Source organism: Segatella copri (assembly GCF_026015625.1).
Classification (GTDB): Bacteria; Bacteroidota; Bacteroidia; order Bacteroidales; family Bacteroidaceae; genus Prevotella; species Prevotella copri_H.
The window spans coordinates 1,384,119-1,499,461 of sequence record NZ_JAPDVG010000001.1 but is presented as its reverse complement, the minus strand read 5'-3'; the positions used below and the strand labels follow the sequence as shown (position 1 = coordinate 1,499,461).

At 48.0% G+C, this 115,343-nt stretch carries 92 protein-coding genes, 2 tRNA genes, 2 rRNA genes and 1 other RNA gene (2 of these 97 cut by a window edge); 56 read left to right on the top strand and 41 right to left on the bottom strand.

Annotated features, from left to right (window positions below; translation table 11 throughout):
• On the bottom strand, positions 1 to 402 hold the 5' portion of the coding sequence (locus tag ONT19_RS06765) for a peroxiredoxin (protein ID WP_118139131.1). 60 nt of this gene lie to the left of the window's left edge; 402 of the gene's 462 nt are visible here — the first part of the coding sequence; its start codon is at positions 400 to 402; its stop codon lies off the left edge, out of view.
• 267 nt (positions 403 to 669) lie between these two features.
• Here ONT19_RS06765 and ONT19_RS06760 point away from each other — a divergent pair, with 267 nt between their 5' ends.
• From ONT19_RS06760 to ONT19_RS06750, 3 genes are all read left to right on the top strand, one after another.
• Positions 670 to 1,509, top strand: a complete 840-nt coding sequence (locus ONT19_RS06760) for a phospholipase (protein ID WP_418858007.1) — start codon at positions 670 to 672, stop codon at positions 1,507 to 1,509.
• A 250-nt stretch (positions 1,510 to 1,759) separates the two neighbouring features.
• Complete coding sequence (locus tag ONT19_RS06755; RefSeq protein WP_264952864.1) at positions 1,760 to 2,308, top strand: NUDIX hydrolase; 549 nt, start codon at positions 1,760 to 1,762, stop codon at positions 2,306 to 2,308.
• An 85-nt stretch (positions 2,309 to 2,393) separates the two neighbouring features.
• Positions 2,394 to 2,726 (top strand): cupin domain-containing protein, encoded by a 333-nt coding sequence (locus ONT19_RS06750; RefSeq protein WP_022122055.1) that lies wholly within the window; start codon positions 2,394 to 2,396, stop codon positions 2,724 to 2,726.
• A gap of 182 nt (positions 2,727 to 2,908) precedes the next feature.
• Here the strand turns inward: ONT19_RS06750 and ONT19_RS06745 are convergent, their stop codons facing one another.
• From ONT19_RS06745 to ONT19_RS06725, 5 genes are all read right to left on the bottom strand, one after another.
• Positions 2,909 to 3,298: a VOC family protein gene (locus ONT19_RS06745; RefSeq protein ID WP_153090545.1), complete on the bottom strand. Its 390-nt coding sequence runs from the start codon at positions 3,296 to 3,298 to the stop codon at positions 2,909 to 2,911.
• A 56-nt stretch (positions 3,299 to 3,354) separates the two neighbouring features.
• Entirely contained in the window at positions 3,355 to 4,089 is a 735-nt protein-coding gene (locus tag ONT19_RS06740) for a hypothetical protein (protein WP_218459236.1), read from the bottom strand.
• 122 nt (positions 4,090 to 4,211) lie between these two features.
• A complete protein-coding gene (locus ONT19_RS06735; protein ID WP_264952865.1) occupies positions 4,212 to 5,096 on the bottom strand; it encodes a carbohydrate kinase family protein in 885 nt (294 codons plus the stop codon).
• 169 nt (positions 5,097 to 5,265) lie between these two features.
• Positions 5,266 to 6,315 (bottom strand): zinc-dependent alcohol dehydrogenase, encoded by a 1,050-nt coding sequence (locus ONT19_RS06730; RefSeq protein ID WP_117692312.1) that lies wholly within the window; start codon positions 6,313 to 6,315, stop codon positions 5,266 to 5,268.
• Between the two features lie 102 nt (positions 6,316 to 6,417).
• Positions 6,418 to 7,812: an MFS transporter gene (locus tag ONT19_RS06725; RefSeq protein WP_153081181.1), complete on the bottom strand. Its 1,395-nt coding sequence runs from the start codon at positions 7,810 to 7,812 to the stop codon at positions 6,418 to 6,420.
• Positions 7,813 to 8,092: 280 nt separating this feature from the next.
• On the opposite strand from ONT19_RS06725, the gene ONT19_RS06720 reads away from it, so the two are divergent.
• Positions 8,093 to 9,100: a LacI family DNA-binding transcriptional regulator gene (locus tag ONT19_RS06720; protein WP_153139579.1), complete on the top strand. Its 1,008-nt coding sequence runs from the start codon at positions 8,093 to 8,095 to the stop codon at positions 9,098 to 9,100.
• Between the two features lie 148 nt (positions 9,101 to 9,248).
• On the opposite strand, the gene ONT19_RS06715 is transcribed toward ONT19_RS06720, so the two are convergent.
• Entirely contained in the window at positions 9,249 to 10,661 is a 1,413-nt protein-coding gene (locus tag ONT19_RS06715; RefSeq protein WP_264952866.1) for an NAD(P)/FAD-dependent oxidoreductase, read from the bottom strand.
• Between the two features lie 328 nt (positions 10,662 to 10,989).
• Here ONT19_RS06715 and ONT19_RS06710 point away from each other — a divergent pair, with 328 nt between their 5' ends.
• The 3 genes from ONT19_RS06710 to ONT19_RS06700 all read left to right on the top strand — a co-directional run bounded on the left by ONT19_RS06710 (position 10,990) and on the right by ONT19_RS06700 (position 15,167).
• The gene (locus ONT19_RS06710; protein WP_264952867.1) at positions 10,990 to 11,994 is read left to right on the top strand and encodes a LacI family DNA-binding transcriptional regulator; all 1,005 of its coding nucleotides are present in this window, start codon (positions 10,990 to 10,992) and stop codon (positions 11,992 to 11,994) included.
• Between the two features lie 260 nt (positions 11,995 to 12,254).
• Positions 12,255 to 13,751: a mannitol dehydrogenase family protein gene (locus ONT19_RS06705; protein WP_264952868.1), complete on the top strand. Its 1,497-nt coding sequence runs from the start codon at positions 12,255 to 12,257 to the stop codon at positions 13,749 to 13,751.
• A 108-nt stretch (positions 13,752 to 13,859) separates the two neighbouring features.
• Positions 13,860 to 15,167, top strand: a complete 1,308-nt coding sequence (locus ONT19_RS06700; protein WP_264952869.1) for an MFS transporter — start codon at positions 13,860 to 13,862, stop codon at positions 15,165 to 15,167.
• A 104-nt stretch (positions 15,168 to 15,271) separates the two neighbouring features.
• Here the strand turns inward: ONT19_RS06700 and ONT19_RS06695 are convergent, their stop codons facing one another.
• Both ONT19_RS06695 and ONT19_RS06690 read right to left on the bottom strand, forming a co-directional pair.
• Positions 15,272 to 15,730, bottom strand: coding sequence for a LexA family protein (locus ONT19_RS06695; protein ID WP_022122043.1), 459 nt, complete (start codon positions 15,728 to 15,730; stop codon positions 15,272 to 15,274).
• Between the two features lie 52 nt (positions 15,731 to 15,782).
• The gene (locus tag ONT19_RS06690; RefSeq protein WP_264952870.1) at positions 15,783 to 17,168 is read right to left on the bottom strand and encodes a Y-family DNA polymerase; all 1,386 of its coding nucleotides are present in this window, start codon (positions 17,166 to 17,168) and stop codon (positions 15,783 to 15,785) included.
• A 171-nt stretch (positions 17,169 to 17,339) separates the two neighbouring features.
• Between ONT19_RS06690 and ONT19_RS06685 the strand changes: the two genes are divergently transcribed.
• Both ONT19_RS06685 and ONT19_RS06680 read left to right on the top strand, forming a co-directional pair.
• Positions 17,340 to 17,861, top strand: a complete 522-nt coding sequence (locus ONT19_RS06685; RefSeq protein ID WP_264952871.1) for a nitroreductase family protein — start codon at positions 17,340 to 17,342, stop codon at positions 17,859 to 17,861.
• A gap of 58 nt (positions 17,862 to 17,919) precedes the next feature.
• Positions 17,920 to 20,115 (top strand): helix-turn-helix domain-containing protein, encoded by a 2,196-nt coding sequence (locus tag ONT19_RS06680; protein ID WP_264952872.1) that lies wholly within the window; start codon positions 17,920 to 17,922, stop codon positions 20,113 to 20,115.
• Positions 20,116 to 20,190: 75 nt separating this feature from the next.
• Here ONT19_RS06680 and ONT19_RS06675 read toward each other — a convergent pair whose 3' ends face one another.
• Together ONT19_RS06675 and ONT19_RS06670 are read right to left on the bottom strand one after the other, a co-directional pair.
• Positions 20,191 to 21,363 (bottom strand): MalY/PatB family protein, encoded by a 1,173-nt coding sequence (locus tag ONT19_RS06675; protein ID WP_264952873.1) that lies wholly within the window; start codon positions 21,361 to 21,363, stop codon positions 20,191 to 20,193.
• Between the two features lie 88 nt (positions 21,364 to 21,451).
• A complete protein-coding gene (locus ONT19_RS06670) occupies positions 21,452 to 22,636 on the bottom strand; it encodes a PLP-dependent aspartate aminotransferase family protein (protein WP_264952874.1) in 1,185 nt (394 codons plus the stop codon).
• Between the two features lie 280 nt (positions 22,637 to 22,916).
• Between ONT19_RS06670 and ONT19_RS06665 the strand changes: the two genes are divergently transcribed.
• Positions 22,917 to 25,466 carry a S9 family peptidase gene (locus tag ONT19_RS06665; protein ID WP_264952875.1) on the top strand — a complete coding sequence of 850 codons (2,550 nt, stop codon included), beginning with the start codon at positions 22,917 to 22,919 and terminating at the stop codon, positions 25,464 to 25,466.
• 97 nt (positions 25,467 to 25,563) lie between these two features.
• Here the strand turns inward: ONT19_RS06665 and ONT19_RS06660 are convergent, their stop codons facing one another.
• On the bottom strand, positions 25,564 to 26,736 hold the full coding sequence (locus ONT19_RS06660; protein WP_264952876.1) for an MFS transporter: 1,173 nt from the start codon (positions 26,734 to 26,736) through the stop codon (positions 25,564 to 25,566).
• Between the two features lie 401 nt (positions 26,737 to 27,137).
• On the opposite strand from ONT19_RS06660, the gene ONT19_RS06655 reads away from it, so the two are divergent.
• The 7 genes from ONT19_RS06655 (at position 27,138) to ONT19_RS06625 (ending at position 35,338) form a co-directional block, all read left to right on the top strand.
• Positions 27,138 to 27,308: a PG1828 family lipoprotein gene (locus ONT19_RS06655; protein WP_022122035.1), complete on the top strand. Its 171-nt coding sequence runs from the start codon at positions 27,138 to 27,140 to the stop codon at positions 27,306 to 27,308.
• Positions 27,309 to 27,439: 131 nt separating this feature from the next.
• A complete protein-coding gene (gene mtaB / locus ONT19_RS06650) occupies positions 27,440 to 28,777 on the top strand; it encodes a tRNA (N(6)-L-threonylcarbamoyladenosine(37)-C(2))-methylthiotransferase MtaB (protein WP_264952877.1) in 1,338 nt (445 codons plus the stop codon).
• A 146-nt stretch (positions 28,778 to 28,923) separates the two neighbouring features.
• Positions 28,924 to 29,808 (top strand): TIGR01212 family radical SAM protein, encoded by an 885-nt coding sequence (locus ONT19_RS06645; protein ID WP_264952878.1) that lies wholly within the window; start codon positions 28,924 to 28,926, stop codon positions 29,806 to 29,808.
• 2 nt (positions 29,809 to 29,810) lie between these two features.
• Entirely contained in the window at positions 29,811 to 30,827 is a 1,017-nt protein-coding gene (locus tag ONT19_RS06640) for a glycosyltransferase family 2 protein (RefSeq protein ID WP_264952879.1), read from the top strand.
• Positions 30,828 to 30,858: 31 nt separating this feature from the next.
• Positions 30,859 to 32,106 carry a DUF4861 domain-containing protein gene (locus tag ONT19_RS06635; RefSeq protein ID WP_264952880.1) on the top strand — a complete coding sequence of 416 codons (1,248 nt, stop codon included), beginning with the start codon at positions 30,859 to 30,861 and terminating at the stop codon, positions 32,104 to 32,106.
• Between the two features lie 259 nt (positions 32,107 to 32,365).
• A complete protein-coding gene (locus ONT19_RS06630) occupies positions 32,366 to 33,145 on the top strand; it encodes a gliding motility protein GldB (protein WP_228113421.1) in 780 nt (259 codons plus the stop codon).
• Positions 33,146 to 33,148: 3 nt separating this feature from the next.
• Positions 33,149 to 35,338 (top strand): S9 family peptidase, encoded by a 2,190-nt coding sequence (locus ONT19_RS06625; protein WP_264952881.1) that lies wholly within the window; start codon positions 33,149 to 33,151, stop codon positions 35,336 to 35,338.
• Between the two features lie 109 nt (positions 35,339 to 35,447).
• On the opposite strand, the gene ONT19_RS06620 is transcribed toward ONT19_RS06625, so the two are convergent.
• The 3 genes from ONT19_RS06620 to ONT19_RS06610 form a co-directional block, all read right to left on the bottom strand.
• Entirely contained in the window at positions 35,448 to 35,981 is a 534-nt protein-coding gene (locus ONT19_RS06620) for a hypothetical protein (RefSeq protein WP_022122022.1), read from the bottom strand.
• 61 nt (positions 35,982 to 36,042) lie between these two features.
• Positions 36,043 to 36,906, bottom strand: coding sequence for a sigma-70 family RNA polymerase sigma factor (locus ONT19_RS06615; RefSeq protein ID WP_022122021.1), 864 nt, complete (start codon positions 36,904 to 36,906; stop codon positions 36,043 to 36,045).
• 184 nt (positions 36,907 to 37,090) lie between these two features.
• Positions 37,091 to 38,560, bottom strand: coding sequence for a Do family serine endopeptidase (locus ONT19_RS06610; RefSeq protein WP_264952883.1), 1,470 nt, complete (start codon positions 38,558 to 38,560; stop codon positions 37,091 to 37,093).
• Positions 38,561 to 38,986: 426 nt separating this feature from the next.
• On the opposite strand from ONT19_RS06610, the gene rnpB reads away from it, so the two are divergent.
• The 3 genes from rnpB (at position 38,987) to ONT19_RS06595 (ending at position 40,384) form a co-directional block, all read left to right on the top strand.
• An RNA gene (rnpB, locus tag ONT19_RS06605) (RNase P RNA component class A) lies at positions 38,987 to 39,417 on the top strand.
• A gap of 82 nt (positions 39,418 to 39,499) precedes the next feature.
• A complete protein-coding gene (locus tag ONT19_RS06600; RefSeq protein WP_254970328.1) occupies positions 39,500 to 39,937 on the top strand; it encodes a hypothetical protein in 438 nt (145 codons plus the stop codon).
• A gap of 39 nt (positions 39,938 to 39,976) precedes the next feature.
• On the top strand, positions 39,977 to 40,384 hold the full coding sequence (locus ONT19_RS06595; RefSeq protein ID WP_117728888.1) for a YkvA family protein: 408 nt from the start codon (positions 39,977 to 39,979) through the stop codon (positions 40,382 to 40,384).
• A 338-nt stretch (positions 40,385 to 40,722) separates the two neighbouring features.
• Here ONT19_RS06595 and ONT19_RS06590 read toward each other — a convergent pair whose 3' ends face one another.
• Complete coding sequence (locus ONT19_RS06590) at positions 40,723 to 40,818, bottom strand: smalltalk protein (protein WP_153072405.1); 96 nt, start codon at positions 40,816 to 40,818, stop codon at positions 40,723 to 40,725.
• 96 nt (positions 40,819 to 40,914) lie between these two features.
• Positions 40,915 to 41,589 (bottom strand): DNA-binding protein, encoded by a 675-nt coding sequence (locus tag ONT19_RS06585; protein ID WP_264952884.1) that lies wholly within the window; start codon positions 41,587 to 41,589, stop codon positions 40,915 to 40,917.
• A gap of 1,064 nt (positions 41,590 to 42,653) precedes the next feature.
• Between ONT19_RS06585 and ONT19_RS06580 the strand changes: the two genes are divergently transcribed.
• From ONT19_RS06580 to ONT19_RS06535, 10 genes are all read left to right on the top strand, one after another.
• Positions 42,654 to 43,043: a lipocalin family protein gene (locus ONT19_RS06580; RefSeq protein WP_264952885.1), complete on the top strand. Its 390-nt coding sequence runs from the start codon at positions 42,654 to 42,656 to the stop codon at positions 43,041 to 43,043.
• Between the two features lie 7 nt (positions 43,044 to 43,050).
• Positions 43,051 to 44,559: a type I restriction-modification system subunit M gene (locus ONT19_RS06575; RefSeq protein WP_264952886.1), complete on the top strand. Its 1,509-nt coding sequence runs from the start codon at positions 43,051 to 43,053 to the stop codon at positions 44,557 to 44,559.
• Positions 44,560 to 44,562: 3 nt separating this feature from the next.
• A complete protein-coding gene (locus tag ONT19_RS06570) occupies positions 44,563 to 45,825 on the top strand; it encodes a restriction endonuclease subunit S (RefSeq protein ID WP_264952887.1) in 1,263 nt (420 codons plus the stop codon).
• A gap of 51 nt (positions 45,826 to 45,876) precedes the next feature.
• Complete coding sequence (locus ONT19_RS06565; RefSeq protein ID WP_264952888.1) at positions 45,877 to 48,921, top strand: type I restriction endonuclease subunit R; 3,045 nt, start codon at positions 45,877 to 45,879, stop codon at positions 48,919 to 48,921.
• Positions 48,922 to 49,196: 275 nt separating this feature from the next.
• Positions 49,197 to 50,315 carry a hypothetical protein gene (locus ONT19_RS06560; protein ID WP_264952889.1) on the top strand — a complete coding sequence of 373 codons (1,119 nt, stop codon included), beginning with the start codon at positions 49,197 to 49,199 and terminating at the stop codon, positions 50,313 to 50,315.
• Positions 50,316 to 50,495: 180 nt separating this feature from the next.
• Positions 50,496 to 50,777, top strand: coding sequence for a DUF3127 domain-containing protein (locus ONT19_RS06555; RefSeq protein ID WP_119235967.1), 282 nt, complete (start codon positions 50,496 to 50,498; stop codon positions 50,775 to 50,777).
• Between the two features lie 147 nt (positions 50,778 to 50,924).
• Positions 50,925 to 51,344, top strand: a complete 420-nt coding sequence (locus ONT19_RS06550) for a hypothetical protein (protein WP_264952890.1) — start codon at positions 50,925 to 50,927, stop codon at positions 51,342 to 51,344.
• Positions 51,345 to 51,385: 41 nt separating this feature from the next.
• Complete coding sequence (locus ONT19_RS06545) at positions 51,386 to 53,890, top strand: YfjI family protein (RefSeq protein WP_264952891.1); 2,505 nt, start codon at positions 51,386 to 51,388, stop codon at positions 53,888 to 53,890.
• Between the two features lie 114 nt (positions 53,891 to 54,004).
• Positions 54,005 to 54,514 (top strand): DUF5675 family protein, encoded by a 510-nt coding sequence (locus tag ONT19_RS06540; RefSeq protein ID WP_153083742.1) that lies wholly within the window; start codon positions 54,005 to 54,007, stop codon positions 54,512 to 54,514.
• Between the two features lie 15 nt (positions 54,515 to 54,529).
• Positions 54,530 to 54,937 carry an N-acetylmuramoyl-L-alanine amidase gene (locus ONT19_RS06535; RefSeq protein WP_153092939.1) on the top strand — a complete coding sequence of 136 codons (408 nt, stop codon included), beginning with the start codon at positions 54,530 to 54,532 and terminating at the stop codon, positions 54,935 to 54,937.
• 85 nt (positions 54,938 to 55,022) lie between these two features.
• Here the strand turns inward: ONT19_RS06535 and ONT19_RS06530 are convergent, their stop codons facing one another.
• From ONT19_RS06530 to lon, 6 genes are all read right to left on the bottom strand, one after another.
• Positions 55,023 to 56,357, bottom strand: coding sequence for an NADP-specific glutamate dehydrogenase (locus tag ONT19_RS06530; protein WP_117695201.1), 1,335 nt, complete (start codon positions 56,355 to 56,357; stop codon positions 55,023 to 55,025).
• Between the two features lie 221 nt (positions 56,358 to 56,578).
• Positions 56,579 to 57,880 (bottom strand): ComEC/Rec2 family competence protein, encoded by a 1,302-nt coding sequence (locus ONT19_RS06525; RefSeq protein ID WP_264952892.1) that lies wholly within the window; start codon positions 57,878 to 57,880, stop codon positions 56,579 to 56,581.
• A 32-nt stretch (positions 57,881 to 57,912) separates the two neighbouring features.
• Complete coding sequence (locus tag ONT19_RS06520; protein ID WP_264952893.1) at positions 57,913 to 59,634, bottom strand: DEAD/DEAH box helicase; 1,722 nt, start codon at positions 59,632 to 59,634, stop codon at positions 57,913 to 57,915.
• 41 nt (positions 59,635 to 59,675) lie between these two features.
• Positions 59,676 to 60,917 carry an LptF/LptG family permease gene (locus tag ONT19_RS06515; protein ID WP_022121352.1) on the bottom strand — a complete coding sequence of 414 codons (1,242 nt, stop codon included), beginning with the start codon at positions 60,915 to 60,917 and terminating at the stop codon, positions 59,676 to 59,678.
• 13 nt (positions 60,918 to 60,930) lie between these two features.
• Positions 60,931 to 62,058 carry a tRNA guanosine(34) transglycosylase Tgt gene (gene tgt / locus ONT19_RS06510; RefSeq protein WP_006849113.1) on the bottom strand — a complete coding sequence of 376 codons (1,128 nt, stop codon included), beginning with the start codon at positions 62,056 to 62,058 and terminating at the stop codon, positions 60,931 to 60,933.
• Positions 62,055 to 64,526, bottom strand: a complete 2,472-nt coding sequence (gene lon, locus ONT19_RS06505; protein WP_264952894.1) for an endopeptidase La — start codon at positions 64,524 to 64,526, stop codon at positions 62,055 to 62,057. The genes tgt and lon overlap by 4 nt, the downstream gene beginning before the upstream one ends.
• 226 nt (positions 64,527 to 64,752) lie before the next feature.
• On the opposite strand from lon, the gene ONT19_RS06500 reads away from it, so the two are divergent.
• A complete protein-coding gene (locus ONT19_RS06500) occupies positions 64,753 to 65,505 on the top strand; it encodes a tRNA1(Val) (adenine(37)-N6)-methyltransferase (protein WP_264952895.1) in 753 nt (250 codons plus the stop codon).
• A gap of 284 nt (positions 65,506 to 65,789) precedes the next feature.
• On the opposite strand, the gene ONT19_RS06495 is transcribed toward ONT19_RS06500, so the two are convergent.
• A complete protein-coding gene (locus ONT19_RS06495) occupies positions 65,790 to 66,830 on the bottom strand; it encodes a diacylglycerol/lipid kinase family protein (RefSeq protein ID WP_264952896.1) in 1,041 nt (346 codons plus the stop codon).
• 195 nt (positions 66,831 to 67,025) lie between these two features.
• On the opposite strand from ONT19_RS06495, the gene spt reads away from it, so the two are divergent.
• The 7 genes from spt to ONT19_RS06460 all read left to right on the top strand — a co-directional run bounded on the left by spt (position 67,026) and on the right by ONT19_RS06460 (position 71,951).
• Positions 67,026 to 68,216, top strand: coding sequence for a serine palmitoyltransferase (gene spt / locus ONT19_RS06490; protein WP_022121347.1), 1,191 nt, complete (start codon positions 67,026 to 67,028; stop codon positions 68,214 to 68,216).
• A 266-nt stretch (positions 68,217 to 68,482) separates the two neighbouring features.
• Positions 68,483 to 68,556, top strand: a tRNA-Pro gene (locus ONT19_RS06485).
• A 40-nt stretch (positions 68,557 to 68,596) separates the two neighbouring features.
• Positions 68,597 to 68,670: transfer RNA gene (locus ONT19_RS06480), tRNA-Pro, on the top strand.
• A 126-nt stretch (positions 68,671 to 68,796) separates the two neighbouring features.
• Entirely contained in the window at positions 68,797 to 69,363 is a 567-nt protein-coding gene (locus tag ONT19_RS06475) for an AAA family ATPase (protein ID WP_118080432.1), read from the top strand.
• 108 nt (positions 69,364 to 69,471) lie between these two features.
• Positions 69,472 to 69,777 (top strand): CidA/LrgA family protein, encoded by a 306-nt coding sequence (locus tag ONT19_RS06470; RefSeq protein ID WP_254973999.1) that lies wholly within the window; start codon positions 69,472 to 69,474, stop codon positions 69,775 to 69,777.
• Positions 69,774 to 70,466 (top strand): LrgB family protein, encoded by a 693-nt coding sequence (locus ONT19_RS06465; protein ID WP_006849545.1) that lies wholly within the window; start codon positions 69,774 to 69,776, stop codon positions 70,464 to 70,466. Before ONT19_RS06470 ends, ONT19_RS06465 begins: the two co-directional genes overlap by 4 nt.
• Positions 70,467 to 70,508: 42 nt before the next feature.
• Positions 70,509 to 71,951: a right-handed parallel beta-helix repeat-containing protein gene (locus ONT19_RS06460; protein WP_264952897.1), complete on the top strand. Its 1,443-nt coding sequence runs from the start codon at positions 70,509 to 70,511 to the stop codon at positions 71,949 to 71,951.
• Positions 71,952 to 72,220: 269 nt separating this feature from the next.
• Here ONT19_RS06460 and ONT19_RS06455 read toward each other — a convergent pair whose 3' ends face one another.
• The 4 genes from ONT19_RS06455 to ONT19_RS06440 all read right to left on the bottom strand — a co-directional run bounded on the left by ONT19_RS06455 (position 72,221) and on the right by ONT19_RS06440 (position 76,769).
• Positions 72,221 to 73,678 (bottom strand): IS1182 family transposase, encoded by a 1,458-nt coding sequence (locus ONT19_RS06455; RefSeq protein WP_264952898.1) that lies wholly within the window; start codon positions 73,676 to 73,678, stop codon positions 72,221 to 72,223.
• 322 nt (positions 73,679 to 74,000) lie between these two features.
• Positions 74,001 to 74,483, bottom strand: a complete 483-nt coding sequence (cdd, locus tag ONT19_RS06450) for a cytidine deaminase (protein WP_264912880.1) — start codon at positions 74,481 to 74,483, stop codon at positions 74,001 to 74,003.
• Positions 74,484 to 74,507: 24 nt separating this feature from the next.
• Entirely contained in the window at positions 74,508 to 75,797 is a 1,290-nt protein-coding gene (locus ONT19_RS06445; RefSeq protein ID WP_264952899.1) for an IgA Peptidase M64, read from the bottom strand.
• 48 nt (positions 75,798 to 75,845) lie between these two features.
• Entirely contained in the window at positions 75,846 to 76,769 is a 924-nt protein-coding gene (locus ONT19_RS06440) for a glucosaminidase domain-containing protein (protein WP_118200766.1), read from the bottom strand.
• 436 nt (positions 76,770 to 77,205) lie between these two features.
• Between ONT19_RS06440 and ONT19_RS06435 the strand changes: the two genes are divergently transcribed.
• Entirely contained in the window at positions 77,206 to 77,622 is a 417-nt protein-coding gene (locus tag ONT19_RS06435) for a 2-amino-4-hydroxy-6-hydroxymethyldihydropteridine diphosphokinase (protein ID WP_264952900.1), read from the top strand.
• A 61-nt stretch (positions 77,623 to 77,683) separates the two neighbouring features.
• Here ONT19_RS06435 and nrdG read toward each other — a convergent pair whose 3' ends face one another.
• The 4 genes from nrdG to ONT19_RS06415 all read right to left on the bottom strand — a co-directional run bounded on the left by nrdG (position 77,684) and on the right by ONT19_RS06415 (position 83,134).
• Entirely contained in the window at positions 77,684 to 78,199 is a 516-nt protein-coding gene (gene nrdG, locus ONT19_RS06430) for an anaerobic ribonucleoside-triphosphate reductase activating protein (RefSeq protein WP_022121338.1), read from the bottom strand.
• 1 nt (position 78,200) lies between these two features.
• Positions 78,201 to 80,420 carry an anaerobic ribonucleoside triphosphate reductase gene (locus tag ONT19_RS06425; protein ID WP_264952901.1) on the bottom strand — a complete coding sequence of 740 codons (2,220 nt, stop codon included), beginning with the start codon at positions 80,418 to 80,420 and terminating at the stop codon, positions 78,201 to 78,203.
• A 368-nt stretch (positions 80,421 to 80,788) separates the two neighbouring features.
• Positions 80,789 to 81,622: a type II pantothenate kinase gene (gene coaW, locus ONT19_RS06420; RefSeq protein ID WP_022121336.1), complete on the bottom strand. Its 834-nt coding sequence runs from the start codon at positions 81,620 to 81,622 to the stop codon at positions 80,789 to 80,791.
• Positions 81,623 to 81,667: 45 nt separating this feature from the next.
• Positions 81,668 to 83,134: an SLC13 family permease gene (locus ONT19_RS06415; RefSeq protein ID WP_117695224.1), complete on the bottom strand. Its 1,467-nt coding sequence runs from the start codon at positions 83,132 to 83,134 to the stop codon at positions 81,668 to 81,670.
• Between the two features lie 238 nt (positions 83,135 to 83,372).
• Between ONT19_RS06415 and ONT19_RS06410 the strand changes: the two genes are divergently transcribed.
• Positions 83,373 to 83,660 (top strand): hypothetical protein, encoded by a 288-nt coding sequence (locus ONT19_RS06410; protein ID WP_118080445.1) that lies wholly within the window; start codon positions 83,373 to 83,375, stop codon positions 83,658 to 83,660.
• A 260-nt stretch (positions 83,661 to 83,920) separates the two neighbouring features.
• Here ONT19_RS06410 and ONT19_RS06405 read toward each other — a convergent pair whose 3' ends face one another.
• A complete protein-coding gene (locus ONT19_RS06405) occupies positions 83,921 to 84,499 on the bottom strand; it encodes a DNA-binding protein (RefSeq protein WP_264952902.1) in 579 nt (192 codons plus the stop codon).
• A gap of 37 nt (positions 84,500 to 84,536) precedes the next feature.
• Positions 84,537 to 84,629, bottom strand: coding sequence for a smalltalk protein (locus tag ONT19_RS06400; RefSeq protein ID WP_022121332.1), 93 nt, complete (start codon positions 84,627 to 84,629; stop codon positions 84,537 to 84,539).
• 1,046 nt (positions 84,630 to 85,675) lie between these two features.
• Between ONT19_RS06400 and ONT19_RS06395 the strand changes: the two genes are divergently transcribed.
• The 6 genes from ONT19_RS06395 (at position 85,676) to ONT19_RS06370 (ending at position 91,796) form a co-directional block, all read left to right on the top strand.
• Positions 85,676 to 86,683, top strand: coding sequence for a hypothetical protein (locus ONT19_RS06395; protein ID WP_264952903.1), 1,008 nt, complete (start codon positions 85,676 to 85,678; stop codon positions 86,681 to 86,683).
• Positions 86,670 to 87,692, top strand: coding sequence for a hypothetical protein (locus ONT19_RS06390; RefSeq protein WP_264952904.1), 1,023 nt, complete (start codon positions 86,670 to 86,672; stop codon positions 87,690 to 87,692). The genes ONT19_RS06395 and ONT19_RS06390 overlap by 14 nt, the downstream gene beginning before the upstream one ends.
• 130 nt (positions 87,693 to 87,822) lie before the next feature.
• Complete coding sequence (locus ONT19_RS06385; protein ID WP_264952905.1) at positions 87,823 to 88,452, top strand: hypothetical protein; 630 nt, start codon at positions 87,823 to 87,825, stop codon at positions 88,450 to 88,452.
• Positions 88,453 to 88,680: 228 nt separating this feature from the next.
• Positions 88,681 to 90,213 (top strand): hypothetical protein, encoded by a 1,533-nt coding sequence (locus ONT19_RS06380; RefSeq protein WP_264952906.1) that lies wholly within the window; start codon positions 88,681 to 88,683, stop codon positions 90,211 to 90,213.
• A 3-nt stretch (positions 90,214 to 90,216) separates the two neighbouring features.
• Positions 90,217 to 91,230 (top strand): CHC2 zinc finger domain-containing protein, encoded by a 1,014-nt coding sequence (locus tag ONT19_RS06375; RefSeq protein ID WP_264952907.1) that lies wholly within the window; start codon positions 90,217 to 90,219, stop codon positions 91,228 to 91,230.
• A 56-nt stretch (positions 91,231 to 91,286) separates the two neighbouring features.
• Positions 91,287 to 91,796, top strand: a complete 510-nt coding sequence (locus ONT19_RS06370; protein WP_264952908.1) for a hypothetical protein — start codon at positions 91,287 to 91,289, stop codon at positions 91,794 to 91,796.
• A gap of 341 nt (positions 91,797 to 92,137) precedes the next feature.
• Here the strand turns inward: ONT19_RS06370 and ONT19_RS06365 are convergent, their stop codons facing one another.
• On the bottom strand, positions 92,138 to 92,863 hold the full coding sequence (locus ONT19_RS06365; protein ID WP_264952909.1) for a hypothetical protein: 726 nt from the start codon (positions 92,861 to 92,863) through the stop codon (positions 92,138 to 92,140).
• Positions 92,864 to 92,880: 17 nt separating this feature from the next.
• Positions 92,881 to 93,510: a YhcH/YjgK/YiaL family protein gene (locus ONT19_RS06360; protein ID WP_264953095.1), complete on the bottom strand. Its 630-nt coding sequence runs from the start codon at positions 93,508 to 93,510 to the stop codon at positions 92,881 to 92,883.
• Between the two features lie 164 nt (positions 93,511 to 93,674).
• Between ONT19_RS06360 and ONT19_RS06355 the strand changes: the two genes are divergently transcribed.
• The 3 genes from ONT19_RS06355 (at position 93,675) to ONT19_RS06345 (ending at position 97,583) form a co-directional block, all read left to right on the top strand.
• Positions 93,675 to 94,991: an ABC transporter substrate-binding protein gene (locus ONT19_RS06355; RefSeq protein WP_264952910.1), complete on the top strand. Its 1,317-nt coding sequence runs from the start codon at positions 93,675 to 93,677 to the stop codon at positions 94,989 to 94,991.
• The gene (locus tag ONT19_RS06350) at positions 94,991 to 96,073 is read left to right on the top strand and encodes a FecCD family ABC transporter permease (protein WP_117695253.1); all 1,083 of its coding nucleotides are present in this window, start codon (positions 94,991 to 94,993) and stop codon (positions 96,071 to 96,073) included. Before ONT19_RS06355 ends, ONT19_RS06350 begins: the two co-directional genes overlap by 1 nt.
• A 316-nt stretch (positions 96,074 to 96,389) precedes the next feature.
• Positions 96,390 to 97,583, top strand: a complete 1,194-nt coding sequence (locus tag ONT19_RS06345; RefSeq protein WP_022120313.1) for an ATP-binding protein — start codon at positions 96,390 to 96,392, stop codon at positions 97,581 to 97,583.
• A gap of 203 nt (positions 97,584 to 97,786) precedes the next feature.
• On the opposite strand, the gene ONT19_RS06340 is transcribed toward ONT19_RS06345, so the two are convergent.
• The 4 genes from ONT19_RS06340 to thrA all read right to left on the bottom strand — a co-directional run bounded on the left by ONT19_RS06340 (position 97,787) and on the right by thrA (position 103,980).
• Positions 97,787 to 98,743, bottom strand: a complete 957-nt coding sequence (locus tag ONT19_RS06340; RefSeq protein ID WP_117729195.1) for a D-2-hydroxyacid dehydrogenase — start codon at positions 98,741 to 98,743, stop codon at positions 97,787 to 97,789.
• A 128-nt stretch (positions 98,744 to 98,871) separates the two neighbouring features.
• Positions 98,872 to 100,173, bottom strand: coding sequence for a threonine synthase (gene thrC / locus ONT19_RS06335; protein ID WP_022120315.1), 1,302 nt, complete (start codon positions 100,171 to 100,173; stop codon positions 98,872 to 98,874).
• Between the two features lie 93 nt (positions 100,174 to 100,266).
• Positions 100,267 to 101,517, bottom strand: coding sequence for a cofactor-independent phosphoglycerate mutase (locus ONT19_RS06330; protein WP_264952911.1), 1,251 nt, complete (start codon positions 101,515 to 101,517; stop codon positions 100,267 to 100,269).
• Positions 101,518 to 101,538: 21 nt separating this feature from the next.
• Entirely contained in the window at positions 101,539 to 103,980 is a 2,442-nt protein-coding gene (thrA, locus tag ONT19_RS06325; RefSeq protein ID WP_264952912.1) for a bifunctional aspartate kinase/homoserine dehydrogenase I, read from the bottom strand.
• Positions 103,981 to 104,252: 272 nt separating this feature from the next.
• Between thrA and ONT19_RS06320 the strand changes: the two genes are divergently transcribed.
• From ONT19_RS06320 to ONT19_RS06300, 5 genes are all read left to right on the top strand, one after another.
• Complete coding sequence (locus tag ONT19_RS06320; RefSeq protein ID WP_006848733.1) at positions 104,253 to 104,507, top strand: hypothetical protein; 255 nt, start codon at positions 104,253 to 104,255, stop codon at positions 104,505 to 104,507.
• 131 nt (positions 104,508 to 104,638) lie between these two features.
• Positions 104,639 to 105,184, top strand: coding sequence for a phosphodiesterase (gene yfcE, locus ONT19_RS06315; protein ID WP_006848732.1), 546 nt, complete (start codon positions 104,639 to 104,641; stop codon positions 105,182 to 105,184).
• 124 nt (positions 105,185 to 105,308) lie between these two features.
• Positions 105,309 to 106,988: an NAD(P)/FAD-dependent oxidoreductase gene (locus ONT19_RS06310; RefSeq protein ID WP_264952913.1), complete on the top strand. Its 1,680-nt coding sequence runs from the start codon at positions 105,309 to 105,311 to the stop codon at positions 106,986 to 106,988.
• Positions 106,989 to 107,001: 13 nt separating this feature from the next.
• Positions 107,002 to 108,561 (top strand): ABC transporter substrate-binding protein/permease, encoded by a 1,560-nt coding sequence (locus ONT19_RS06305; RefSeq protein WP_264912868.1) that lies wholly within the window; start codon positions 107,002 to 107,004, stop codon positions 108,559 to 108,561.
• A gap of 40 nt (positions 108,562 to 108,601) precedes the next feature.
• Positions 108,602 to 109,333, top strand: a complete 732-nt coding sequence (locus tag ONT19_RS06300) for an amino acid ABC transporter ATP-binding protein (protein WP_262912842.1) — start codon at positions 108,602 to 108,604, stop codon at positions 109,331 to 109,333.
• Positions 109,334 to 109,450: 117 nt separating this feature from the next.
• Here the strand turns inward: ONT19_RS06300 and ONT19_RS06295 are convergent, their stop codons facing one another.
• Positions 109,451 to 111,148 carry a SulP family inorganic anion transporter gene (locus tag ONT19_RS06295; protein WP_006848728.1) on the bottom strand — a complete coding sequence of 566 codons (1,698 nt, stop codon included), beginning with the start codon at positions 111,146 to 111,148 and terminating at the stop codon, positions 109,451 to 109,453.
• 660 nt (positions 111,149 to 111,808) lie between these two features.
• Between ONT19_RS06295 and ONT19_RS06290 the strand changes: the two genes are divergently transcribed.
• Both ONT19_RS06290 and ONT19_RS06285 read left to right on the top strand, forming a co-directional pair.
• A 16S ribosomal RNA gene (locus tag ONT19_RS06290) occupies positions 111,809 to 113,340 on the top strand.
• A 350-nt stretch (positions 113,341 to 113,690) separates the two neighbouring features.
• Positions 113,691 to 115,343, top strand: a 23S ribosomal RNA gene (locus tag ONT19_RS06285); it runs 1,244 nt beyond the window's last position.
• Together the 16S and 23S rRNA genes form the textbook arrangement of a ribosomal RNA operon.

Below are 115,343 nucleotides of genomic sequence, written 5' to 3'. Positions count from 1 at the left end.
AGTGAAGATCTTCTCAATGACACCTTCTTCGTTGACAAGATAGGTGGTGCGGAGAATGCCGATGGACTTTCTGCCGCAGGTTACCTTCTCGCCCCAGCAGCCGAGTTCCTGCAGTAAGGTGGTTTCGGTATCTGCGATAAGAGGGAACTGCAAACCCTTGGTTTCGGCAAACTTCTTCTGCAGAGCCTGCTTGTCCTTGCTCACGCCGATAATCTCATAACCGGCTGCTGCCAGCTCCTCCTTATGTGCTTGCAGGGAGCAAGCCTCAGCAGTGCATCCGCTGGTGTTAGCCTTCGGATAACTGTAGAGCACAATCTTGCGACCACGGTAGTCGCTTGCCTTTATCTCACGTCCGTCCTGGTCAATGCCAAGAATCTCTGGTATTTTATCTCCTACATTCATAATTCTATATTTATTTATTATATGTCTTGTTATGATGCAAAGATAATAAAAATAATGCGAACCGATGTGATTCTTATGATTTTTAACACAAATAATCATTGTTTATCTTTCTACCTGGAAGTTTAAACGAATCTTTCTTTTGGATAAAAAAAAGAAAAATATAGGGAGGATATTTGGTAATATGCTGATATTTACTTACTTTTGTGTGATGAACGTTCATGGCATGAAACAGGGAGCGTGATACTAAACAGGTAAAAAAGGAAGAAAATGAAAAAGATATTTTTGTTTATATTATTCTGTCTTTCCGTATGCAGCATGTCGGCTTACGACTTTCTGCGAGCTGTGAAAGATGAGATTCCGGGAGGTTACAACTTCTGGGTTTATACGCCGGTAGATTATTTTTATTCGCAAGAACAGACACCGGTCATCATCTTTCTGCATGGTGCCAGTCTTTGCGGCAAGAATCTGAATAAGGTGAGAAGATACGGACCGCTTGATGCCATCGTCAAGGGGCGCGATATCGATGCGCTGACCATCGTTCCGCAGAATCCGGGAGGAGCCTGGAATCCGAAGAAAATCATGGATATGCTCGACTGGGTGAAAAAGAATTACCCATGCGATTCTAATAGGGTTTATGTCTTGGGCATGAGCTTGGGCGGTTATGGCACCATGGATGTCTGTGCTACTTATCCCGACAGGATAGCTGCCGGCATGGCGCTGTGTGGCGGCTGTTCGTATAAGGATGTGAGCGGATTGGGCGATTTGCCTTTCTGGATTATCCATGGCACAGCAGATAGGGCAGTACCGGTCAAACAATCGAAGGTGGTGGTAGATAAACTTGTGAAGGATGGCAAGGATACCCGATTGATATACGACTGGTGGAAGGGTGCTAATCACGGTACCCCTGCCCGTGTATTTTATCTGAAGAAAACCTATCAGTGGCTCTTCTCACACAGCCTTTCGGATAAAGACAGACCCGTGAATAAAAACATCAGCATTACGATGAGCGATTTGGGCAGAGCGTATGGTGATGTGAACAGAAATGCCCCTCAGCCTGAACTCATCGATGGTCCGAGTGTGATCAAGCAAGAGGGAAATGAATATTAAGGAATCTTTTATAATAAGATGTTCTGCCATGATGTCTTTTTATTTGATTAAATCCCTTTATGCGAATGAATTTTATGCCTTGCAAAGATACAGTTTTTTCTAAAATTAGAGGCTAAGAATGGCATAAAGGTTTTAGAGTCTGTTTTTTGAAAGAAATAACAAGTAAACTTTTCTCTTTTCAATCTTTTTTCGTACTTTTGCACCATCAATTAAAATAAAGAAAATCCAGTTTTTTAAATGAAGTAAGAAAATGGCTGATAAAGATATGAAATGGAAGACGCTCTCGCAGAAGTATCTGATAGAGAAGCCTTGGCTCACGGCACGAGTGGATAAGGTGGAATTGCCTACGGGGGCCATTATCGATGAATATTACGTGCTGGAATATCCCGATTGGGTGAACACCATCGCCATCACGAAGGAGGGAATGTTCGTCTTCGTTCGCCAGTATCGCTATGCGATAGGTAAAACGGTGAATGAACTTTGCGCAGGAGTGATAGAGAAGGGCGAGGACCCGATGGCGGCTGCCAAGCGAGAGCTGATGGAAGAGACGGGATTCGGTGGCGGTAACTGGCAGAAGTGGATGACGATTTCGGCTAATCCGAGCACGCATACCAATCTTACCCATTGCTTTCTGGCTACGGATGTGGAGCGCATGGATGTTCAGCATCTTGACCAGGCTGAGGATATCGAGGTTCGCCTCTTCTCAAGAGAAGAAGTGATGGATATGCTGGAGAAGGGAGAAATCTGGCAAAGCCTGATGGCGGCTCCGCTATGGAAGTATTTTGCAAAAGCAAAGTAAGCTGCAGGGCTTCATTTATAAAAGCCAAGTAAACAGCAGACAATAGACTGTAAGCAATAGATATTAAACAATAAACATTATAAAGATGGTAATAGATTTCGAAAAGATTGCTGAGGCTCATTTGGAGGGCTTCAAGGGTGGGCAGGGTAAACTCGACACCCGTAACTATGTGGATGACAAGGTGAAGATTATGTATTCTACCTTGCGTCCGGGTGCATCAACTGGTCTTCATACTCATGAGGGCAACTGCGAGATTATCTATGTGGTAAGCGGCACTGCTACTTTCCATTATGATGATACCGTGGAGGAGGTTCGACAGGGACAGGTGCATTATTGCCCTATGAACCATGCTCATTATATGGAGAACCTCACCGACCATGATCTGGTGTATCTCGCCATTGTGCCTGAGCATCATTAATATCCTTGAAACATCAATTAGGGAAAACGCATCATATTCCTCAAGGAAAACGAAAAAAGAAAGTCCAACTCGGATGCCTCTCTCTCAGAAAGGCTCCAAGCTGGACTTTCGTCATTTTTTTCTCTCTCTCTCTTTCTTGTATTGCTATGCTAATCTGTGTTTATCTAAAAGTCAGCTGCGGATTAGAGTTTCTCGCAGAACTCGATTTTCTCCTTGTTTGGACCCTCAATGGTGAAGAACTTTACGCCGTTCTCCCAGAAAGGAAGACCATTTACCTGCTGATCCAGCATCTTGAAGGTGCCGGCTTCCTTCACTACCAGGAAGAGATCGTCTATGTTCTTTACATCGATGGCGATGTGGTCGATGGCTCCATATTCCATCTTTGCCTGATGGTTCTGATAGGTCTCGATGATGAGATTGTGGAGCTGGAGGAAGGCTACTTCCTCGGTGCCGTTTACTGTGCGGAGGGCTGTCTCAAAGCCCAGGGCATGATAAAACTCAATGGTCTTGTTGATGTCGTTGGTAGGAATACCAATGTGCTGCACACCTGTTGTAAAATCTTTAATCTTCATAATGAATTTGTGTTTAGATGATTGTTATGATAAAACTTTCTGTGTTTCTTGAAGATTTAGAAGCGGATGATTTCTGCTCCAATCTGGAAATAACTCTGGTTGCTCTGCGGATTCCACATGCCCTTGGCGTAAACCGGAACGGTGTAGTTGCCGAGCTTGAGGTCGTGGGTGGCTTGCAGCGATACGTGAACTATGCCTGCCGTGGTTCCGAAGAAGTGAGCATCCTCGCCAGCTCTGTTCAGGGCGAAGGCTCCACCTACTCCTGCATCAACCTTCCAGCCATCCTTCTGGTAGATAGGGTATTCCGCATAGGTGAAGGTGGAATATTTCTGCTTCGTATTGTCGCTGTTGCGGTCGCGTCCGAAGACTACCGTTGACCAGCTCAGGAGCAGTGGAAACTTCTCGTCCCGAAACCGGTAGCTTAATGTAGCATCGAGAAATCGGCCCGTGGTATGGGCAGAGTAGTTCCAGTATTCCTTATTATTATAGGTGGCGCCAGGGGAGAAGTTGTAGGTGTCCCACAGGGCGAATCCCCAACCGCCAGCCTTCAGATTCAGATAATGATTAAACTCCTTGTAGGAGCCTTCCGAGTTGCAGCCTCCCCAAAGTCCCACGGTAACGTGGTCGTTGGCCATCGTATAGCTCAGGTCGGTGAGGAGGACGATGCCGTCGGAAACTTCCATGCCACGCCACAGATGATTGTTCTGCACGTTGGCTTTCAGATGGAGCTGTGCCTGAGCGTTTCCCAGGCAAGCAGCCATCATCAAAACAATAACTACAATTCTTTTCATGGTTTTACTACAAAATAAACTAATAAACCTAATTAACTATGAACCTTATAAACGTTAACTAATTACTTAAACCATATATTACTGATAATTATAATTTGCATATAATTTGGGCAAATAAGGGCTTATCTTGTAAATTCCTTAGGCAAGACCGGCATGGCTCCGTTCTGTGTACAGACGAATGCCGAAACCTTTACTGCCAATTCATGAGCTTCCTTTACGCTCTTACCCTTCAAGATGCTTGCCACGAATGCGCCTGTGAATGAATCACCGGCACCCACCGTATCAGCCACTTCCACCTTCGGAGTCTCGATAAACGAAACTTCGCCAGGGGTGAACACATAACTGCCGTTTACACCGCAGGTAAGAATGAGCATCTTCAGATTGTACTTGCCCAAGAGGAGCCAGCATTTGTTCTCCAGGTCGATGCCCGGATAGCCGAAGATGCGGCTTATGGTAATCAATTCCTCATCATTGATCTTGAGGATGTTGCATCGCTTGATGCTCTCGGTGATAATTTCCTTGGTATAGAATCCCTGACGGAGATTGATATCGAAGATTTTGAGGATTCCTTCTTCCTTCGGCATGTTATCGAGGAAGCGATAGATGGTGTTGCGAGAAACCTCGTTGCGCTGAGCCAGCGAACCGAAGCAGGCTGCGGTGCAATTCTTAGCCAATTCTTCTAGGGCTGGGGTGTAAGGGATGTTGTCCCAGGCTGCTCCCTCCTTGATGTCGTAGCAAGGAATGCCGTTGGCATCGAGTGAAACCTGGACGGTGCCTGTAGGGTAGGCTACCTTGTCTATCTGATAGTTGAGATGGTGATCGTTGAGTTCCTTCTCCAGTTCCTTGCCCAACTCATCATCGCCCATTGCGCTGACCGCACAGCTATTGAGTCCGAACTGCGAAACATGGTAAGCAAAGTTGGCTGGAGCGCCACCTAGCTTCTTTCCTTCAGGAAGCACATCGAAGAGTGCCTCGCCGATACCTATCACTGATTGTTTCTTTTCCATTGTCATTTTTACTTTAAGAATGTTAGAGATGTTACTTGATTTCTGTTGCAAAGGTAGCATTTTTCAGCTACCTTCACAAAGAAAAATCATCTAAACTTTCTGCAAACGTTCCCGCAATCGTTTCCAATTTCTGCAATCGTTTGCAGTATGTTTCTTCTCTTCTATCTCTTTACTTCTTCTCTCCAGGTTTCTGTTCGAAATCGATGAGAACCTTCATGCTGGTTTCGCGATGAGTGTCGATAAACTTGTAGGCATCATCGTATTCTTCGAAGGCGAAGCGGTTGCTTACGAGTGGTTTGAGGTTGACGATGCCCTTGCTTACGTAATCGATGGCTGTGAGATAATCTTCGTGGCGATACATCATTGAACCGATGAGTCTCAACTCATGCTCGCCCAGATAGAACATGCTGAGGGCTGGGTCCTTGGCAAAGACTGCCACAACCACGATGTCGCTACCTTTCTCGATGGTCTCCATCAGCGAACGGATGGAAACTTCTACACCTGCTACCTCGAAACCTACCTGATAGCCTTCCTCACCGAAAAGTTCCTGGGCTGCCTCCTTCAAGGTCTTCTTGGTGATGTTGAGGGTGTGCTTGATGCCGCATTCGCGAGCCTTAGCCAGGCGGAGGTCGCTTACATCGGTAATGAGTACATTCTTGGCGCCACGAGCAATGCAGAACTGGGCTATGAGGTTGCCGATGGTTCCTGCACCGCTCACAACTACATTCTTACCCTTCACATCGGTGCGGTTGCTGGCATGGGCACCAACGGCTGAAGGCTCAATCATGGCACCGTAGTCAAGGCTCATGCCTTCTGGCAACTTAGCCACGCGGTCGTCATCTACTACAAAGAAATCCTGTGCTGCACCATCTGCCTGGAAAGCCTGAACACGCAGGTGCTCACAAACATTATACTGTCCGCGCTTGCAAGGGTTGCACTTGCCGCAAACCAACTGTGGGCGAGCGGTGATGTGGTCGCCAGGCTTGCAGACGGTAACTTCGCTGCCTACAGCCATAACCACTCCTGAGTACTCATGTCCCTGAACCACTGGGTAGAAGGTGGCTGGGTGAAGACCGTGGTAAGAGTGAATCTCGCTACCGCAGATGCCGATGCGCTTGATGTTGACGAGAACCTGATGAGCAGTTAAGTCTGCTGCCTTTGGTTCTGCTACTTCCTTGAATTCGATATGCTTTGGTTCTACCAATATTGCCTGTCTCATAATTATAATGTTTTGAAATTGTTATTGTTATGTTGGTGGGATGAAAGATCCCGTTTTATCTTTGTATTCTTTTCTGAACCCACTTTTTAAGTGGGCTCTTTTTTATTTCTTCTTATTCTCCAGATCGGTCATGATCTGCTTGTATTGCTTCTTGTTGAGCTTGTAGAAGCAGAGGCATCCTGCGGTGACGATCCACAAGACTCCCGGAATGGTGCTGAAGGCGTGGTGCATGATGTTCAATACTTCTGGATTCTGCACAGCGTTGCTTACATATCCTGCACTGCCCAGGGCAATGGCGAGAAGCGATGTGCCGAGTGCCATTCCTATCTTGTTGCCCAGCGAGATGAAGGCGTATTGGAATCCGTCGTTTCTGATGCCCGTCTTCCACTCGCCATACTCCACACAGTCGGGGATGATGGCATAGATGGCTGTATTGAAGCCTGAGAAGAAGAACCACGACAAAGCTGAGAACAGATAGAACATGATGGCGCTGCCGTTAGGGCTGAAGAAGTACAGACCTATCATCGTAATACCGGTGAGGAAAGCGAAGATGGCTGCCGTGAAACCCTTGTTGCCCGTTTTTCTGAATACCAGAGGGAAGCAGGCTGCACCTATGATGCTTGGCACGATGATGGCCATGGAATAGTAGGAGAAGAGTGTTGCTGAACCTTCCACATAAGTGAAATAGTAGAGCATGTCGGCGTTGCGTCCGTAGTGGATGAAACCGAAGAGCAACTGTCCTAAGAGGGCGAGCAGATAGGGCTTGTTCTTCATCACGGAGCGAAGCTGCACCTTTAGAGGGAGCTTCTGTCCCACAGGAACTTCTACCACTTCCTTGGTCTTGTGGAAGCAGAACAGATGGCAGGCAGCGAAGATGATGCCGTAGAGTACAGCCACAGCCAGATAACCATATTTGGTATCGCCTGCGCCAAACCAGCTGATGAGCGGAACGGTTACGATGTTGATTACTCCGATGGCCATCATGGCGCTCACCGAACGGCTGGTGTTGAGCTTGGCTCTCTCATCGATGTCTTGCGTCATGGCTCCGCAGAGTGTGCCGTAAGGCAGGTTCACGCAGGTATATCCCAGTACCAGGATGCAGTAGGTTACTGCCATATAGATAATCTTGGCGGTCTGGCTCCATTCCGGATGTGCCCAGAAGGTGAGTATCAGTACCAGTGCCGTGATAGGAGCTCCGAAGAGCAGCCATGGGCGGAATCGTCCCCATCGGGTGTGGGTCTTGTCGGTAAGTGTGCCGATGATGGGGTCGTTGATGGCGTCCCAGAATCGGGAAACAAGCATCAGGGTTGCTACGGCACTCATGCTGATTCCGAACACATCGGTGTAGAAAATCATGAGGAAATTGCCCACGAACATCCAACTGAAGTTGCAGCCCACATCGCCCATGCCGTAGGCGAGCTTACTGATGAAGGGAACCTTTCCCTGTGAATTGTTCTCTAGCGAAGTGTTCGCTTGAAATTTAGAATCTTGTTCCATATTTCTTTTTTTAGGTTTGATTGTGATACTTAATGTTGTTTATTCTTTGTTTTGTGTAGGAATAGAGCGATTTGAGAAATCGTTTTTCCTTTTCACGCTGCAAAGATAGAACGATTTTGCAGAAGAAACAAGAAAAAAAACGATTCTTTTTTCGCAACCGTTCCCGCAACCGTTCCCATTTTCCGCAACCGTTCCCAAAAAGATTTCTCAGTTTTTTGTTGTTGCTTTCATAGAAAATAAGTATCTTTGCGGGCACATTTAACAAGAAAGAAAAAGAGATATGGCAAAATATGTAACCATCATGGATATTGCAAGGGAACTGGGGATTTCCAAGTCCACCGTTTCACGTGCTCTTTCGGGAGATACGGGTAATGTGAAGACGGAAACCTTGCAGAAGATATTGGCAACTGCCGAGCGGATGGGCTATCATCGCAACGAACTGGCTGTGAACTTTCGCCAGCAGAGTACTCATAACATCGGCATCATCATCCCCGAAATCGTAACAACGTTCTATATGACCTTTATCAATGATGCTCAAGCCATCTTGCGCAAGCAGGGGTATAAGGTAATGATTGCCATCTCTAACGAGAATCCTGAGCAGGAGAGAGAGAACATTCTGATGATGGAGCAGCTGCGTGTGGATGGCATCCTGATGAGTGCATGCGATAAGGAGCATAATGTGGACCTATATAATAAGGTGATAGAAAGGGGCATTCCCATTGTGTTTTTCGATAGAACGGTGGAGAAGGTAAAGGCTTCACAGGTGCACATGGACGATTACATCATGTCGTTTTTCATGGTGGAGACTTTGTTGCGCAAGGGGTATAAGCATATTATTCATATCCCGGGACCTGCTTATATCCGAAACAGCTATGAACGATTGAGGGGCTATCGGGATGCGCTGGAAAAGTTTCATATAGAGTATCAGGCGCAAGATGTCTTGTCGCCAGCCTTGTCGGCTGAAGAGGGTAGTTGGGTGATGGAGCGTTTCCTGGAGAAGAATGTGCCCTTTGATGCGGTATTTGGCTTTACGGAGACTGCTGTGTTGGGAGCCAAGAGTGCTATCCAGAAGCGTGGCTTGCGCATTCCGGAGGATGTGGCGCTTTGCTGCATGTCTGGCACAGCTCTGGCTACTTTGGTTCATCCTCAGTTGACGGTAGTGGAGCAGCCTATTGAGAAAATGGCGCAGGAAAGTTGCCGACTGCTGCTGGAGCATATTGCCGATGGTTATAGAAGGATAGAGGAAATTGCATTGAGAGGTGAAACTGTGATAAGGGAATCTACTTAATAAAGGTATCGGCTTCTGGAACCTGCATAAAAGAAACTGTTTTGGAAGACAGTATAAAAGAAACGGGTGTATCATCTATATTATTGAATGATACACCCGTTTTCTATTTCTTTATCTTAAGCATTTAAACTTAATCTATCTCCTTATCTTAAGCTTCCTCTTCCTCTTCTTCATTCTCCAGCAAATCGGTGCCGAGATGAGTGGTCTGTTCACGCTTCAATCGATCGCGCACCTCTTTTGGTTTGGTGGCGTAGGTAATCATTCGGATGGAATCGTTATAGCTTACGTACTTCCAGAGCCAGTTGAGCAATACCATTACCTTGTTCTTTACGCCGAGGATGGAGCGGAGGTGAACTACCAGCCACAATACCCAGGCAAAGAAGCCTTGGCTGTGGAACTTGCCAAGCTCTACTACAGCCTTGTGTCTTCCGATGGTAGCCATAGAACCCAGGTTCTTGTAGCGGAATGGCTTGAGCTGCTGGTCGATGTTTTGGGCTGAAGAACCAGGATGCTTCTCATTCTCCTCATCTGCCTTCGCAATCTTCTGGATATTCTTAGCCAGGAGTGCTGCCTGCTGAATGGCTACCTGTGCCAACTGTGGATGACCGCTAGGATAAGCTGGGTCTGTGGTCTGGATACACTGGTCGCCGATAGCGAAGAGACCGTCCATGCCAGGGATGCGGTTGAATTCATCTACTACGATTCGGAAACCACGGTCTAGATGGTCGCCATCGATACCTGTGATAGGCTGTGCCTTTACACCTGATACCCAGAGGAAGGTGCGGGTAGGAATCTCCTGACCGTCCTTCATCAGAACCTTGTGGTCCTTGTAGTCGGTTACCATTTTGCCAAACTGTACATCCACACCCATACTGGTAAGGAATTCGTATGCTTTCTTAGAAGAGTCCTGTGACATTCCGGCGAGCAGTCTGTCGCCCGCTTCCAGAAGATAGATGTGCATCAGAGATGAGTCCATATCAGGATAATCATAAGGAATCACGTAGTGCTTCATTTCAGAGAGGGCTCCGGCTATCTCCACACCTGTGGCACCACCGCCCACAATGACCACGTTCAGGAGTTCCTGTCGCTCCTCTTCTGTGGCACAGGTCAATGCACGTTCCAGGTTACTCAGCACAGCGTTGCGCAATCCCATTGCCTCTGAAACGGTCTTCATCGGAATCGCCCACTTCTCGATGTTGGCATTGCCATAGAAATTGGTAGTGGTTCCTGCTGCGAACACCAGGTAATCGTACTCAATCTTACCGATGGAAGTCTGCAGAATCTTCTTGTCTGGGAATACGGCTCTCGCTTCTGCCATGCGGAAGTAGAAGTTCTTGCGCTTGCGGAAAATCTGGCGGAAAGGGAAGGAGATGGAACTTGGGTCGATACCTGCCGAAGCTATCTGATAGATAAGCGGAGGGAACTGATGGAAATTGTTCTTATCGATCAACACCACCTGCAGGTTTGAATTGCAGAGGTCTTCTGCCAAACGAAGACCACCGAGTCCGCCACCTACGATAACTACTCTCTTCAACTGATTTCTCTTGATATTAATGCTCATAACTACTGCTGTTTTTACATATTAATTACATATATTTGCTGAAAATTCTGTTCTCTATAAGGCGTAATGCCTGGTTCTTGCTGAAAATTCGACTGCAAAGGTACAACTTTTTAATGAGGAGGCAAAGGAAGATGGGTAGAAATATGGGATTGAAGCTTGTTGCAATCGTTCTCATTTTAGATTTAGTAAGATGAACTTGTAAAATGTAATATTCAGATAGCATTTTTATGAGCATTTTTTCGAGAAATGTTGTCGGTTTAAAGGAAAAGTTGTATATTTGCATCGACAACTTCAAAAGACGAACGATTTTTTAATAAAAAACATCATTATGAAACATGTTACAATTAAGGATATAGCCCGTTCTCTCTGCATCTCGGTCTCCACTGTTTCCAGAGCGTTGACGGATGACAAGAACATTCGCAAGGAGACGCGCGAGATGGTGGTGGAAGAGGCAAAACGACTCGGCTACAAGCGCAATCCGGTGGCGATGAACCTGAAGATGGGGCGTACGAACACCATTGGTGTCATCGTGCCGGAGATGCATACCCCTTATGCTTCGCAGGTGATTAATGGTATTCAGGACGTGCTCTACAAAAAGAACCAGAAGGTGATGATTGCCGAGAGCGATGAGAAACCGGAGCGGGAGTTGGAGAACCTGAAGATGATGGAGCAGTTTATGGTAGATGGTCTGATTGTGAGCCTCTGCAGCTACCGCAAGAACATAGAAATGTATCAGCAGTTGGCAGCAGATGGTATGGCGATAGTCTTCTACGACCGCATTCCATACGGATTGAAAATGCCGCAGGTGATGGTGGATGATAATGTTGATTCTTATTTCATGGTAGAGCATCTTATCCGCCTGGGCAGGAAGCGCATCGTCTATCTGCAGGGACCCGACGACATTTATAATGCCTATCAGCGAGGCTTGGGTTATCGTGAGGCGATGGAGAAATTCCATCTCTTCGACCCGGAGCTGATTGTGAAGACGGGAATGACCTTCAAGGATGGAGCTGATGCCATCGACCGTCTTATATATAATAAGGTGGAATTTGATGCCGTCTTCGCCTTTACTGATACTTTGGCGATAGGTGCGCAGAATCGACTCCGTGCCTTGGGTAGACGGGTGCCGGAAGAGATTTTCGTGGCTGGTTTTTCGGGTACCGAACTATCAACCATCGTATCTCCTCAGATTACTACTATGGAGCCTCCGTTGGAGGAGATGGGCAGAAAGGCGGCAGAACTGGTGATGGAGAAAATCAATAATCCGGAGATGGAAGATAGACAGGTGGTGTTGAAGACCACGATGAAATGTAGAGAATCTACGGGAGAATAATCAAACTTCGTGGTTTCCGGTAATCACTAGAAAGTGGTTCTCGGTAATCGCCTGAAAGTATTTAAAACGTTTGCAGAAATTGGGAACGTTTGCGGGAACGTTTGCAAGTTTTTTTCGAAAAAAATATCTTTTTATCTCGAAAAAACGCAATATCTTTGCCATCGGAAACGGGAGATAAGATAGCTGAGGAAACTCCTCGGCTACTTGCTTCCCCAAAAATGAATAAACAATTAATATTTACAGCTAACAATAAAAGAATTATGGCAAATTTAATGAATGCAAACGCAGCAAATGCAGCTCAGGTAGTAAAAGGTTGTGCTTATAACCGCAGTTTGGTAAAGGCAGGTATCCTGCACTTCGGAGTAGGTAACTTCCATCGTGCTCATCTGGAGTTCATGACCAACATGCTCCTCGAGAACAATACCCAGCAGAACTGGGGTATCTGTGGAGCAATGATTCTCCCAGGCGATGAGCGTCTCTACCACGCCCTGAAGAAGCAGGACGGTGAATACACCCTTACCGTATGTGGATGCGACGACAGCATCCAGGTTTTTCAGTTGGGTGCGCTCGTTGAACTCTATTGGGGCATTGAGGAGCAGGAACAGATTCTGAACAAGATTGCGTCTAAGGATATCAAGATCATCACCCTCACTATCACCGAGGGCGGATACAACATTTCACGTCAGAGTGGCGAATTCATGCTCGACAATGCGCAGGTGGCTCACGATATCGAGAATCCTGCCAAGCCGGTTACAGCCTTCGGATATGTAGCCGAGGGATTGCGCCGCCGCAAGGCAGCAGGCAATGGTCCTATCACTATCCTTTCCTGCGATAATCTGCAGCACAATGGCAATACAGCCCGCAAGGCTTTCATGACTTTCGTGGAAGCTCAGGACAAGGAACTCGCTGCCTGGATGGAGGAGAACGTTACCTTCCCTAACTCAATGGTTGACCGCATTACTCCAGCTACTCGTCCTGCCGACATCGAGCGACTGAATGCTCAGAACGGCACTTGCGATGAGGCTCCTGTTTATTGCGAGGATTTCATCCAGTGGGTAGTAGAGGATAATTTTGCAGCCGGTCGCCCAGCATGGGAAACCGTGGGCGCTCAGATGACCGACGATGTGACTGCCTTCGAGAATATGAAGCTTTCTCTCCTGAATGCTTCTCATACATTGCTCTCTTATCCATCTTTCCTCGGCGGTTACCGCAAGGTAGATGCAGCCATGCACGATGAGAGAATCCGTAAGTTTGTACGTGCCTTCATGGACGATGACATTACTCCTTACGTGCCAGCTCCAAAGGATACTGATCTCGAGGCATACAAGCAGTGCCTGGTTGAGCGCTTCGGCAACCGCATGGTCAGCGACCAGGTGGCTCGTCTCTGCTTCGATGGTGCCAGCAAGTTCCCGGTTTACGTAATGCCGAACCTGGAGAAGATGATTGCTGATGATGCTTCTGGCAAGCGCCAGAATGTGGAGTTCAAGCGTGTGGCTTACCTCTTTGCTGCTTACCGTCATTATCTGAAGTATCAGGTAGATGACAATGGTGATGCATTCGAAGTGGCAGATCCATGGCTTACCGTTGATGACCATAAGGCCATCGATAGCGATGATGCGCTCAATTTTCTCGGCATTTCAGCCTTTACAAGTACCGATCTCAAGGCTGCTCCTCATTTCGTAGAGCTTTACTTGAAGATGGTAGAAGACATCAAGGCAAAGGGTGCCATGAAGGTTTTGGAAGATGAAATCTTGTAATATAGAGAGAAACTCTTGAAAATAAGAGTCAGGTGTTTTTATGGATTGTTTAATTCGTCGAAACACCTGACGATAGCGTAACTTTCTCTAATTTAAACCTAGATAAACATGAAACAATCGATAACGCTTAGGAGTGCAGGACCATTTCTACTCCTGACATTCATCTATTTTATAGTGGGCTTCCTTACTACCGTCAACGGTCAGTGTCAGGGTCCCTTGAAGATAGCCTTCCTCTCGGAGGTTACCACTACCAAGAACTCCCTGGCAACGCTCATCTCCTTCGCTTTCTTCCTGGGCTATCTGCTCAATAGTGCGAAGACGGGACGCTTGCTCAACAAAGTGGGCTATAAAAAGACGCTCATCCGTTCGATGCTGGTAATGGTGCTGGGACTTGCCTTCTATCTTGCTTCGGCGCTGATTGCTGAATATTGGGGTGGGGCAGGCGTGCATCTCTCGCAGGATTTCGTACCATTCGGATATTTCGTTTTCCTTTTCGGATCTTATCTGATGGGTACGTCAGCGGCAATGCTTCAGGTGGTGATCAATCCTTACATTGCTGCCTATCCTTTGCCGGGAACCCAACCGGTGCAGCGCATGAACTTCACCTGTGCGGTGAATTCTTTCGGAACTACCATCGCTCCATTCTTCGTAACGGGCGTGATGTTTGCAGGTGTGTCCCTGGATTGTGTTTCTGCCAACCAGCTCACCATTCCATTCCTGGTAATGATGCTCATCATTGCCTTTACAACATGGAGCACTTCCAAGGCGAATCTTCCAGACATTGAGGGTACGAGAGAGGAAACTCAAAATGTGGAATCTGAAGGAAAGACAACTCCTTTTGATGATTCCAGAAATGCGAAGAAACGCAGCATCTGGTCGTTCCGCCATTTGAAATATGGTGTGATTACCATCTTCTTCTATGTGGGAACCGAGGTGGGAATCGGCAACAATATGAATCTCCATGCAATGGATTTGATGGGACATGGTTACGATTTTTCTCCAGCCCTTCTTGCCACACTCTATTGGGGTGGATTCATGATTGGCAGAATGGTTTCTGCCGGTTTGAAGAACGTGGCACCTCGCCCTATGCTCATCACCGTTACGGTGGCGGCAATCGTATTGATGTCTGTTTCCATGTTTACCGAGAATCTCTGGCTGATGGCTGCTGTGGGATTATTTCATAGTGTGATGTGGAGTTGCATCTTTACTTTGGCGGTGGATGGCTTGAAGGAATATACTTCCAAGGCTTCGGGCGTGTTTATGATGGGAGTTTTCGGTGGTGCAGTATTCCCTGTGCTTCAGGGTTTGCTTGCCGATTATATCGGTTCGTGGCAGTTCACCTGGCTCGTTCCTCTCTTCTGCGAGTTCGTTATCCTTTGGTACGGACTTGTGGGGTATAAGAAGCAGGAAGCATAAAAGGCAATAGTTATAATAAATAATCGTTATAATAAACATAAAAACCGGGATGTTTTTTATTCGAAGCATCCCGGTTTTTCTATCTCTTCAATTTCTCTTTTTTATCATTCCGCAATCTGATGAATCACATAGGTAACCACGCCCCAAATCATGAAGCGGTTGGTTTCATCTACCCTGATAGGGGAGAAGTTCTTGTTCCATGGGATGAGCCAGCCGAAGGTGCCGCTCTCGTCCATCTTGAACTGCTTGATGGTGAATTCGCCATCTACGAAGGCGATGACGAAATTGCCGTTTGAGGGTTCTATCTGCCGGTCAACTACAGCGAGATCACCGTCCAGAATGCCTGCATCCTGCATGCTGTCGCCAGATATGCGCACGTAGAAGGTGGCCTCACGATGGCGAACCAGAATATCGTTGAGGTCTATCTCTCCCTCCATATAGTCTTGGGCTGGCGAAGGGAAGCCTGCTTTTACGCTTTGCTCTGCCAGCGGAATAGGCATCTTGGCTCCGAATTCCGCAGGGTGAAATGTCAGTTTTATCTTGTTATCGTTATTCTTATTCATCTTGTTTTTCTTATTTATGGAACTCATTTTTAGAATGGGCTTATTCTGCCTCTCATTGAGTTTTTACTTTTAGAATATCATGGATGTTCGTGGTAAACTGCTTCGACATGTACTCGCGTTTCAGGTCGAATCGGCAGTCTGTGCCTTGTATGGCCTGGCGTATGGTGCCATAACCATTCTTCCGGTTGATGGCGTCGATAGCCTCCATCAGCTTTTTTTGCTTGCTTCGGTCGATGGGGTCGAAGAGGTCTTGCTGGCGAGGATGGTCGGGTGAGATTTGCCACAGGATAACGCCAGCTTTCTTGAAGTGAAACGACATGTCGGGGTGATCGGGCCTGCTGTCTGCCATCGGTTTCGGGTATTTGGCACGGAGAATACTGAGGGCGGCACCTACTATTTCTTCCTGCGCATTAGTGGCGATGGGCAGGGTGAGGGAATCGTGGATGGTGTATTCAGGCACATGCTCGTTAAAACGGGAAGTCCATGCGAACACTGTGATGCCCTGACATACGCTACCTTGTCTCCTTAATTTTTCTGTACAACGTACAGCGAAATTAGCCACGGCTTCTTCTATCACATTTTTGTCGGTAATGCCCTCGTCGGCAAAACTCCTGCTGGTGCAGATGCTCTTCTTCTGCGGCAATTCCTCGATGCTGATGCAGCTTTCGCCATTCAGTTCTTTCCATGTTCTTAGGGTGGTGATATTGAAATGGCTGCGGACCCAACTTTCTTTCTTGTCGGCAAACTGAGCGGCGGTCCTGATGCCCATATAATCGAGCTTTCGGGCTATCTGCCTGCCAATTCCCCATACATCTTCTATGGGGAAGAGAGACAGCGCCTTGTGTCTCCGTTCATCCGTGTCGATGAGGCAGCAGCCTTGGAAGCCCTTGTATTTCTTGGCGAATTTAGAGCCGATTTTCGCCAATGTCTTCGTTTCTGCAATGCCTACGGATATCGGGATTCCAACAGCCCGAAGTACATCTGCCGATATTTTGGAGCCATAGCGATGGAGCAGGCTATCGGGCTTTTCTGATAGTTCGTCTATTGTCATTTTATTGAACAAAGTAGGATGGTCTTCCGCATGCTCCCGAAAGAAAACTTTCGCCATTGATTCGTCTGCCTCGAAGAAACTCTCATCGATAGAGTATTGGTCGATGCGTGGGGAATAATGGGATAGCATCGACATCACGCGGTTGGAGAGCGAACCGTAGAGCGTGTAGTTGCTCGAGAAGATAGCCACTCCTTCAGCCTCCAGTTTTTCCTTCACCTGATAGAACGGGTCGCCCATCTTATAGCCCAATGCCTTGGCTTCTTCAGAGCGTGCGATGACGCACCCGTCGTTGTTGCTCAATACAACCACGGGCTTTCCTGTCAGGTCGGGGCGAAACACTCGCTCGCACGAACAGTAGAAGTTGTTGCAGTCTGCCAGTCCTATCATATCTTATCATTAACACCTCTTGTTATCACCAGAAATCCTGGTATGATGTGCAAAAATACAAAAAATAATCCGAAAACGATAGTTTTTCATTCAAGTTTTTTTGTCGTTTCGTAATTTATTCTTACCTTTGTGGTCATAAGCTAGTATTGAAACATCATAAAACTGAACGATATGAATGATAAGAATAACATGTTGGCATTGAGCCAGGAGCGTTTTTCGGCTCGCAAGTTTACTCCGGAGGCGGTGAGCCAGGAGAATCTGGACTATATCATGGAGTGTGTGCGCCTGGCACCATCGGCAGTGAACAGGCAGCCTTGGCGCTGGCTCATCGTGCGCTCAGAAGAGGCGAAGAAGAAACTGCAGGATTGCTACGACCGCGAATGGTTCAAGACGGCTCCTATATATATTATAGGTATGAAAAACGTGAATGAGAATTGGGTGCGCAGATATGATGAGAAACCGCATGGAGATATTGATGTGGCGATAGCGGCAGAGCATCTCTGTCTGGCTGCCACCGAAAAGGGACTGGGCACCTGCTGGGTCTGCAATTACGATACGGCGAAGATGCAGCAGTTCTTTCCGCGTGAGGGCTATGAGGCGGTGGTAATTATCCCTATAGGTCATATTGCCGAAGACTGTCCACGCGCTGAGAAGAAGCGTAAGGAGATGAGCGAAATCACGGAAGAAATCTAGATCTAAATATAAGAAGAAATCTAGTTCTGGTATAAAAACTGGTATAAAACGAAGCTGTATGGAAATGAACGAAGAATCCATCCTGGCATGGAATATCATAGAAAAGACAAGTGCCAACCTCTTCCTTACCGGAAAGGCGGGCACAGGTAAGACGACCTTTCTCAAGCGATTGAAAGAACAGTCGCCAAAACGAATGATTGTGCTTGCTCCTACGGGCATTGCAGCCATCAACGCCGGAGGAATGACCATCCATTCGTTCTTCCAGCTTCCCTTCTCGCCATACGTGCCGGGCACGACCTTTGGCAGTGGCGAACAGAAACGCTATCAGTTCAGCAAGCTCAAGCGCAATATCATCCGCAGTATCGACCTGCTCGTTATCGACGAAATCAGTATGGTGCGCAGCGATCTGCTCGATGCTGTAGATTCTGTGCTTCGCCAGTATCGCAAGCGCCACGATTTGCCTTTCGGTGGTGTGCAGCTCCTGATGATAGGCGATTTGCAGCAGCTGGCACCCGTGGTTACGCCACAGGAAGAGCATCTGCTGGGGCAGCATTATGATACTCCTTTCTTCTTCAGCAGCAACGCTCTGAAGCAGGTGGGTTATCTCACCATCGAACTTAAAAAGGTGTACAGGCAGCAGGATGAACAGTTTATCTCGCTGCTCAACCAGATTAGGGAGAACAAGGCTTCTGAAGCTACGCTGCAGGCTCTGAACCAGCGCTATATTCCAAATTTTGTACCACCAAAGGAGGGCAATTATATCAGGCTTACCACCCATAATGCACCTGCCCAGTATATCAACGAACAGCAGCTTGCTGCCTTGCCTGCGCAGTCATTTTCTTTTACAGCAGATATAGAGGGCGATTTCCCGGAAACATCTTATCCGGCCGATTTCAAGCTCACATTGAAGCCGGGAGCACAGGTGATGTTCATCAAGAACGACCCGCAGCACCGTTTTTATAATGGTATGATAGGCGAGGTGATAGGGGTTAGGACCGATGAAGACGGCAGCAAGATTACCGTTCGCAGTAAGGATTCGGGCGAGGAGTTTGACCTGGAGAAAATGGAGTGGACCAATGCGAAATATACGCTGAACGAGAAAACCAAGGAGATAGAGGAGACGGTGGAAGGAAAATTCATGCAGTATCCTTTGCGTCTGGCGTGGGCGATAACTATCCACAAGAGTCAGGGACTTACTTTCGAACATGCCATCATCGATGCTTCTCATTCTTTTACCCATGGTCAGACCTATGTGGCGCTGAGCCGCTGCAAGACTTTGGAGGGCATGGTGCTCAGTCAACCGCTTTCTCGCGGAGCCATTATCAGCAGTCAGACGGTGGATGCATTCACCAGCCAGCTTGCTGCGCCTAGTCAGGAGCAAATCAGCAGTCTGGAGCTGCAATACATCATTTATTGCATCAGCGAACTCTTCGATTTTTATTCCATCAGAGCCAGCTATGAGCATCTGATGCGCTGCCTGGTAGAGTTTTTTAATGGTAAATATCCGCGTGTGGTAAGCGAGTATCAGAAGCTGCAGGTGGTGCTGAAGAGTCTGATAGCCGTATCGGATAAATTCCGTGTGCAGTATACGGGTATGCTTGCCAGAAATCCTGATGTAAGACAGGCTGAGCTGCAAGACCGTATTCATAAGGGAGCTATGTATTTTCTTGACAAAATCGGCATTCTGAGTGATTTAATCAGAAAGTCGAATCTTGATACAGACAACAAGGTGGCTAGGAAACAGTTTGAAGACCGTTTCTCTGTTTTCTCAGAGGATGTAAAATTAAAAGAACGGCTTTTGAAGTATGAATGTAGTGCAGAATTCACGGTAACAGATTATCTGAAAAAGAAGGCGCAGTTCTTGCTGTTGGATGCAGATGCCTCATCAGATAGCGGTTCGGGCAGAAAGTCAAGGAGACAGAAGAAACCGAATGAACCGAAGGAACCGAAGGTGCCGAAAGTCGCTTCGAAGGAGGTAAGTTATGATTTCTATATGCAGGGAATGACGGTAGATCAGATTGCTGCTAAGCGGGGTTATACAAAAGGCACCATTATTGGTCATCTTACTCCTTATGTGAAAGAGGGAAAGATTGGTTTACGGGCGCTGATTTCAAGTGCCCATGAAAAGAAAATCCGTGATTTCATGAAGGCTCATCCAGAATTGGAGCTTTTTAGCGAAATAAAGGAAGCTTTGGGAGCCGGTATTGAGTATTACGAAATCAAACTGGTTCATGATTTGATGGAGGGGGAATAAAGCATTCTTCCGCCATATTATAATAATAGCCGTAACTATATTTGCAGTAGTTACGGCTATTTTTTTTAAAATTATCTAGAGTTGGCTCACAGCCTCTTCCAGCTGCTGCAAAGCCTGTTTGATAATACTTCTTGGTGCAGCTACATTCAATCGCATGAATCCTTCTCCGCCAGGACCGAACATCTCTCCATCATTCAATGCCAGATGCGCCTTGTCGATGAATAGGTCGAGAAGTGCATCGTGAGAAAGATGCAGATTACGGCAGTTGAGCCATACGAGGAAGGAAGCCTGTGGACGCAACGGGCGAATGCCCGGAATATGTTCACGGCAGTAATCTTCTACAAACCGGATATTGTCCTCAATATAGGCAAGCATCGCCTTGCGCCATTCTTCTCCCTTGCGGAAGGCTGCGATAGTGGCGATAGGAGCAAAGAGGGTTGGCTCATCCAACTCGTTAGCGCTTAACCATTTGTAAAATCTATTCCGAATATCTTCGTTTGGAATAATGGCGTAGCTGCTCACAATTCCAGCTATATTGAAGGTCTTGGAAGGAGCCTGGAAGGTGATGCTGATGTTGCGTGCCTTGTCTGAAACCGAAGCAAACGGGATGTGCTTGTGGCCGAAGAGCGCCATATCCGCGTGAATCTCATCGCTGATAACGAGCAGATGGTGCTCATAGCAGAAGTCGGCAAGCTGCTGCAGGGTTTCCTTGCTCCAGGTAATACCGCCCGGATTATGAGGATTGCAGAGAATGAGAATCTTGCATTTCTCATCGCAAACCTTCTCGAGATTTTTGAAGTCCATCTCGTAATATCCGTCTTCCCTCATCTTCAGCGGATTGAAGACCACCTCTCTGCCATTACCCTCTGGGGTGAGGCGGAATGGGTGATAAACGGGAGGCTGGATGATGACTTTTTCGTCAGGCTGGGTGAAGACATTCACCACGAGTCCGATGCCTTTAACAATACCAGGAATGAATCTTATCCACTCTCGCTTCACATCCCACTGGTGGTGGTCGCGAACCCAGTCGATGATGCTAGGCAGGTAATCTTCCGGTTCCATCGTGTAACCGAAAAGAGAGTGTTCCAGACGTGCCTTGAGGGCATCTGTAATGAAAGATGGGGTCTCGAAATCCATATCAGCTACCCAAAGTGGCAGCAGATCATCTCGCCCCCAACGAGGCAACAGGGCGCCATGCTTCAGGTCGTCGCTGCCCGAACGGTCTATGACTTTATCGAAATTGTACATTTTACTTTGAACTTTGAACTTTGAACATTGAACATTGAACTTTATGATTAGTCCTTTTTACTTAGCCCTATTAACTATAAACTATCAATTATAAACTATTAACCGCCTGCTTGATGTCTTCGAAGAGATCATCCACATCTTCCAAGCCGATGCTCAATCGGATCGTGGTGTCTTTCACATCCATCGACTTGCGCATACTCTCAGAGAAAGCTCCGAAGATGGTGCTTGCCGGATGAATGGCGAGCGAACGGTTGTCGAAGAGGTTGGTGGCGCGATGGATGAGCTTCAGATTGTTCAGAAAACTGAAGCAGGCTTCCTTGTTCTCCAGGTCGATGCAGATCATGGCTCCCGCTGTTTTTCCAAACTGGCGCTGCGCCAACTCGTGATAAGGATTATCCTCCAGACCAACATAGTTTACATATTTTATCTGAGGCAGAGAGCGCAGCTTCTTGGCAAGCTCTAGGGCATTGCTGCTCTGCACACGATAGCGAGCATCGAGCGTTTCAAGTCCGATGGTTTGCATATAAGCTACCTGTGGGGTCATATAGGCTCCGAAATTGAAGAGCATTTCTCCATAAAGACGCTTGGCGAAATCGCCGTTGTAAGGAGTACCGTAGTCGATAACCAGACCGCCGAGCGAAGTAGCACCGCCGCTTACATATTTAGAACTGGAAACCACCTCAATATCTACTCCCAGACTCTTAGCCGAGAATTGTGTGAAAGGAATCACGGTAGAATCCACCACCAAAGGTACATTTTTTTCATGTGCCACTTCAGAGATGGCTTTCAGGTCAGCAACCTCCAGCTGTGGGTTGGTCAGAATTTCGAGAAATACGCAGCAGGTGTCATCATCAATGGCTTCGCGCACGGCTTCGATATTGGTCAAATCGCGCAAACGCACCTTTACGCCAAAACGGCGCAGAGTGGCTACGAGCAGGGCGTAAGTATTGCCGAAGAGATGCTTGGATGTAACAATATTTTTGCCTTGTGCTGCCAGCGCCATGAGGGTGTTGCTGATGGACGCCATTCCTGAGTTGAAGGCGGTGGCATGAGCAGCATCGGTAAGGGCTGCCACACGGCGCTCCAGGTTGGTCACCGTAGGGTTCTCTACGCGCGAATAATCTGGAGCCTTGATCTTGTCGGTGAATGCTTCAGCCATGACGGCAGCATTGTCGAATTCGTAGGCAAGGGTGTTATATACTGGCACGCTCAGCGAGTCGTATGCATCGCGGCGCTCATATTCCAAATGAATAGCTTGAGTCTGTTTCTTCATTATTCTGTTATTTTATGTGATATTTTGCGTGCAAAAGTACAAAAAAGAAATCAAATAGACAATAAATCGCATAAAAAAAAACGAGTTGCGAATGCTTTTTATGCATTGCAACTCGTTGGAGAGGGGTTTAACCCAACAATAACCTACTGGCTCATCCGATTAACTTAAAGATAACATTTGTAAGGCAAAAATGCAGTAAAAAGAGCAATTTGTAACACAAATATTCGTTTATCTCGATTTTTATTTGTAATTTCGCACCAAAATCAAAATATGGATATTTATGAATAAACTGATTCAGAAAACAACAAAAAGCGGGCTGCTGGCAGCTGCCCTGATGGCTTCAATCTCTGCCAGTTCCGAAACCATAGAGGTGAAAACGCTGAAATATGCAGGCCCCTATGCCGTAGCACAGCCTTGGATGGCTGACAGTGTGAACATCAAGGGCGAAGCGTTCGACCTTAAGCAGCTGCTCGATTCGCCGCTGTCTTTCACCTTATTAAATAAGGGTAAGGAGGTGAGTGCAGCCCAACTCCTTGCCGACAAGCAGGATGCGCTCCATCTGGCTTCTTTCTGCGTTTCTAACACCCAGCGCACCAAAGCAACCATCGCGGTAGAAGGATTGGAGCAATACCGCCTGTTCGTTGACGGCGAACAGGTAGCGGTGAACGGCAATAAGGCTGAAACCATCCTGACTCCTTCGCAGCATACGGTTGTCATCAAATATCTTACCCGGAAGAATGCATCTTCTGATAAGAAATCTATCAAGTTGACTGTAACCGCAGCCAACGGCGCTCCGCTTTCTGTAGGCGATGCGGCAGCCAAGCGCGCCTATAATATCTATGATGTGATTTGTGCGCCCAACTATCCGAGTGTTTCTATCTCACCAAACGGAAAGTTTATCGTTGTTCGGAAAACATGGGTAGATAGAAAAGGTAATAACCATAGCGTTAGTGAATTGCGCAACTCTCAGACTAACAGACTGATGGCTACATTTGAGGAGAGTGTAAAATGGATGCCTTCAAGCAATAAACTGTATTTCACCCAGAAGGCGAGCGACAGCAGTATTGCCGGAGAAGAAAAGCAGGATGGCACATTGCAGCTCATCACCATCAATCCGCTGACGATGGAGCGCGAAGTGCTGGCAAGCCATCTTCCTGAAGGCTGGTTCCAGTTTACACCCGATGAAAAAACACTCATCTATACGCTCACTACTGAAGGCAGAAAAAAGGATCCGCAAGTTTATGATGTAAAAGAACCGGAAGACAGACAGCCTGGTTGGCGCGAACGCAGCAATTTGGCTAAATACGACCTTGCATCGGGCATTCTCCAGCCGCTTACCTTCGGTTACCACAACATCTATCTGATGGATATTTCTGCCGATTCGCGTTATCTGCTGATAGGAAAGGGAGAGGAGCGACTCACCAAGCGTCCTACAACCCTGACATCATTCTACCGCCTGGATTTGGGCAGTATGAATGCATCTTCAGCCACAACGCCAAAGGTAGAAACCCTGATAGAAAAGGGCGAATTTCTGAACAGCGCCCAGTTCTCACCTGATGGCAAGAGCATTCTCGTGAGCGCTTCTCCGGAAGCTTTCAACGGCATTGGAAAGAATGTGGAAGAAGGACAGACACCTAGCATGATCGACACCCAGCTCTATCTGATGACCTTGTCGGATAAGAAGGTTCGTCCGCTGACCAGGGATTTCAATCCGAACGTGCAGAGTGTGAATTGGAGTAAGGTCGATGGAAACATCTATTTTACAGCTGAAGATAAAGACTGTGTGCACCTCTTCCAGCTCAATCCGAAATCGGGCAAGTTTACGCTTCTCAAGACTCCTGAAGAGTACATCAAGAGTTTCTCGCTTGCATCTTCTGCAGCAGAAATGGCTTTCTCCGGTCAGAGTGCATCCAATGCCGACCGACTCTATAAGATGAATACGAAGGCGCTGAAATCGCAATTGGTTGACGATTTGAGTGCGCGTGAGTTGAAGGATGTTGAACTGGGTGAATGCAAGGCTTGGAATTTTGTCAATTCAAGAGGCGACACCCTTTGTTGCCGTTACTATCTGCCACCTCATTTTGATGCTGCCAAGAAGTATCCGATGATAGTGAATTATTATGGCGGATGCAGTCCTACGAGCCGCATGTTCCAGAGCCGTTATCCTCATCATGTTTATGCGGCAATGGGCTATGTAGTGCTGGTTGTGAATCCTAGTGGAGCCACCGGATTCGGTCAGAAATTCTCTGCCCGCCATGTAGACACGGCAGGCGAGGGAGTGGCTGAAGACATCATCTCCAGCACCCAGGCTTTCTGCGATGAGCATGCTTTCGTAAACCGCAAGAAGATTGGCTGCATTGGCGCCAGCTACGGCGGATTCATGACTCAGTATCTTCAGACCAAGACCGACCTCTTTGCTGCTGCCATCTCGCATGCAGGCATCAGCGACCACACCAGCTATTGGGGTGAGGGCTATTGGGGCTACAGCTACAGCGAAGTTTCTATGGCGAACGAATATCCTTGGACCAACAAGCATCTCTTTGTAGATCAGAGTCCGCTCTATAATGCCGACAAGATTCATACTCCGCTGCTGTTTGTTCACGGCACGGCTGATAATAATGTGCCTGTGGGCGAGAGTATCCAGCTCTATACGGCTCTGAAACTCCTTGGCCGTCCTACGGCGATGGTATTGGTAGATGGTCAGGATCATCACATCATCGACTACGAGAAGCGACTGAAATGGCAGAACACCATCTTTGCCTGGTTTGCCAAGTGGTTGCAGGATGATGCTTCCTGGTGGACGGAAATGTATGGTGATGAAAATATGTAGTTGAAGCTTCGGCAGAAATGCCGGCTTCAGCCTTTATCAAATAAAAAGAGATTATGTTCCTGTAAGTCGGGAATATAATCTCTTTTCTTTTATATGTTTATTTCTTGCAGTTTAGCGTGATAAGCAGAGAAATCATGGAGAAAGCGATTCCTACGATGCAGACACCGAGCCAGTCGGCTTGCGTCCAGACGTAACCGGCACAGAAAGTGCCTAGCGAACCACCGATGAAATAGCTGGTCATGAAGATGGTGTTGGCGCGGTTGGAAGCCTGCGGAACCTCCTGCAGACAACCACTCTGATTGCTGAGCTGCTGACATTGCAGACCGATGTCAACCAGAATGATGGCTGCGATGAGTCCGGCGTATGTATCGCCGAAAAGCAAGGCTATTGCCCAGGCGATGATCTGCATTCCTGCGCCGAACAGATTGAATTTTCGAATGCCAAACCTAGGAATCAGTTTTCCCACACCACTGGCAGCAACGGCTCCCATGATTCCGCAAAGTCCGAGCATTCCTACCATATCACTTCCTGCGCTGAAAGGTGGCTGCGCCAGATGGAAAGCCAGACAAGACCATATTGCCATCATACTGCCGAACCCGAAGGCTGCACGGGTGGAATAGATGCGGATAGAAGAATGGAAAAAGAAAATTTCTGCTATCGTGGTCATCAGCCCTCTGTAGGTTCCTACATAGTTGCGCTTCATTTCAGGCATCATCAGCAGCATGATTCCCATGCAAACCACCATCACGAAAGCAGCTATGATAAACATCTCCCGCCATCCCAGCCATTCGCCGATGTAACCGCTGATTACTCGTGAGGCAAGAATGCCCGTCAGCAGTCCGGAGAGTACAATGCCCATATTCCTGCTCTTGTTCTTGGGTTCCGAAAACTGTCCGGCTATCGGAATGAAGAACTGCGGAATCACCGAACAGGCGCCAATCAGCAGTGAAGTTCCCCAGAGCATCCATACGTTTTGCGCTGCAGCCATCACAATTGCCATCAATGCAGCAATGGTCATATTGACAAGGATGAGTTTCTTGCGCGAAAGCATGTCGCCCAAGGGGATGAGGAAGAATAAGCCCAGCGCATAACCGATCTGGGTAATGACGGTGATGAGGTTAGCTTTCTGCTCGGTAATATCCAGGTCGTGGCGGATGAGTTCGAGAAGCGGCTGATTGTAGTAGCAGTTGGCTACGGTGAGTCCTGCGACGATAGCCATCATCAGGAGAATGCTGCGGGGAATGCCCTGATTTTCTTTTAGCTGTATCATTTTCTGTCTGTTGTTTCTTTGTTTTGAGTGCAAAGTTACGAAAAAAATCTCGGCAATCAAAGTTTTTGGGGACGATTTCTTGGGAAAATCTTCTGTTCTTTCCCTCGCGCGCGTACCTTATTATATGTATATAGTACTGCTCTGAAGAGGTGTTGGCGCGCACCCTTATTACGCTAAAAAACACCGAAAAGTGTTAAAATTAGGCTGTTTCCGAGCACACCAAAAACTTTAACCTTTGTTAGCACTTTATAAGTGGTTGATTTATAGCGATTTGTAATTTTGTTACAAAATCACCTAAAAAAAAATCGCAAAAAAAAGAACAACGTATCAAAAAAATGCTTACCTTTGCATCGTTCAAAAGAACAAATGATTGTTTTACAGATTTTAAAAAAGCAAAGAAAATGAAGAAATTAGTTTTTATGTTCGTAGCTATCGCAGCTATCTCTTTCGCATCATGTGGTAACAAAACAGCTCAGAACACAGCTTCTGCTGATTCTGACACAGCTCAGGTAGATACAACTGCTGCTGACACTGCTGCTGCTGATACAGCTGCTGCTGATTCTGCTAAGTAATTTGAAATTACTTGCGAACGAAAAAATGAGAGAAACAACCGCTGGACTTCGGTCTAGCGGCTTTTTCGTTTTATAGAGACTATGTTTCATTTTTTTTAGGTTACCTTTTAGAATTTTAGAAAAGATAATTTATGATAGATTCAAGTGCCTTCCAAGGTAAAAAGGCAGCTTACTATACGCTAGGCTGCAAACTCAACTTCTCTGAAACTTCCACTTTTGGCAAAATGCTCGAAGATATGGGCGTCATTACTGCTAAAAAGGGGGAGAAAGCTGAAATTTGTCTGATTAACACCTGCTCGGTAACAGAAGTTGCCGATCATAAATGCCGTCAGGCTATCCACCGGATGGTGAGAAACAATCCGGGTGCATTCGTTATCGTGACGGGCTGTTATGCGCAGCTCGAATCTGAGAATGTCAGCAAGATAGAGGGTGTAGACCTCGTGTTGGGTGCTAACGAGAAGGCGCACTTGATTCAATATCTCAGCGATGCATGGGCGCAGAACAGCGATGCTGCGCTTCATCAGCATTATAGCGTGAAGACGAAGGAAATCAAGACCTTCCAGCCTTCTTGCTCGCGTGGCAACCGTACCCGTTATTTCCTGAAGGTGCAGGACGGCTGCAATTATTATTGCACCTATTGCACCATTCCATTTGCCCGAGGCAATTCGCGCAATCCGAGCATCCAGTCGCTTGTGGCTCAATGTGAGCAGGCGGCTGCTGAAGGCGGTAAGGAAATCGTCATTACCGGTGTGAATATCGGTGATTTCGGTCAGACTACCCACGAGCGATTCATCGACCTTGTCAAGGCGATGGATCAGGTAGAAGGAATCAAGCGTTACCGCATCTCGAGTCTGGAGCCTGATCTCTGTGATGATGATCTCATAGAGTATTGTGCCCAGAGCCGTGCCTTTATGCCTCATTTCCACATTCCTCTGCAGAGCGGAAGCGATGAGGTGCTCAAGCTGATGCACCGTCGTTACGACAAGGCGCTCTTTGCCCACAAGGTGAATCTTATCAAGGAGAAGATGCCTGATGCGTTTATCGGCGTGGATGTGATGGTTGGCTGTCGCGGCGAAACTCCGGAGTGTTTTGAAGAATGCTATGAGTTTCTGAAGAGTCTGCCTGTTACCCAGCTTCATGTCTTCCCTTATTCCGAGCGTCCGGGCACGGCTGCCTTGAAGATTCCGTATGTGGTTGACGAGAAGGAGAAGAAGAAGCGCTCCAAGCGACTGTTGGAGTTGAGTGATCAGAAGACGCAGGAATTCTATGCCCAATACATCGGTACTGAGGCTGAGGTTCTCTTCGAAAAGGCGCCAAGAGGCAAGGCAATGCATGGCTTCACCAAGAACTATATCCGCGTAGAACTTTCGCCGGCTCTCGCCAAGGAAGAATACGACAACCAGCTTATCAAGGTTCGCCTGGGTGATTTCAATCACGATAAGACGGCGCTGAAGGCAGAGCTTCTTTAGTTGATAGTTTATAGTTGATAGTTTATAGTTGATAGTTGATAGTTTATAGCTCAAAGGCTGATTATCAAGTTAAAAGCTAATATTCAAGGCTAATCATAAAGTTCAAAGTTCAAAGTCCAATCATAAAGTTCAAAGCTCAAAGTCCAATGTATTACAACGATTTTGGAACATGGATCCGGAAGCAGTTTCCTGATTTCCGTGTTCAGAAGATTTCGATAGACGCGGGATTCTCCTGTCCTAACAGAGATGGGAGGATTTCGAGTGGCGGATGTACGTATTGCGACAACCGCACCTTCAATCCCAGCTATTGCGACCGGAAAAAGTCGATTACTGAACAGCTGGAGGAGGGAAAGGCTTTCTTCAGCAGGAAGTATCCTGATATGAAATATCTGGCTTATTTCCAGGCTTATACCAATACATACGCCAGGGTGGAGCAACTGAGGCTGATGTATGAAGAGGCTCTTGAGGTGGAAGATGTGGTGGGAATCGTTATCGGAACCCGTCCGGATTGTGTGAGCGATGAATTGCTCGATTATCTGGAAGAACTGAACCACCGCACCTTCGTACTGGTGGAATATGGCATTGAGAGTGCCAATGATGAAACCTTGAAACGCATCAACCGCGGACATGATTTTGCCTGTTGCCGTAGTGCCGTGGAGCGTACTCATGCCAGGGGAATCCTTACGGGCGGCCACATCATCATCGGCTTGCCGGGAGAAGATGCGGAAGAAAGTCTGCGCCAGGCTCCTCTCATCTCTTCCTTGCCGCTTGATATTCTCAAGATTCATCAGATGCAGATTATCAGGGGCACCCGGCTGGCACAGGAATATGCTGAGCATCCCTTCCATGTTTACACGGTAGAGGAATATATTGATGTCATCGTGAAATACATCCGTCTGCTCAGAAAGGATTTGGTGCTGGAGCGCTTCGTCAGTCAGTCGCCCAAAGAACTGCTGATTGCTCCCAAATGGGGACTCAAGAACTATGAGTTTACCAATCTCCTGAATAACAGATTAAAGAGTTTACAATAAATATGGCAAAAGTAGCAATCGTTATATTAAACTGGAATGGTCAGAAGATGCTGGCAAAGTATCTTCCGAATGTCATCGAATATTCCCGTCAGGATGCTGAAATCTGGGTGGCAGACAATTCTTCTTCTGATGGTTCGATGCACCTTCTGGAGACTCAGTTTCCTCAGGTGAAGACCATCGTGCTGGAGCAGAATTTCGGCTTTGCTGAAGGCTATAACCGTGCCTTGAAGCAGATTGATGCAGCGTATTATGTGCTCCTGAATAGCGATGTGGAGGTTTCGCATCATTGGCTTACACCGCTCATCGAGTTTATGGATTCGCATCAGCAGGTGGCTGCCTGTCAGCCTAAGCTGCTTGCCGAATACGATAAGGACAGCTTTGAGTATGCTGGTGCTTGCGGCGGATTCCTCGACAAATACGGCTATCCGTTCTGTCGGGGCCGCATCTTTGATACGGTAGAGCGCGATAACGGGCAGTATGATTACCAGCAGGAAATCTTGTGGGCTACGGGTGCCTGTATGATAATCCGCTCAAAAGATTATTGGACTGCCGGAGGTTTAGACGGCCGTTTCTTTGCCCATAATGAAGAGATAGATCTTTGCTGGCGCTTGCGTCTGATGGGCAGAAAAATCTACTGCATTCCTGAGAGTGAGGTTTATCATGTGGGTGGTGGAACCCTGCCGAAAAGCAATCCGATGAAGACTTATCTGAATTTCAGAAATAATTTAACCATGCTTTATAAGAATCTGAGTGATACGGAGTTGACTCATGTAATGCGTATGCGTAGATTCCTGGATTACCTTGCTGCTTTCGAGACATTGGTTCTGAAGCGCAACTGGGGTGACTTCAAGGCTATCTTCAAGGCGCGCAGGGCTTTCAAGGCATGGAAACATGAGTTTGACGAAGATCGCAGAAAGATACAGGCGGGTAGGGTGAAGGAGGAGATTCCGCAGGTTTACAATCTCTCTATCATCTGGCAATATTACGCCAAGGGCAAGAAACTCTTCTCGCAGTTGTAGACAATAATAAACAAACTTAAAAATAAAATCTATGAAGAAAAAACAAATGATGATGGCGCTGGTTTCGCTGATGGTTCTGTCAGCCCAGGCGCAGGCTAATTTCCAGGTGTCGGTTTCCAATCCTTCCAAGGTGGCAAGAACCGATGCTCCGGTGGTGGTAGATCTCAGCAAGTTGGGAGCTATCGGCGACATTCAGCGCGCTGTAGTAACCGTTGACGGTAAGGAGATTCCTTCCCAGCTCGACGACATCAACCGCGATTGTACCAACGATGAACTCTGTTTCCTTGCCGATTTAGGCAAGAAAGAAACCAAGACCTATCAGGTGCATCTCTATCGTGAGGGTGAGCAGGCACAGTATCCGGCTCGTACCTTTGCCGAACTCTGTCTGCCAAGCAAAAACAGGAAGCTGGCTAAGAACAGGCAGGATATTTATCTGCGCAGCATCTCGTTTGATAAGAAGACCAAGGACCCTTATCACTACGTCCATTCTCATGGCATCTGCTTCGAAAGCGAACTGATTGCCATGCGTGTTTATTTCGACCAGCGTCAGACCATCGACCTTTATGGCAAAATCAACAAGGGACTGGTGGTTCAGGATACACAGTTCTATCCTTCAGAAGAGCAGATTCAGGCTGGTTCGGGCGATGATTGTCTCTGGGTAGGCAATACCTACGGGCTGGGTGCGCTCCGTGGCTGGGACGGTAAAGACCAGGTGCTGTTCAACAACGTGAAATATCAGGAGCAGCGCGTCATTTCAGAAGGTCCGCTCCGTGCCATCGTCGAGGTAGTGGATAAGGGTTGGGTTCCGGCTCCGGGTTTGCAGCCTGTCAATGCCACCATCCGCTACACCATCTATGCCGGTCATCGCGATTTCGATGTAGATGTATTCTTCAACAAGGATGTTTCTGATTATCAGTTTGCTACAGGACTCATCAACGTAAAGGGTTCCAGCGAATTTGCTGATGGCAAGGGATTGCGAGGCTGTTACGGCAGCGACTGGCCAACAGGCAAGGACGATGGAAAGCATAAGCTGGAGACCGTAGGCTTGGGCATTTATGTGCCACAGTCAGCCCTGGTAAGTCAGCAGCCAGCCAATAAGGATTGCTATACTCAGGTAGTGAAACCTGCAGGCAGCCAGCTCAGTTATAAGCTTGCTTATACCAGTGCCAACGAAACCTATGGTTTCAAGGGCGAGAAGGAGTGGTATGAGTGGTTGAAAGCCTGGAAGAAGCAGATAGAAGAGCCGGTTCAGGTTTCAGTTTCTGTCATCATTCGATAAGCAGTTTCTTTTATCATCTGATAAGCAGAAAAACTGCGCAAATAGCCAGCAATGAGCAAAAAAGCCTTACGTTTTGCTCATTGCTGGTTATTTTGCAAACAATTTTAAGAGAAAAACCCATTTTTTTTGCGAATGCGTATGATTTTTTAGCAAAAAAGCTTGGTAATTTAAATAATTTTTAGTATTTTTGCAGACGTAACTCGAAGATTTGTAAATTATCGTGAAAAGGTTTTTTAATTATATAGTCATATTAGCAATCGTGCTTCTCAGTTCGGCCTGCGAGTTTAAGTTCAAGCCGAACGAGGAAGGAGAGGCTGTGCCCCTGTCAGTACAGCGTTACGACCGATTGGAAAGCAGATATCTTACTACCGGTGATTTCTCAGCCCTGCAGCAGATGAACACCGATTACCCGATAGAAACCCGTACGCTGATAGAGAAAATGCTCCAGCTTGGCACCATTACCGACGCCAATATCAGCAACCGTTTCCTCATGTTCTATCAGGATTCTACCCTGCAGTCACTTATTGCCGATGCTGAGGCAGAATTTGCCAATATGGAAGACATCAACGAGCAGCTGAAATCTGCCTTCTCACGTCTGAACAGTTGGATTCCGGAGCTCCAGCAGCCTTGTTTCTATGCCCAGATTGGCGCTCTCGACCAGAGCATCGTAGTAGGACAGCACTCTGTAGGAATTTCGCTCGATAAATACATGGGCGAAAACTATCCGCTCTACAAGAAATTCTATACACCACAGCAGCGCAGCACCATGTCGCGCCAGTATATTGTGCCGGATTGCCTTACCTTCTATCTGCTGAGCATCTATCCGATGGATCAGTTCGACACCCGTCCGCAGCTCGACCGCGATCTGCACATGGGCAAGATCATGTGGGCTGTCAACAAGGCGATGGGCAAGGAGATTTTCAAGACCAAGTATGTGAAGACAATCTGCGCTTATGTAAAGCGCAACCCTAAAGTAACAGTAGAACAACTGCTCAAGGACGAAGATTATTCGCCTATTGAGGCATTACATAAAGATTAACACATGAAAAAATTTCCAGTTTTTATTGCAACTGTCATGATGGTTTCAGCAATGCAAGCTGCAGATAAACTCGACCTGAAGGCCATTACTTCCGGCGAGTTTGCTGCCTCTTATGTTACCGGTATTAACCCTATTGATGGCACCGATTTGTACGCTTCTATCAGCAATGATGGCAAGCAGGTTATCAGTTATTCGTTCAAGACGGGCAAGCAGATGAGCATCCTCTTCGATGTGAACGCAGTCAAGGCTCCCTTCGAACAGATTGAGGGTTATGTAATCAGTCCTGATGGCAAGAAATTGCTTATCATGACCCATCGCGAGGCTATCTACCGCCGCTCGTTCAAGGCTGAGTATTTCGTATACGATATTGCCAAGAAGAGTTTGAAGAAACTTTCCCAGGGCGTTAACCAGCAGGTGGCTACCTGGTCGCCTGATTCACGCCACATCGCCTTCGTTAAGGATAACAATCTCTTTGTTACCGATGGAGATAAGGAAACCCAGATTACCCGCGACGGTAAGTTCAATGAGGTAATCAATGGTATTCCTGATTGGGTTTACGAAGAGGAGTTCAGCTTCAACCGCGCCTTTGCATGGAATGCGGATGGAACTGCCATCGGCTGGATACGCTTCGACGAATCGCACGTAAAGACTTATTCTCTGCAGATGTTCGAAGGTTCTCATCCTACCCATAGCGAGTATCACGACTATCCGGGAGAGTATTCCTATAAATATCCTAAGGCAGGACAGGACAACTCTAAGGTGAGCCTTTGGAGCTATGATATGAAGAACGGCAAGACCGTGGCGCTTGATGTGCCTGTAGATTCCGACGGCTATTATCCACGCATCAAGACATCGCCAGACGCCAACAGTCTGATTGTCTATACGATGAACCGCCATCAGGACGACATGCGCCTCTATGCAGTCAATCCTTTCACCGGCAAGAGCAGGATGCTCATCAAGGAGAGTGTGCCTAAGTTTGTAAAGGAAGAGGTGATTGAAAACAGCATCGTGGGCAAGAAGAACATCCTGCTGCCTAGCGACCGCGACGGCTTCATGCATCTCTATCTCTATGATATGAACGGCAAGCTCCTGCGCCAGGTAGAGAAGGGCAACTATGATGTTACCTCTATCTACGGAATGGATGAGAAGACGGGCGATGTTTATTTCCAGGCTGCCAAGCTCAATGCGCACGACCGCCAGGTTTACGTGGCTCATAAGAACGGAAAGGTGGAGCGCCTTACCGATGCGGCTGGTTCCAACTCGGCTTACTTCTCGGGCGATTACCGCTATTTCGTCAATACCTGGAGCAGCTACAGCCATCCTTATGTCTTCACCGTACGCAGCAACAAGGGCAAGCTTATCAAGACATTGGAAGACAACAAGCAGCTGCTCGAAAAGACCCGGAAGTATAATTGGGGCAAGCGCGAAACTTTCTCTTTCACCACTTCCGAAGGTGTGAAACTGGACGGCTGGATGGTGAAGCCGGTTGATTTCGACGCCAGCAAGAAGTATCCTGTCATCCTCTTCCAGTATTCCGGTCCGGGCAACCAGCAGGTGCTCGATTCATGGAGCACGGGCAGTATGGGCAATGGCGGTGCTTTCGATTATTATCTTGCACAGGAAGGATTCATCATTGCCTGCGTAGATGGTCGTGGAACAGGCGGTAGAGGAGCTGAGTTTGAGAAGTCAACCTATCTCCGTCTGGGCGATTTAGAGTCGAAAGATCAGGTTGAGACAGCTCTCTACATGGGTTCTCTGCCTTATGTAGACAAGGATAATATCGGCATTTGGGGTTGGAGCTATGGTGGTTTCAATACGCTGATGAGTATGAGCGAGGGCCGTCCTGTGTTCAAGGCAGGTGTGGCTGTGGCTCCTCCTACCTGCTACCGCTTCTATGATTCGGTTTATACTGAGCGCTACATGCGCACTCCTAAGGAGAATGAAGAGGGTTACAAGGTGAACCCTATCGAGCGTGTAAAGCAGCAGCATGGTGCGTTGCTTATCTGTCACGGATTGGCAGATGACAATGTGCATCCGCAGAATACCTTCGAATATGCTGAGGCTTTGGTTCAGGCAGACAAGGACTTCAAGACCCTGTGGTACACGAACCGCAATCACGGCATTTCGGGTGGCAATACCCGTAACCATCTGCTTCGCCAGATAGCAAACTGGTTCAAGCAGAATCTGAAGTAGAAAATGATATGATATAAAAAAAGTGAAGCCATTCTCGGCAGAAAACGGGAATGGCTTCTTAATTTAATGTTCTCCTCATTACTTTGCGAAGTAAGGAACGTTTGAATTCTTATTCGGTTTTAGCGCCTTTTCTGCGCTTTTCTTTCTTGGCTTTCTTAGCCTTCTTCACTTTTACCTCTTCAACCTCTTCATCGTTAGGCTGAACAGATGAAAAATGAAAATCTGTAGAGTTGATGGTCTTCACCTGATAAGGGCTAGGCGCATCGTTCATCTGCTGTCCGTTCTTTGCCTTCTTAGCCTTTGGCTTCTGAATGTATCTTGCATAGAGCTTGTTCCATTTCTTTTCAGCCTTCTTCTGGTTGAAGTCAAACATCACGATACACGTGCGGTTGCCGGCACCTTTCTGCTCCAGATAGTCACGCAACTGGTATGAATAGTTCTCGCGGCTTACCAGAAACTTGTTCTTGCGGGTGAAATAGGCAGAATCAACCTTCTGAACGTCAGTGAAATAGACTGTAGAGTCATTAAACGACGAGGCAAATCCAAAGATGTATGCAGTCTTAACTTCGTTCTTGGCTGATGCAGAGAGCGAGCTGAAACATGCTAATGCAATAGATGCTAATGCAATTTTTGTAATTTTCATTTCTTTTTCTGTCTTATTTTGTTTTATGCTGTCTGCCCCATCAGTCATGCAGGATCTTTCCTTATCCCAGATAGGACTTCAGCAGTTTATCTGTCGTTTTGTTCCGGAGTCGCCTGATCGTTTTTTCCTTGATCTGGCGTACTCTTTCCCTGGTGAGATGATACTTGGTTCCGATTTCTTCAAGTGTCAGTTCAGGTGTTCCTATGCCATAGAAGGCAGCAATGATTTTCTGGTCTTTGTCCGGCAGCGTGCCGAGCAGTCTTTCTATTTCTGCTCTCAGCGACTCTGCCAGCAGTTCATTGTCGGTCGGATCATCCGAATTGGCCATCAGGTCGAGCATGCTGCCATCTTCATCGTCAGAAAAAGGCGCATCCACGCTCAGGTGGCGACTTGTCGATGTAGCCTTCATGGCGTCCTCTATCTTGTCTTCCGGCAAGTCTATGCGGTCAGCTATTTCGTCTACACTCGGTTTGCGTTCAAATTCCTGTTCGAACTTACTCATCTCTCTGTTTATTTTGTTAACGCTTCCCACCTGGTTGAGCGGAAGGCGCACAAGTCTGCTCTGCTCGGCTATGGCCTGCAGAATGCTCTGGCGAATCCACCATACGGCGTAAGAGATAAACTTAAAGCCTCGGGTTTCATCAAACTTCTGTGCGGCTTTGATAAGTCCCACATTTCCTTCGTTGATAAGATCAGACAAACTGAGCCCTTGGTTCTGGTACTGTTTGGCAACAGACACCACGAAACGGAGATTGGCTTTTGTTAATCTCTCCAATGCCCTACGGTCACCTTTTCTTATACGCTGAGCGAGCTCCACCTCTTCATCTGTAGAGAGCAGCTCCTCATGAGCAATATCTTGAAGATATTTTTCCAACGATGCGCTTGCGCGATTCGTAATTGACTGAGTAATTTTTAATTGTCTCATGCTGGCATCAAATTTTAAGTAGTTGCAAAAATACACTTTTTTGTTTAAATACCAAAAAAAATAGTAGATATTTTTCAGAAATACCTACTATTTTATTGTTTTTTGTCTGTTTCTTGAGTTCTTTGGCAGTAAAAATGCCTTTTCACTACTCAATCATGAGACGTTTCTCTTCAAACGCTTACCCTTAGTCTTTCTGCAGCGGAACAGCGAAGTAAGCCTTCTTGCCTGTTGGCCATATACCCTGGATGTAGAGCACTGGGTCCTTGCTGGTAGAAGCACTCTTTACAGCCTTCTGCAGGTCATCAATCGTATTGATGTTGTTGTCGTTGATGCGCTGGATGATGAAACCGCGTGAAATGCCACTATCCTTCAGGGCGCCGCTGTTCACCTTCATTACCTCTACACCATACTTGATGTTGAGCTGGTTCTTCTGGCTCTCAGTAATAGGGCGGAAGCTGCCACCGAGCACGTCGAGGTCGGCACTCTTGATAACCGAAGTATTACCCTGGGCATTCTTCAGCGTGATGGTCTTGGTGCTTGCCTTCTTGTTGCGCAGGTAGGTGATGCTCATCTTGTCGCCAGGGCGCTTGCCGTTCAGGATTTCCTGCAGCTCAGCCATCTTGGTCACCTTCTTGCCGTCAACCTTGGTAATCACGTCACCTTCCTTCAGTCCTGCCTCAGCACCGTTGCCGTCTTCATCAACTTTGGCAATGTAAACACCCTCGTTGGTTCCCAGGTTCACTTCCTTGCCGTTCTCCTTCTGGGCGTTGATATAGTTCAGCACATCGCTTCCCTGTATGCTCAGCATCACGCGCTGTACGCTGCCGTATTTCTTCAGGTCGTCTACCACCTTGTTCATGATAGAGGTAGGGATGGCGAAACCGTAGCCGGAGTAAGAACCGGTCTGTGAATAGAGCATGGCGTTGATGCCTACCAGTTCGCCCTGGGTGTTGACGAGTGCACCGCCCGAGTTACCTGCGTTGATGGCAGCATCGGTCTGGATGAAACTCTCTACACCGTTGGCACCGAGTGAACGTGCCTTGGCAGAGATAATGCCGGCTGTAACCGTATTGTTCAGTCCGAATGGGTTGCCCACGGCGATGACCCATTCACCCACCTTCACCTTGTCGCTGTCGGCGATAGGCAGGGTAGGCAGGTTCTTGCCGTCTACCTTGATGAGGGCGAGGTCGGTAGTCTTGTCGGTTCCGATGATGCGAGCCGAGAATTCACGGTTGTCGTTCAGTGTTACGGTCAGCTCGTCAGCACCTTCTACCACGTGGTTGTTGGTAACGATGTAACCGTCCTGACTGATGATGACGCCCGAACCGGTAGCCTCTCTCTTCGGAGTCTGCACTTTCTGCTTGCGTGTGCCTCCGTTGCCCTGTCCCGGGTTGCCGAAGAAGCCGAACGGGTCGAAGAATCCTCCGAATGGGTCGTCCTGCACATCTACCGTCTTCACCTTCGAGTTCTGTACGTATTTAATATGTACTACAGCAGGCAGCGCCTTCTCGGCAGCATAGGTTAAGTCTACAGGCTGACCTGCTGGCGCAGCGGTAACTGCAGGTGAAGCATTTACTTTCATGAAAGCACCGGCTGAAAATGCGAGCGAACCAACGCAGAGCACAGCCACAACATAATTACTTAATTTTTTCATGTTTCTTATTTTTTTATTGTTTACTTTTCTTTTCCTTGGAACTGCAGCAGCTAATATCATGCCAAAAGTCAGCTTGTCATGCATCGCTCTGTTTCCGGTTGCAAATATAGGGTCATTTTTTGAGATACGCTTCATTCTCTGCATAAATTTATTCCGTTTTAACATTTCAAATTAACACTTTAACGGCTATTAAACAAGAAATGCCCTAAATTCACAAATATTTGAATGTAAGCATGAAAATCTTAGTTTTGTATACGAAACTATCTTTTATTAATTATTGAATATCTGTTAAAAGACAGCGGCTCAGAAACTCGGTTTAACTGGGGGAAAAGAGTGAAAATAGCCTTGCGAATAACTAATGATGCATAAAAAAGTGAGGAATCGTGCGATAGTATCAAAAGTTTTTTGTACTTTTGCATGTCGAAAGCAGTGCTCCGGTCTGTCGCTGGCATCTTTCAGGTGCGAGAGGAAAGTCCGGGCAGCATAGAGCATCCCACTTCCGAAACTAGAAGCTATTGGTGACAGTAGGTGTCGGTAGAAGAAAATAACCGCTTTCACTTATCCCGTTTGTCCAGTCTGGGGTGGTGAGAGTAAGGGTGAGAAGGTGGTGTAAGAGACCACCAGCTGGCGGGTGATCGCCAGGCTGTGCCATCTGGGAGCTGTAAGCTCATGTATACCGCAGATTGAGGGCGGCTCGTCCGATTGCCTTAGGGCTGCTGTGGAGGGTAGAGTGCTTGAGCCCAAGGGTGACTTTGGGACTAGATAAATGACAGACGTTCTTATATCTGGTATGAACACAGCATAACAGCATATCTGATATAGGAACACAGAACTCGGCTTACAGGGGCACTGCTTTCTTTTTTTCAGCATCGCAGCCTTTATATATAATAAGGTATAAGATGCATTCATTTTTAAACGATTTTAAAAACTAGCAAGATTATGAAACTCAGAGAACCGGAAAAGCAGATATTAGATGATTTCGAACATAAGGTAACGGGCAAGATAGCGAAATATGGCAATGAGCCCGATTTCCCAAAGTTTGAGAACTACGGCATTACCCGCATGGAGCTGGATGATTATCTTTTCGATAAGCAGTCGATACTCGACATGGGCGGTTCCAAGCGCAGCCAGCTCACCATCGGCGGTTTCATCACCGTCCTCCCCGTATTGGTACTGTCCTGTTTCCCGGATAAGTCACCCATCTACGACAACGGCAAGATGCTCGCCACGGTCATAGCCGTCATCATCGGCCTGCTGCTGGCGTGTTTTGTCAAGGCACTTCTCCAGATGATCATCGCCTATCGCGTGAACCATCATAAGGAGCCTAAGATGGAGACCTTCATCAAGGCAGTCCTCTTCTACGAGAAGCGGTCGTAACTGTAAACTATAAATAATAAACTATAAACTGTAAGTAGTATGACATTACCAGACTTTATGGACTATAAGGACAAGTTCACCCAGCGTGCATTTGTCGAGAAGATTTCGCATGTTGCCAAACGTGCCGGTGCCAAGATGGTTTATACAGCGCTCATTCTCTATTATACGTTAGAGAGTGACAAGGTTTCGCTGAAGGACAAGGCTCTGATCGTAGGAGCCTTGGGTTATCTCATCAGTCCGCTCGATGTGATTCCAGACGCCATACCTATTGCCGGTTTGGGTGATGACCTGGCCGTATTGCTGTTTGTGCTCAAGAAAGTTTGGGGTGAGGTTTCAGATGATGTAAAGTCAAAGGCTCAGGACAAGTTGAAGAAGTGGTTTGATGAAGATGAGATTCCATCAGCCGATGACCTCTTCAAGGATTCAGCCACCGATACACCGGTTTGATTTTTCTCTAGGGGCAAGGCATAAGAAAATGAAAATGACCCTTAATGACTTTGACCCTTCATGACCGGCTACAGTAGTAGCTAAACTTTAACATGTTTTGCCCCACACGCCCTGAAGGGGCAGAAGCTCCTAGCCCAGGGTAGCACCCTGGGTAAATACGGACGCAAACAAGTCGCCCTGTAAGGGCAAAAGCTTTGAAATTGAAGGCTTTTGCCCTTACAGGGCGACTTTGTTGTATCTATTTAAAAACCCAGGGCGCTGCCCTGGGCTAGGAGCTTTTGGGCTTTCAGCCCGTCTTCGGCTACCATTATTTAGACTTATGACACATTCTTTTGTTTTTATCCCATGCAGCTCGTTACTCCGAGCGTCGTAGCGATAGCGGTCAGTATGCTGATGGCTATCTGAAGAATTGTTTTCCAAGTGTTCGCTTTCATTTTTTTGAATGTTGAATGTTGAGTGTTGAATGTTGAATTTTTTGTGGGCGGATAGGCTGGGCTAGGGGCTAGCACCCTAGCCAGTCTATCCTTGGGCTATTCAAGGCCGTCGCCAGTATCGTCCTTGCCGGTAGTACCGCCGCTTGATTCAGAGCCTTGGCCTTCGCTGCCGGTAGTGCCGGTGTTTGAACCGCCTGGGGTAGAACCGCCAGGCGTATTATCCGGAGTAGTTGGCGCGTTGAGGTCAACGTTGGTCTTACCCTCCTTAATCGCCTTGATAACGGCAGCCTGAGCACTGCGGCTGGCTACGAGGTTGAACTCGGCGTCATCGCGAAGGTTCTTGAACTCCTGACCAGGCTCCCACTGAACCTTTACGCCGGTGATGTTCTGCGAGGTGAACTTGTCAGCATCCTCAGCACCCTTCGAGGTGAGAAGGAGAGAGAAATCACCAAGATCGCCCAGACGGATTTTCTTGCCCTCAAGCAACATCTCACGCATGCAGTCTACGGCGATGTAGAGGATGGCGCTGATGTCAGCTCTCGAATAAACAGTACCATGAGAGGTGATGTGCTTGGCAAACTTCTCGATGGTCATGATGTCGGTGTACTGTGAGATGGCGAAAGCGTTCTGCTTCTCAGTCTTCACGAGTTCCAGGTCCTTTGGGTCAGGGGTTGTACCCTCCTTCTTTGCCTGGTTGATGCGTGACTTAGCCTGGTTGATTTCCAGAAGATTTGCGTTCACGCTACGCATTACGATGCTGTAATTAATCATAGTCGTTTGTAGTATGTTTAGAGTCCTTTGTTTTGCAACTCCCCAGAACGCCCCGTTCCTGCCGTTTTCGGGGTCTTCATTGATGACCGGCGCCTGCCATCATTTATGACCCGTGTTGGTCTTAAGAGAAGACCCGAGCAAGGCACAAAAGGCTGTTCTTTCGATTGCCGGTGCAAAGATACAACATTTTCGGGCAGAATGCAAGCTTTCCCCCTAACTTTCTATGCAAGAAATGCTGTAAGTAATTGTAATACAATAAGTTCTATTGATTTTCTGTCTGAACTTTATTGCAAAAACAATGAAAATGCAAGAAAGGACTCGGAAGTAGCTGAAGAAATGAAAAGGGGTCATTTGGTGTCAATGTCATTTAGGGTCATTTGAAAAAGTAAATGTCACTTGGCTGCTATAGTATATATAAATATTTATTTATATATATCTATAGTGACTTTTTAACTCTCGGAAAACATAATGACCCTAAATGACTTTGACCTTATGACCCACTAAGTGTAATGCTTGAATGGGTTGTTTGCTAGAGTATGTGATAGTTCTAAATTGCTTGTGTATGAGATAATTACGAAAGTTTATGTCAGGTGTACTTCATTTATGTGTGTATAATAATAATCTACATTCTCTGGTGCGAAATACTGTACATTGCACCGCTCTAGTGCTCATTTTTATATCCCCAATTCATTGTATTTGTCAAAAATACCTACCTTTGGAGCATGATTCCGAGTCCGAGGAGGGGCATTTTTGCCCATACTAGAGGGGGTAAAATACCTTCCTAACCTCCATATTTTGCATTTTTCCGTTAAATAACGTGATAAAATTCTTGGGTTTGCCAACTTTTTATTATCTTTGCTAGCAATTAACAAATTATTGACGTAGCAATAGTCTGGAAAGCTAGAAACTACATAATAACAGTACTAAGATGAAAAGATATAACTTATTGATGCACAAGGTTTTAGGGGGATAATTTTGCTCAGGCAAAGTTAGTCCAATATCATCATGTTCTTATCCGCAGGCGAATATTATCTTATTTTTATATGATAATAGTCGCTTTTTTTATGCTTTCTTCCACCGCCTGTTCTAGCGACGATGAAACAGAAAAATCAGAGGCTTTTGATTACGAAACCACATTTTTAGCCCACGAATGGCAGATTTCAGCCCTTTATCAGCGCGTTGGAAGTATCTTTATCGACGTAAAAGAGGCTCCTTTGTTCTGCAGTTTCACCTCAGATGCGATTTCTTTCTCCGAAACGACGGAAGTGAACCACTTCGACGAAGGCGGTAAAATAACCCAAACTACCACCGAAATCATCCCTTGCGGTCACTACACCTATTTAATAAAGGAGAACAAAATACAGATAGATAATCAGATATTCACCATTACGGACAACAACGGGACCCTCGTTCTGCAGAATGAGGACTGGAAGCTTGTGCTCGTAGAAAAATAAACATATTATGGCTAAGAAACAAGATACAATCAGCATAGGTTTTGAAGAGAAAATATGGAAGGCTGCCGACATTTTGCGAGGCAGTCTCGATGCATCACAGTACAAGGGCGTGGTGCTCGGACTCATCTTCCTGAAATACATCAGCGACCGCTTCGACCAGAAGTTCCAGGAGCTGCAGGGCGACGAATACGCCGACCCGGAAGATAAGGACGAATACACTGCCGAGAACATCTTCTACGTGCCTGCTGAGGCTCGATGGGGCAAGATTAGCGCTGCTGCCCACACACCGCAAATAGGCGTGGTGATAGATGAAGCGCTCATCGCTATTGAGCGTGAGAACGAAAGATTGAAGAGTGTTCTGCCCGGTAATTTTGCCCGTCCGGAACTGCCTAAAAACAAATTAGGTGAAGTCGTAGATCTCTTTACCAACATAGAAATGCATGATGCTGGCGAGGAGAAAGACCTCTTGGGTAGAGCCTATGAATATTGCTTGCAGAAGTTTGCCTCTCAGGAGGGAAAGAACGCTGGTGAGTTCTATACGCCTTCCTGCATTGTCCGCACACTGGTGGAGATTCTTGAGCCTTACGAGGGTAGAGTCTTTGACCCTTGCTGCGGTTCGGGCGGTATGTTTGTGCAGAGTGCCAAGTTTATAGATCGTCACAAGGGGAACCTGCGTAAAATCAGTATCTACGGACAGGAATCGAACCCTGATACTTGGAAGATTGCACAAATGAACCTTGCCATCCATGGTTTGGAAGCGAATCTGGGTAGAGTATATGCAGACAGTTTCTTAGATGACCAGCACCCTACGCTGAAGGCAGATTACATTCTTGCCAATCCTCCTTTCAACCTCAGCGACTGGGGGCAAAGTGCGCTTCAGGAAGACGTGCGCTGGCAGTATGGCTTGCCGCCTGCTGGCAACGCCAACTTTGCGTGGATGCAGCACATGATTCACCATCTGGCTCCAAACGGAAAGATAGGTTTGGTGCTGGCGAATGGTGCGCTTTCGAGTCAGAGTGGCGGCGAGGGACAGATTCGCCAAGCCATCATCGAAGCCGACCTGGTAGAGGGAATCGTGGCTTTGCCTTCGCAGCTGTTCTACAGTACGGGCATTCCTGTAAGTCTTTGGTTTATCAGCCGCAACAAGGCACAGGCGGGCAAGACCGTGTTTATCGACGCTCGCAATCTGGGCACGATGGTTACTCGCAAGCTTCGTGAGCTGATGCCTGATACGGATATTAAGAAAATCTCCGACACCTTCCATGCCTTCCAGCAGGGAACTCTGGAGGATGAAAAGGGTTTCTGTGCCGTATGCACCACCGAGCAGATTGCTGCTCAGGACTTCATCCTGACTCCTGGAAGATACGTAGGAATCGCCGAAGACGAAGGCGACGGAGTGCCTTTCGAGGAGAAAATGACGAATCTCACCGGTGAGCTGAAGCAGCTGTTTGAGGAAAGCAAGAAGCAGGAAGAGGAGATTAGAGTGCAGTTGAAGAAAATTGGATGGGAGGTGTAAAGTATGGAGTGGAAAGAAGTTAAAATTGGTGATTTGGGGCAAATAATAACAGGCAAAACTCCCAAAACAGCAATAAGGGAAAACTGGGGTGGTAAAATCCCATTCCTTTCTCCTTCTGATGATATGTCAAACAAAACATCACCAGTAACAGCAAGAACTCTTACTGAATTAGGCGTTGCTGAAGTTGCTAAATGCCTTATTCCTGCCAATTCCATCTGTGTAAGTTGTATTGGTTCGGATTTAGGTAAAGTAGTAAAGACTGATAGAGAATTAGTGACTAATCAGCAAATAAATACTATTGTTCCTCATTCAAATGTTGATTCAGACTTTGTATATTATTTGATGTGTATTGTAGGCAAAGAGTTGAATTATATTAGTAAAACATCAACTGCAGTACCTATTATAAATAAATCTACATTTTCTGATTGGAATATAGTTATTCCCGAAAAGGTAGACGACCAGCGCCGCATTGCCTCCATCCTTTCTTCTCTCGACCGGAAGATAGAGTTGAACAACAAGATCAATGCTGATTTGGAGGAGATGGCGCAGGCTATTTTCAAGAATTGGTTCGTTGACTTTGAGCCTTTCAAGGATGGTAAGTTCGTGGATAGTGAATTGGGAATGATTCCAGAAGGATGGGAAGTAGGAAGCTATTCTGAAATGATAGACAGTCTGATTTCCGGAGATTGGGGAAAAGAAAACCCTCAAGGAAACTATACGCATGAAGTAGCTTGTGTCAGAGGATGTGATTTCCAAGATATTAATAATGGTGTAAGAGGTAAAACTCCCCAGCGTTATATTTTGGAAAAGAATTATCAAGCCAAGCATCTTAAAGATAAAGATATTCTCGTGGAAATCTCGGGAGGTACTGCTACTGTATCTACAGGAAGAACAAGTCTCGTTACAGAGGAGCTGCTTAAGAAATACAAACATGATATTGTGTGTACGAATTTTTGCAAGGTATTACGTCCTTTGAGTCAATTCAGTTCTTATGTTTATTATTCATGGAAATACAAATATGATAATGACATTATGTTTGGCTACGAGAATGGAACTTCGGGTATAAAGAACTTTGCAATAAAAGATTTCATAGAAAAGGAATCTGTATTGATTCCTAAAGAGCAAGATATTGTGGAGTTTCAGAAGATAATTGATAATTTGCAGAAACAGAAGCAAATAAAGGGTACTGAGAATACAACCCTCTCAACTCTCCGTGACACTCTTCTCCCTCGCTTAATGTCAGGCGAGATAGAAGTCCCGGAATAAGAAGAGCTACGAAAGAAAATAACGAGAAAAAAAATATAAAATATTAACAATATGGCAGACGACAAGAAATTCACCGAAGACGCATACGAGCAGACGCTCATTGCCCTGTTCTGGGACGAACTGGGCTATGCGTACGAATGTGGCTACGACGTGGAGCGCGACTACAAGGAGCCTTTCTATCGTGCCGATTTGGTCGCCTCGATGCGACGGCTTAATCCTGAACTGCCAGCCGATGCAATGGATGAAGGAATCAAGCAAATCACCAATATCAGCATCGGTACTTTAGAACAGAACAACGAGCAGTTTACACTCTGGATGCAAAACGGTCTGGAGGTGGAATTCCTGGAAGATGGCGAAGAACGAACAGCCCTGATGAGGCTCATCGACTTCGACCATCCCGAAAGAAACCTCTTCAAGGTGGTGAACCAGTGGCGTGTGGAAGAGTATAAGAACAAGCGCTGCGACATGGTAGTGATGGTCAACGGATTGCCCCTCGTGGTGGTGGAGCTGAAAAGCGCCATTTCTGAAGATGCATCCATCGAAGATGCCTACAAGCAGATCAAGAACTATCAGCAGAGCATTCCAAGCCTCTTCAGCTACAACGCCTTCAACGTCATCAGCGACATGAGCGAAACTCGTGCCGGAACCATCACCGCCAAGCTAGAACGCTACATGGAATGGAAGACCATAGACGGCTCATACGAGTCAACCCTCTTTGCCGACTATCGCACCTTCTTCCTCGGCATGTTCCAGCAGCAGCGACTGCTCGACATTCTGCAGAACTTCATCTGCTTCGACAAGAACCAGGGCAAATACGCCAAGATTCTTACCGCCTACCACCAATACTACGCCGTGGGCAAAGCCCTGCAGCGCACCCGTACAGCAGTGGAAGGCAACGGAAAAATCGGCGTGTTCTGGCACACGCAGGGTTCGGGCAAGAGCCTCTCCATGGTGTTCTACGCCCACCAGCTGGTGCAGCGACTGCCGGAAGTAACCATCGTGGTGGTAACCGACCGCAAGGACCTCGACAACCAGCTCTTCGGTCAGTTCTGCCGCTGCCAGGACTTCCTTCGTCAGGAACCTCAGAACGCCCAGAGCCGTGAAGACTTGGGCAATCTGCTGCGCAACCGCAAGAGTGGGGGAATCATCTTCACCACCATTCAGAAGTTTGAAGAAGGCGACTCGGCACTCTCCACCCGCCGCAACATCATCGTGATGACCGACGAGGCGCACCGCTCGCAATACGGCGAGGAGCACTGGGACAACAAGAGCCTGACGATGAAGAAGGGATTCAGCCAGAAGATGAGAGAAGCCCTGCCAGGTGCCTCATTTATCGGCTTCACCGGAACGCCTATCAGCGACCGCGACAGAGACACGGAGGAAGTGTTCGGCAACTACATCGACGTTTACGACATGAGTCAGGCGGTGGATGATGGAGCCACCCGTCCGGTCTATTACGAGAGCCGTGTGGTGAACCTGAACCTCGACGAAGACACGATGAAGCTGCTGAACGATGAGTTCGACAACCTGGCCGATGAGGGAGCCACCGAGGAGCAGATCAGGCAGGCAAAACAGGAGCACAGCCGGCTGGAAGTACTCCTGGGCGAAGACGCCACCATCGACACGCTGGTAAAGGACATCATCCAGCACTACGAGCAGAACCGTGCGCAGGAACTCACCGGCAAGGCAATGATCGTGGCGCTGACCCGAAGCATCGCCATCAAAATCTACCGCAAGATGCTGGAGCTTCGCCCCGGGTGGACGGAGAAGGTAAAGGTGGTGATGAGCGGTTCGAACCAGGACCCCGAAGACTGGCAGCCGATTATCGGCAACGAAGCCTACAAGAAGGAACTGGCAAGAAAATTCAAGGACAACGACGATGAGATGAAAATCGCCATCGTAAGAGATATGTGGCTCACGGGCTTCGATGTTCCGTCGCTCGCCACCATGTACGTATATAAGCCGATGAGCGGTCATAACCTGATGCAGGCAATAGCCCGTGTAAACCGTGTGTTCCCGGGCAAGGAAGGCGGACTGATAGTGGATTACGTAGGCATTGCGCAGGCGCTGAAGAGTGCCATGCAGCAGTACACCAACCGTGACCGCCGCCGCTTTGGAGACCCCGACATCGCCAAGACCGCCCTGGTGAAATGGAAGGAAGAGATGGAAATCTGCCGAGACCAGCTTCATGGTTTCGACTATTCCGGCTTCTTCGAACAGGACAACTCGAAGCGGGCACTCGCCATTACGAGCGGAGCCAACTTCCTGAGTTCTCCAGCCATGGTTCAGCGCAAGAAGAATTTCATGGAGCACAGCAATCTGCTTCACAACGCCACCACGCTCTGCCGTTCGCTTCTGGATGAGCAGCAGAAGGCGGAGGTGTGCTACATGGATGCGCTGCGCGTGATGATGCTCAAACTCTCGCAGAAGGGCAAGATCAGCCGCCATGAAATCAACGAGCGCATCGGTGAGCTGCTCCGTCAGAGCGTGAAGACCGACGGAGTCATCAATCTCTTCGGCGACCGCCAGATAGAGTTCTCGCTCTTTGACGACGCCTTCATCCAGGAGGTGAAGAACATGAAGGAGCGCAACCTGGCGGTGGAACTGCTCACCAAACTGATGAAAGAGAAAATCAAGCAGCAGCAGAAGACCAACGTGGTTCAGAGCGACCTCTTCTCCGACATGCTCAGCCAGAGTCTCTCCAACTATCTGAAGGGCTTGCTCACCAACGAGGAAGTGATAGAGGAGCTGTTGAAGATGGCTCAGCAGATGAAGCAGGCAGAGGCAGAGGGCAACGACCTGGGACTTTCGCCCGAGGAGAAAGCATTCTATGATGCGCTCTCCACGCCCGAAGGAGTGCGGCAGGCTTACTCCGACGAGGAGTTTGTGGCGCTGACCCGGGAACTGACGGAGGTGTTGCACCGCAACCGCACCATCGACTGGAACCGGAAGGAATCAGCCAGGGCGAAGATGCGAGTGATGGTGAAGCGACTGCTCAAAAAGTATAAGTATCCACCAGAGGGTGCAGAAAAGGCGCTGGAAACCGTGATGCGCCAATGCGACCACTGGGCGGATGATGAAGAAAACGTAGTATAAACCCTTTAAAATTTGAAGTAAGAAACAGAAAGTAAACAAGAGAAAATAACATATAGATATTGACGCTGATTATCTGCACTTCTACAGTATTTAGAACCTGCAAAATTCAAAAACGACAAGAAGAAGGTGACAGCAAGGCGTCCACTCCTCTACGGCGTGGGCAGTACTTGTTTGTACCTTGTCGTAGGTTCTTGCAGGTACCTTAATACTGGTACTTACAGGGAACCCCACGCCGCTTATTTAAACAACATAACAAACAAACCTAGAAAAGTAATATGCAGACAGAGGAACAAGATGAGCAACTGACATTGCTGGAAGATAAAGCCGCCCGATTCAAATTCAGCTTTCGCCTTTTGGGCAAAGAAGAAGTGGAAACAAACAAAGAGGAAGTAATAACAGCCTGGAAACTAATCTTGCGTAATTATGTGAGAGATATTTTCGATTTACTGAATTTGTTGAAAGAAAATATTGCATGGTCTTTGCTGGATGATAAGAAAGAGCGATTCTATCAGGTTAAGATAGAATTGGAACCTATGCTTACCAACTATAAAGACTATGAAGGAGAAGAAATGCGCAAAATGATCAATGACATCATCCTCATGCTTGATGAGGGATTTCATGGTTTCAGGCAATCCTTCATCAGTGAAACCTATTACGAAGACCTGTTCCGGAAGGTACTGAAACGTTATCGTGAGGAAAATGAGGAGAGATTGGAGCTAATCTACATGCAGGACAGCCAGGATGAAGCGCTTATCTATCCTGATGCTACCCAGCTGAAGAATACCATTGTCGTAGAACGGGCTAATATTCTTTTCGCTTGCCGATTCGGACAGGTATTTCACAACAATGGCAGGAATATCAAACTGATTGTTGCTTATATTCTGGAACAGAAAGAACAGACCTACAACGATATTTACGATTTTCTCGATAAGTATCTTTCTTATCAGATTGCCAAGGAGCATAGCAGATTGAAGGTTGAAGCCGTATTCAAGAACATCGCATTCAAGGAGAATGTGGATGTAGACAAGCTGATGCTTAAACTTAAAGACTTAATCGAAGACAAAACGCTCAACGCCCAGAAACATTGGTTTATTGTTTATAAGGTTTTCTTTAACAAGAATTGGCTGAAGAAGTCAACTCAGCGTCTTTTCATTGACCAGATCAATTCTGCATTCAGTACCTTACTAAAATGTTCTACGGCCGATTTTCATGAGATAAATTCTTATTTCAAGCAAAATGACTATAATGAATGGACACTTGCTGATTGTGATGCGCCACAATGTTGTGACATTTACAGAGAGATTGCTGACAAGTTGGATGATGAATTTCAAGACGCCAAGTATGCTAAGCCGGGAACGGTGATAAATACAAAAAGAGTGGAAAAGTTCAGATAGTATCCCCCAATAGTATCCCCTAAAAATATAAACTATATCCCCCACATCCCCCAAACGGATTCGTGGAGGATTTTTTTTGCTTTTACGTTTGGAAATCATTATATCTTTGCAGCGTCGAAGAAACAAGACAACGCTGAAATGGTTTGGTGCTCTTGAAACCTCTTCGTACAATTATATAATATGTATACTCAGATTATGAGAGTGGTGCAGCAGGGCGAGACCTTCGCTGTGCAGAGTCAGAAAAGTGAGAACGGACAGATGATGAAATGCAACATCGTTCTCCAGGAGATGGGCGGCAAGTATGAGAACCAGTACGCTGCGGCAATGTTGGGCAATATGGCTCAGTGTAAGTATGCGGCTGGCGAGCTAGTGGCGGTAACGCTCCGGTTCACTACCCATGAGCACAATGGTCAGGTTTATCAGGATATCCTGGTTACGGACATTGAAAAAGTAAAAGGGTAAAAAAGTAAAAAGGTAAAAAGGGAGGCTTCGCTTGGAGACTTATTGCGGAGATTCTTAGTTATTTACTGAGTTGAAACTGAGGAGGATTTTCCATGGTAAAGCGCGCAACAATCCGGATGTTTCTTCTCCTAAAATTCAATTCAGATTATGGTTAAGAAAGTAAACAAGGTTCAGAACAATACTCAGAATAATGTTCAGAACCAGCAGGTGAATAATAATGACTGCCAGCATGTGCAGTTGGGTGGAATGGCTTACTATGATGCTAAGCAGTATTTCCTCTTCAGTCCTCAGGAATCGGGGGTGAACAAGGTTCCTCGATTCCGTTCGATGGGCGTGGCTCAGCAAATGCCTGACGGAACATTTGATTTCGTGGTTCAGCACCGCCTCAGAACTCAGTCGGAACTGATTAAGAAACTGGCGCATGGTCGTGTGAGCAAGACCAAGGACGGTGCTGTTCAGCTTACCTTGAAGGTGTTCTGTCATGAGGGAATCAACATCTCCCAAACGCTGGCTGTTGAGGCTGAAGAAGGGGCTGAGGCGGTAGTGGATTACCAACTGAAACATTAGGATTTTGTATTCAACTTAAAACGATAAGTAGAAACAGATAGATGAGTTGTTATTTAATAAAGGTGGAGAACGGACACAAGGTTGCCCGCTCCATCACCTCGGAAGAGGAGTATAAGCAGCTGCGTGGAAGCAATGAGCAGAAGGCGAATCTTCGTCTGGCTCGTGCCGGAAACGATGCTGCGAAACGGAGACTGGTGCAGTTTAATTATTCCGGCCATTATCCGCAAGGGGTGGTGAAGGGAATGAAACTGCCAAGCGGTGCTTTCGGGTTTGATATGGATGAGCCGGAGGCTTTTGCCAAGGCTGCCAAGCTGCTGCTGAAAGAACCGGACAAGTACGGACTGCTGATGCTGGAACGTAGTGCAAGACAGGGCGGACATGCGGTTTTTGAACGCGAAAAGGGCAAGACGGTTCTGGAGAATCAGGTACGAATTGCTACGATGCTCAAGTGCGAAATGGATACTTCGGCTCACGACATTAACAGGGTTTATTTCACTACCACATCGGATGGCGAAGATTTGCTCTTCCTTTCGCCACGACTCTTCAAGGATGAATACGATGAGGCTGCCGTGGCAGCTGAAGGGAAAGTCCTGGAAGAGCGTGAAAGATACGGACAGGAGGAACTGCCGGAAGGGGCGCACAAGGCAAACAAGCATTATGAGCCCTGGAAGGAAGAATTCAAGAAGGATTCTCAAGGGGTTTTTAAGGGTCAGGAATTTAAGAATTCGAGAATTTCTACTTCTGCTGCTTCATCCGCTTCTGCTTCATCCGCTTCGACTCCCTCCGTCTCTCAGGACAATTATCTCGGGATTCCTTATGGAGAAATCATTAAGAAGTGGTGGCAACTGTATAATGATGGGCAGGAGCCGATGCGCTCTAACCGCAATACGCTGACCTTTGAGCTGGCTGTGAACCTGCGCCACATCTGTGGTTTTGACCGCAATCTGCTGGCTCAGATTATTCCCTGCTACGATGGGTTTCCAGAACAGGAAAAGATGGCTTGCATCAACTCGGCACTGAACGAGAAAATCACGCAAATGCCTAAGCGACTGAAGGATGTGCTCTCTGCCATCCGTCAGGAACGAATGAAGCAGGGAAATGCGGGTGGTGGTTCGGCGGCTGACAATGAGGCGCTGGTCAATGCGCTGGACGAGGCTAACGCTAAGGACGATCTGTTCTATTATAATGCGCTGCCTAAGTTGCCGCAAGGCATTCGTGACTCTATCAGCGCAGTGGGTCCGGCACTGGCACTGCCTGTAATCACAGCCATCTGTCCTGCCATCGGAATGCTCGCAACGGGCGTGAAGGTTTCCGTTCACGGCAAGATGAACTCGCTGAACCTCATCTCCTACATCGCCGGAGATTTTGCATCTGGCAAGGGTAGTATTGACCCCGTGATTGACGCATGGACTTCGGAAGTGAAGGAAATGGACAAAATGTATCAGCAGAAGGAGGATGAATGGCGAGCCAAGAAACGTGCAGCCAAGAACAAAAAGGAGCAGCCGGAAGAGCCGAAACTGCCTGTAAGATGCTTGACACTGAACAATACGGTGGCAAATCTGGCTGAACGACTGGCTAACACAGAAGGCAAGCACGCCTTCTCGTTTACTCCGGAAGCAGACACCGTAGCGCAGAAGTGGAAATCGGCAATGAGCGACTTTTCAGTCATGTTGAGACAGGCTTACGACGGAACAAGCTATGAGCGTGAAGCAAGAAGTGCGGATGCAGTGAATGTTCATATAGACAGACTGTTATGGAACGTGGTGATGTGTGGAACGCCTGATGCGCTCTATCGAGTGGTAAGCAATTATACGGATGGCTTCCAAAGCCGTATCATCGTGGCAAAAACGCCCGATAATACCTTCACTCCACTTTCTGACAACATGTATGTAATGAACGAACGTCAGCGCGACCGCATCATTCAGATTGCTCATCTGCTGCCGCTGATGTTGGGTGAGGTAGTGCTGCCGAAGCTGGAGGAAAAGGGTAGAAAATGGCTGGAACAGATAAGACTGGAAACGATGAAAAATGACGACAAGGTGAAAGCCCGCCAGCGTTTCCGTATCTGTCCAACCACGATGAGAATGATGACCTGCATCATGCTCTGCAAGGTTCTGGAAACGCTGATTCAGAAGCATGGTTTCAATGGAGCCGAGAAACAGCTGAAGGAGTCGCCTGATTTGTGGAAGGGAATGCTCGTAAAGACGCAGACACCAACCATGCTGAATGTCTTTGATGTACTGGCTGACTATCAGCTGGATAATGCACTTTACTTCTTCCGTAATCGTATTGAAGAGGCTTTCTCATCAAAGGATTATTGCTGCCAATCTGCTTGGGACCGTTGTCGTCGGGGTAAGAATGATTCCATCTTCGAACGTTTGGACGTAACCTTCACCTTCGAACAGGCAGAGCAGCAGAGCGTTGCTGTTAAGGGGGCAAGTGCCACTCATGAATCAGTGAAACAGATGCTGAAAAACTGGAAACGCCAGGGCTTAATCAGCGTATTGCCAGACAGACATTATCAGAAAGTTTCGCCTACCATATAATTTTGGGGGGTTATTAAGGGTCAAGGTCACTAAGTGTCATCAAGTTTTTCGGTGCTTAAATCAGGCTTAATGGCCGGCCTTGACCCAATTATTCATTATTAATTGTAAATTATCATGAACATCAATATATTCCGCCGTCGCTTCACTCCATGGAGTGTGGATGGCACAATGGTTATAGGTGGCAAGATTTTCTGCGACACCTTAGAACGTCCTAACCGTCATTTGCCAGCAGGACGTTATAAGATTTCTCTCATTCCTACCAAGCAAAAGAAGGTGTCGGAGACAAAGAAGAAAAATAAGTATGAAAGAGGAAAATATGAAATTGTTATCAAGCCTGTTATTCTGTTAAGATCCCATTACGTGCCTCGTACTGTTAGGCGCAGAGCTCGCTTTGTGCCTGGCAACGGTCCGCTACGTCTGAGAAACAAGAGTATCATTCTGGGCAAGTCTCATTATACCGGAATCGTTACGCAATCAGAAGAATGCTATAATGAATTTTGCCAGTTGTTGAATGAGGAATTCAAGAGGATGAAGAAAAAGCATCTACCGTGCAGAATCAATCTGTTTATCAGGGATTGGGGTGTTGACGAAATCCCCCTTAATTATCTGCTTATTTTTCAATAATTAATATTCAATATCATGCGTAAGATAAAGGAAATCATCATTCATTGCAGTGCGACCAAGGAAGGTCGCAACTTCACCGTAGCGGATATTGACCGCTGGCACCGGGAGCGCGGAATGCGCTGCATAGGTTATCATTTCGTGATTTATCGTGACGGCAGCATTCATGTAGGTCGTGCGATAGAGGAGGTCGGCGCCCATTGCAAGGGCCATAATTCCATCAGTATAGGCATTTGCTACATCGGCGGCTTATCAAAGAAAGGTAAGCCGAAGGATACAAGAACCCGAGACCAGAAAGCGGCAATGCGCTCGCTCATCGAGCAGCTGAAGGAGGAATATCCATTAGCCACGATTCATGGTCATAATGAATTTGCCAACAAAGCCTGTCCCTGCTTTAATGTAAAGAAGGAGTGGGGGAAGGAGTAAACACAAAAATAGCGGATCTGTCACAGACCCGCTATTTCCTATAATTTAAAATTTTTAAACAATGTTTATTGTTAATTTTCTTGCCTTATACAATGCCCTGAGCCATCATAGCCTTAGCTACCTTCAGGAAGCCGGCTACGTTTGCACCCTTTACGTAATTTACGTAACCGTCTGGCTCAGTACCATACTTCACGCAGTTAGCGTGAATATCGTTCATGATGTCGTGGAGCTTAGCATCAACCTCCTCACGAGACCACTTCAGACGCTCAGAGTTCTGGCTCATCTCAAGACCTGATACAGCAACACCACCTGCGTTGGCTGCCTTACCTGGAGAGTAGAGAATCTTAGCATCCTGGAATACCTTGATAGCCTCTGGAGTAGTAGGCATGTTGGCACCCTCGCTTACTGCGATTACGCCGTTGGCGATGAGAGCCTTGGCTGCCTCCTCGTTGATTTCGTTCTGAGTAGCTGATGGGAGAGCGATGTCTGCCTTCTCAAACCAAGGCTTAGCACCTGCAACATATTTTACACCATACTTCTCTGCATACTCCTTGATACGACCACGCTCTACGTTCTTGAGCTCCATGATGTAATCGAGCTTCTCGCGGTCGATTCCGTCTGGGTCGTAGATGTAACCATCTGAATCTGAACATGTAACTGGCTTAGCACCCAACTGGAGCAACTTCTCCATAGTGTACTGGGCTACATTACCTGAACCTGAAACCAAAACAGTCTTGCCCTTGATGTCAATACCCTTGGTAGCGAGCATGTTGCAGAGGAAGTATACGTTACCGTAACCTGTAGCCTCAGGACGAATCAATGAACCACCGAACTCCTGACCCTTACCGGTCAAGACGCCCTGGAACTGGTGTGTCAACTTCTTGTACATTCCGAAGAGGTAACCTACCTCACGGCCACCTACACCGATGTCACCAGCTGGAACATCCTCGTCTGGACCCATGTGACGGTAAAGCTCTGTCATGAAAGCCTGGCAGAAACGCATCACCTCGTTGTTGCTCTTGCCACGTGGAGAGAAGTCGGAACCACCCTTAGCACCACCCATTGGGAGAGTAGTAAGAGAGTTCTTGAATGTCTGCTCGAAAGCCAAGAACTTCAAAATACCCAAGTTTACAGACTTGTGGTAGCGAAGACCTCCCTTGTAAGGGCCAATCGCGTTGTTGTGCTGAACGCGGTAACCCATGTTAGTCTGTACGTTGCCCTTATCATCTACCCAAGATACGCGGAACTGGATGATGCGGTCTGGAATGCAGAGACGCTCGATGAGGTTTGCTTTCTCAAACTCTGGGTGCTTGTTGTATTCTTCCTCGATAGTACCGAGAACCTGACTAACTGCCTGAATGTACTCAGGCTCATTTGGGAATCTTCTTTGGAGATTCGCGATTACTTCAGATGCTTTCATAATCTTTAATCTTTTATTGTGTTTAAATTCTTATTTTTTATTTCTGCTTGCAAAGATACATGTTTTTCTTGAAAACACCAACAAAAAGAAAGAAAAAATGCAGAAAAAGTAGAAAAAAGTCATTTTTTAACATTTTTAGCCACGTTTTGTAGCGCATTTGTGTACGCACACCTTATTATATAAGAGACGTTTTTTCCGGGGTTTAAGCCTTTATCTCTGTTTTAGGGAATCTTGCATTCTGGCGACTTCTGTTTATCTATCCTGTGCCATAGGGCATAAATGAGCAGGATGATAGCGTAGAGACCGATTACCTGAGGCAGACTGATTCTTACGTTTTCGATGCTTGCTCCGGGCAGCATGCTGATCAGTTTTATGGCTGTATTCAAAAACTGGGTGATGCTGGTCAGGGCGCCTGATGTAAGGCTGATGAGTGGGGCGACAACCGGTGCTATGGGCGCCCATAACGTGAGTGGGGAGAACAGAATTAAGGCTGCTCCAAGATATAGGATGAGGGTTGCTGCGGGAATGGCGATGTAATTGGTGAGAAGTGAATAGCACGATATTCTGCCGAAGGTGTAGACGATGACCGGAAGGGTTCCTATCTGGGCTGCCAGTGAAACGCAAAGGAGTCCCCATGCCCAACGGATGAAACGGCTGCGGATGGGGAGAAGGGAGTAAAGGGGTGAGAAGAACAGCAGAATGGAGGCTACGGCAAGGAACGAAAGCTGGAAACTCAACTCGAAAAGATAGAGCGGACTGATGAAGAGTATCAATATATAAGCTGAGGCTAAGGTGTTGAGCGGCAGGCCGGTACGATGAAAAGCTAAACTTAAGCTGTAGGCTGAAAGCATGATGGCTGAACGGACTGCACTTGCCGGCAATCCTATGAGAAAAACGTAGGTCCAGATGGAGATGAGGGACAGGATGATGGTGTAAACTGAGTACTTTCTGCCGCCTAGCAGAAAGATGAAAAGCTGGAAGATAATGCCTATATGAAGTCCGCTTACTGCCAGGATGTGACTGGCTCCGGAAATGGAGTAACTGTTTCGGGTGTTCGAGTCGAGTGCGCTCTTGTCGCCCAGCGCCATGGCTGCGATGACTGCATAGTCTTGCTGTTTTACGTGAAGGGAAACCAGTTTGCTTTCAATATTGCTTTTATAGCGTTCGGTATTGATTTTTGCCCGTGTGAGGTAAGACAGTTCCTGCCAGTTTTTCAGTTGTGTAGAGGTTTGGGAATCAGCTATTTGCTTACAGGTAAGAAAAGCCCCAAGGCTCAGGATGCATAAATGAATCATCACGCATTGGGAGAAGATGAGAAACTGGTGGCTCCTGCTGAAGTAAGCTTTTTTGCTTAAGAACTCAGTAAGGAAAAAGATGATGCTGCCAAGGGCGCATGAAATGATGGAGATGATGAGCCAGAAGCGCATGTTGAAATCATCATAGCCCCATTTGGCTATGATGATTCCGATCGTCAGTGTGAGGCTGATGGTCATGAGCGGGGTGAGGGATAGCTCTTTCATCATTCCTCTTTCCTTTTTAAAAGATAATTTATTTCCTATTTCTTGAATCCGAAGATGCGCTTGATGAATGTCTTCACAGCGTTTTCTTTCTTCTGTGGATTTACGATAGGGGTGTGCTTGCGTGCAGCCGGCTTGTCGCCCTTTTTCTGGGCTACGCCTCTGCCACGGCCGTTGCTGCCTGGACGAACATTGTTCTCGGTGCCTGGGCGCTGCTGGTTGCTGTTATTGCTGTTATTGCGGCGCTTCTGGCTGTTGCTGTTCTTTGGCTGCTCGCCTGGCTGGGCTGGCTTTCTATTCTGCTGCTTTGCGTTCTGCTGCCTGTTGCCCTGCTGTGGCTGCTGCTTTGCGTTCTGCTGCTTGTTGCCCTGCTGAGGCTGCTGCTTTGCGTTCTGCTGCTTGTTGCCTTGCTGAGGCTGCTGTTCGTTGCTGCGTGGCGCTTTTTCCTGACGCTCGTTTGGCTTGTTTGGCTTGCGCTTGTGAGAAGTCTGGTCGCGGTCTTTCTGTCGGCGGTTCTTGGCGCTGTTCTTTCCGGCCTCGCCGTTTCCGCCGTTACCGCGTCTGTTGTTTCTTCCGTTTGCGCCTTTCTTCTTCGGCTTGTTAAGCTTGATGTATTCAGGACCTTCGCCGCATCCTTCAGGGAGAGGCATCTTGTCTACCACCTTCTCCAGGAACTTCTCTATCTGCTGGAACCAGTACTGGTCTTCTTCGCTCACGAAGGTGATGGCTCTACCATCGCGGTTGGCACGGGCTGTACGGCCGATGCGGTGAACGTAATCTTCTGTATCGTGAGGAACATCGTAATTGATGACCATCTCAATATCATCGATGTCGATTCCGCGTGCCACAATGTCGGTAGCTACGAGAACATCATAGTGTCCGCTCTTGAACTTGAACATCACATCGTCGCGTTCAGCCTGTTCCAGGTCGCTGTGCATGGCTCCGCAGTTTACTCCAATCTGCTGGAGGGAAGCTGCGAGTTGCTTCACCTTGAATTTGCTGCCGCTGAAGACGATGACACGCTTCAGGTCGCCCGCCTTGAAGATGTCCTTGATGATGGTCATCTTCTGGGTTTCGTAGCATACGTATGCTTCCTGCTTGATTTTCTCGGCTGGCTTGCTGACGGCAAGTTTGATTTCTACCGGATTCTTGAGCAGGGTCTTAGCCAGTTCTTCTATCTTCTCAGGCATGGTTGCCGAGAACATGATGGTCTGGCAGGTCTTTGGCAGTTTTGCCGCGATGGTCTTGATGTCGTCAGAGAAACCCATGTCGAGCATGCGGTCGGCCTCGTCGAGAATGAAGAAGCTTACCTTGCTGAGGTCTACATTGCCCAGGGAGATATGGGAGATGAGACGGCCCGGGGTGGCGATGACTACATCGGCGCCCATGCGGAGGCTGCGCAACTCCTGATCGTAACGGTTGCCGTCGTTGCCGCCGTATACGGCTACGCTGCTCACGCCCTGCAGGTAATAGCCGAAGCCTTGCATCGCCTGATCTATCTGCTGGGCGAGTTCGCGGGTTGGTGACATGATGACGCAGTTGATGGCGTCTTTAGGATAACCGCCGTCATCGAGCTTGCTCAATACTGGGAGCAGATAGGCTGCGGTTTTGCCGGTTCCGGTCTGGGCTACACCCAAGACATCGTGACCTTCTAATATCTCTGGAATGCACTTTTCCTGTACTGGAGTGCATGTGTCGAAGCGCATGTCGTATAATGCGTCGAGCACGTTGTCGTTTAAATCTAATTCGTCGAAATACATTTTTTTTTAATGTTGAATGTTGAATGTTGAATGTTGACTTTTTACCTCGGTGCCTTGCGGTAGCAGAAGTAGGCTACGATGGCGAAGAGGAAGTTTGGAAGCCACGCTGCCAGAACAGGCGGGAAGTTGGCCTGGATGGCGAAGGTGGCAGAAACCGTCTGCAGCATGATGTAGCCGAAACTCAGCGCAAGTCCAACGCCCAATGCTGCTCCCATGCCGCCCTTGCGCTTGCGGGCTGAGAGGGAGACACCGATGATGGTGAGGATGAACGAGGCGAAGGATGAGGCGATGCGCTTGTGGTATTCTACCTCGTACTGCACTACGTTGCCCGAACCGCGGTTGATCTGCTTGGAGATGTAATCGCGGAGCTCAGGACTGGTGAAGGTTTCCTGCTGACCCTTGGAATAGACCAGGTCGGTAGGTTCCATCATGATGATGGTGTCCTTCTGCGCTCCGCTCGTAATATGCTCCTTCATGCCCTGGAGCTTGCGGATTTTCCAGTTGCTCAGTTGCCAGTGATACTTGCTGTCGGAAATGGTGTCGTACTGGATGTCCATCGCTGTAAGGTGGCTTACGAGTTTCTTGTCCTGGAACTTGTCGAGACAGAATCCGTAGCCGCGTTTCATGCTGTTGTCGTAATGCTGCATATAGGCAATCACTCCCTTGTCTACCTGCAGCTGTACATTCTCGGCACTGGTATTCTTCTTCTTGTTCTTGTACATCGTCTCGAAGTTCTGCCTGATAACGGTTCCGTGGGGAATGACGTAGGCTGAAAGCCCGAAGGAGAGGGCTGAGAGCAGCACGCAGGTAATCATGTATGGGCGGAGGAGACGCTTGAAGGATACTCCCGACGCCAGGATGGCGATGATTTCGGAATTGCTTGCCAGCTTGCTGGTGAAGAGAATGACCGCCACGAACACGAACAGCGCACTGAAGAGGTTGGCAAAATAGGGCACGAAGTTGGCGTAGTAATCGAAGATGATTGCGCGCGCCGGTGCATGGTGCTCTGTGAATTTTGACAGGTTCTCGTTGAAGTCGAAGACGATGGCGATGGAGATGATCAGGGCGATGGAGAAGAAATAGTAGCCCAGAAACTTCTTGATAATGTACCAGTCGAGCTTCTTGATGTACCTGAACGGGTTAAGAAACCGGAATATGCGCAGGAACCGGAGCTTGTGAGCCAGCCAGCGCACAGCCCTGATGAGCCACCCGAACTTGCGGGAAGCCCATCGGCCGGTGCGGTAGAGCCGGCGGTGTTTTCTTATTTTCTTAAAATCTTTCATGATGCTTGCTTACTTAAATTCTTCGGCCAAGCTGGTCGATGATGGAATTCTTCCATGCCACGAAATCGCCCTGCTCGATATGATGGCGGGCATCGGTCACGAGGCGCAGATAGAAAGAGAGGTTGTGGATGCTGGCTATCTGCATCGCCAGCAGCTCCTGTGCCTTGAAGAGGTGGTGGAGGTAGGCCTTCGTGGTTACGAGGTCGATGTCGCAGCCGTCTGGATCTACCGGACTGAAATCTTTCTCCCACTTCTTGTTGCGCATGTTCATCGTGCCCTGATAGGTGAAGAGCATGGCGTTGCGGCCGTTGCGGGTCGGCATTACGCAGTCGAACATGTCTACGCCGCGCTCGATGGCTTCGAGGATGTTCTGCGGGGTTCCTACGCCCATCAGATATCTCGGCTTGTCTTTCGGCAGGATTTCGTTCACTACTTCTATCATCTCATACATCACCTCGGTAGGCTCTCCTACGGCAAGTCCGCCGATGGCATTTCCGTCGGCTCCCTTGTCGGCAATGTATTTGGCTGCTTCGCGGCGCAGGTCCGGGAAGGTGCAGCCCTGAACGATAGGGAAGAGACTCTGCTGATAGCCGTAGAGGGGCTCGGTCTCGTTAAACCGCTTGATGCAGCGGTCTAGCCAGCGCTGGGTGAGCATGAGGCTGTTCTTGGCGTACTGGTAATCGCTCTGTCCCGGCGGACATTCATCGAAGGCCATCATGATGTCGGCTCCGATGATGCGCTCGGTGTCCATCACATTCTCCGGTGTAAAGAAGTGCTTGCTGCCGTCGATGTGGGAGCGGAACTCGCAGCCTTCTTCCTTGAGCTTGCGGATGCCGGTGAGCGAGAAGACCTGGAAGCCGCCGCTGTCGGTGAGGATAGGACGGTCCCAGCCGTTGAACTTGTGCAGTCCGCCTGCTGCCCTGATGACGTCAAGACCTGGGCGCAGGTAGAGGTGATAGGTGTTTCCGAGGATAATCTGTGCCATGACCTGCTTCTTGAGCTCCTCGAAGTGGACGCCCTTCACACTTCCTACGGTTCCTACGGGCATGAAGATTGGGGTCTTGATCTGTCCGTGGTCGGTGGTGATGATGCCTGTACGCGCATCGCTTGCTTTATCTGTTACTTGTAATTCAAATTTCATTTCTTTTCTTTTTTATCATTTTCCTCAATGCTGAAGTCTGTAGGGCTTTTCACCTTCTCGTCGGTCAGCGCGAACTGCCAGACGTCAGCCACGTTCTCTACATAGTGGAAGTCTACGCCCTTGAGATATTTCTCCGGTATTTCCTCTACGTTCTTCTGGTTCTCCCTGCACATCACGATGTGCTTGATTCCTGCCCGCTTGGCTGCCAGAATCTTCTCCTTGATTCCGCCTACCGGGAGCACTTTGCCGCGGAGGGTTATCTCGCCGGTCATGGCTGTGTTGGCACGCACCTTGCGCTGGGTGATGGCTGAGGCGATGCTGGTGGCGATGGTGATTCCGGCAGAAGGACCGTCTTTCGGGGTGGCTCCCTCAGGCACGTGGATGTGGATGTTCCACTGCTCGAAGATGCGGTAGTCTACCTGCAGCAGGTCGATGTGCGACTTGACGTATTCCAGCGCGATAATGGCTGATTCCTTCATCACGTCGCCCAGATTTCCGGTCAGGGTGAGCTTGCCTGCCTTGCCCTTGCTGAGCGAGGTTTCGATGTAGAGGATTTCGCCGCCCACTGAGGTCCAGGCTAGTCCGGTTACCACTCCTGCATAGTCGTTGCCCTGGTAGATGTCGCGGTTGAACGGCGGATTGCCCAGCAGGTCTTTTACTTCGGCAGGGGTGATGGTGTAGTTCTTCAGCTCCTGGTTGCAGGCCAGTTTGTAAGCCATCTTGCGCAGACTCTTGTCAATCTGTTTCTTCAGCTGTCTTACGCCGCTCTCCCGGGTGTAGTGCTCGATGATGAACTCGAGGGCATTCTTGTTGAAGCTTACCTTCGGCGAAACCTTGTCGAGTCCGGTGCTTTCCAGCTCTTCCGGTACGAGATGGCGCTTGGCAATCTCTGTCTTCTCTTCGGTGATGTAGCCGCCTACTTCTATCAGTTCCATACGGTCGAGGAGCGGACGCGGAATGACGCTCAGGTCATTGGCTGTGGCGATGAAGAGCACCTTGGAGAGGTCGTAATCCATATCGAGATAGTTGTCGTGGAAGGCATTGTTCTGTTCCGGGTCCAGCACTTCGAGCAGGGCTGATGCTGGGTCGCCGTTAAAATTGCTCTGCGCCACCTTGTCAATCTCGTCGAGGATGAAGACAGGATTGCTGCTGCCTGCCTTCAGCATGTTCTTGATGATGCGGCCCGGCATGGCTCCCACATAGGTGCGGCGGTGACCGCGGATTTCGGCTTCATCGTGCAGACCGCCCAGCGACATGCGTACATACTTGCGCTTCATGGCTGCTGCGATGCTCTTGCCCAGACTGGTCTTTCCTACGCCCGGAGGACCGTAGAGGCAGAGGATAGGACTCTTGCCGCCGCCGTTCAGTGCTCTTACGGCGAGGAATTCCAGAATGCGCTCCTTCACATTCTCCATGCCGTAGTGGTCGTGGTTCAGGATGCGCTTGGCACGGGTCAGACTGAGGTCGTCCTGGGTGTAGGAGTTCCAAGGCAAATCTACCATGGTCTGCAGAAATCCTATCTGTATCGAATAGTCAGGACTCTGCGGGTTCAGGGTGTCGAGCTTGGCAATTTCTTTCTTGAAGATTTTGGCTGTCTCTTCGCTCCAGTTCTTCTGTTTCGCCTTCTCCAGAATCTCCTTCTTCTCCGGACTGGCGTTGCCTTCTCCCAGTTCTTCCCTGATGTTCTTGATCTGCTGCTTGAGGAAGTATTCCTTCTGCTGTTCATCGAGGTCGTAGTGGGTTTTGTTCTCAATCTCAGTCTGTATGCGTAGCAGATGGCGCACCTTGTTCAGAGATCTGATGGCAATCATGATGCGCTCGCTGAGATTTTCCTCTTTCAGCATCTTGATTTTATCCTCGATGGAGAAAGGGAGGAGGGAGCACATGAAGTTGCACTGCATGTGAATGCTCGATAGTTCGTTGATGGCCTGGATGGCATCATCAGTATAGTTGGCGTTTGATTTGATATAGTCTGTCGCTTCGTAATGGAAGTTCTCGTAGAGCATTCTGAAGAGTTCATCGTTGTTCTCGTCAGGCCATTTCTCCGGAAGACTTTTTACGTCAATTACTGTGTAAGGCTCTTTTTGAACGAGATGTTTCATCTGACATCTGCCCAGACCCTGGATGATGATGCTCATCTGGTCTGTGCCAGGCATCTTGATCACCTTGATGAGTTTGGCGTAGACACCTACAGGGTAGAGGTCTTCTTCGTAGGGCAATTCTGTGTCTTTATTCTTCTGGCAGAATACACAGAATGTGGTGTCTGGCTTCTTTTCCAGCATCCGGACGAGATTCAGACTTTCCTTTCTGCCCACAACGATAGGGGTCATGTTGGTAGGGAAAACTACAATATCTCGCATGCAGAGGGTAGGGTACAAACCTTCTTCCTGGTCTTCAATCAGGGTTTTCGGGTCGCCCTCGTAATCTGCAATCATTTGTATTCGGGTACTTGTTCTTCTATTATCCATTTTTTTGTTATGATTTCTATTTTCCGTGCAAAGGTACTCATTTTTTGTGAAATATCGTGGAAGATGATAGATTATTTAATAATAAAATTGCTTTTTCTATATATTAGTACCCGTTTTTATAGATGTGGGTAGCTGCTTTTGCAGGTGGAAGTGGCAATTTCTGCTGTTTGCGATAAAATAAATCGGCGGCGCATTCGTTTTCTTCTGTAAAGAGACAGAAGAATTTATGGGTAATTTTCGATTTAAACAGTTTGAGATAGAGCAAGACCGTTGTGCCATGAAAGTGGGAACTGACGGCGTTTTGCTGGGTGCATGGGCGCAAGGTGGCAGGCGGATTCTGGACATTGGTTCCGGAACGGGACTGATTTCGCTCATGCTGGCGCAGCGTTTTCCTGAGGCTGAGGTAGTGGGGATTGATATGGATGCTGATGCCTGCGGACAGGCGAGGGAGAATGTGATGGCTAGTCCGTTTCGCGACAGGGTGGAAATAGAATGCTGCAGACTGCAGGATTTCGGGGGAGCCGGTGTTTCGGAAGCTGCTGAGGCTTTGGAAGCTGCTGCAGATTTGAAGGCTGCCGGTGTTTTTGATGCGATAGTGAGCAATCCTCCGTTCTTTGTAGATAGCTTGAAAAATCCGGACAGTAAGAGGACGATGGCGAGACATACGGACAGTCTTCCGTTCCGCGATTTGTTTGCGGGTGTAAAACGGTTACTTTCTGATGACGGTATTTTCTCTGCAATTGTTCCCGTAGAAGTAGTGGAGCAGTTTGTTGCAGAGTCTTGTATATTAGGTTTTTATCTTATACGGAAGTGTGGCGTGAAGACGGTAGAACGCAAGCAGCCAAAACGCTTTATGCTGAGTTTTGCCAAGCATCGCATTTCGCCTTATGAAGAGTGTGTTGAAACGATGATGGATTCGCAGGGAAACCGCTCGGAATGGTATAGGAAAATAACGGAAGAATTCTATCTTAGTGAGTAGTGAACTCAAGTTTCGCATATAAGCTCCACACGCCCTGAAAGGGCAGAAGCTCCTAGCCCAGGGCATCGCCCTGGGTAATTACGGACACAAACTTGTCGCCCTGTAAGGGCAAAAGCTTTAAAATATAGGGCAATATACAAAGCTTTTGCCCTTACAGGGCGTCTTACAGATTGCCATTATACCCAGGGCGCTGCCCTGGGCTAGGAGCTTCTGCCCTTTCAGGGCGTATGGGACAAAACTTGCGAAAGTTCAGTTAGTGATTATCACTAATCACTACTCACTACTTAAAGGTTCAGCTTCTTCTGTACCAGTTTGCTGATAGCTTCTACTCTTTTGCTCTGGCGCTGGATGTCTTTATGAATATCATCGCGCACGGCATTGATGTCGTTGAAGAAATCGGCAAAGGCAGACTGAATCATGTTCGGCTTGCGGTCGTTCTTGTTGGCAAATGGGTTCACCAGCATCTTGATTCCCTTTTCTTCCAGGTGAACATCAATCTCTGCACCCGTCATCACAGGGTCGCCATCATAATGGATTACGCCAGGCTGACTGCGGGTGATATGGAGCTTCTTGCAGCGGAACGACTTGATCTTCGAATTCTTGTCCAACGTCTTGTTGAACATGTCGAAACTTACCTGAGGCGCCTCGATGACATCGAATGGTTCCATGATGACGACATCCATCAAACCGTCGCTCATGGATGCTTGAGGGGCAATATAGGCATTGTTGCCATACTGAGATGCGTTGGCGCAGGAAATGAGGAACGCCTTATACTGCTTGGTGCCCGTCTCGTCCTCCAGCGTGTAAGTCTCAGGCTTATACTTCAATCCCTCGCGCAGGATATTTTCAGCATAAGTGATAGGACCACGCTTGCCGCTCTCGGCAAACTTCATGCTGACGAAAGCGTCAAAGCCCATGCCGCAGGTGCAGAAGAACGGGTGGTCGTTGATGACACCATAATCCAGATCGCGAATCTCGCACTGGTTGATGACCTCTATGCATTTCTTCAGGTTCATCGGGAGCAGCAGATGTCTTGCCAGTCCGTTGCCCGAACCGCAAGGCAGAATGCCGAGGGCAGTATCGGAGTGAACCAGTGAGCGGGCCACCTCGTTGACGGTTCCGTCACCACCAACCGCCACAACCACATCTACATGGTTGTTCTTCGCTTCGGTAGCAATTTCCGAAGCGTGCCCAGCTCTTTCAGTCATTCTTATCTCGTACTCAAAAAGCTCTTTGTCCAAAACAGAATCTATCAGACTGGGAACTGCCGCCTTGCTGGCTGTTCCTGAAATCGGATTCATGATGAAAAGTATCTTTTTCTTCATTATATAGTCAAGAGTTTGTAAAATTTAGGCTGCAAAAGTAATAAAAATACCCAAAATAACAAGAAATATCGATTAAAAAAACTATAAAAGTAAACTTTCTTATAAAAAAAGCCGTTTATTGAGTTCTTTTTTGTATCTTTGCACCCTGAAAGTTAGAAAAGTATAAAAAAAGAAAATAAAGTACACCTATTAATAATGGGACAATTACAAGAAAGATACAAGAATTATCGTGAACCTCAGAAGTATATGGCTGCCGGTGTGTATCCATATTTCCGCGAGATCACAAGTAAGCAGATGACAGAGGTAACCGACATCGATGGTCATAAAATCCTGATGTTCGGTTCTAATGCTTATCAGGGTTTGACTAACGACCAGCGTGTTATTGATGCAGCAAAGGCAGCGCTCGACAAGTATGGTTCTGGTTGTGCAGGAAGCCGTTTCCTCAATGGTACGCTCGATTTGCACGTGCAGCTCGAAAAGGAGCTTGCTGAGTTTATGGGCAAGGATGAAACTTTGTGTTTCTCTACAGGATTCTCTGTTAACCAGGGTGTCTTGGCTTGCGTAGTAGGTCGTAACGACTATATTATCTGCGATGACCGCGACCACGCAAGTATCGTAGATGGCCGCCGCCTCTCATTCGCTACCCAGCTCCACTACAAGCACAACGATATGGAAGATTTGGAGCGCGTGCTCTCTAAGCTCCCTCAGGAGGCTATCAAGCTCATCGTTGTTGACGGTGTGTTCTCTATGGAGGGCGACCTGGCTAACTTGCCTGAGATTGTAAAGCTCAAGCATAAGTACAACTGCTCTATCATGGTAGACGAGGCTCATGGTCTTGGCGTATTCGGCAAGCAGGGTCGTGGTGTATGCGACCACTTCGGTCTGACCGACGAGGTAGACCTCATCATGGGTACATTCTCTAAGAGTCTGGCTTCTATCGGTGGTTTCATCGCATCAGACAAGGATACAATCAACTTCCTCCGTCACAACTGCCGTACTTACATCTTCAGCGCCTCTAACACTCCAGCTGCCACAGCAGCAGCTCTCGAGGCTCTCCACATCATTCAGAATGAGCCTGAGCGTTTCGAGAATCTCTGGGATGTAACCAACTATGCCTTGAAGCGTTTCCGCGAGGAAGGTTTCGAGATTGGCGAGACAGAGAGTCCTATCATTCCTCTCTACGTACGCGATGCTGAGAAGACATTCGTTGTTACCAAGATGGCTTACGATGCAGGTGTGTTCATCAACCCTGTTATTCCTCCAGCTTGTGCTCCTCAGGATACATTGGTACGTTTCGCACTCATGGCTACTCATACAAGAGAGCAGGTTGAGCAGGCTGTCCAGATCTTGAAGAAGATTTTCGTAGAAGAGGGAATCATCAAGTAAAATCAGATTTCTGATTTAAAAGTTTAGCAAGTATGGTTGCGGTTCTTTGCCGCTACTATATATATAATAAGGTATAAGGGCAATTCCGGATAGGGGTTGCCCTTATTTTTTGCCTGTTTCCCAGCCATTTTGCATTAAAATGCATGTTTTTTTGAAAAAAGTTAGGGAAAAATTTGGTGGAATCGAAAAAATGTAGTACCTTTGCACTCGCAATTCAGAAATGATGCTTAAAGCAATGCTTAAGAGGTATCGTAGAGATGAATGAGCGGGGTGTAGCGCAGCCCGGTAGCGCTCCTGTTTTGGGAACAGGTGGTCGCAGGTTCGAATCCTGTCGCCCCGACTATTTTTTTCTCTCATTCAAACCTTTAGCAAAGCACAAGCGGGGTGTAGCGCAGCCCGGTAGCGCTCCTGTTTTGGGAACAGGTGGTCGCAGGTTCGAATCCTGTCGCCCCGACACAAGAAAGCTAAGAAGAGTCAAATCTTCTTAGCTTTTTTGCTATATAAAACTCCCGCCCTGGATGGGCTGGAGGGGGATAACGGAACTGAGTAATTATTATATACGTTTTAATTTTATAGAATCATGATTATAACGATAGCGCGCCAGTGTGGATGTGGCGCTATTCGCGTGGGCAAGCTGCTCGCCGAAAAGTATGGTATTCCTTTTTATACCCGTAAAAATATGATGGAAATGGCTGAACAGAGAGGAGTGCTCGACGAGATGGAGGCTTTCTTCGATGAGCGGCCGGTAGATGAACTGCTCTTCTCGATGTCGTCGCTTGGCGAAACGCAGAGGGCGCTGACAGAAAAACCGCTCCGTACACTTGCCGATATGATAGGCGATGAAGACTGTATCATCATCGGCCGTTGCGGCAACTATATCTTCCGCGAGCGCAAAGACCTGATTTCTGTTTTCCTGAGCGGCAATCTGGAGGCTCGCATCAAGGATATTCAGGAGGAGAAGGGCTTTTCGTATGAGGAAGCTGAGGAGTTTGTAGAGCACACCGAGGATTGCAGAGTGGCTTATCATAAGTATTATACAGGCCTTACCTGGGGAAATGCCGATGATTACGACATCTGTCTGGATACGGTGCGCCTGGGCGTAGAAGAGACGGCAAGCCTCATTGAGCAGTACGTTAGCTTGATTTAGATTCAAAGGTTCAAAGTTCAAAGTTCCAAGGTTTAAGGTTTAAAGTAATTCAACATGAAGTTTTTAATTCAATTTTTGATAATCATAGCGTTCTCCTTTGCTGGGGAATTGCTCCATTTTTTGCTGCCATTGCCTATTCCGGCAAGCATCTATGGCATCATCCTGCTCTTCCTTGCGCTGGAAACAAAACTGATCAAGGTGAAGCATATCCGCGAAACCAGCAGTTTCCTCATTGCCATCATGCCCGTGATGTTTATTCCGGCTGCCGTAGGACTGATTGATTCTTATCAGGATATCGGTAATGCATGGTTCCAGTATATCGTAGTTACGGTGGTCAGCACCTTCGTCGTGATGGGTGCTTCGGGCTGGATTACGCAGATGGTAATCAGAAAAGGAAAGGAGGCGAAGAAATGAACCAGTTGTTCCAGGATTCTGTCTTCTTCGGCGTTCTCATCAGTCTGGCAGCCTACGGCATAGGCATGCTGCTGAAGCTGAAGACGGGATGGTCGCTGATGAACCCGCTGCTCATCTCCATCATCCTCGTTATCATTACGCTCCTGCTGACGGGCGTAGATTACAAGACCTATTCGGCGGGCGCCAACAGTATCAGTTATCTGCTCACACCAGCCACCATCTGTCTGGCTGTGCCGCTTTATCAGCAGGTTGAGCTTCTGAAGAAGAATTATCGGGCTGTGCTGATAGGCATTGTTTCGGGTGTGCTGGCGAGTCTCTGCTCCGTGCTCATTCTCGCCCTCATCTTCCATTTCGACCATGCGTCCTACGTTACCTTCCTGCCTAAGAGCATCACTACCGCCATCGGTATCGGCGTTTCTGAGGAGTTGGGCGGTCATGTTTCGGTTTCGGTGGTTGTCATCATCGTAACGGGTGTGCTGGGCAACATCTTTGCCGAGAAATTCCTGAAGCTTCTCTCCATCAAAGAGCCTATTGCCAAAGGTATCGCCATCGGCTGTTCTGCCCATGCGCTGGGTACGGCAAAGGCGATGGAAATGGGTACCATAGAGGGAGCCATGAGCAGTCTGAGCATCGTGGTTTGCGGTGTGATGACGGTTGTAGGTTCATCCATCTTTGCTCTGTTTATGTAGAGGCAGATACAATAATATTTCCCTTTTTCCGTTTTTATAGATATGAAACGGAAAAAGGGATTTTTGTATATAATGGGTGTAGGGATGGCGATGAGCGCCCTGCTTGCCAGTTGTGCCGACGATGAGAGTTTCTCAACGTCGAGGGGCGATGTGCTCTCGTTTTCGGTAGATACGCTGAAGATGGACACCACCTTCTCGAATGTGCCTACGCCTACCCGAAGCTTCTGGGTTTACAACCGTACGGGCAAGGCTCTGCGCTGCCAGTCGGTGCGGCTGGAAAACGGTAACCAGAAGGGCTACCGGGTGAATGTTGACGGCTCTTATCTGGGCACCGAAGCGGGATTCCAGACGCAGAATGTGGAGATCAGGAAGGGTGACAGCATACGCGTGTTCGTAGAACTGACTTCGGCGATGCAGAACAGCGAAGAGCCGCAGCTGGTGAGCGACAACCTGGTGTTTGCGCTGGAAAGTGGCGTGGAGCAGAAGGTGAACCTGAGGGCGTTTTCATGGGATGCGATGAAACTCAATTCGCTCGAGGTGAAGCAGGACCAGCTGCTAGAGAGCACGCTGCCGGTAGTGGTTTATGGGGGCATCAGGGTTGATGAGGCGGCTACGCTGACCATTGCTCCGGGCACCCAACTCTATTTCCACGAGAATGCGGGTTTGCAGGTGTTCGGGTCGCTGAAGATTGAGGGCGAAAAGGACAGGGAAGTGGTGATGCGGGGCGACCGACTGGACCACATGTTCGATTATCTGCCTTATGACCGTACACCGGGACAATGGCAGGGAATCAGACTGATGTCTTCGGCTCATGACTGCAGGATTTCGTTTGCTGATATTCATAGTGCCTACGATGCTGTGATGATAGAAGCGGGCGATGCTACGAAGCAGAAACTGCTTATCGAGAATGCTACGATTCATAACAGTCAGGGCTACGGTGTGAGGATTGATTCTGCCAAGGTGCAGATTTATAACTCGCAGATAACCAACTGCCTGAACCATCCGCTCTATGTTGAGGGTGGCGATGTTGAGGTAAACGGCTGCACTATAGCCCAGTTCTATCCGTTTGACGGGCGCCGCGAGTCTGCCATCGGTTTTGCCTCTCCGCTGCCTCGTTTCGAGGTGAGAAATTCGCTCGTAACGGGCTATCATGATGATGAGGTGGTCTGGGAGGCTCCGAAAGAGGAGGATGCCTTCAATTTCCTCTTCGACCATTGTGTGTTGCGCACGGAGAAGCTGGAGACGGACGACAGTCTGAAGTTCACCCATGTGGTTTATGAGGACATCAAGGATACGACGGTGTTTGCCGAGAAGCATTTCCGCCTATTCGACACCGACAATCTGAAGTATGATTTCCATCTGCGCAAGGAGTCGGCAGCAATAGGAAAGGCAGATGCCGAAACCCTGCCTGCAACCGACCGTGATGGTTTGCCGAGAAAGAAAGAGCAGCCTGCCGCAGGATGCTTTGAGTATAAGGAGGAATAATGATTATAAGGCGAGAAATAATGACTGAACTTTCGAATTTTTTCGCCACACGCCCTGAAAGGGCAGAAGCTCCTAGCCCAGGGAGGGCACTGAAAAAGGTACCCAATTTTAAGTTGCATAGCTTGTTTTTGAACTTTAATTCTTGTCCAAGAAGCATTTCATCTTTTAAAAGTGAAATACTTTTTTGGACAGGAATATAGTCTCAAACAGCTTTCTATAGCGTTTCTGGCATTTAATTCGGCAATATATAGAGAAATCTACTTCCCCCCTTATGCATTTTGCATCAATTTGATGATTCTCTTCACATTTGCAGCGAAAATAGTCAAAGCTCCCTGCATTTCCATGCACGACAAACCGTATGACAGGGCTCTGTCATATCCTAAGACATTCTTAAGTTCGGAGTTTTTGGCTTCTATCTTGTATCGTTTCCTCTGAAGATTTATAAACTCTTCTGTTTTTTGATATTCGATTTGCTCCAACTGTTCATCCGATTTGATGGTAATCGCATATGTTTTTGTCTTGGCTCCTTCCTTGTAGCAACCTTCACGTAATGGACAGACCTTGCATTTGTCCACATCAAAATAATAGGTAATGCTGGAGTTTCTGTGACGCTTGTCATTTTTGCGATAATTCATCTCTTTCCATTTCGCCAGATGCCCTGCTGGGCAGACGTACAGATCTGCATCCTTGTTGTATTCAAAAGGGAGTTTGTTTGTTCGATTACCGTCAATTACAGAGCTTAAACGAGCAGAGAGGCGCATATTGTTTTCCTTTGCCATTTTGAGATTCTCCTTGCTGGAATATGCCTTATCTGCTACTATGGAATCAACTTCCATTCCTGCTTCCTCTGTCTTTTTTATCAATTCTGGCAATTGCTGTCCATCACCCTTCTCGCCGGAGGTGACGGTAGCTGCGGTGATAATTCTCTCATCGCTCATAGCTATATGCGTCTTATAGCCAAAGAATGAAGAATGCGCTGTTTTATGTCCTGTACGGGCATCTGCATCTTTTGATATTACGCCTCGGGTCTCTGCGTCTGAAATGGTTTCTTTCAGCATATTGAGACGCTCCTTGACTGCAGGCATATTGGCAGTTGCAGCATCAGCTTCCACCGTAGCAACTATCGTTTTGGCTGCAGTCATGATAGAAGAATACTTCTTTTCTTTTGGAAGCTCAGGCAATTCCATGCTGTCATCCACAGAATTAACGACCTTGATTACGGCCTTGCAATAATACTCCAAACTCTTTGCTGCACTGATAGGGTTGGAACGAGAATGCGTATGGGTTGCATCAACAATGATGGTTCTAGACTTGAGGACACCTGCTTCTATAGCAATAGAAACAGTCTTCTTGATAAGAAGATCCAACAGCTCCATATTCTTCAGACGAAGTCGACGGAATTTGGTCAAGGAACTAGGATTAATCAGATTAGTCTCCTCAGGAGTTAATCCCAAGAAGTACTTAAACGACATATCATAGCGAGTACGTTCAACAACATCAACATCCGATATGTCATAGATTACCTTTAAAAGAAGATACTTAAACATACGGATAGGACTCTCTGCTGTACGACCATTGTCATGACAATACTTGTCCTGCAATTCCTGGTATACGAAACTAAAGTCCACCAGGTCAGTAATCTGGCGGAGCAGGTTGTCTTTTGGGATAATCAAGTCATACAAACTTGAATAATCACTGAATGATATGGTCTGTTGTTGCTCTAGCATAATCCTTGTATTTTTCTACAAAGATACAAAAAATATTGCACATATGCAACTTTTGGGTACACTATTTCAAAGATCGAATGTTAAACTAACATAACCCATGAAGGGACTTTTTCAGTGCCCTCCCAGGGCATCGCCCTGGGTAATTACGGACGCAAACCTGTCGCCCTGTAAGGGCAAAAGCTTTAAAATACCGGAATTAATAAAGCTTTTGCCCTTACAGGGCGACTTACTGATTGCTATTACACCCAGGGCGATGCCCTGGGCTAGGAGCTTCTGCCCTTTCAGGGCGTGCTGCTTCTAGAACTTTGGTTCTTTACCTTTCTTATTCCTTCATGTTCGAATCTACGAAGCAGAAGGGGAGAAGGTCTTTGATGCTGTCGAAGCAGTAGGTGCCGTTCTCGCCATAGAGCAGGATGCGTACGGGGCGCTGGTAGCGGTCTTCCATCTCCAGTATCACCTGGCGGCAGGCTCCGCATGGCGAGATAGGCGACTTGAGGAAACCATTCCCGTTTCTCGCTGCTATGGCGAGCGTCAGGATAGGCTGGTCGGGATAGTTGCTCTGGGCACCGAAGATGGCGCTGCGCTCGGCACAGAGTCCCGACGGGAAGGCGGCGTTCTCCTGGTTGGCTCCAATCACTATTCTGCCGTCGGCCAAGAGCAGGGCTGCTCCCACATAGAAGTGGCTGTAGTTAGCATACGCATTGCTGGTGGCAGCCTTCGCCCTGTTTACGAGCTCCTGCTCCTGCTGGCTCAACTCTGAGAGCTGAGCCACCATGTATCTGATGTTTAGGTTTTGCTCTTTCATAGATATGATGTTTTTATGATTTCTTTATTTCGTGTAGAAGTCGATGATGTCCTGCAGCGCCTTCTTGCATACCGGGCAGAACTCCGGCGTTTCGTTGATGCGCATACGGCAGTCCTGCACACCGCGGTAAACGCCCTTCACGCTGTATCCGGCACCTTCGAAGACACCCACCTTGCTCACCGCCTCCTTCTCTTTCTTGGAGAGTGGAGTAGGAATCTTGGTCTTCTTGTCTATCATGTTCTCCCATTTTCCGTGGAAATCGGCAAGGGTAGTGATGTTCTTCTCCCAAGGCTCTACATCGTGAGGATACATCGGTATCTGCTCCTGTTCGTAGGCGTATTCATCGGCAAGTCCGGCAAAGGAATGGCCAAACTCATGCACCACTACCGGCTTGAACCATTTCTGGTGGCAGGTGGTGAGATTGTATGAATTGAGGATGCCGCCACCGCCGTACTTATCCGAATTTACCAGCACGATGATGTGCTCGTAAGGGATACCTGCCAGCCAGTTGTGCAGGTCTTTGAGATGCAGGGTGGTAAGGTAGCGGTCGCTGTAGAAGGTGTCGAAATGAGAGCTGAGGGCGGTCTCGTGCCAGATGCCCTGGGCTGGGATGCTAGGTCCGCTCTGCTTGGATGGCGATTTTACGGCTACGATGTTGAATCGGTCTCTCATGCTCTTGAAGGGTTCGTGGGCGAAGATGGCCTCTGTAGCCTCCTGCGCATCTTTCAGGAAGACAGGCATCTCTGCATCGGTATAGCCTTCAGCCACGTATGCGATGTGGATGCATCGGGTGGTGTCGGCAGCCTGCTGCAGGGTGACGTATGGTGTAGGCTTGTTGCCTTTCTGATGAATCAGAATGTCTTTCGGCGCTACCTGGTGGGTGAGCGTGGTGGTTATCTCGCGGCGGTTGTTGCGCAGGTCGAGGGTGATGTCTACGGTATCTTTCGGCATCGGAACGAGGAATACGTTCTCGAAACTCTGCGTGTTCTTCTCTGCCTCTGGATAGGAGAGCCATTCCTGGAAGAGGGTGGAGAAGGAGTTGCGGTAGATGATTTTGCCCGAGCGGTGGTCGCGTACGGTTATCTGTCCGTTGCCCTCTACCGGGAGTTCGGCCAGTCGCTGCCTTTTGCCGTACCAGCGTGGCATTACGTTGAGTTCGTCTACGGCTATCATCTGCTGCTTCTGGTTGCCGGCAAAGGTATAGTCTACCCGCAGCGTCTTGTCTGTGAAATAGTCGTCAAAGTTTTGCGCCTTTATGGTGCCGGGCGCCATCAGCATCGCCATGGTGGCGAGGGATAATATCATTCTCTTCATTGTATTTTCATTTGAAATTCACATTCACATTCACATTTTACTAATCACTTATCTCACCCTCAGCCTTGTTCCTACGCTTACCGGGATGTTAGGGTCGAGATGGTTCATCTTGTAGAGTTTCTCCAGTCGGATGCCATACTTCTGCGAGATGGCGTACATGCTTTCGCCCGGCTGTATCACGTGAGGGCGCTTCTTATACTGCTTAGGTGCCTTGGAGCGTTTCTTCTTCAGATAGATGATGTCGCCCTTGTGCAGCACGGCGTGCTTGTTGCGCTCGTTGTAGCGAGCCAGTTTGCGCCAGCTGATGCCCACCTCCTTGCCTATGCTCTTGAAGGTGTCGCCTTCGCGGGCATAGAGATAGTAATTCTTGTTGAAGATATGGATAGGGTGCAGCAATCCTTCGGCGTTTACAGGCTGGTCGGTACCGCTGTGGGTAGCCATGAAGCGGTCGTAGCGCTTGGCCTTGTCATACTGGTTGAGCTTGTAGAGCTCTATAATCTGTATCAGCTTGTTGGCATACTGCGGGTTGGTGGCGTAGCCGCAGGCTTTCAGTCCGCGAGCCCATCCCTTGTAGTCGTGCTGCGAGAGTTCGAAGAGGCGTGCGTAGCGTGGCTGGCGCGCCAGAAACTTGCTGTGGTCTTCGTAGCTGTCTCTTGCGTCCTGGTATACGCGGAAGCATTCGCCCCTGGCATCATCGTCGTGGTACTGGGTTGGGCCCGTCCAGTTGTGACATTTTATGCCGAAGTGGTTGTTGCCCTGGCGTACGAGGTCGCTCCTTCCTGCCGCACTCTCAAACAGTCCCTGTGCTAGGGTGATGCTGGCTGGAATGCGGTAACGGAGCATCTGCTCGATGGCAAGATCCTTATACTGGTTGATATATGTCTGATAGGCCTGGTTCCACTTCAGCTGTGCGCCCATCGGGAGGCAGCAGAGCAGAGCGAGCCCTAAAATGTTTGCTTTTAGATGATTCATTCTGCAAAAATATAAAAAAAAACGGATAAATCGCGGTTTATTACAAAATTTTTAATATCTTTGCACAAAATATTGCATATTGAACTTTCGCATGTGGCTTAAGTACGGGCTGAAGGCCCAAAAGCTCCAGAAGCAGCACGCCCTGAAAGGGCAGAAGCTCCTAGCCCAGGGCATCGCCCTGGGTATAATAGCAATCAGCAAGGCGCCCTGTAAGGGCAAAAGCCTTATGTTTTGCCTGGAGTTTTAAAGCTTTTGCCCTTACAGGGCGACAGGTTTGCGTCCGTAATAACCCAGGGCGATGCCCTGGGCTAGGGGCTTCTGCCCTTTCAGGGCGTGTGGGGTAAAACTTGCGAAAGTTCAGTGACATACAAATGCAGGGGCAATCTGTCTCTTCTGAGAGAAACTGACTTGTTTTGTAGAAATAAAGATTTTAATAATGAGAACTCGTACAAAAGTAATTATAGCTATCGGCTCTAACAGAAATCAGGAAGAGAATGTGTTGAAGGCACATGAACATCTGAGATGGATGTTCAAGAACTGCCTCTTCGGTCCGCGCATGTGGACTGAGCCTATCGGACTGGAGAATTCAGACAAGTTTCTGAATCAGGTGATGTTGGGGGAGACCATCTGCTCTAAGAAGTCTGTGCTTGCCGCGCTGCGGAGTGTGGAGCAGAGATGCGGACGCAGAATCCGTGGTCCTTATCGTAAGGTAGATGTTCCGCTGGATCTCGACCTTCTGCTCTATGGCGATGAGAAATTGCACGAGAGCGAGTGGGAGCGTGATTATATTCAGAGTTCTATCAGCTACCTCGAAGAGAAGGATGCTAAGAGGGATAGGAAATATTTAAGATAAGAAAATCCGTGTAATCCGTGCATGAAAAAATAAACGGGAAACCCGAATCTGGTATGTAGATTTACAATACCGGATTCGGGTTTTCTGTTGTAAGATTGAGTTCTATCACTCTTCCTTCTTTCAGCGACTTCTGCACGTTGATGATGCGCTGGTTGCTGCTGCCCCTGAAGAAGAGGTCTTCATCGCGCAATGCCTGTACGAAGGGGCCGTCTACCAATACATCGATTTGGCGGAGGAGTTCCAGCTGCTCGGGATTCTTCACGAGGTTTTCGAAGAGATAGCCCGTAAAGCACCAGATGCTCTTGCTGCTCTGCTCCCTGATGGCGCGTGCCAGCTCGGCAAAGCCCTTTGCCTGAAACATAGGGTCGCCACCCGAGAAGGTGACGTTGGCGAAGGGGTCGCTCATGATTTCCTTCATCAGCTCGTCGGTAGAGGTCATCGTGCCGTGGCTGATGTCCCACGACTGCGGATTATGGCAGCCCGGACAATGGTTGGGGCATCCCGCACAATAAATGGATGTGCGGAAGCCCGGACCGTCTACCATCGTATCATGTACGATGCTTAAAACGCTGATCATTTTACTTTTCCCCTCCGATATGGGTTACTCGGTCGTGGAGCTCAGCAAGCTTGCCGCTGTTCCAACGGTCTGTAGTACCTACCAGATAACCGGTGATGCGCTGCAGCTTGTCTATGTGGTGGCTGCCGCACTTAGGACAAACATCGAGGTGGGCGTCAGCATTCTCGTAGCCGCAGTCGAGACAGCGGTTGCGGTTGTGGTTTACTGAGCCGTAACCCATGTTGTACTTGTCCATCATGTCTACCACGCTCTCGATAACAGAAGGGTTGTGGGTAGCATCGCCGTCAATCTCTACATAGAAGATGTGGCCGCCACGGGTCAGGTCGTGGTATGGAGCCTCGACCTGTGCCTTCTTCAGGGCTGTACACTTATAGTATACAGGCACGTGGTTAGAGTTGGTATAATAGTCGCGGTCTGTAACGCCAGGGATGACGCCAAACTGCTTTCTGTCCTTCTTAGTGAACTTACCGCTCAATCCCTCGGCTGGAGTAGCCAGGATAGAGTAGTTGTGATGATACTGCTCGCTGAACTCGTTGGCACGGTCGCGCATGTAGGTAACAATCTTCAGTCCCAGCTCCTGTGCCTTCTCGCTCTCGCCGTGGTGCTTGCCGATGAGGGCAACCAGGCATTCTGCCAATCCGATGAAGCCGATACCCAGGGTTCCGTGGTTGATGACGCTCTCGATGGTCTCTTCCGGCTTCAGGTTTTCTGCGCCTACCCAGAGATACTTCATGAGCAGAGGGAACTGCTTGGCCATCGCCGTCTTCTGGAACTGGAAGCGCTCGTCGAGCTGCTTGGCTGTGATGTCGAGGATATTGTCGAGCTTGGCAAAGAACATGTCGATGCGCTGCTTTTCGTCTTCGATGCCCATGCACTCGATGGCGAGCTTCACGATGTTGATGGTAGAGAAGCTCAGGTTACCGCGGGCGATACTGGTCTTCTCGCCCCAGCGGTCTTCGAACACGCGGGTACGGCAGCCCATGGTTGCAATCTCCCACTTGTAGCGCTCCGGATCATCAGCACGCCACTTCTCGTTCTGGTTGAAGGTGGCGTCGAGGTTCAGGAAGTTAGGGAAGAAACGGCGGGCTGTTACCTTGCACGCCAGCTTGTAGAGGTCGTAGTTTCTGTCCTCAGGCAGATAGTTTACGCCTCTCTTCTTCTTCCATATCTGGATAGGGAAGATGGCTGTTTCGCCATTGCCTACGCCCTGATAGGTGCTCTGCAGGATTTCGCGCATGATGCAGCGGCCCTCGGCGCTGGTATCGGTACCGTAGTTGATGCTTGAGAATACTACCTGGTTACCGCCGCGGCTGTGGATGGTGTTCATGTTGTGGATGAATGCCTCCATCGCCTGATGCACGCGGTTCACGGTCTTGTTGATGGCGTGCTGCTCCAGGCGTTCGCGGCCCTGCAATCCGTCGAGCGGCTTCTCTATGTAGTCGTCGATTGGCGCATCATAGAGGTTGCTCAGGTCTTCGCCTGTCAGCTTCTCCAGGTTCTTCACCTCTTCCTGGTACGACATGCGTACGTATGGAGCCAGATAGAAGTCGAAGGCTGGGATGGCCTGACCGCCGTGCATCTCGTTCTGGCAGGTCTCGAGAGAGATACAAGCCAGCACGGCTGCGGTCTCGATGCGCTTGGCAGGACGGCTTGAACCGTGACCGGCTGTGAATCCGTGGTTCAGAATCACGTCGAGCGGATGCTGCACGCAGGTGAGACTCTTGGTTGGGTAATAGTCCTTATCGTGAATATGTATATAGTTGTGCATGACGGCGTCGCGTACATCCTCAGAGAGGAGGTAGTCGTCGACGAATGGTTTAGTGGTTTCTGAAGCGAACTTCATCATCATGCCAGCTGGTGTATCGGCATTCATGTTGGCGTTTTCACGGGTGATGTCGTTGTTCTTGGCATTGACGATGCTCATGAATACGTCGCGTGTCTTCGCCTTGCGGGCGATGTTACGCTGGTTACGGTATGCGATATACTTCTGGGCAACATCTTTGCGGGCACTCTTCATGAGCTCCATCTCGATGGCGTCCTGAATGGCCTCAACGCTCATCTGGCTCTTGCCGCGATAAGAGATGTGGTCGGTTATCTGCTCGATAAGAGTGGTATCTTCACCCTTGTCGGTATGTAACATGGCCTTGCGAATGGCTGCCATGATTTTCTGTTCGTTGAATCCAACGATGCGTCCGTCACGCTTTACTACTGTCTGGATCATTTTAGTATTACTTTTACGATTGATGTTTAAATTACTTAGTATTAAGTCATTATGACTTGAAGAGGTAGATAAGTACCTCCTTTTGACATTGCAAAGATATAAAATATTTCTGAAAGTAATAACTTTTGGACAACTTTTTTATCGTTAAAAAATATTAAGTCGCTGATAATCAGGAGGAAACGAAAAAGTTTTGGAAAACTTTGACAAATTTCTGTTTCCCGAAACGTTTAAGTTGTTATCTATCAGCGTGTTGCGCATTTTGTGCGCTTGTGTGCGTTTTTCCCTTGTTGTCTGTGCTTTGTGACAGGATGGAGAAAGCAAATCGCCGCAACGCCCGTGTATAGGGCATTGCGGCGATTCGGGGGTGATTATTTTGCTTGTCGCTTATAGTCGAGCGCAGCTCCGATGGCGGTGCAGAATTCCGAGTATTTCGGTATCCTGAACCTCACTCCGTAGAGCTTCTCCATGGCTGGGAACACCTCGCGGCATTGCGGCAGCAGGGTGAGGTTGCCGATGAGCACGAAATCCTTGATGCCCGATTCGAGCGATGAGAGGATGGTAGCCGAACCTATCGACTGCAGCACCATCCAGATGAGTCCCATAGCGATGTCTTCGCGCGAAGCGTTGGCCTTGGCATTGCTGAAGAGCGATGCGGTGGCGTTCATCGGGAGTCCGGGCAGAGGCTTGGCGCTGATGTCGCCTATCAGCAGGTTTATCTTGCTCACGTCGCCGTCCTTGGCGAGGTTGATAATCTGCTTGATGTCATCGGTCTTGAGCATGATGCGGCTCAGTCCTGCCAGGGTTCCGCCGCCTATGCCGATGCCTCCGATGTGCCTTATCTCGTTGTCATCGCATTTTACGAGCGATGTTCCGGTTCCCATGCTCACCACGATCATGCGGTCGAGCTTGCTCTCGTATCGGGCGCCCAGTCCGTCGGCCACGAACTCCTCGCTCTTCGAGGTAGGCAGTCCGTAGATGGGCTCGTCGATATAGGCAGATCCTACGCCTGTGAGCATCACCTGTTCTACATCGCTCAGCGCAATCTTGTTGTCGTGAAGATACTTGCCGAAGGCTCCGTAGAGCGAGGTGATAGGGTCGGTGGCCTTGATGCGGATGGGGCTTACCACCACGCCGCTTTCATCGATGCCCACAATCTTGGTCGTAGAGATGCCTACGTCGATTCCTATAACAATCTTTTTCATTCCTTTATATATATAATAATGTGTATTTTCTCAGAAGATGCCCCTCTAGAGCACACCCATCTTGCAGAAGGTGATGAGCACGGCGTAGCCCACTATCATGCTCAGGATGCCTACCGTGAGTCCTGCCTTCACCATGTCGGTCTGCTGGATGAGTCCGGTAGAGTAGGCGATGGCGTTAGGAGGGGTTGAGATAGGCAGCGACATGGCGCAGCTGGCCGATACCGCTACTCCGATGAGGATGGTAGAGGTGCCGCCGATGGTGTTGAGCTTGTCGCCCATGCCGGCGCATACCACCGTGAGGATAGGGATGAGCAGGGCGGCGGTGGCGGTGTTGGAGATGAAGTTACTCAGGATGAAGCATACCAGTCCGGATACAATCATGATGACCAGCGGATTGAATTCTGCAAACGGAATGCTCTTTACGGCTGCCTCGGCAAGACCGGTGCCGTTCATCGCCAATCCGAGGGCGAATCCGCCTGCCACCATCCAGATGACAGCCCAGTCAATCTCCTTCAGGTCCTTGGCTGTAACCACTCCCGTAAGGGCGAATATGGCGATAGGGAGCATGGCTACGGTGTTGGCGTTGATGCCCAGCTGCTTGCCGAATACCCAGAGCACGATGGTTGCAAGGAAGGTGACGGCCACTACCGTGGTGCGCCAGTTGTGCTGCATGTTGCCCTCGATGTTGAGCTCGATGGTCTTGGCAGAGAACGGGAACATCTTGCGGATGATGACCCATGCCATCAGGAGCATGATGAGCACCATAGGGGCCATGATCAGCATCCAGTCGCCGAAGCTGAGACCCAAGTTGAGTCCTGCAGGGTCGTTCAGTACCTTGAAGGCGAAGGCGTTAGGAGGGGTTCCGATAGGGGTTCCCATACCGCCCAGGTTGGCTCCGATAGGAATGGCCATGGTGAGCGCCACGCGGCCCTTGCCCGAAGGTGGCAATGATTTGAACACCGGTGTGAGGAAGGTGAGCATCATGGCAGCGGTGGCTGTATTTGAAATAAACATCGAGAAGATGCCGGTGATGAGCATGAAGCCCAGCAGCACGTTCTCTGAACGCTTGCCGAATGGCGCAATCAGGGCCTTCGCCATCATCACGTCGAGTCCGCTCTTGGTAGCGGCTATGGCGAGTACGAAACCGCCCAGGAAGAGGATGATGGTAGGGTCGGCGAAGCACGCCATCACACCCTGATAGTCGAGCAGCTTGCCCATCTCAGCCTCCGAGCCTTGCATAATCTTGAAGGCGGAGTCGCTGACGAAGAACAGCAGCACGAAGATGATCACTACGCTGGTAGCCCATGCTGGTATGGCCTCGGTGAGCCAGAGCATCACGGCCATGACGAAGATGGCGATGACGCGCTGCTGCACGATGGTGAGTCCATCGATGCCGAAGCTGTCGATGGGCAGGTTCCAGACGATAACGGTAAGCAGAGCCGTTATGAGGAACAGCAATGCTTTCTTGCGATTAAAATCGCCATTCAATACTTTCTTTACAGTTTCTTGCATTATCTTTCTGTCTTAAGGATTATTTTCTTGCAAAAATACGTGTTTTTTTTGTATTTAGCAAGTTTTTTTGCAGAAATAGTGAAAAAAATGCCGAAAAATGTTGTTGTTTCAAGAAAAAATGCTATATTTGCAGTGGATTTGCCGATAACGGCTATCGGTGATTCTGAAAACTTGGAGCACCCGGAAGGGTGATTCAGCGAACCTGATATGTCTAATAAATAAATTAGGAGATAATGAAATGAACAAGTCTGTAGTATTTATCATCATCCTGCTCGTGATAGTTCTATCTATCATCGTATCGCAGTACTTCCACAAGCGCCACCATGAATATAAGATGGCGGACATCGAGAAGGCTATCCGCAAGGCTTATCCTAAGGGTGTGGGCTCGATAAGGAAGGAAGAACTGGTAACAGCTGTGAAGAAATACTTCCACTGTTCGGCGAAGGAGGCTCATTATATAATAGGTGTAGCCCGCCGCAAGAAGCTGGTTGATATCGCTGCAGAATATGTTACTATCATGTTTTGAAATAAGGTAAAAACATTAAATACGTTTTAGCCGTGAGGCTAGGCTGTTGATTTGGTTTGAAAAAAAGTATTATTTATTTGAGGCACAAAGGATTGTTAACGACATGCTGATTCCTTGGGGAAATGTGTGGGTTAGCATGTTGTGTTCGGGACGTCTGGTATGGTACATTGCGTAAACAATTTAACTGCCAGACAAAGTTTACCCTCCCTAGGACTTTTTAAGACCTGGGGAGGGTTTTACTTTTTCAGGCTCAGCACCTTTTATTCAAGTCCATCGCCGCCGGTTTCGCTTCCGGTTCCGCCAGCCGAATCGCCGCCCGATGGGTTATCGCCTCCGGATGGGTTATCGCCTCCGGATGGATTATCGCCTCCGGATGGATTATCGCCTCCGGATGGGGTAGTAGGAGGCGTATCGGTAGAGGTAACCTGCTTCACCACCTTGCCGTTTCGGTCGTAGCAGGTGATGTTGACGGAAGTCTCTTCGAGTTCCTTCTTGATGTCGGTGTTAGGCACGAAGATGATGTATCGGCGGGTGATGAGGTTGGCGCTCACCTTGTTCACATCCTCTACGGCGGTAGAGTTAAGACCGAATCGGAGGCTGCCCAGTCCTGGCACAGCCACGCTGTGGCCCTCGGTGGCCCATGCAGCAATCACTTCGCCGATGGCCGACCATCCGGCGTTGATTACCGCCTTAGGCAATCCGCTGCGAACGGCAGCTTCTTCAATCACCTTCGTGGCGTTGAGCTGGCTGTAGAGTTCAGCCTGCATCACGAATGCCCACTTTTGCTTACCTTTTTCGAACGCTACGTTGCGCTCAATAGCTTTTACTTTAATACCCATAATTCAAATCGTTTTTTTAATGGTTAAACAAATCAGTCTACATGCAGCTGGTAACGCCGAGCGTAGTGCCTACGGCAGTAAGTACAGCGATAATCACCTGCAAGATAGTTTTCCAAACTTCCTTTTTCATTTTCTTTTTTCCTTTCTTTTTTTTAATGGTTCAACATTTAGAAAGAGATTGGGCAGGTGTGCACCCCTGTCGTTTTCCCCTCCGTTTTTTAGTGGTTAATTTCCTATTTGCCGTTCTTAATGAATGACAATGCAAAGAAAGTGCAAACGAGAGCAAAGTCAAGCTTGCTTGAACTTTGCCGAGTGCAGCCTTTCTTCTAACACAGTGCAAAGATACAACATTTTTCTCTGAAAAACAATAGTTGTCCCGAATCACGTGCATCCTTGTCCCGAATCACGAGCATTCCTTCCTCATTAATCATGTATTTGCTTGACGCCACACGCCCTGAAAGGGCAGAAGCTCCTAGCCCAGGGCAACGCCCTGGGTTTTAAGGATGTAGCCAATACGCCCTGTAAGGGCAAAAGCTTTATATTTTTTGCTTGAGGTTTTAAAGCTTTTGCCCTTACAGGGCGCCGGGATTGCGTCAATAGCTACCCAGGGCGTTGCCCTGGGCTAGGAGCTTCTGCCCTTTCAGGGCGTGTCCCAACGTACCCCCAACTGCGTCCCGATGTACCGCCATCTACGTCCCGACGTATCGCCATCTGCGTCGGGACGCAGATGGTGCTGCGTCGCCACACAGTTTTGGGGGCATCGGGCGCACAGTAACTTGCTATGTGGGTTAGCTGGTGGATAGAAGGAAAGGCAAAAATGTGAATGTGAATGTGAATTTGAAATGTTTTTCAATGTTACCTGAAGGAGAAGCGTATAATCGTGTTTAAGTAATAGTAGCCATTATAATAGGTTCATATTATATATATAATAAGGTACGCGCGCGAGGACTGAATTTCATTCGCAATATCCAATAAAAGGAATGGATGGAACAACCCGATACATTGATTTACATTTCAAATTCACATTCACATTCACATTTTGTTTTGATGGTTTATGAAAAAAAGACAATTTGATAAAAAATAATTTAGAATTTATTTGTTTATTCGGGGAAAAAGTATTACTTTTGTAGATGCTATGAAAAATAACTTTCATGGTATAACTTAAATCGCAAGCTAATGACTGGACGAATCCAAAACAGCACCGAAAAGACTTCTTACGTTGTCTTCAAGTTTGATTTCTGCAAAAGCCGGAATCTATCAAGTATCGAGGGTACTCTACCCTTGGAATTTCCCGAAATGCCATCGCCTGAAAAATATCAGGAGTGTCAGACTGGTTTCGAGAAGGTAATGGACAGTTTGCTGAAAAGCAAGAAAATGACTTTAGTGGAATCACGGAAGTATGAGGAAGACGTTATTCACGACAACCGAATATTGGGATTTCGCGAAGGTGTGGCTGTGCTGGATGTATGCGCAGACAAGAAAGAATTTTATTGGAGTGATTTTAAGGAGAATGAAATTCACAACCAGCCTTTCTGCAAGGTGATTATTGATAATCGCCCCAACAAAGGATTCCTTTTTGTGGAAGAATCCAGAATCTTCGGCGGCAAAAGAGGGCAGGACAAGGTGGTGGCTCTTCTGCGTGATAATATCAACAGGGTGGCGAATCAATATGGCTGGAATATGGTGATTTCTGCCAAGTTGCCACCTGGTGATTTCTTTGATGCCGTGGCTGAAAGAATCAAGGCTGGCTGCAGACCAAAGGCTGTGGTGTTTTCTTTTCCTCGCCATCAGTCTCTCAGCGATGCGCCATATTCCTTTGTCATGCAATTACAGCTGCAGCAATCCTTTATGGAGTGTCTCAATGCCAGTAAGTATCAAGTGCTATATGGTACAGATAGAGGTGAGCAGTTGCGCTTGGACAAGGCAAACAGAGACGTTGCCATGTTGGTGAACCTGTGCAGCAAGGAAGATTACGGCATCAAGGTATATTATTGGAAAGGTCCGTGCACCTCTTCCCGTTCGCTGAAACGAACCAAGGTGAAAATCTCCGATGCAGAGATTTCTGCCTTGGTTATAGGAGATGTTGTCTGTTGCGATTGTCATGGGAATTCTCAGTTTGCTTTGATCAATTCTCTTGATGTGATTCTTGATGATTTAAATGGTTACGACGATGAGGTTATTTAAGATGAAGACCAGACAGATGGTAGATAAATCTTTTTCGCAACACATGATTTATCAGGTTTTCAGAGCCATCACCCATGATATCTTCAATGATAAGACGTGGTTTCCTACGTCCAGATGTTCATGCGAGGATGTTTTTTATGAGGTGTTCTGCATCGTAGACAAAATGATGTTTTCGCATACCGATACCGAGAGCCGCCTAGCCTTTGTGGAAGGAATAGGGCAATATGAGAAAAACTATGTTGACGAGGATGGGTATGCTACAGCTCAGGAAGAGCGGCAGAGAATCGTATTTGTCATCCTGTATATGGCAGCTGTGATACTTCAGATGATGCCTTTGGAGTCGAAAGTGTTTCAATTTTGCTCAATGATTATGGGGCAATGGAGAGGCTACGTAACTCAGGAGTTTTCTCAGCGGTGCCTCGGAGCAGTCGTGAAGAACCATGAGGTGGTTGAGCGGCTGGCAGCCAATATCGGTTATTATGGCGAGGATGGTTTCTTCGTTTCATCTCAGATTAATGAACTGATGCGCCTGAACAATGATGAAGATTATCTGCACGGATTCGAGCCTGAACAGAAGAGGACATTAGAATTGGAAGTGACAGACGATGAGCATCAGGAAAACGGCGGGCAGGAAAAAACGGAAGAAGATAATGAGAAGAAATGGGGCGACTTGAGCCAGGGAGAAAGAGTAAAACGAGCCTTGCAGAAGATGATAGACGAGAAGGCTATTCCTTTGAAGAAAGACTATGCCCTGATTATGGTGGCGCTCTCCAGTATCGATGATTTTGACGGCGACTTTGAAAATGGCAAATCTTTCTTCAAGTATCTTACAGAGCAGTTGGGTCTGCCTTCCAATCTGACCAATGCCAATGTCATCTCCAAGCGTTTCTCCAAAATGCGTGGCGAATTTCCCAACTGGAGTTTTGATGATGTGAAAGACCCCGTAGCCCGTTTGAATCTGATAAACATCGCTAAACGTTTTGTTTCCATCTACCGTAAGGGACAGTAAGAAGCGGGGAAATGATTGCTTCTTGTGAGTGTGGCAAGTTTTAGATGGAATGTTAAAAACGTAAAATAGAGCAAGTTTTAGGCATATTCTACGTTTAACAATAGAATAGGTTTAATAAACAAATTTGGATATGAAGTATTTTGTAAAAAAATCAGTCTTACTACTGTTGGTAGTCTTGGCTTTTTGTGCGTGTGACAACAGTAATGACAATGGTGAGGTTATTCAGCCGAATCCACATCCACAGTCATCGAAAACTGTCGTCAATTATACTGGCGAAGTAGAGTTTGTGGTGGATGCGCCACAAATTCGTGAGGATATAGAGCAGGATTTGAAGGCAAACCCTCCTTTTGGAGGAAGCAAAAAATATCAGTTTATCATGAAAAAACACTCGACGCTTGCTGCTTTATGTATGCTATATGCGGTGAATCCTGAGGACGATAAGTCTGCTGACGGATATATACTGGACATCGCTGGTAAAGTGGAGAGTAATGACAATTATAGATTGTTCCCTGCCACATCTGCAAATGCTTGGTATAAGATGGATATTGTGCCTGTCGACACAAAGGATGGCAAGCCTGTTGCAACATACGATGTGTTTATGCAGCTAAATATTCCTTCTTCTTTGCTTCATAGCAAGATGTATTTCTGCGAAGACCTTACGGAGAAATATCGCCAGAAGTTCCCTAATGAAGACATTCATGCCGTGGTTCGCCGTTTGGTTCTTTCTTATGTCAGTAGGGGTGATAATATAAATGAATAGGAACATATCTGAACAGAAGATTTTTTAGAAATAATACAGTATCAGCACTTTTTGCTTCGTTTGCAAGCAGAAAGTGCTTTTTTTTTGCCTTCAGATGAGCTCGAGGCTTAGCGGAAGGCTTAGTTGCCGGCGATGAGGCTTAGTAGGAGGCGAACCGGCAGGACGCCTATTGCCGGGGAGGCTTTTTTTCCTTACTTTTGCATACAGAAATAATCAATGATTGGGATTATGGAAAAAGGAAAGAAAATACCTCCACAGGAAGCGTCTCGGACTAATCCAGTGGCAAAGCCTGAGGATACCAAGGGCGGAATCAATAACAAGGTATCATCTGGGTTGATAGGAAAAAAGCTGTCTGAACAGGCTGAAGAGAATGAAGAGATGCCCATGCATCACCTGATTGCCGATAAGGATTATCCGTCGGGCATCAGAGAATGGATGATCACTTCGCCTTCTGACCTCAAGTATCCTACGCTGGTGGTGGCTGCTGCCATGCTCAGCGTTTATCTTACACGTGTCAGAATACAGTATGTGTATGATAATCAGGGAGAAAAATCGGCTATCGTGCTGCAGGTCATCGTAGAGGGCGAGCAGTCGAGCGGAAAATCGTTTGCCAGATACATCATGCGTACCCTGATGAAACCTTTCATCGAGCGCGACAGCGAAATGAGAGCCAAGGAGCAGGAGTATGCTGCCCTGAAGCGACGCCAGGGAAAGAAGGACGGCAAGCTGCCACCCGAACCGAAGACCGACATCACCATCCTGCCCGAAACCGTATCGCTCACCATGTTTATCAAGCGATGCGATGCAGCCGTCAAACTTTATGGTGCTCCGAAGACGCTCTTCGAATTTGCCGATGAGATTTCTGCTATCGTGCATTCTGCCAAGCGCCAGTTTGCCGACCTCTCGCAGGTTATCAAGACAGCTTACGATCTGGGTAGCGTCTATGGTCAGGATTTCATGAGCGAATCCAGCTATAGTGCCATGGTAGATGCCTTGCTGTCGTTCGTTTTCTGCGGCACTCAGAGTGCGGTGAGCAGATATATGAACAAAGCTGCCATTGAGGGCGGTGCTGTAACCCGAACCATCTTATGCCCGCTCATCAGTCATCTGGGCGACAATCCGCCACAGTTTCAGGCGTTGACCGATACGCAGCGTAATGAGCTGGAGAATACATTGGATAAGCTCTTCGGGTTGTGCTACGAGGAAGATGGAAAATTCCATCAGGAGATAGAGGAAGATATGAGCTGGCTCTACAAGACGGTGGTAAAATGGTGTAACGACTGCCGCCAGCAGGTGGTGAAAACCATGTCCAAGTCGATGGATGTCTTCTACAAGCGCAGTTCGGTTTCAGCCTTCCGCATCGCTGCCCTCATGCAAGTGCTATACAAGGTTGAAGGGAAGAAGAGCGAGAAGGAAATCCGGAAACTGGTTAGGCAGATCTATCTGGCTTGTGCCGATCGCATCTTGCAGAATATGTTGCAGCGGTGGGGCAAGGCTTTCGAGCAGATTTCTGCCGAGGGCGAAGGAGAGCCTTATCATACTGTAGACTATTTCAGCGAGTTGCCGCAGGAATTTTCTTATCAGTTCCTGGAGGAATTTCTGAAGCAGAAGGAACTCAAGACCCCTGCCCGCAACATGGTGTGCAACTGGCGCAGATGGGGATGGCTCGAAAAACCAGCAAAGGGCGAGGATAGAAAGGTGCTTAGAAAGACGCAGCAGAAAGGCACTATTGGTGATGGTAATATTAAAAAAGACAATTAGAAGATGGCAGAATATATTGATTCAAATACGCTCTCTAAACTTAGAGCTATCAGCATCCTGGAGGTTGCTGATGAATTGGGAATGGGTTTGCGGTATCATAATGCCCTTTGTATCAGTCATAATGATACCCATCCGAGTTTGCATTTCTGGACTTCCACCAACACTTGTCATTGCTTTGCATGCGGGTGGGGTGGAGATAATATCGACCTGGTGATGAAACGGGAGAATCTCTCTTTTTCGGAGGCTTGCCAATGGCTGTGCAGAAGATTCAATATCAGCGCCGGTAATCATTCTGCGGGAAACCGTAAGGATGTGCTTCATCGGGATAAAACAGTTGCTGAGCATAGAAAATCTGAATGTGATACGGACAGACTCAATCTCAGAGGCGAGTTTCAGCATAAGCCTGACGTAGATTATCTGATGCGTATGCTCATGGGTAAGAAACTGACAGATAAAGCCAAGGATTTCCTGTTCTATCAGAGAAAGCTGCGCCCGGAATATATCTATTGGTGTAGAGTGGTGAGCACAGATTTCTCCATTGCTGGCTATCGCTTTGGTGGAAAGTTTTTTGATGGTCCTTCCCTGTTGATTCCCTATTATGACGTTCATGGCAATCTGCTGACGGTTCAGAGCAGATATCTGGGAGATAAGACTGAAGAAAAACCGCGGTTTAAGTTTGCACCAGGTAGCAAGCCGATGGTATATGGGATGCAGATCTTGCCGCAGGTGACAGAAAAAGAGCCATTGGTTATTACCGAGGGATGTACCGACTGCTGGAGCGCTATGTCTATGGGTTACAAGGCAATAGCCATCCCGAGTGCTACGCTTTGTAATGAAGAATGTCGCAATCTTTTAGCGGGAAGGAATCTTCACATGTGGCCTGATCAGGACAAACCGGGCATCGGTCTTTATATGAAACTGAAGGAAATGTTCCCTCAGCTGGTGTACCATCAGTTGCCGGAAGGTTGCAAGGATTTGTCTGATTATTACCAGTCGTTTTACGTTCAGAAAATGTGAAAGTGAATGTGAATTTCAAATGTTTTTCTATTGTTGTTTTTAAGTTGTTGCGTGTTATGATGAAGTTGTTTTTAAATCGTTTTCGTAGAGATCATGGCGCCATTGTTGGTCGCCTTAGTCAGGAAGTAGTTAATCGCCAGGGTATCGTTGTAGGTCATCAGTACATTTGTGATACGATGGAGCGCGAGGGTGGCTGTCTGGAGCCGGGTGAATATCGCATCATGGTGGCTAAATGCAAATGCTTCGCCCGCCAGATGCTTTTCCTCGAACCGGTAGGGGATGATTCTTCTTCATCTTCTTCTCTTCCTCTCCCCGAAACCTGCAAGCTTTGCCGCATGGAGCGCAAGAGTCATGAGTTCGGGTGCCTGGAAGAGCTTTATGCCCTTCCTTGTCCCATGATGCAGCCGGGCAATGGTCCGTTCCGGCTTCGCAAGGGCGGTATCCTCATCGGCGAGGCCCATGCTCCCGGCTTCGTTCTGAGGAGCCAGGAACTCTTCCTCCAACTCTTCGACCGCGTGAAGAAGGCGATGGTCAGGGGCAGCGAGGTAGTGGTGGAAGTGGGGTAAGGGATACCTTGAATACCACCTTGAGACCCATCTTGAGTAACATCTTGAGTAACATCATCTCCTTCGATATAATTCACTTCAATATCATGGTGTTGAACTTTTGCATGTGGTTCAAGAACGGGCTGAAGGCCCAAAAGCTCCTAGCCCAGGGCATCGCCCTGGGTATAATGGCAAACAGCAAGGCGCCCTGTAAGGGCAAAAGCTTTATTATTACTAAGTATTTAAAGCTTTTGCCCTTACAGGGCGACAGGTTTGCGTCCGTATTTACCCAGGGCGATGCCCTGGGCTAGGAGCTTCTGCCCTTTCAGGGCGTGTGGGGCAAACTTGGGGAAGTTCTTTTTTTATTCCTCCTTCAGCTTACTTTGCTCAATCAAATGATCCAGTCGCAGGATTTCGGTATCCTTCTTTTCAAGTAAGGAGATAAACTCATCTTCGATATTCATCTGGTATTGCATATCTGGGTCAGATGCCATTGAAAGAAGCATTTTAATCATATACTCCATATCCGTATCTCCATCATAGGGGGTATAATCTACTTTCAAGAGGTGTTTGTCTTCCCTGCAAGTTCTTGCTTGGTCAAAAATGCTTAATACCTTCTTTTGACTCGAGTTTTGAGTCTTGCTGATTATTGGCAGTTGGACAATAATGTTGCCGGGGGCAGGGCATGCAACTGGAGTTTCGAAATCTCCTATACGGTGGGCTAGGAGAAAAACCGAAATCGTTGGGAGAGATTCATCTCCAATACCATCCGAGTTTTTCTCTTCTATATAGCGCTGCCATGCCAGATGCTGGCGAGGTTCCAAGACGTCCGTGTCAACCCAAGTTTTATACAGCCTTATGTTTGTAAGCTCGTTGCTGTTCTCGTTATTCTTTATGCTGGCAACAAATCCCATCTTAAATATCGAAATGCTATTGCTTTTGATATTGCGGAATTCATCTTGGTATATCTTGATGCTGACGACTTCTCTTTGCAAAATCGCAGACAAGAACGTCTTGGCGATGCGCTCTTCTTCCATGATGCGCTTGAACACAGCATCATATAATGGATTGGCTATATAAACTATCATATTATTTTTAATTATCTTTAATCCTTATAATCCACCTTCACCACGATAACGCGGATGGTCTGGTCTTCGCCATCATTTGCCACCTTGGCGATGTGCCAATCCCTCGGGAAGAAGATGAAGAATTCGCCGGGGGTACTGTCGAAGAAACGGGCCTTCCGGCGGTCGTAGTCGTAGTGGATTACGTCGGGACGATACTTGCAGTTGGGGGTGCTGGAGTAGTGGTCGATGACGCCAAAACGCTCGGTTCCCTTTACTACATACTGAAAATCGATGTGCTTGTTATGACTCTCGCTGCGGCGCTTTTCCAGTGGCTCGTTCTTGCTGTCCTCTACACTTACCACGAGGTCGGAACCCGGAATCTTGTGCTTTCCCTTCGGAATGCTCAGCAAATCGGTCTTTGCCAGATAGTCGAAAAGCGCCTGCCATTGCTGCGGATTCTTCTGATACTGCAGATAGAAATCTGCGAGGTTTACGCTGGAATGTGGCTTCGCCTTGTCGAAACCATTGCGCCAGACGTCGCTCTCCGCCCAAGCTATAGCCTCTTTTATGAGTTCGGGCTTATCGCCGTAATACTGTGTGTAATAACCTCTCTTGCAGCCGCATTTCTGTGCTGAATTATGACAGCAAGTATGCGCACCGGCGGCCATCGATATACTGAATAAAAGGGCTATGCCCCAGATAATCTTCTTCATTTTGACTTATTAAATTGTAGCGTTAGTTAAATTTGAGGGCAAAAGTACAAAGATTATTCGAGAAAACAAACGGAAAATGGAGATTTCTTCGTATCTTTGCACACATATTTTGTAAGATTATGAAGAAACTGTATATTCTTTTGTGTGGGGCTACGGCGGCCCTGCTGATGGCGGCATGCCAGGGAGAAAAGACGGCTGCTGCTGATGCGGAGGCTGGCGATACCCTGGAGATGAAGTACGCCAAGTTGCTTACCATCGTGAAGCATGGCGATGGGGAAGAGAGTTCCGATGCTGCAGAAGGTATTGATTATCAGTATGCTGAGGCTATCATCGCCAACCCCTGGAAGGCGGGAACGATGCTGCATCGCTACATCCTGATTCCGAAGGGAAAGGAGGGGGATAAGACGGTGGCGATGCTTGCCAGAAGGCGCAGCACGGGGGCGAGATGCACTACCGATACCGTGCGCACACCGGTGGAGAGGAGTGCCGTTTTCATCGCTCCCCATTGCCAGCTGATGTACGAAATGGGCTGCCAGCAGGCCATCCGTGGTGTCTGCGACCTCGATTACATCAATATTCCGGATGTAAAGAAGAGGGCTGCTGCTGCCGGAAATGCTGCTGCCCGAAAAGCTGTTTCCGGAAAAGCTTCTGCAGAGAATGCTTCTGCCGGAAATTCCATCGTGGATTGCGGTTCGAGCATGGCACCCGATATCGAGCGCATCATCGCCCTGAAACCCGAAGCCATCCTCCTTTCGCCTTTCGAAAACAGCGGAGGATATGGCAAGCTCGACAAGCTGCACGTGCCCATCATCGAGGCTGCCGACTATATGGAGTCTTCGCCACTGGGCAGGGCGGAATGGATGAAATTCTACGGCATGCTCTTTAAAAAAGACGGGAATGCACCGAAGACCGCTCTTGCTGCATCTTGCGAACCAAAGGCAGATTCGCTCTTTGCGAAGATAGAAAAGGAATATCTGAAGCTGAAAGCTGAGGCAGCCGGGTATCCGAAGGGGCTCTCCATCCTCACCGAGCGCAAGACGGGCAATGTATGGTATGTGCCGGGCGGCAAGAGCACCATGGGCATCCTGTTGCGTGATGCTCATGCCCGCTACATCTTCGCCGACGACACCCACAGCGGCAGCCTCTCCATGAGCCCCGAACAGATCATCGCCAAGGGCAACCAGGTGGATGTCTGGGCTTTCAAATACTTCGGCGGAAATGCTTTAACCAAGCAGAATCTTCTAGCTGAATATCAGGGTTATCAGGCTCTGAAAGCATTCCAGACAGGCACCGTCTACGAGACCGATACCAGCTGTGAGCCATACTTCGAACTCACCAGTTTCCATCCCGAGATATTGCTCCGCGAGTTCATCATCCTCTCGCATCCAGAAGCAGGAGATAAGTTTGGCAAACTCAGATTCTATAAGAAATATTAATGAAGAAGACAACGATTATATCCATTACGTTGGTGCTAGCAATAGTAGCCTTGTTCTTTGCCAACCTGGCGTGGGGTAGCGTGAGCATTCCATTGAGGGAGGTGCTGAGCATATTGGCGCACCCAGGGGTAGATATGACCCCGGCAGACTCCTATTATCCCAATGAGACCATCGAGTCGATGAGTCATTACATCGTGATGGAATCCCGCTTGCCCAATGCCATCACAGCCCTCTTGGCAGGCGCAGCCCTCGCCACGAGCGGACTCTTGCTGCAAACTGCCTTCCGCAATCCCCTGGCGGGGCCTGACGTGTTCGGCATCAGCAGCGGAGCAGCACTGGCTGTGGCGGTGGTGATGCTCGCCTTCGGCGGCAATATCTCTATCGCAGGCTTCAGCATCGGCGGCTTCTTGTCATTGGACGGACTCACCATCGGTGGCTTCCTAGCCATCCTCATCTCCGCCTTCGCTGGAGCCATGCTGGTGATGGGCATCATCACTCTCTTCTCGGCGATGGTGCGCAATCAAGTGGTGCTGCTCATCATCGGTATCATGGTGGGCTATTTGGCGAGCAGCGGCATCTCCCTGCTCAATTTCTTCAGCTCGGCAGAGGGCATGAAGTCGTACATGATATGGGGCATGGGCAACATGGGCAACGTGTCGATGGCAGAAGTGCCTTACTTCGCCACGGTCACCCTCATCGGCCTGCTGCTCTCGCTCCTGCTGGTAAAGCCTCTCAATGCCCTGCTCTTGGGCGAGCAATACGCCGAGAACCTGGGTTTCAACATTCGCCGATTGCGCATCCTGCTCCTAGTGGTTACAGGTCTCCTGACAGCCGTGGTCACCGCCTTCTGCGGTCCCATCGCCTTCATCGGCCTGGCCACGCCCCACATCGTGCGCCTCCTGATCCGTACTGACAATCATCGTCAGCTCCTGCCTCTCACCATGCTCATGGGCTCCGCCATCGCCCTGCTCTGCAATGCCCTCTGCGTATTGCCAGCAGGAGGCGGCATCATCCCGCTCAATGCCGTGACCCCGCTCTTCGGAGCCCCCGTCATCATTTATGTTTTGGTGAAAAAGAGATAGGGAAAAAGCCAGAGTTTTGCTTAGTTTTTTGCTGGGCTCAACTGTATAGATAGTGTATGAAACAGGAAAAGAATATATAACGAATGTTTCGTCAGCATTATGAGAAGATGTATAATCTGGCCAGGTGTATCCTAAGCGCGTGAAGGAGAGGGGCAAAGCTGTATGATGAGTTAAGAATGCTAAAAAATAATCATGGGTAATGTGTTTACTCATCTATTCTTTGTATCTTTGCAAAGTAGAATTGAGTAATTCGTGACGAAGAATTGAGTAATTCGTGACGAAGAATTGAGTTGTTTAATATTACAAATTAAAGAATATGGGTGAGTATAGAAGACCACATTACAACTTGATGTTGAGTAGGTTGAGCGAAAGACGTAAGTGTATATTTGTTTTGGCAGGACCAAGACAGGTTGGCAAATCAACAGTTATGGCGCAAATAGCAGAGACTATTGATAAGGTAGTATTTCAATTTAATGCTGATTCTGTAAATGAAGAAGATTCGGATTGGATTCGACGTTCTTGGGAGTCTGTTCGAAGCCGAATGGATATTCAGCATTTGCAAGAAGCTGTTCTTGTAATAGACGAGATACAGAAAATACGCAGATGGAGTGAATATGTGAAGAGAGAGTGGGATGCCGATACCCTAAATCATGTAAACCTGAAAGTCGTATTGCTGGGTTCGTCTCGCTTGCTTTTGCGCAAAGGGCTAACCGAGTCTTTAGCTGGTAGATTCGAGTTGATTCGTATGGGGCATTGGACTTTTCCGGAAATGAAAGCTGCCTTCGGGTTATCACTCCAACAATGGATTTATTTTGGAGGTTATCCAGGCTCGGTGGATTATATCGGGGATTTTAGGCGTTGGAGGAAATATGTCAAGGATTCTCTTGTGGCACCTGCCATTGAAAAGGATGTTCTCTTGACTTCGAATATTTACAAGCCTTCACTCATGTCACAGCTTTTTGAGGTAGGGTGTTCTTATTCTGGTGAGTTGTTGTCACTCACCAAAATGCTTGGACAATTGCAAGATGCAGGCAATGTCACGACTTTGTCTTCTTATCTCGAAATATTGAAGCAAGCCAACTTGCTTTGCGGACTTCAAAAGTTTGCATGCGATGAGGCTCGTAAGAGACAGTCTATCCCAAAGTTTACAGTGTTTAACAATGCTTTGTTCACGGCATATCGCGGTAAGGGGTTTGACAAAGATTATGTTGACCCAATGATTTGGGGCAGATGGGTGGAATCGGCAGTGGGTACTTGTCTTCTCGATTTTGTGGAGGACAATGACTGTCATCTCTATTATTGGCGAGATCATAATAATGAGGTGGATTATATCCTGGAGTCACAAGGAGATTTCGTTGCCATAGAGGTTAAGAGTGGAAAGAGAGGCATGAATAGTGGTATTCCTATGTTTCAAGAGAAATTCCATCCTCTGAAATCAATCGTTGTTGGCACCGATGGTATTCCATTTGAAGAATTCTTCTGTATGGATATCATGCAATTGTTTGAATAAAAATTGGAAAATCATCTATCGGTATGATGCGGAATACGATAGAATTATTCTTGTTGACTTATGGAATATGAGACGAAATCCCAAGTACCTGATTAGGCAGTTCAGAAGAAAACTATAAGAAAAAGTAAACAGCCAACTTTCAATTGGGATATTGAAGGTTGGCTGTCTTCATTTAAGAAATGCAGATTTTTAAAGTAGCATTCTTACTTATTCACCACATTAATCGGGTTGCCCTCGAGGAATGCCTTTACGTTGGCGGCTACCTGCTTGTTCAGGCGCTCGCGAGCCTCGTAGGTAGCCCAGGCAATATGAGGGGTGAGGTAAGCATTAGGCTCGCCGAAGAGCGGATTCTCCTTTGATGGCGGCTCCTGAGCCATTACGTCGGCACAGTAGGCACCCAGACTGCCTTCGTGGAGGGCAGCAGCTACGGCCTCCTCATCTACCAGCGGACCGCGACCCGTATTAACCAGGATGGCGGTATCCTTCATCTTCTCCAGACTCTCCTTATTGATGAAATGATAGGTGTCATCAGAAAGCGGACAATGGAGCGAGAGAATATCGCTCGTGGCAAGCAAACCCTCCTTGCTCACCTTCTGGATCCACTCAGGCAGATTGCTCGAATTCTTGCTGGTGCAGGCACAGATGTTCATGCCAAACTGGCGGGCGATGTTGGCAACCTTCATGCCGATATTGCCCAGTCCCATGATACCCAGGGTCTTGCCGGCAAGCTCCATCAGTGGGGTATCCCAATAACAGAAATCCTTATTGTAAGCCCAGCGCTCGTTGCGGTTCTCCTGGGTATAATGCTCTACGCGGTTGGTTACGGCAAGGATGAGGGCGAAGGTCATCTGCGCCACGCTATCGGTGCTGTAGGCTGGAATATTGGTTACGATGATGCCCTGTTTCTTGGCAGCCTCGATGTCTACCACGTTGAAACCGGTAGCCTGGATACCGATGTATTTCAGTTTAGGAAGCTGCGCCAGTGTTTCTGCATCTATCTGTACCTTGTTCAGAAGGATGATGTCGGCATCCTTGGCACGTTCCACTTTCTCTGCATCTGATGTGCGAGGATAAACTACCACCTCGCCCAGTTTCTCCAGAAGATGATAATCCAAATCTCCCGGGTTTGCGGCATAGCCGTCTAGAATAACAATCTTCATAAATTTTTCCCGTTTTCTGTTGTTATAAAATTCAAGACCCATCTGTCCTGACAAATCTGAGTCTGAGTTTATTTTAATGGGAAAAGCCTTCCCCTTGAGAAAGAGAAAGGCTTTTCCGTATGTATGGTTTATTCGTTCATCAAGTAGTTCTTGAATGATGCGAAATCCTTGGTCATCTGGATACTCTTCTTCTCACCCTTCATGAATTCTGCAAGGCGTGCAGGAATCTCAATGTCGCTGTCAAGGATGCTGTCTACCTTCTCCTTGAACTTGGCTGGATGAGCGGTCTCGAGGAACACGCCAACCTCACCTGGCTTCAACTGCTCCTTCAGGGCGCGATAGCCGCAAGCTCCGTGAGGGTCAAGTACATACTTGGTTTCATTGTAGCACTGCTTCATGGTTTCTGCAATCTGCTCGTCCTTGTATGTAGCACCACCGATGTAGGCAGCGATGGCATCGTGATTGCCCTTGTAGAGGTCGTAGATGCGGGCAAAGTTTGATGGGTCGCCTACGTCCATGGCATTGGCGATGGTCTGCTTGCTAGGCTGTGGATTGTACTTGCCTGTCTGCAGATACTCGTAGAAGATATCGTTGGCGTTGTTGGCTGCGATGAAGCGGTGGATAGGCAATCCCATCTCATGACCGAAGAGTCCGGCTGTGATGTTGCCGAAGTTGCCGCTAGGTACGCAGATAACCAGCTTGTCGGCGAGACCCTTCTCCTTCATGCGGGCATAGGCATTGAAATAATAGAATGCCTGAGGCAGGAAGCGGGCCACGTTGATAGAGTTGGCTGAAGTGAGCTTCATGTGCTTGTTGAGCTCCTCGTCCATGAACGCAGACTTTACCAGCGCCTGGCAGTCGTCGAATACGCCGTCTACCTCGAGGGCTGTAATGTTCTGACCGAGGGTAGTGAACTGACTCTCCTGAATCTTGCTCACCTTGCCCTTAGGATAGAGCACGTAAACATGGATGCCGTCAACGCCGAGGAAACCGTTGGCAACAGCCGAACCGGTATCGCCCGATGTAGCTACGAGCACATTCACCTCTTCCTTGCCTTCCTGACGTACGAAGTACTGCAGGAGACGGGCCATGAAGCGCGCACCCACATCCTTGAAGGCGAGGGTAGGACCATGGAACAGCTCGAGAGAGTAGATGTTTGGCTCTACCTCAACTACAGGGCAGTCGAATGCCAGGGTATCGTATACAATCTTCTTCAATGACTCGGCATCAACGTCCTCGCCAAAGAAGGCATCAGCTACCTTGTAGGCAATCTCCTGAAAGGAGAGTTTCTCGATGTTGTCGAAGAAATCCTGTGGCAACTTCTTGATGATTTCTGGCATATAGAGGCCACGGTCTTCTGCCAGACCTTTAACTACCGCCTTGTGAAGGTCGGCGATGGGTGCTTTCTTATTTGTTGAATAATATTTCATTGTAATTCTAGTTTAAAATTTATAGTTTATAGTTTATAGGGCAATCTTGTATTAAGCAGACTTGCTATAAACTATAAACTGTTAACTATTAACTTAGTTGATTCCCATAAATGTGTTCATGAATTCCTGCAGCTGCAGCATGCCGTAACCGCCACTCACGCAGCTTACCTCATCATACTTCTCTACGTTATCCGGCTCAATGCCAGGGTAATAGATGATGAAAGGCACAGGCTCCTTTACGTGGGTACGGATCTCTACCGGAGTAGGATGGTCTGGGAGAACTGCGATGCATACCGGCTCGTCCCAGGTGCTTACCTCATCGAAGATAGGCTTGATGAGTCGCTGGTCGAGGTTCTCGATGGTCTTCAGCTTCAGTTCCAAATCACCATCATGACCTGCCTCGTCGCTCGCCTCTACGTGAACATAAACGAAGTCGTCGCCGTCCTTCAATGCCTGGATAGCTGCGGCTGCCTTGCCCTCATAGTTGGTATTGGCAAGACCGGTAGCGCCCTCAACGATGATGTTGCGCAGACCGGCGTAATGGCCGATGCCTCGAATCAGGTCTACGGCAGAAATCACAGAACCCTTCTTGATCTGTGGATACATCTGGGAGAGGGTGAGCATGTGCGGACGGTAACCACCGCCCCAAGGCCAGATAAGATTGGCCATTCGTTCGCCACGCTCCTTGCGCGCCACATTGAAAGGATGGTTCTCCAGGAGTTCCTGACTCTCGAGAATCAGCTGGTTCAGAAGGTCGGCTGTATCACGACGGCTGATGTGACCCTCATCGCCTCCAATCTCCGGCAAGATAGGTTTCACCATCAGCTTATGCCATTCCTCGTTGGGATGATCATGAGGTGGGGCACAGTCGATATGCTTGTTTCCGTGCTTCACCACCAGAAGATGGCGATACTGGATGCCGGTAACAAACTTGACATCAGGATATTTCTTGCCGAGGGTATCGTTGAGATACTTGATGAGCACATCCGCATCTTCCGTTTCCAGGTTACCACCGTTGTGGGTGATAATCTTGCCGTCCTGCACATTGATGATGTTGCAGCGCAGGGCAAGGTCGGTAGGCTCCAGTTCATAGCCGATGCTGGCAGCCTCGAGCGGTCCGCGTCCTTCGTAAACTTCGTTCTGGTCATAGCCCATGATAGAGCTGTTAGCTACCTCAGAACCCGGATGGAATCCATCTGGCACGGTAACGAGTCTTCCTGTCTTGCCCTTCTTGGCAAGCATATCCATATAGGGTTTGTTGGCGTATTGCAGGAGTGTCTTTCCACCCAGTCTTTCTACCGGGTGGTCAGCCATTCCGTCGCCAAGAATGATAATATGTTTCATCTCTTCTTTTAATGTTAAGTGTTAAATGTTAGCGATACTCATGATGTTGGCGAATACACCGGCAGCAGTTACGCTGGCTCCGGCACCATAGCCCTGAATCATCATAGGGTATTCCTTATAGCGCTCGGTGGTGAGCAGCACGATGTTGTTGGAACCTTCCAGATTGTAGAACGGATGTTCAGGACCCACAGCCTGCAAACCTACGCTAGTCTTGCCGCCATCCAGGGTAGCAACGAAGCGCCAGCGTTTGTGCTCTACATCGAGCGCCTTGCGCTTAGCCTCGAAATCGGCATCGAGTTCAGGAAGTTTCTTCCAGAAGTTGTCGAGCGAACCCTTGAAGTATTTGTCTGGCACGAAGAGGTTCTTCTCTACATCTTCCTGCTCTACGCGGTAACCTGCCTCGCGGGAGAGAATCACCAGCTTGCGAATCACGTCCATACCGCTCAGGTCGATACGTGGATCAGGCTCGCTGTAGCCCTTCTCCTTAGCCAGTCTCACAGTCTCAGAGAATGGAACGACGCTGGAGATGGCGTTAAAGATAAAGTTGAGCGTACCTGAGAGAACTGCCTCAATCTTAAGGATTTTATCTCCGGAGTTGCGGAGGTCGTTGATGGTACCGATGATAGGAAGACCGGCACCTACGTTGGTCTCGAAACGGAATACTACGCCACGCTGGATGGCTGTCTTCTTCAGTTTCTCGTAGTTCTCATATTCGCTTGATGCAGCAATCTTGTTGGCTGCGATAATGCTTACGTTGTGCTCCAGCAGACTCTGGTAGAGAGCGGCCACATCCTTGCTGGCAGTACAGTCTACAAACACGCTGTTGAAGATGTTCATCGCCAGGATGGTATCGCGCAGAACCTCTGGAGTGCTTGGGTCTGATTTCTTCAGTTCCTCGCTGTAGTTCTCGAGATCAATACCATCGCGGTTGAAGATGGCGTTCTTGGAAGAAGCGATACCCACCACGTTGAGCTTCAGTTTGCTGCGCTCCATGAGGTCGGCATACTGGTTCTTGATCTGCTCGATGAGCTTTCCGCCCACGGTACCCACACCGCAGATGAAGAGGTTCAGCACCTTGTATTCTGAAAGGAAGAAACTGTCGTGGAGCACGTTGAGTGACTTTCTCAGATAATCGCTCTTCACTACGAACGAGATGTTGGTCTCTGAAGCACCCTGTGCACAGGCGATGACGGAAATACCGCTACGGCCGAGGGTTCCGAAGAGCTTACCGGCGATACCGGCAGCATGCTTCATGTTTTCACCCACGATGGCGATAGTAGCCAAGCCCTTCTCTGCGTGCATTGGGAACATGGCACCATCGGCAATCTCGTTGTGGAACTCATTGTTCAATACCTTTACAGCCTCTTCTACATCCTGCTCGCGCACACCGATAGAGGTAGAGTTCTCAGATGATGCCTGTGACACCATGAACACAGAGATGCCCTCGTTGGCAAGAGCGGTGAAGATACGGCGGTTTACACCAATCACACCGACCATGGAAAGACCGGTTACGGTGATGAGCGCTGTACCGTTGATAGAAGAGATACCCTTGATAGGCTTCTGGTCGCCATCTATCTTGTTCTTGATGATGGTGCCCGGAGCATCTGGGTTGAAGGTGTTCTTAACCTTGATAGGAATATTCTTGACACAAACTGGGTAGATGGTTGGAGGGTAGATGACCTTTGCACCAAAGTTGCAAAGCTCCATCGCCTCAACGTAACTCAGTTCGTTGATGGTATAAGCTGATTTGATGACACGTGGGTCGGCGGTCATGAAACCGTCTACATCAGTCCAGATTTCGAGCACTTCTGCATCGAGGGCAGCTGCTATGATGGCTGCTGTGTAGTCGCTACCGCCACGGCCAAGGTTGGTGGTGCGGTCTGTGTTCTTGTCACGACTGATAAAACCCGGAACGAGAGATATGCGTGGAATTTCTGCAAAGGCTTCTTTTACCAGTTTGTTGGTCAGCTCGCTGTCGAGTACATGCTTGTCTTTGCCGTTCTTGCGCTCAGTCTTGATGAAGTTGCGTGAGTCGAACCATTTGGCTCCACGAATCAATGTGGCAACAATCTTGGAACTGAGTCTTTCACCATAACTCACGATGGCATCCTGTGTTTTCTCGCTGAGGTCGTGGATGAGGTATACACCAAAATAGATGCTCTTCAACTGCTCGAAGAGGGCATCAACCGATTTGAATAAGTTTTCTCTGTCTGTAGTGTCAGTGATGATGGTGTCTATCATCTTGTGGTGGCGATCAACCATGGCTTCGAATTCTACTTTCCACTGTTCATCACCCTTGAGGGCAAGTTGAGAGGTTTGCAAGAGTTTGTCCGTGATACCGCCAAGCGCGCTCACGACAACCACTACACTCTGTTTCTTAGCCTCGTTTTCAACGATACGTTTCAAGCTGAGGATGCTTTTTACGGAACCAACCGATGTTCCGCCGAATTTTAATACTTTCATATGTTCTTGAATTTTACGTTGGTAATGTAATGCCTCCCCCGAAACGACCGGGGCCGAAGCAGAACTTGAGGGCAAAAGTACGAATAATATATCAAACTGCCAAGGATTTTAACAAAAAAGTAGCATATTGTAGATAAAAAAGCTATTTCAGTAGATAATTACAGGCTCTTCCTCTTCCTTATACCTTATTATATATATAAAAAACGTTGAAATGTTTGGGTGTTTCGGATTATTTGCTTAATTTTGCCGATGTAATTCAAAGCATTAGCAATATGGTTACAGAAGTAAATAGTAAAAATCAACTCGTTGAACGCAATTTCAAACGAAATGAGATGCTGGCTGAGTATTTCTTTGGTCTTTCAAAGATGGTATGCAGCGGTATTGGAATTGGTGCATTGTCGCCACTGTTTACAGGTGAGGCAATGGGAGTAACTAACTATGTTTGCATGGGATGCGCAGTAATCGCTGCTGCATGTTTTGCTTATGCAGGCAATTATTTATTAAAAGTAGAATTAAAAAAGAAATAATTATGGAAATGTTGACAATACTTTTTGCAATAGCAGCAATCATTGGTGTCGGTTTGGTTATTTGGATGAAATATACTGAATCTGGTAAAAAATGGGTTGAGGGTGAGTATTAATACTTTTTGAATCAAGTAATGAAATATCTTTTATTCTCAGATATCCACGGCTGTTTGCCAGCCCTGGAAAAGGTCCTCGATTTCTTCGAGGCTGAACATTGTGACATGATGTGCATCATGGGGGATATCATCAACTACGGTCCCCGCAACCGCATTCCGGAAGGAATCGATCCTAAGGGTATCGTAGAAAGACTGAATGCGCTGGCAGATAAGATTATCGCTGTGCGTGGCAACTGCGATGCGGAAGTAGACCAGATGCTCCTCGATTTCCCTATCATGGAGACCTATGCCTTGCTGGTAGACGGAGGCAAGCGCTATCTTCTGACCCATGGACATGTATACAATAAGGAAAACATGCCGAAGGGTCCTTACGAGGCTATGATCTATGGACACTCCCATCTCTGGGAACTCTCTCATAACGAGAAGGGGCAGGCCATCGTAAATACCGGCAGCATCACCTTCCCGAAGGGTGGCAATCCGCCAACCTTTGCAACATTGGAAGATGGTAAGTTCACCATGTATCAGCTGGATACGCTCGAAGTGCTGGCTACAATGGAAGCATGAAAAAGTGAAAGTGAAAAGTGAATTGTGAATGTAATGCGAAATCCGTAATATGGAATCAGTCACTCGTCACTTTTATAAAACTAATCATAAAACTCAAAGTTCAAAGCTCAAAGTATAAAGTATAATGATTCAAGAATACCAGATAAGAATTCTGCCCGAACAGGCAGCCAGCGAGGAAGGCATCAAGCGTTATCTCGCCAAAGAAAAGGGATTGGATGTAAGAACGCTCAACCAGGTGAGGGTTTTGAAGAGAAGCATCGATGCCCGTCAGCGCACCATCTTCGTCAACCTGAAGGTGCGTGCTTATATCAACGAATTTCCGCAGGACGACCAGTATGTCCATACCGAATATCCGGATGTGAGCAGCAGACCTCGGGTTATCGTTGTGGGTGAGGGACCTGGCGGCCTCTTTGCTTCCCTGCGCCTGATAGAACTGGGATACCGTCCTATCGTGCTGGAGCGAGGCAAGGATGTGCGCGAACGCAAGAAGGACCTCTCTAACATTACCAAGACTCAGAAGGTAGATGGTGAGAGCAACTACTGTTTCGGTGAAGGTGGAGCCGGTGCTTATAGTGACGGCAAACTCTATACACGAAGCAAGAAAAGGGGAAGTGTAGATAAAATTCTGAACGTATTCTGCCAGCATGGTGCCAATACCAATATCCTGGCAGATGCCCATCCGCATATCGGTACCGACAAGTTGCCACGCGTTATTGAAAACATGCGCAACACCATCATCAAGTGTGGCGGCGAAGTGCATTTCCAGACCAAGATGATTCGTCTGATCCTTGAGAGTGAAGGTAAGCTGACGGCACCTGATGCTGCAGCTGGCGATAGGGTGATAGGCGTAGAAGCCGTGAATCTGGCTACGGGTGCAGAGGAAACTTATCGCGGACCGGTTATCTTGGCAACAGGTCATAGTGCCCGCGATGTATACCGTTATCTCGCTTCGGCAAAGATAGATATCGAGGCAAAAGGCATCGCCGTAGGTGTGCGTCTGGAACATCCTTCCCAGCTCATCGACCAGATTCAGTATCATAATAAGAGTGGTAGAGGAAAATATCTGCCTGCTGCCGAATATAGCTTTGTTACTCAGGTAGATGGCAGAGGTGTCTATAGCTTCTGTATGTGTCCGGGCGGTTTTGTGATTCCGGCTGCTACAGGACCGGAACAGCTCGTGGTGAACGGTATGAGTCCGAGCAACCGCGGTACTGCCTGGAGCAACTCGGGCATGGTGGTGGAAACTCATCCCGAGGATGTGGCGCAGTTTGTGAAGGAACATCAGTCTGTCATCGAACAGCAGGAAATGAAGGCACAGGAAAATTCTTCACTCTTCACTCCTCACTCTTCACTCCAAATGATGTACTTCCAGGAAATCGTGGAAAAGCAATGCTGGCAGCAGGGCAACATGAAGCAGACTGCACCGGCACAGCGCATGGCTGACTTCGTGAACAATCGATTGAGTTATGATCTGCCAAAGAGCAGCTATGCTCCAGGCTTGATTTCGAGTCCGTTGCATTTCTGGATGCCGTCTTTCGTGAGCAAGCGACTGCAGGAAGGCTTCAAGACCTTCGGCAAGAATGCCCATGGTTTCCTGACCAACGAGGCTACACTGATAGCGATGGAGACGAGAACCTCATCGCCTGTCCGCATCGTCCGTGACCGCGAAACCCTGCAGCATGTTCGCATCCAGGGACTCTTCCCATGTGGCGAAGGTGCTGGCTATGCAGGCGGAATCGTATCGGCTGGTGTAGACGGAGAAAGATGTGCAGAGATGTGTGCTGAGTATTTGAAACAACAATAAACGAATGCCTGGAATGATGAAATACAGAAAAACGGGAAAGTTTAAGCTGGGCTTCTTGACTTTACTCCTGAGTGTGCTCTTCGTGGCGTGTGGCTCGGGAGCGTCTGATGCTGACAGGCAAATCAAGAGCAAGACTGATTTGAAGGGGGCTGTGATTGGTGTGCAGCTCGGTACCACTAGCGACGGACTAGCTACGGAGCTGGAAAAGGAAGGTGGCGGTACCAAGGTAGAACGGTACAACAAGGGAGCCGATGCCATCCAGGCACTCCTGCAGGGTAAGATTGACTGCATGGTGACCGATGAGGCGCCAGCCAAGGCATTCCAACGGGTGAACCCATCGCTCCGTATCCTGCCCGAAACCTTCGATGCGTCCTCTTTCGCCATCTGCGTGGCTAAGGATCATGCTGAGTTGCAGCAGTCCATCAATCATGCCATCCGCATTCTGAAAGAGAATGGCGTCATCGATTCCATCGTCAACCGCCATCTGGAACGGGGCATAGCCGTGGCTTATACGCCAAAGACTTCTGATGTGAAGAAGGTGGGACCGGAAGCGCTGCAGAAACTCGGCTTGAAGACGAGTCTCCGTTTTGCCACCAACGCTACCTTCGAGCCTTTCGAATATTACCAGAATGGCAAGATTGTGGGCATCGACGTGGATGTGGCGAATGCCATCGGCGATGTGATGGGCGTGGATGTCGAGATTCTTGATATGGAGTTTGATGCCATCATCACCTCTGTACAGGCAGGTAAGGCGGATGCGGGTATTGCCGGCATCACGGTTACTCCTGAACGGAAGAAGAATATCGGATTTACAGATTCCTATGCCGATGTGCGACAGGTTATCATGGTGAATTCCAATGAAGTGAAAACAGCTGGTAACCAGCCGGGAGTGATAGATAAGTTTAAATCCTGCTTCATAGATGACAACCGTTATCAGTATCTGTTGCAGGGCTTGGGCAATACGCTCATCATCACATTCTTCGCCATCATCCTTTCCGTGATACTCGGAACGCTGATAGCTATTGTCAGAGCACGTCATGAACGTAAGGGCGACTGGAAGATTCCGAACATGCTCTGCCAGCTGTACCTTACCATCATGCGAGGCACGCCAACCATGGTGCAGTTGCTCATCATCTATTATGTGGTGTTTGCATCAGCAGATGTCAATAAGATACTGGTGGCTGTCATCGCCTTCGGCTTGAACTCGGCAGCTTATATTGCCGAGGTAATCCGCTCGGGCATCATGTCGGTGGATAATGGTCAGATGGAGGCGGGTAGAAGTCTTGGTCTTTCGTATGGCAAGACGATGCGTCTCATCATCCTTCCGCAAGCCTTCAAGAATGTGCTTCCGGCTATGGGTAACGAGCTTATCACTCTGCTCAAGGAAACCTCTATCAGCGGTTATATCGGACTGGTAGACTTGACCAAGGGTTCCGACATCATCCGAAGCATTACTTACGAAGCGATGATGCCGTTGGGCGTAGTAGCTTGTCTCTATCTCGTTCTTGTTCTCGGACTGAACGCAGGAGTGAGAAGGCTGGAGAAGAGACTGAGAAAGAGCGAAAGGAAATGAGGAATCCTGAAAGGACAAAAGCTTTAAAACAATGGATAAAATGAACGAAATAATCAAGATAGAAGGACTTCGTAAACGCTTCGGCGACAACGAGGTGCTGAAAGGCATTACAACCTCGGTGAGGAAAGGTGAGGTGGTTGCCATCATCGGTCCGTCGGGTTGTGGCAAGAGTACCTTCCTGCGTTCCATCAACCTTCTGGAAGAACCTACCGAGGGTAAAATCTTTATTGATGATATGGATATCACATCAAGCGATGTTGATATCAACCGAATGCGCCAGAGGGTGGGTATGGTATTCCAGCAGTTCAATCTCTTCCCTAATATGACCATACGCCGCAACATCATGCTGGCTCCGGTAGAATTGGGTAAGATGACAAAGGAAGAAGCTGATGAGAAAGCAACGGAACTCCTGACCCGTATCGGATTGCTGGATAAGGCCGACAGTTATCCCGACAGTCTGTCGGGCGGACAGAAACAGCGCGTAGCTATCGCCCGTGCCTTAGCGATGAATCCAGAGGTAATCCTCTTTGATGAGCCGACTTCGGCTCTCGATCCGGAAATGGTGGGAGAGGTGCTGCAGCTGATGAAAGATGTTGCTGCCGAAGGAATGACGATGGTGGTGGTGACCCACGAGATGGGATTTGCAAGAGAAGTGGCCAACCGTGTTCTCTTCTTCAGTGACGGCTATATCACGGAAGACGGAAGTCCTGAGCAAATATTCAACCATCCGAAATCGCCAAGACTACAGGAGTTTCTGGGAAAAGTTTTGTAATAGTTTATAGTTAACAGTTACTTGATGACAATAAAAAAAGATGCATTACTGGTATATTCAGCAATGCATCTTTTTTATTTGATGGTCTACAATCAGTAAAATGTTAACTGTAAACTATTAACTATTAACAGTTTTCTTCTCAATAATCTCTTCAGCACGTTTCAGAGCCTTGCTGATGTGATCTGTGATATTATCCTTGCCAAGAATATTGTAGAAACCAGCCTTTTCCAACTGGGCGTTTACCTTCTCGCAAACACCGGAGAGTACAACCTGAATGTCCTCCTTCTGACTCATCTCGCAGAGGTTGGTGAGGTTGTGGATACCGGTTGAATCAACAAATGGAACCTTGCGCATACGGATGACGCGTACCAGTGGACGGTCACCGAAAGCTGCCATCACTTCCTCAAACTTGTTACCGGCTCCGAAGAAGAAAGGACCATTGATTTCGTATACCTCTACGCCCTTCGGAATCGTATAGTGCTCCAGGTTGGTTGAGAGGAAGTCAAACTCCTTGTTCAAGTCAATCTCATCATCGGTAATAGCTGTCACGTCGGTGGTTTCGCTCATTCGCTTCATGAAGAGCAGACAGGCGATAATCAGACCCACCTCAATGGCTACTGTCAAATCGAAGATGATGGTGAGGAAGAAGGTAATCAGAAGTACGGTTACATCGCTCTTCGGATTCTTCATCAATGCCAGGAAACTTCTCCATCCGCTCATTCCGTAAGATACAACTACCAATACACCGGCAAGACAAGCCATAGGAATGTACTGGGCAAGAGGCATCAGAAAGAGGAAGATGAGCAGCAGAACTATGGCGTGGATGATGCCTGCAATAGGAGTCTTACCGCCATTATTGATATTGGTCATTGTGCGGGCAATGGCACCTGTTGCAGGAATACCGCCAAAGAGGGGAGAGGCGATATTGGCTAAACCCTGAGCTACCAACTCGGTGTTACTGTCGTGATGATCGCTGATTACACCATCGGCAACAGTTGCTGAAAGCAAACTCTCAATGGCTCCCAGAATGGCGATGGTAATAGCTGGTGATACAAGACTCTTGATGGTCTCCCAATTCATGACTGGTACCTGAGCTGCAGGCAGTTCGTTGCTGATAGAGAAGCGGTCGCCGATGGTCTCGATACTCTCTACACCGGCAAACTGCTTGAGCAGTAAGGCTACAACGGTCATCAGGATGATGGCAATAAGAGAGCCCGGAATCTTCTTGCTGAACTTAGGGGTGATGGCGATAACCACTACGCTTACTACTCCGATAAGGGCACACCAAGGATCTATGGTGTCAAAGCTTTGGAAGTAGACACCCCATTTCTCCAGAAAATCAGAAGGATTTGAAGTCAACGTCAATCCAAAGAGATCCTTGATCTGGGTCGTGAAGATGGTTACGGCGATACCACTGGTAAATCCCACAACGATAGGGTAAGGGATGTACTTGATGATGGTTCCAAGACGGAGAAGTCCGAAGAGAACCAGGAACAGACCTGCCATCAGTGTCGCAATCGTCAAACCTTCCATGCCATATTTCTGGATAATGCCATAGATGATAACGATGAATGCTCCCGTAGGACCACCAATCTGCACTTTGCTTCCACCGAAGATGGAGATGATGAGACCTGCTACAATGGCGGTGATGATACCCTTTTCAGGGGTCACGCCAGAAGCGATACCGAATGCGATGGCCAGAGGCAGGGCTACGATACCAACGATGATACCTGCCATGAGGTCAGACATGAATGTTTTCTTGTTGTATGTCTTTAAACAGGAAAACAAACTCGACTTAATTGCTAATGCCTTCATTTGAAAGTTTTAAAATATATGTAATTAATCTTGTTATCCGTTAAAACGTGTGCAAAGGTACTATATTTTTTTTAATTGGCAAAATGTTTTTCTGAGTTTCTCCCTTTTCTTCGATAATATTCTTCTTCGTATAGTAATATTCTTCTTTGATAGATATATTCTCCGGATAATACTTTTCTAGTTGAATCCTGATTTCTTTTCGGTCTTGGAATATGAGTACAATATTATTAATGCGCTTGCGGGTGTGCGCCCGCACATGCAGGCAGGCGTATGCATGTATAAAATAAAGTGTAGTGGTAAGAAAAACTCCAGAAAGTCTTTATAAGTGTTAAAAATGCACTAGAATCTCAACTTTTTTACGAAAAGATTTGGTGGAATGAAAAATAGTTAGTACTTTTGCACTCGCTTTTGAGAAATACGGTTTCTCTTAGCAACAAAAGAAAGAGTTCTCTGAAAGATTTTATATAAACAGACAAGTAGTACAAGAAGCGGTTAACTTCTTAGAAATAAGAAAGTTGACTGGGTAAAAGAAACGAACCGTCAAGCAATTGACAAGTCAGGTTTACTAAGCTTCAATAAACGAAAAGGATATTCGTCCTAAGTACAGACAACAAACACCGAGTTGCTTCTTCGGAAGTAACGAAGTAAAAATGATATTTTACAATGGAGAGTTTGATCCTGGCTCAGGATGAACGCTAGCTACAGGCTTAACACATGCAAGTCGAGGGGAAACGACATCGAAAGCTTGCTTTTGATGGGCGTCGACCGGCGCACGGGTGAGTAACGCGTATCCAACCTGCCCATCACTTGGGGATAACCTTGCGAAAGTAAGACTAATACCCAATGATATCTCTAGAAGACATCTGAAGGAGATTAAAGATTTATCGGTGATGGATGGGGATGCGTCTGATTAGCTTGTTGGCGGGGTAACGGCCCACCAAGGCGACGATCAGTAGGGGTTCTGAGAGGAAGGTCCCCCACATTGGAACTGAGACACGGTCCAAACTCCTACGGGAGGCAGCAGTGAGGAATATTGGTCAATGGACGAGAGTCTGAACCAGCCAAGTAGCGTGCAGGATGACGGCCCTATGGGTTGTAAACTGCTTTTATAAGGGAATAAAGTGAGTCTCGTGAGACTTTTTGCATGTACCTTATGAATAAGGACCGGCTAATTCCGTGCCAGCAGCCGCGGTAATACGGAAGGTCCGGGCGTTATCCGGATTTATTGGGTTTAAAGGGAGCGTAGGCCGGAGATTAAGCGTGTTGTGAAATGTAGACGCTCAACGTCTGAACTGCAGCGCGAACTGGTTTCCTTGAGTACGCACAAAGTGGGCGGAATTCGTGGTGTAGCGGTGAAATGCTTAGATATCACGAAGAACTCCGATTGCGAAGGCAGCTCACTGGAGCGCAACTGACGCTGAAGCTCGAAAGTGCGGGTATCGAACAGGATTAGATACCCTGGTAGTCCGCACGGTAAACGATGGATGCCCGCTGTTGGTCTGAACAGGTCAGCGGCCAAGCGAAAGCATTAAGCATCCCACCTGGGGAGTACGCCGGCAACGGTGAAACTCAAAGGAATTGACGGGGGCCCGCACAAGCGGAGGAACATGTGGTTTAATTCGATGATACGCGAGGAACCTTACCCGGGCTTGAATTGCAGAGGAAGGATTTGGAGACAATGACGCCCTTCGGGGCCTCTGTGAAGGTGCTGCATGGTTGTCGTCAGCTCGTGCCGTGAGGTGTCGGCTTAAGTGCCATAACGAGCGCAACCCCTCTCCTTAGTTGCCATCAGGTTAAGCTGGGCACTCTGGGGACACTGCCACCGTAAGGTGTGAGGAAGGTGGGGATGACGTCAAATCAGCACGGCCCTTACGTCCGGGGCTACACACGTGTTACAATGGCAGGTACAGAGAGATGGTGTTCTGCAAAGCGCATCAAATCCTTAAAGCCTGTCTCAGTTCGGACTGGGGTCTGCAACCCGACCCCACGAAGCTGGATTCGCTAGTAATCGCGCATCAGCCATGGCGCGGTGAATACGTTCCCGGGCCTTGTACACACCGCCCGTCAAGCCATGAAAGCCGGGGGCGCCTAAAGTCCGTGACCGTAAGGAGCGGCCTAGGGCGAAACTGGTAATTGGGGCTAAGTCGTAACAAGGTAGCCGTACCGGAAGGTGCGGCTGGAACACCTCCTTTCTGGAGAGACGAATTTCCTATAGAAGATTTAGGAACAGGACTTAAAAGTTCGCTTCTCTTCTTGTACGCACCATCTGTTTAATCAAATACAGGAGACTGGGATTCCTTATACATTATATAATATATAGGGATGGCTCAAGCAAAATGGTTCGACTCCACAATCTCCACCATGCCTTATTAAGGCAAGAAGATCTTTGACATATTGACACAAGCAAAACTGTAAGTAATGAACTTTAGTTCAGACTAAAGTAAATCAAATCGCAAGATGAGATTTCACTTTGTTAGAATACAGCTGAAAGTATGAGCTACTTATTCGCTGTCAGGTTAAACTGATAGCAAATACAGTCGTAAAGAAAGTAAGAAAGGGCGTATGGCGGATGCCTAGGCTCACGGAGGCGATGAAGGACGTGATAAGCTGCGATAAGCTTCGGGTAGGTGCAAATAACCCTTGATCCGAAGATTTCCGAATGGGACAACCTAGCCGTCTGAAGGACGGTTACTAGCACCTAAGTGTTAGAGCTAACGCAGGGAACTGAAACATCTTAGTACCTGCAGGAAGAGAAAATAAATTAATGATTCCCCCAGTAGTGGCGAGCGAACGGGGAACAGCCCAAACCGTTGACGTCGCAAGGCGCCAGCGGGGTTGTAGGACCGCGACATTGTACTGAAATGGTGAGTGGAAGTATCTGGAAAGTTACATCACAGAAGGTGATAATCCTGTACACGAAGCCAGATCAGGCATAGCGGTATCCTGAGTAACGCGGGACACGAGGAATCCTGCGCGAATCTGCCGGGACCATCCGGTAAGGCTAAATACTCCCGTGAGACCGATAGCGAACGAGTACTGTGAAGGAAAGGTGAAAAGAACCCCGAGCAGGGGAGTGAAATAGTTCCTGAAACCATACGCCTACAAGCGGTCGGAGCATCTTACGATGTGACGGCGTGCCTTTTGCATAATGATCCTACGAGTTACCGTCACTGGCGAGGTTGAGTGTCATGAGACACGTAGCCGCAGTGAAAGCGAGCCTGAATAGGGCGCACAGTCAGTGGGGGTAGACGCGAAACCAAGTGATCTACACTTGGCCAGGATGAAGTCCCGGTAACACGGGATGGAGGTCCGCACCAATAAGCGTTGAAAAGCTTCTGGATGAGCCGAGTGTAGGAGTGAAAGGCCAATCAAACTTGGAGATAGCTCGTACTCCCCGAAAGGCATTTAGGTGCCGCGTCGGATGGTCACCGTGAGAGGTAGAGCGACCGATAGGACAAGAGGGCTTCACCGCCTATCGAGTCCTGACGAACTCCGAATGCTCACGGTCTGCAGTCCGGCAGTAAGGGGGCGGGTGCTAAGGTCCGTCCCCGAGAGGAGAAGAATCCAGACCGCCGTCTAAGGTCCCGGAGTTCTGCCTGAGTTAGTCTAACGAAGTCTGGTCCCTATGACAGCTAGGATGTTGGCTTGGAAGCAGCCATTCATTCAAAGAGTGCGTAACAGCTCACTAGTCGAGGGTCCGGGCATGGATAATAATCGGGTATAAGGCAGACACCGAAGGCGCGGGATAGCATTTAAGAAAGTATCGGTAGGGGAGCATACTCACAGCGTCGAATGGTGTACGTAAGTTATCCTGGAGCGGTGAGTAAAGCAAATGTAGGAATAAGTAACGATAAGGAGGGTTAGATTCCCTCCCGCTGTAAGACCAAGGTTTCCCGGGCAATGCCAATCAGCCCGGGGTCAGTCGGGTCCTAAGTCTAAGCCGAACGGCGATGGCGATGGCAGAGACGGTTAATATTCCGTCACTGCCGCATGGGGCGACGTGGAGACGGAGCAGTGAAACCACCGCGGGGCGACGGAAGTCCCCGTTGAAGAGTGTAGGTGTTGAGGATGGCAGGCAAATCCACCGTCCGAGCTGAACTTGATAGTATGGAGTCTTCTTCGGAAGAATCCAATAGTGTGGGTAATCATACTCCCGAGAAAATCCGCTAAGCTTAACCCATGCGGCACCCGTACC

What these genes read in the sequence shown, in the direction of transcription:
- ONT19_RS06760 (WP_418858007.1), top strand. Translation starts at nt 670, where the DNA reads ATGAAAAAGATATTTTTGTTTATATTATTCTGTCTTTCCGTATGCAGC.
- ONT19_RS06755 (WP_264952864.1), top strand. Translation starts at nt 1,760, where the DNA reads ATGGCTGATAAAGATATGAAATGGAAGACGCTCTCGCAGAAGTATCTG.
- ONT19_RS06750 (WP_022122055.1), top strand. Translation starts at nt 2,394, where the DNA reads ATGGTAATAGATTTCGAAAAGATTGCTGAGGCTCATTTGGAGGGCTTC.
- ONT19_RS06745 (WP_153090545.1), bottom strand. Translation starts at nt 3,298, where the DNA reads ATGAAGATTAAAGATTTTACAACAGGTGTGCAGCACATTGGTATTCCT.
- ONT19_RS06740 (WP_218459236.1), bottom strand. Translation starts at nt 4,089, where the DNA reads ATGAAAAGAATTGTAGTTATTGTTTTGATGATGGCTGCTTGCCTGGGA.
- ONT19_RS06735 (WP_264952865.1), bottom strand. Translation starts at nt 5,096, where the DNA reads ATGGAAAAGAAACAATCAGTGATAGGTATCGGCGAGGCACTCTTCGAT.
- ONT19_RS06730 (WP_117692312.1), bottom strand. Translation starts at nt 6,315, where the DNA reads ATGAGACAGGCAATATTGGTAGAACCAAAGCATATCGAATTCAAGGAA.
- ONT19_RS06725 (WP_153081181.1), bottom strand. Translation starts at nt 7,812, where the DNA reads ATGGAACAAGATTCTAAATTTCAAGCGAACACTTCGCTAGAGAACAAT.
- ONT19_RS06720 (WP_153139579.1), top strand. Translation starts at nt 8,093, where the DNA reads ATGGCAAAATATGTAACCATCATGGATATTGCAAGGGAACTGGGGATT.
- ONT19_RS06715 (WP_264952866.1), bottom strand. Translation starts at nt 10,661, where the DNA reads ATGAGCATTAATATCAAGAGAAATCAGTTGAAGAGAGTAGTTATCGTA.
- ONT19_RS06710 (WP_264952867.1), top strand. Translation starts at nt 10,990, where the DNA reads ATGAAACATGTTACAATTAAGGATATAGCCCGTTCTCTCTGCATCTCG.
- ONT19_RS06705 (WP_264952868.1), top strand. Translation starts at nt 12,255, where the DNA reads ATGGCAAATTTAATGAATGCAAACGCAGCAAATGCAGCTCAGGTAGTA.
- ONT19_RS06700 (WP_264952869.1), top strand. Translation starts at nt 13,860, where the DNA reads ATGAAACAATCGATAACGCTTAGGAGTGCAGGACCATTTCTACTCCTG.
- ONT19_RS06695 (WP_022122043.1), bottom strand. Translation starts at nt 15,730, where the DNA reads ATGAATAAGAATAACGATAACAAGATAAAACTGACATTTCACCCTGCG.
- ONT19_RS06690 (WP_264952870.1), bottom strand. Translation starts at nt 17,168, where the DNA reads ATGATAGGACTGGCAGACTGCAACAACTTCTACTGTTCGTGCGAGCGA.
- ONT19_RS06685 (WP_264952871.1), top strand. Translation starts at nt 17,340, where the DNA reads ATGAATGATAAGAATAACATGTTGGCATTGAGCCAGGAGCGTTTTTCG.
- ONT19_RS06680 (WP_264952872.1), top strand. Translation starts at nt 17,920, where the DNA reads ATGGAAATGAACGAAGAATCCATCCTGGCATGGAATATCATAGAAAAG.
- ONT19_RS06675 (WP_264952873.1), bottom strand. Translation starts at nt 21,363, where the DNA reads ATGTACAATTTCGATAAAGTCATAGACCGTTCGGGCAGCGACGACCTG.
- ONT19_RS06670 (WP_264952874.1), bottom strand. Translation starts at nt 22,636, where the DNA reads ATGAAGAAACAGACTCAAGCTATTCATTTGGAATATGAGCGCCGCGAT.
- ONT19_RS06665 (WP_264952875.1), top strand. Translation starts at nt 22,917, where the DNA reads ATGAATAAACTGATTCAGAAAACAACAAAAAGCGGGCTGCTGGCAGCT.
- ONT19_RS06660 (WP_264952876.1), bottom strand. Translation starts at nt 26,736, where the DNA reads ATGATACAGCTAAAAGAAAATCAGGGCATTCCCCGCAGCATTCTCCTG.
- ONT19_RS06655 (WP_022122035.1), top strand. Translation starts at nt 27,138, where the DNA reads ATGAAGAAATTAGTTTTTATGTTCGTAGCTATCGCAGCTATCTCTTTC.
- mtaB (WP_264952877.1), top strand. Translation starts at nt 27,440, where the DNA reads ATGATAGATTCAAGTGCCTTCCAAGGTAAAAAGGCAGCTTACTATACG.
- ONT19_RS06645 (WP_264952878.1), top strand. Translation starts at nt 28,924, where the DNA reads ATGTATTACAACGATTTTGGAACATGGATCCGGAAGCAGTTTCCTGAT.
- ONT19_RS06640 (WP_264952879.1), top strand. Translation starts at nt 29,811, where the DNA reads ATGGCAAAAGTAGCAATCGTTATATTAAACTGGAATGGTCAGAAGATG.
- ONT19_RS06635 (WP_264952880.1), top strand. Translation starts at nt 30,859, where the DNA reads ATGAAGAAAAAACAAATGATGATGGCGCTGGTTTCGCTGATGGTTCTG.
- ONT19_RS06625 (WP_264952881.1), top strand. Translation starts at nt 33,149, where the DNA reads ATGAAAAAATTTCCAGTTTTTATTGCAACTGTCATGATGGTTTCAGCA.
- ONT19_RS06620 (WP_022122022.1), bottom strand. Translation starts at nt 35,981, where the DNA reads ATGAAAATTACAAAAATTGCATTAGCATCTATTGCATTAGCATGTTTC.
- ONT19_RS06615 (WP_022122021.1), bottom strand. Translation starts at nt 36,906, where the DNA reads ATGAGACAATTAAAAATTACTCAGTCAATTACGAATCGCGCAAGCGCA.
- ONT19_RS06610 (WP_264952883.1), bottom strand. Translation starts at nt 38,560, where the DNA reads ATGAAAAAATTAAGTAATTATGTTGTGGCTGTGCTCTGCGTTGGTTCG.
- ONT19_RS06600 (WP_254970328.1), top strand. Translation starts at nt 39,500, where the DNA reads ATGAAACTCAGAGAACCGGAAAAGCAGATATTAGATGATTTCGAACAT.
- ONT19_RS06595 (WP_117728888.1), top strand. Translation starts at nt 39,977, where the DNA reads ATGACATTACCAGACTTTATGGACTATAAGGACAAGTTCACCCAGCGT.
- ONT19_RS06590 (WP_153072405.1), bottom strand. Translation starts at nt 40,818, where the DNA reads ATGAAAGCGAACACTTGGAAAACAATTCTTCAGATAGCCATCAGCATA.
- ONT19_RS06585 (WP_264952884.1), bottom strand. Translation starts at nt 41,589, where the DNA reads ATGATTAATTACAGCATCGTAATGCGTAGCGTGAACGCAAATCTTCTG.
- ONT19_RS06580 (WP_264952885.1), top strand. Translation starts at nt 42,654, where the DNA reads ATGCTTTCTTCCACCGCCTGTTCTAGCGACGATGAAACAGAAAAATCA.
- ONT19_RS06575 (WP_264952886.1), top strand. Translation starts at nt 43,051, where the DNA reads ATGGCTAAGAAACAAGATACAATCAGCATAGGTTTTGAAGAGAAAATA.
- ONT19_RS06570 (WP_264952887.1), top strand. Translation starts at nt 44,563, where the DNA reads ATGGAGTGGAAAGAAGTTAAAATTGGTGATTTGGGGCAAATAATAACA.
- ONT19_RS06565 (WP_264952888.1), top strand. Translation starts at nt 45,877, where the DNA reads ATGGCAGACGACAAGAAATTCACCGAAGACGCATACGAGCAGACGCTC.
- ONT19_RS06560 (WP_264952889.1), top strand. Translation starts at nt 49,197, where the DNA reads ATGCAGACAGAGGAACAAGATGAGCAACTGACATTGCTGGAAGATAAA.
- ONT19_RS06555 (WP_119235967.1), top strand. Translation starts at nt 50,496, where the DNA reads ATGTATACTCAGATTATGAGAGTGGTGCAGCAGGGCGAGACCTTCGCT.
- ONT19_RS06550 (WP_264952890.1), top strand. Translation starts at nt 50,925, where the DNA reads ATGGTTAAGAAAGTAAACAAGGTTCAGAACAATACTCAGAATAATGTT.
- ONT19_RS06545 (WP_264952891.1), top strand. Translation starts at nt 51,386, where the DNA reads ATGAGTTGTTATTTAATAAAGGTGGAGAACGGACACAAGGTTGCCCGC.
- ONT19_RS06540 (WP_153083742.1), top strand. Translation starts at nt 54,005, where the DNA reads ATGAACATCAATATATTCCGCCGTCGCTTCACTCCATGGAGTGTGGAT.
- ONT19_RS06535 (WP_153092939.1), top strand. Translation starts at nt 54,530, where the DNA reads ATGCGTAAGATAAAGGAAATCATCATTCATTGCAGTGCGACCAAGGAA.
- ONT19_RS06530 (WP_117695201.1), bottom strand. Translation starts at nt 56,357, where the DNA reads ATGAAAGCATCTGAAGTAATCGCGAATCTCCAAAGAAGATTCCCAAAT.
- ONT19_RS06525 (WP_264952892.1), bottom strand. Translation starts at nt 57,880, where the DNA reads ATGATGAAAGAGCTATCCCTCACCCCGCTCATGACCATCAGCCTCACA.
- ONT19_RS06520 (WP_264952893.1), bottom strand. Translation starts at nt 59,634, where the DNA reads ATGTATTTCGACGAATTAGATTTAAACGACAACGTGCTCGACGCATTA.
- ONT19_RS06515 (WP_022121352.1), bottom strand. Translation starts at nt 60,917, where the DNA reads ATGAAAGATTTTAAGAAAATAAGAAAACACCGCCGGCTCTACCGCACC.
- tgt (WP_006849113.1), bottom strand. Translation starts at nt 62,058, where the DNA reads ATGAAATTTGAATTACAAGTAACAGATAAAGCAAGCGATGCGCGTACA.
- lon (WP_264952894.1), bottom strand. Translation starts at nt 64,526, where the DNA reads ATGGATAATAGAAGAACAAGTACCCGAATACAAATGATTGCAGATTAC.
- ONT19_RS06500 (WP_264952895.1), top strand. Translation starts at nt 64,753, where the DNA reads ATGGGTAATTTTCGATTTAAACAGTTTGAGATAGAGCAAGACCGTTGT.
- ONT19_RS06495 (WP_264952896.1), bottom strand. Translation starts at nt 66,830, where the DNA reads ATGAAGAAAAAGATACTTTTCATCATGAATCCGATTTCAGGAACAGCC.
- spt (WP_022121347.1), top strand. Translation starts at nt 67,026, where the DNA reads ATGGGACAATTACAAGAAAGATACAAGAATTATCGTGAACCTCAGAAG.
- ONT19_RS06475 (WP_118080432.1), top strand. Translation starts at nt 68,797, where the DNA reads ATGATTATAACGATAGCGCGCCAGTGTGGATGTGGCGCTATTCGCGTG.
- ONT19_RS06465 (WP_006849545.1), top strand. Translation starts at nt 69,774, where the DNA reads ATGAACCAGTTGTTCCAGGATTCTGTCTTCTTCGGCGTTCTCATCAGT.
- ONT19_RS06460 (WP_264952897.1), top strand. Translation starts at nt 70,509, where the DNA reads ATGAAACGGAAAAAGGGATTTTTGTATATAATGGGTGTAGGGATGGCG.
- ONT19_RS06455 (WP_264952898.1), bottom strand. Translation starts at nt 73,678, where the DNA reads ATGCTAGAGCAACAACAGACCATATCATTCAGTGATTATTCAAGTTTG.
- cdd (WP_264912880.1), bottom strand. Translation starts at nt 74,483, where the DNA reads ATGAAAGAGCAAAACCTAAACATCAGATACATGGTGGCTCAGCTCTCA.
- ONT19_RS06445 (WP_264952899.1), bottom strand. Translation starts at nt 75,797, where the DNA reads ATGAAGAGAATGATATTATCCCTCGCCACCATGGCGATGCTGATGGCG.
- ONT19_RS06440 (WP_118200766.1), bottom strand. Translation starts at nt 76,769, where the DNA reads ATGAATCATCTAAAAGCAAACATTTTAGGGCTCGCTCTGCTCTGCTGC.
- ONT19_RS06435 (WP_264952900.1), top strand. Translation starts at nt 77,206, where the DNA reads ATGAGAACTCGTACAAAAGTAATTATAGCTATCGGCTCTAACAGAAAT.
- nrdG (WP_022121338.1), bottom strand. Translation starts at nt 78,199, where the DNA reads ATGATCAGCGTTTTAAGCATCGTACATGATACGATGGTAGACGGTCCG.
- ONT19_RS06425 (WP_264952901.1), bottom strand. Translation starts at nt 80,420, where the DNA reads ATGATCCAGACAGTAGTAAAGCGTGACGGACGCATCGTTGGATTCAAC.
- coaW (WP_022121336.1), bottom strand. Translation starts at nt 81,622, where the DNA reads ATGAAAAAGATTGTTATAGGAATCGACGTAGGCATCTCTACGACCAAG.
- ONT19_RS06415 (WP_117695224.1), bottom strand. Translation starts at nt 83,134, where the DNA reads ATGCAAGAAACTGTAAAGAAAGTATTGAATGGCGATTTTAATCGCAAG.
- ONT19_RS06410 (WP_118080445.1), top strand. Translation starts at nt 83,373, where the DNA reads ATGAACAAGTCTGTAGTATTTATCATCATCCTGCTCGTGATAGTTCTA.
- ONT19_RS06405 (WP_264952902.1), bottom strand. Translation starts at nt 84,499, where the DNA reads ATGGGTATTAAAGTAAAAGCTATTGAGCGCAACGTAGCGTTCGAAAAA.
- ONT19_RS06400 (WP_022121332.1), bottom strand. Translation starts at nt 84,629, where the DNA reads ATGAAAAAGGAAGTTTGGAAAACTATCTTGCAGGTGATTATCGCTGTA.
- ONT19_RS06395 (WP_264952903.1), top strand. Translation starts at nt 85,676, where the DNA reads ATGACTGGACGAATCCAAAACAGCACCGAAAAGACTTCTTACGTTGTC.
- ONT19_RS06390 (WP_264952904.1), top strand. Translation starts at nt 86,670, where the DNA reads ATGAGGTTATTTAAGATGAAGACCAGACAGATGGTAGATAAATCTTTT.
- ONT19_RS06385 (WP_264952905.1), top strand. Translation starts at nt 87,823, where the DNA reads ATGAAGTATTTTGTAAAAAAATCAGTCTTACTACTGTTGGTAGTCTTG.
- ONT19_RS06380 (WP_264952906.1), top strand. Translation starts at nt 88,681, where the DNA reads ATGGAAAAAGGAAAGAAAATACCTCCACAGGAAGCGTCTCGGACTAAT.
- ONT19_RS06375 (WP_264952907.1), top strand. Translation starts at nt 90,217, where the DNA reads ATGGCAGAATATATTGATTCAAATACGCTCTCTAAACTTAGAGCTATC.
- ONT19_RS06370 (WP_264952908.1), top strand. Translation starts at nt 91,287, where the DNA reads ATGATGAAGTTGTTTTTAAATCGTTTTCGTAGAGATCATGGCGCCATT.
- ONT19_RS06365 (WP_264952909.1), bottom strand. Translation starts at nt 92,863, where the DNA reads ATGATAGTTTATATAGCCAATCCATTATATGATGCTGTGTTCAAGCGC.
- ONT19_RS06360 (WP_264953095.1), bottom strand. Translation starts at nt 93,510, where the DNA reads ATGGCCGCCGGTGCGCATACTTGCTGTCATAATTCAGCACAGAAATGC.
- ONT19_RS06355 (WP_264952910.1), top strand. Translation starts at nt 93,675, where the DNA reads ATGAAGAAACTGTATATTCTTTTGTGTGGGGCTACGGCGGCCCTGCTG.
- ONT19_RS06350 (WP_117695253.1), top strand. Translation starts at nt 94,991, where the DNA reads ATGAAGAAGACAACGATTATATCCATTACGTTGGTGCTAGCAATAGTA.
- ONT19_RS06345 (WP_022120313.1), top strand. Translation starts at nt 96,390, where the DNA reads ATGGGTGAGTATAGAAGACCACATTACAACTTGATGTTGAGTAGGTTG.
- ONT19_RS06340 (WP_117729195.1), bottom strand. Translation starts at nt 98,743, where the DNA reads ATGAAGATTGTTATTCTAGACGGCTATGCCGCAAACCCGGGAGATTTG.
- thrC (WP_022120315.1), bottom strand. Translation starts at nt 100,173, where the DNA reads ATGAAATATTATTCAACAAATAAGAAAGCACCCATCGCCGACCTTCAC.
- ONT19_RS06330 (WP_264952911.1), bottom strand. Translation starts at nt 101,517, where the DNA reads ATGAAACATATTATCATTCTTGGCGACGGAATGGCTGACCACCCGGTA.
- thrA (WP_264952912.1), bottom strand. Translation starts at nt 103,980, where the DNA reads ATGAAAGTATTAAAATTCGGCGGAACATCGGTTGGTTCCGTAAAAAGC.
- ONT19_RS06320 (WP_006848733.1), top strand. Translation starts at nt 104,253, where the DNA reads ATGGTTACAGAAGTAAATAGTAAAAATCAACTCGTTGAACGCAATTTC.
- yfcE (WP_006848732.1), top strand. Translation starts at nt 104,639, where the DNA reads ATGAAATATCTTTTATTCTCAGATATCCACGGCTGTTTGCCAGCCCTG.
- ONT19_RS06310 (WP_264952913.1), top strand. Translation starts at nt 105,309, where the DNA reads ATGATTCAAGAATACCAGATAAGAATTCTGCCCGAACAGGCAGCCAGC.
- ONT19_RS06305 (WP_264912868.1), top strand. Translation starts at nt 107,002, where the DNA reads ATGATGAAATACAGAAAAACGGGAAAGTTTAAGCTGGGCTTCTTGACT.
- ONT19_RS06300 (WP_262912842.1), top strand. Translation starts at nt 108,602, where the DNA reads ATGAACGAAATAATCAAGATAGAAGGACTTCGTAAACGCTTCGGCGAC.
- ONT19_RS06295 (WP_006848728.1), bottom strand. Translation starts at nt 111,148, where the DNA reads ATGAAGGCATTAGCAATTAAGTCGAGTTTGTTTTCCTGTTTAAAGACA.